109 protein-coding genes, 2 tRNA genes and 1 pseudogene (2 of these 112 running past the window's edge) are annotated in these 110,482 nt (G+C 71.1%); 65 read left to right on the plus strand and 47 right to left on the minus strand.

The genetic code is table 11. From position 1 onward, the window contains the following. On the minus strand, positions 1-477 hold the 5' end (the start) of the coding sequence (gene nhaA, locus ABEA43_RS38085; protein ID WP_345569710.1) for a Na+/H+ antiporter NhaA. It extends 1,320 nt beyond the left edge of the window; the window shows 477 of its 1,797 coding nt (coding positions 1-477); its start codon is at positions 475-477; its stop codon lies beyond the left edge, outside the window. A gap of 168 nt (positions 478-645) precedes the next feature. Further along, positions 646-1,476: an SDR family NAD(P)-dependent oxidoreductase gene (locus ABEA43_RS38090; protein ID WP_345569712.1), complete on the minus strand. Its 831-nt coding sequence runs from the start codon at positions 1,474-1,476 to the stop codon at positions 646-648. Between the two features lie 55 nt (positions 1,477-1,531). Here ABEA43_RS38090 and ABEA43_RS38095 point away from each other — a divergent pair, with 55 nt between their 5' ends. Further along, a complete protein-coding gene (locus ABEA43_RS38095) occupies positions 1,532-2,131 on the plus strand; it encodes a TetR/AcrR family transcriptional regulator (protein WP_345569714.1) in 600 nt (199 codons plus the stop codon). A 68-nt stretch (positions 2,132-2,199) separates the two neighbouring features. On the opposite strand, the gene ABEA43_RS38100 is transcribed toward ABEA43_RS38095, so the two are convergent. The 4 genes from ABEA43_RS38100 to ABEA43_RS38115 form a co-directional block, all read right to left on the minus strand. After that, entirely contained in the window at positions 2,200-3,570 is a 1,371-nt protein-coding gene (locus tag ABEA43_RS38100) for a Dyp-type peroxidase (RefSeq protein ID WP_345569715.1), read from the minus strand. Between the two features lie 158 nt (positions 3,571-3,728). Continuing rightward, the gene (locus tag ABEA43_RS38105; protein ID WP_345569717.1) at positions 3,729-4,730 is read right to left on the minus strand and encodes a lytic polysaccharide monooxygenase auxiliary activity family 9 protein; all 1,002 of its coding nucleotides are present in this window, start codon (positions 4,728-4,730) and stop codon (positions 3,729-3,731) included. Positions 4,731-4,771: 41 nt separating this feature from the next. Continuing rightward, positions 4,772-6,076, minus strand: a complete 1,305-nt coding sequence (locus ABEA43_RS38110) for a sensor histidine kinase (RefSeq protein WP_345569719.1) — start codon at positions 6,074-6,076, stop codon at positions 4,772-4,774. Between the two features lie 37 nt (positions 6,077-6,113). Next, positions 6,114-6,791 carry a response regulator transcription factor gene (locus ABEA43_RS38115; protein ID WP_345569720.1) on the minus strand — a complete coding sequence of 226 codons (678 nt, stop codon included), beginning with the start codon at positions 6,789-6,791 and terminating at the stop codon, positions 6,114-6,116. Between the two features lie 27 nt (positions 6,792-6,818). On the opposite strand from ABEA43_RS38115, the gene ABEA43_RS38120 reads away from it, so the two are divergent. Genes ABEA43_RS38120 through ABEA43_RS38130 form a run of 3 tightly spaced genes read left to right on the plus strand, consistent with a single transcriptional unit; the run spans position 6,819 to position 8,346 of the window. Then, entirely contained in the window at positions 6,819-7,328 is a 510-nt protein-coding gene (locus ABEA43_RS38120) for a hypothetical protein (RefSeq protein ID WP_345569721.1), read from the plus strand. After that, positions 7,328-7,924, plus strand: a complete 597-nt coding sequence (locus tag ABEA43_RS38125; RefSeq protein WP_345569723.1) for a TetR/AcrR family transcriptional regulator — start codon at positions 7,328-7,330, stop codon at positions 7,922-7,924. Before ABEA43_RS38120 ends, ABEA43_RS38125 begins: the two co-directional genes overlap by 1 nt. 41 nt (positions 7,925-7,965) lie before the next feature. Beyond that, positions 7,966-8,346: a hypothetical protein gene (locus ABEA43_RS38130; RefSeq protein WP_345569724.1), complete on the plus strand. Its 381-nt coding sequence runs from the start codon at positions 7,966-7,968 to the stop codon at positions 8,344-8,346. On the opposite strand, the gene ABEA43_RS38135 is transcribed toward ABEA43_RS38130, so the two are convergent. Both ABEA43_RS38135 and ABEA43_RS38140 read right to left on the minus strand, forming a co-directional pair. Continuing rightward, positions 8,322-8,816, minus strand: coding sequence for a 2-thiouracil desulfurase family protein (locus ABEA43_RS38135; RefSeq protein WP_345569726.1), 495 nt, complete (start codon positions 8,814-8,816; stop codon positions 8,322-8,324). The genes ABEA43_RS38130 and ABEA43_RS38135 overlap by 25 nt on opposite strands. Beyond that, positions 8,786-10,141 (minus strand): DHA2 family efflux MFS transporter permease subunit, encoded by a 1,356-nt coding sequence (locus tag ABEA43_RS38140; protein ID WP_345569727.1) that lies wholly within the window; start codon positions 10,139-10,141, stop codon positions 8,786-8,788. Before ABEA43_RS38140 ends, ABEA43_RS38135 begins: the two co-directional genes overlap by 31 nt. A gap of 44 nt (positions 10,142-10,185) precedes the next feature. On the opposite strand from ABEA43_RS38140, the gene ABEA43_RS38145 reads away from it, so the two are divergent. The 6 genes from ABEA43_RS38145 (at position 10,186) to ABEA43_RS38170 (ending at position 14,480) form a co-directional block, all read left to right on the plus strand. After that, the gene (locus tag ABEA43_RS38145; RefSeq protein WP_345569728.1) at positions 10,186-10,875 is read left to right on the plus strand and encodes a TetR/AcrR family transcriptional regulator; all 690 of its coding nucleotides are present in this window, start codon (positions 10,186-10,188) and stop codon (positions 10,873-10,875) included. Between the two features lie 11 nt (positions 10,876-10,886). Further along, on the plus strand, positions 10,887-11,249 hold the full coding sequence (locus tag ABEA43_RS38150; protein WP_345569730.1) for a hypothetical protein: 363 nt from the start codon (positions 10,887-10,889) through the stop codon (positions 11,247-11,249). Then, a complete protein-coding gene (locus tag ABEA43_RS38155; RefSeq protein WP_345569732.1) occupies positions 11,246-11,623 on the plus strand; it encodes a hypothetical protein in 378 nt (125 codons plus the stop codon). Before ABEA43_RS38150 ends, ABEA43_RS38155 begins: the two co-directional genes overlap by 4 nt. A gap of 31 nt (positions 11,624-11,654) precedes the next feature. Next, the gene (locus ABEA43_RS38160) at positions 11,655-12,284 is read left to right on the plus strand and encodes an SRPBCC family protein (protein WP_345569734.1); all 630 of its coding nucleotides are present in this window, start codon (positions 11,655-11,657) and stop codon (positions 12,282-12,284) included. A 118-nt stretch (positions 12,285-12,402) separates the two neighbouring features. Then, entirely contained in the window at positions 12,403-13,662 is a 1,260-nt protein-coding gene (locus tag ABEA43_RS38165; RefSeq protein ID WP_345569736.1) for a CynX/NimT family MFS transporter, read from the plus strand. Next, positions 13,659-14,480: an alanyl-tRNA editing protein gene (locus tag ABEA43_RS38170; protein ID WP_345569737.1), complete on the plus strand. Its 822-nt coding sequence runs from the start codon at positions 13,659-13,661 to the stop codon at positions 14,478-14,480. The genes ABEA43_RS38165 and ABEA43_RS38170 overlap by 4 nt, the downstream gene beginning before the upstream one ends. Before the next feature lie 7 nt (positions 14,481-14,487). Here the strand turns inward: ABEA43_RS38170 and sigJ are convergent, their stop codons facing one another. Beyond that, positions 14,488-15,378 (minus strand): RNA polymerase sigma factor SigJ, encoded by an 891-nt coding sequence (gene sigJ, locus ABEA43_RS38175; protein WP_345569739.1) that lies wholly within the window; start codon positions 15,376-15,378, stop codon positions 14,488-14,490. Between the two features lie 75 nt (positions 15,379-15,453). Between sigJ and ABEA43_RS38180 the strand changes: the two genes are divergently transcribed. From ABEA43_RS38180 to ABEA43_RS38190, 3 genes are all read left to right on the plus strand, one after another. Next, positions 15,454-15,526 (plus strand) — tRNA-Ala (locus ABEA43_RS38180). Positions 15,527-15,610: 84 nt separating this feature from the next. Then, positions 15,611-17,275 (plus strand): hypothetical protein, encoded by a 1,665-nt coding sequence (locus ABEA43_RS38185; RefSeq protein WP_345569740.1) that lies wholly within the window; start codon positions 15,611-15,613, stop codon positions 17,273-17,275. Positions 17,276-17,340: 65 nt separating this feature from the next. Next, positions 17,341-17,772 (plus strand): GNAT family N-acetyltransferase, encoded by a 432-nt coding sequence (locus ABEA43_RS38190; RefSeq protein ID WP_345569742.1) that lies wholly within the window; start codon positions 17,341-17,343, stop codon positions 17,770-17,772. A gap of 5 nt (positions 17,773-17,777) precedes the next feature. On the opposite strand, the gene ABEA43_RS38195 is transcribed toward ABEA43_RS38190, so the two are convergent. From ABEA43_RS38195 to pdxR, 4 genes are all read right to left on the minus strand, one after another. Then, the gene (locus ABEA43_RS38195; protein ID WP_345569744.1) at positions 17,778-19,241 is read right to left on the minus strand and encodes a pyridoxal-dependent decarboxylase; all 1,464 of its coding nucleotides are present in this window, start codon (positions 19,239-19,241) and stop codon (positions 17,778-17,780) included. 99 nt (positions 19,242-19,340) lie between these two features. Continuing rightward, the gene (locus ABEA43_RS38200; RefSeq protein ID WP_345569745.1) at positions 19,341-19,526 is read right to left on the minus strand and encodes a DUF4236 domain-containing protein; all 186 of its coding nucleotides are present in this window, start codon (positions 19,524-19,526) and stop codon (positions 19,341-19,343) included. Between the two features lie 65 nt (positions 19,527-19,591). Beyond that, complete coding sequence (locus ABEA43_RS38205; protein ID WP_345569747.1) at positions 19,592-19,795, minus strand: DUF4236 domain-containing protein; 204 nt, start codon at positions 19,793-19,795, stop codon at positions 19,592-19,594. A gap of 24 nt (positions 19,796-19,819) precedes the next feature. Further along, complete coding sequence (pdxR, locus tag ABEA43_RS38210) at positions 19,820-21,307, minus strand: MocR-like pyridoxine biosynthesis transcription factor PdxR (protein ID WP_345569749.1); 1,488 nt, start codon at positions 21,305-21,307, stop codon at positions 19,820-19,822. 75 nt (positions 21,308-21,382) lie between these two features. On the opposite strand from pdxR, the gene ABEA43_RS38215 reads away from it, so the two are divergent. After that, on the plus strand, positions 21,383-22,135 hold the full coding sequence (locus ABEA43_RS38215; RefSeq protein ID WP_345569752.1) for a metallophosphoesterase: 753 nt from the start codon (positions 21,383-21,385) through the stop codon (positions 22,133-22,135). 46 nt (positions 22,136-22,181) lie between these two features. On the opposite strand, the gene ABEA43_RS38220 is transcribed toward ABEA43_RS38215, so the two are convergent. Then, entirely contained in the window at positions 22,182-25,580 is a 3,399-nt protein-coding gene (locus ABEA43_RS38220; RefSeq protein ID WP_345569753.1) for an alpha-L-arabinofuranosidase C-terminal domain-containing protein, read from the minus strand. A gap of 231 nt (positions 25,581-25,811) precedes the next feature. On the opposite strand from ABEA43_RS38220, the gene ABEA43_RS38225 reads away from it, so the two are divergent. The 12 genes from ABEA43_RS38225 (at position 25,812) to araA (ending at position 40,881) form a co-directional block, all read left to right on the plus strand. Continuing rightward, positions 25,812-26,795, plus strand: coding sequence for a LacI family DNA-binding transcriptional regulator (locus ABEA43_RS38225; protein ID WP_345569991.1), 984 nt, complete (start codon positions 25,812-25,814; stop codon positions 26,793-26,795). 95 nt (positions 26,796-26,890) lie between these two features. After that, a complete protein-coding gene (locus ABEA43_RS38230; protein ID WP_345569754.1) occupies positions 26,891-27,874 on the plus strand; it encodes an ABC transporter substrate-binding protein in 984 nt (327 codons plus the stop codon). A 273-nt stretch (positions 27,875-28,147) separates the two neighbouring features. Continuing rightward, complete coding sequence (locus tag ABEA43_RS38235) at positions 28,148-29,659, plus strand: sugar ABC transporter ATP-binding protein (RefSeq protein ID WP_345569757.1); 1,512 nt, start codon at positions 28,148-28,150, stop codon at positions 29,657-29,659. 8 nt (positions 29,660-29,667) lie between these two features. Next, positions 29,668-30,693, plus strand: coding sequence for an ABC transporter permease (locus ABEA43_RS38240; protein WP_345569759.1), 1,026 nt, complete (start codon positions 29,668-29,670; stop codon positions 30,691-30,693). Between the two features lie 208 nt (positions 30,694-30,901). Further along, on the plus strand, positions 30,902-31,888 hold the full coding sequence (yjfF, locus tag ABEA43_RS38245) for a galactofuranose ABC transporter, permease protein YjfF (RefSeq protein ID WP_345569761.1): 987 nt from the start codon (positions 30,902-30,904) through the stop codon (positions 31,886-31,888). A gap of 192 nt (positions 31,889-32,080) precedes the next feature. Then, a complete protein-coding gene (gene chvE / locus ABEA43_RS38250; protein WP_345569764.1) occupies positions 32,081-33,202 on the plus strand; it encodes a multiple monosaccharide ABC transporter substrate-binding protein in 1,122 nt (373 codons plus the stop codon). A gap of 73 nt (positions 33,203-33,275) precedes the next feature. Beyond that, a complete protein-coding gene (mmsA, locus tag ABEA43_RS38255) occupies positions 33,276-34,784 on the plus strand; it encodes a multiple monosaccharide ABC transporter ATP-binding protein (RefSeq protein ID WP_425570426.1) in 1,509 nt (502 codons plus the stop codon). 5 nt (positions 34,785-34,789) lie between these two features. Continuing rightward, positions 34,790-36,049: a multiple monosaccharide ABC transporter permease gene (gene mmsB / locus ABEA43_RS38260; RefSeq protein WP_345569767.1), complete on the plus strand. Its 1,260-nt coding sequence runs from the start codon at positions 34,790-34,792 to the stop codon at positions 36,047-36,049. Between the two features lie 47 nt (positions 36,050-36,096). After that, entirely contained in the window at positions 36,097-37,110 is a 1,014-nt protein-coding gene (locus ABEA43_RS38265; RefSeq protein WP_345569769.1) for a LacI family DNA-binding transcriptional regulator, read from the plus strand. 56 nt (positions 37,111-37,166) lie between these two features. Beyond that, positions 37,167-38,786, plus strand: coding sequence for a ribulokinase (gene araB / locus ABEA43_RS38270; protein WP_345569993.1), 1,620 nt, complete (start codon positions 37,167-37,169; stop codon positions 38,784-38,786). Further along, positions 38,783-39,430, plus strand: coding sequence for an L-ribulose-5-phosphate 4-epimerase (locus ABEA43_RS38275; protein WP_345569770.1), 648 nt, complete (start codon positions 38,783-38,785; stop codon positions 39,428-39,430). Before araB ends, ABEA43_RS38275 begins: the two co-directional genes overlap by 4 nt. Then, the gene (gene araA / locus ABEA43_RS38280) at positions 39,427-40,881 is read left to right on the plus strand and encodes an L-arabinose isomerase (RefSeq protein ID WP_345569772.1); all 1,455 of its coding nucleotides are present in this window, start codon (positions 39,427-39,429) and stop codon (positions 40,879-40,881) included. Before ABEA43_RS38275 ends, araA begins: the two co-directional genes overlap by 4 nt. On the opposite strand, the gene ABEA43_RS38285 is transcribed toward araA, so the two are convergent. Then, positions 40,878-41,234: a PLD nuclease N-terminal domain-containing protein gene (locus tag ABEA43_RS38285; RefSeq protein ID WP_345569774.1), complete on the minus strand. Its 357-nt coding sequence runs from the start codon at positions 41,232-41,234 to the stop codon at positions 40,878-40,880. The two genes, araA and ABEA43_RS38285, sit on opposite strands and share 4 nt — an antisense overlap. A gap of 79 nt (positions 41,235-41,313) precedes the next feature. Between ABEA43_RS38285 and ABEA43_RS38290 the strand changes: the two genes are divergently transcribed. The 3 genes from ABEA43_RS38290 to ABEA43_RS38300 all read left to right on the plus strand — a co-directional run bounded on the left by ABEA43_RS38290 (position 41,314) and on the right by ABEA43_RS38300 (position 43,897). Further along, entirely contained in the window at positions 41,314-42,522 is a 1,209-nt protein-coding gene (locus ABEA43_RS38290; RefSeq protein WP_345569776.1) for an FAD-binding protein, read from the plus strand. 154 nt (positions 42,523-42,676) lie between these two features. Next, complete coding sequence (locus ABEA43_RS38295; protein ID WP_345569778.1) at positions 42,677-43,468, plus strand: LLM class flavin-dependent oxidoreductase; 792 nt, start codon at positions 42,677-42,679, stop codon at positions 43,466-43,468. Positions 43,469-43,504: 36 nt separating this feature from the next. Continuing rightward, on the plus strand, positions 43,505-43,897 hold the full coding sequence (locus ABEA43_RS38300; RefSeq protein WP_345569780.1) for a DUF3224 domain-containing protein: 393 nt from the start codon (positions 43,505-43,507) through the stop codon (positions 43,895-43,897). 67 nt (positions 43,898-43,964) lie between these two features. On the opposite strand, the gene ABEA43_RS38305 is transcribed toward ABEA43_RS38300, so the two are convergent. Next, on the minus strand, positions 43,965-44,939 hold the full coding sequence (locus tag ABEA43_RS38305) for a hypothetical protein (protein WP_345569782.1): 975 nt from the start codon (positions 44,937-44,939) through the stop codon (positions 43,965-43,967). Positions 44,940-45,120: 181 nt separating this feature from the next. Between ABEA43_RS38305 and ABEA43_RS38310 the strand changes: the two genes are divergently transcribed. After that, a complete protein-coding gene (locus tag ABEA43_RS38310; RefSeq protein ID WP_345569784.1) occupies positions 45,121-46,632 on the plus strand; it encodes an FAD-binding oxidoreductase in 1,512 nt (503 codons plus the stop codon). Positions 46,633-46,748: 116 nt separating this feature from the next. Beyond that, positions 46,749-48,272 carry an acyl-CoA carboxylase subunit beta gene (locus tag ABEA43_RS38315; protein WP_345569786.1) on the plus strand — a complete coding sequence of 508 codons (1,524 nt, stop codon included), beginning with the start codon at positions 46,749-46,751 and terminating at the stop codon, positions 48,270-48,272. Between the two features lie 487 nt (positions 48,273-48,759). Here the strand turns inward: ABEA43_RS38315 and ABEA43_RS38320 are convergent, their stop codons facing one another. Then, complete coding sequence (locus tag ABEA43_RS38320) at positions 48,760-49,431, minus strand: SDR family NAD(P)-dependent oxidoreductase (protein ID WP_345569788.1); 672 nt, start codon at positions 49,429-49,431, stop codon at positions 48,760-48,762. 79 nt (positions 49,432-49,510) lie between these two features. Between ABEA43_RS38320 and ABEA43_RS38325 the strand changes: the two genes are divergently transcribed. Further along, a complete protein-coding gene (locus ABEA43_RS38325) occupies positions 49,511-50,065 on the plus strand; it encodes a TetR/AcrR family transcriptional regulator (RefSeq protein ID WP_345569790.1) in 555 nt (184 codons plus the stop codon). 169 nt (positions 50,066-50,234) lie between these two features. On the opposite strand, the gene ABEA43_RS38330 is transcribed toward ABEA43_RS38325, so the two are convergent. Next, entirely contained in the window at positions 50,235-50,693 is a 459-nt protein-coding gene (locus ABEA43_RS38330) for a hemerythrin domain-containing protein (protein WP_345569792.1), read from the minus strand. After that, positions 50,690-52,024, minus strand: a complete 1,335-nt coding sequence (locus ABEA43_RS38335; protein ID WP_345569794.1) for an MFS transporter — start codon at positions 52,022-52,024, stop codon at positions 50,690-50,692. Before ABEA43_RS38335 ends, ABEA43_RS38330 begins: the two co-directional genes overlap by 4 nt. Before the next feature lie 22 nt (positions 52,025-52,046). Between ABEA43_RS38335 and ABEA43_RS38340 the strand changes: the two genes are divergently transcribed. Next, the gene (locus tag ABEA43_RS38340) at positions 52,047-52,685 is read left to right on the plus strand and encodes a TetR/AcrR family transcriptional regulator (protein WP_345569796.1); all 639 of its coding nucleotides are present in this window, start codon (positions 52,047-52,049) and stop codon (positions 52,683-52,685) included. Positions 52,686-52,729: 44 nt separating this feature from the next. After that, positions 52,730-53,815, plus strand: a complete 1,086-nt coding sequence (locus ABEA43_RS38345) for a 50S ribosomal protein L11 methyltransferase (protein ID WP_345569798.1) — start codon at positions 52,730-52,732, stop codon at positions 53,813-53,815. A 22-nt stretch (positions 53,816-53,837) separates the two neighbouring features. On the opposite strand, the gene ABEA43_RS38350 is transcribed toward ABEA43_RS38345, so the two are convergent. Next, a complete protein-coding gene (locus ABEA43_RS38350; RefSeq protein ID WP_345569800.1) occupies positions 53,838-54,821 on the minus strand; it encodes a helix-turn-helix domain-containing protein in 984 nt (327 codons plus the stop codon). Between the two features lie 42 nt (positions 54,822-54,863). Between ABEA43_RS38350 and ABEA43_RS38355 the strand changes: the two genes are divergently transcribed. Further along, positions 54,864-55,883: a type III polyketide synthase gene (locus ABEA43_RS38355; protein ID WP_345569802.1), complete on the plus strand. Its 1,020-nt coding sequence runs from the start codon at positions 54,864-54,866 to the stop codon at positions 55,881-55,883. Beyond that, positions 55,880-56,383, plus strand: coding sequence for an isoprenylcysteine carboxyl methyltransferase family protein (locus ABEA43_RS38360; RefSeq protein WP_345569804.1), 504 nt, complete (start codon positions 55,880-55,882; stop codon positions 56,381-56,383). Before ABEA43_RS38355 ends, ABEA43_RS38360 begins: the two co-directional genes overlap by 4 nt. Before the next feature lie 12 nt (positions 56,384-56,395). Here ABEA43_RS38360 and ABEA43_RS38365 read toward each other — a convergent pair whose 3' ends face one another. Beyond that, on the minus strand, positions 56,396-58,171 hold the full coding sequence (locus ABEA43_RS38365) for an asparagine synthase-related protein (RefSeq protein WP_345569806.1): 1,776 nt from the start codon (positions 58,169-58,171) through the stop codon (positions 56,396-56,398). 140 nt (positions 58,172-58,311) lie between these two features. Between ABEA43_RS38365 and ABEA43_RS38370 the strand changes: the two genes are divergently transcribed. Together ABEA43_RS38370 and ABEA43_RS38375 are read left to right on the plus strand one after the other, a co-directional pair. Continuing rightward, positions 58,312-59,799: a vWA domain-containing protein gene (locus ABEA43_RS38370; RefSeq protein ID WP_345569808.1), complete on the plus strand. Its 1,488-nt coding sequence runs from the start codon at positions 58,312-58,314 to the stop codon at positions 59,797-59,799. Between the two features lie 135 nt (positions 59,800-59,934). Beyond that, positions 59,935-60,007, plus strand: a tRNA-Ala gene (locus ABEA43_RS38375). 57 nt (positions 60,008-60,064) lie between these two features. On the opposite strand, the gene ABEA43_RS38380 is transcribed toward ABEA43_RS38375, so the two are convergent. Then, positions 60,065-60,526 carry a GNAT family N-acetyltransferase gene (locus ABEA43_RS38380; protein ID WP_345569810.1) on the minus strand — a complete coding sequence of 154 codons (462 nt, stop codon included), beginning with the start codon at positions 60,524-60,526 and terminating at the stop codon, positions 60,065-60,067. 50 nt (positions 60,527-60,576) lie between these two features. After that, positions 60,577-61,296 carry a hypothetical protein gene (locus ABEA43_RS38385; RefSeq protein WP_345569812.1) on the minus strand — a complete coding sequence of 240 codons (720 nt, stop codon included), beginning with the start codon at positions 61,294-61,296 and terminating at the stop codon, positions 60,577-60,579. 41 nt (positions 61,297-61,337) lie between these two features. Here ABEA43_RS38385 and ABEA43_RS38390 point away from each other — a divergent pair, with 41 nt between their 5' ends. Both ABEA43_RS38390 and ABEA43_RS38395 read left to right on the plus strand, forming a co-directional pair. Beyond that, entirely contained in the window at positions 61,338-62,078 is a 741-nt protein-coding gene (locus ABEA43_RS38390) for a MerR family transcriptional regulator (RefSeq protein ID WP_345569814.1), read from the plus strand. Beyond that, the gene (locus ABEA43_RS38395) at positions 62,075-62,821 is read left to right on the plus strand and encodes a DUF2071 domain-containing protein (RefSeq protein WP_345569816.1); all 747 of its coding nucleotides are present in this window, start codon (positions 62,075-62,077) and stop codon (positions 62,819-62,821) included. Before ABEA43_RS38390 ends, ABEA43_RS38395 begins: the two co-directional genes overlap by 4 nt. Before the next feature lie 2 nt (positions 62,822-62,823). Here ABEA43_RS38395 and ABEA43_RS38400 read toward each other — a convergent pair whose 3' ends face one another. Then, positions 62,824-64,056, minus strand: coding sequence for an erythromycin esterase family protein (locus ABEA43_RS38400; protein WP_345569818.1), 1,233 nt, complete (start codon positions 64,054-64,056; stop codon positions 62,824-62,826). A 128-nt stretch (positions 64,057-64,184) separates the two neighbouring features. On the opposite strand from ABEA43_RS38400, the gene ABEA43_RS38405 reads away from it, so the two are divergent. The 3 genes from ABEA43_RS38405 to ABEA43_RS38415 all read left to right on the plus strand — a co-directional run bounded on the left by ABEA43_RS38405 (position 64,185) and on the right by ABEA43_RS38415 (position 66,216). Next, positions 64,185-64,937, plus strand: coding sequence for a TioE family transcriptional regulator (locus tag ABEA43_RS38405; RefSeq protein ID WP_345569820.1), 753 nt, complete (start codon positions 64,185-64,187; stop codon positions 64,935-64,937). A 66-nt stretch (positions 64,938-65,003) separates the two neighbouring features. After that, positions 65,004-65,279, plus strand: a complete 276-nt coding sequence (locus ABEA43_RS38410) for a hypothetical protein (RefSeq protein ID WP_345569822.1) — start codon at positions 65,004-65,006, stop codon at positions 65,277-65,279. A 43-nt stretch (positions 65,280-65,322) separates the two neighbouring features. Next, positions 65,323-66,216 carry a GNAT family N-acetyltransferase gene (locus ABEA43_RS38415; RefSeq protein WP_345569823.1) on the plus strand — a complete coding sequence of 298 codons (894 nt, stop codon included), beginning with the start codon at positions 65,323-65,325 and terminating at the stop codon, positions 66,214-66,216. A 1-nt stretch (position 66,217) separates the two neighbouring features. Here ABEA43_RS38415 and ABEA43_RS38420 read toward each other — a convergent pair whose 3' ends face one another. The 5 genes from ABEA43_RS38420 to ABEA43_RS38440 all read right to left on the minus strand — a co-directional run bounded on the left by ABEA43_RS38420 (position 66,218) and on the right by ABEA43_RS38440 (position 70,046). Then, positions 66,218-67,522 carry a hypothetical protein gene (locus tag ABEA43_RS38420; protein ID WP_345569825.1) on the minus strand — a complete coding sequence of 435 codons (1,305 nt, stop codon included), beginning with the start codon at positions 67,520-67,522 and terminating at the stop codon, positions 66,218-66,220. Continuing rightward, complete coding sequence (locus ABEA43_RS38425) at positions 67,515-68,009, minus strand: SigE family RNA polymerase sigma factor (protein ID WP_345569826.1); 495 nt, start codon at positions 68,007-68,009, stop codon at positions 67,515-67,517. Before ABEA43_RS38425 ends, ABEA43_RS38420 begins: the two co-directional genes overlap by 8 nt. 72 nt (positions 68,010-68,081) lie before the next feature. Beyond that, positions 68,082-68,939 (minus strand): pyridoxamine 5'-phosphate oxidase family protein, encoded by an 858-nt coding sequence (locus tag ABEA43_RS38430; RefSeq protein ID WP_345569827.1) that lies wholly within the window; start codon positions 68,937-68,939, stop codon positions 68,082-68,084. After that, positions 68,939-69,382 (minus strand): VOC family protein, encoded by a 444-nt coding sequence (locus ABEA43_RS38435; RefSeq protein ID WP_345569828.1) that lies wholly within the window; start codon positions 69,380-69,382, stop codon positions 68,939-68,941. Before ABEA43_RS38435 ends, ABEA43_RS38430 begins: the two co-directional genes overlap by 1 nt. 85 nt (positions 69,383-69,467) lie before the next feature. Next, the gene (locus ABEA43_RS38440) at positions 69,468-70,046 is read right to left on the minus strand and encodes a CGNR zinc finger domain-containing protein (RefSeq protein WP_345569830.1); all 579 of its coding nucleotides are present in this window, start codon (positions 70,044-70,046) and stop codon (positions 69,468-69,470) included. A gap of 97 nt (positions 70,047-70,143) precedes the next feature. Between ABEA43_RS38440 and ABEA43_RS38445 the strand changes: the two genes are divergently transcribed. Both ABEA43_RS38445 and ABEA43_RS38450 read left to right on the plus strand, forming a co-directional pair. Beyond that, on the plus strand, positions 70,144-70,755 hold the full coding sequence (locus tag ABEA43_RS38445; RefSeq protein WP_345569832.1) for a TetR/AcrR family transcriptional regulator: 612 nt from the start codon (positions 70,144-70,146) through the stop codon (positions 70,753-70,755). An 11-nt stretch (positions 70,756-70,766) separates the two neighbouring features. Next, complete coding sequence (locus ABEA43_RS38450; RefSeq protein WP_345569834.1) at positions 70,767-72,236, plus strand: FAD-dependent monooxygenase; 1,470 nt, start codon at positions 70,767-70,769, stop codon at positions 72,234-72,236. Here the strand turns inward: ABEA43_RS38450 and ABEA43_RS38455 are convergent. Next, positions 72,195-72,809, minus strand: coding sequence for a TetR/AcrR family transcriptional regulator (locus ABEA43_RS38455; protein ID WP_345569836.1), 615 nt, complete (start codon positions 72,807-72,809; stop codon positions 72,195-72,197). The genes ABEA43_RS38450 and ABEA43_RS38455 overlap by 42 nt on opposite strands. A 38-nt stretch (positions 72,810-72,847) precedes the next feature. Between ABEA43_RS38455 and ABEA43_RS38460 the strand changes: the two genes are divergently transcribed. Both ABEA43_RS38460 and ABEA43_RS38465 read left to right on the plus strand, forming a co-directional pair. Continuing rightward, the gene (locus ABEA43_RS38460; RefSeq protein ID WP_345569838.1) at positions 72,848-73,315 is read left to right on the plus strand and encodes a hypothetical protein; all 468 of its coding nucleotides are present in this window, start codon (positions 72,848-72,850) and stop codon (positions 73,313-73,315) included. 35 nt (positions 73,316-73,350) lie between these two features. Then, positions 73,351-74,115 carry a class II aldolase/adducin family protein gene (locus ABEA43_RS38465; protein WP_345569840.1) on the plus strand — a complete coding sequence of 255 codons (765 nt, stop codon included), beginning with the start codon at positions 73,351-73,353 and terminating at the stop codon, positions 74,113-74,115. A gap of 39 nt (positions 74,116-74,154) precedes the next feature. On the opposite strand, the gene ABEA43_RS38470 is transcribed toward ABEA43_RS38465, so the two are convergent. Together ABEA43_RS38470 and ABEA43_RS38475 are read right to left on the minus strand one after the other, a co-directional pair. Next, complete coding sequence (locus ABEA43_RS38470; RefSeq protein ID WP_345569842.1) at positions 74,155-74,976, minus strand: SAM-dependent methyltransferase; 822 nt, start codon at positions 74,974-74,976, stop codon at positions 74,155-74,157. A gap of 108 nt (positions 74,977-75,084) precedes the next feature. Further along, on the minus strand, positions 75,085-76,035 hold the full coding sequence (locus tag ABEA43_RS38475) for a GlxA family transcriptional regulator (protein ID WP_345569843.1): 951 nt from the start codon (positions 76,033-76,035) through the stop codon (positions 75,085-75,087). Positions 76,036-76,106: 71 nt separating this feature from the next. Here ABEA43_RS38475 and ABEA43_RS38480 point away from each other — a divergent pair, with 71 nt between their 5' ends. After that, entirely contained in the window at positions 76,107-77,372 is a 1,266-nt protein-coding gene (locus ABEA43_RS38480; protein ID WP_345569845.1) for an MFS transporter, read from the plus strand. Further along, on the plus strand, positions 77,369-78,028 hold the full coding sequence (locus ABEA43_RS38485) for a peptidyl-tRNA hydrolase (protein WP_345569847.1): 660 nt from the start codon (positions 77,369-77,371) through the stop codon (positions 78,026-78,028). Before ABEA43_RS38480 ends, ABEA43_RS38485 begins: the two co-directional genes overlap by 4 nt. A 14-nt stretch (positions 78,029-78,042) precedes the next feature. Here ABEA43_RS38485 and ABEA43_RS38490 read toward each other — a convergent pair whose 3' ends face one another. After that, the gene (locus ABEA43_RS38490) at positions 78,043-79,011 is read right to left on the minus strand and encodes a DUF3616 domain-containing protein (protein WP_345569848.1); all 969 of its coding nucleotides are present in this window, start codon (positions 79,009-79,011) and stop codon (positions 78,043-78,045) included. 170 nt (positions 79,012-79,181) lie between these two features. On the opposite strand from ABEA43_RS38490, the gene ABEA43_RS38495 reads away from it, so the two are divergent. The 6 genes from ABEA43_RS38495 to ABEA43_RS38520 all read left to right on the plus strand — a co-directional run bounded on the left by ABEA43_RS38495 (position 79,182) and on the right by ABEA43_RS38520 (position 86,222). After that, on the plus strand, positions 79,182-79,979 hold the full coding sequence (locus ABEA43_RS38495; protein WP_345569849.1) for a hypothetical protein: 798 nt from the start codon (positions 79,182-79,184) through the stop codon (positions 79,977-79,979). Positions 79,980-80,016: 37 nt separating this feature from the next. Further along, positions 80,017-82,014, plus strand: a complete 1,998-nt coding sequence (gene ftsH / locus ABEA43_RS38500; RefSeq protein WP_345569850.1) for an ATP-dependent zinc metalloprotease FtsH — start codon at positions 80,017-80,019, stop codon at positions 82,012-82,014. 69 nt (positions 82,015-82,083) lie between these two features. Continuing rightward, positions 82,084-82,734: a DUF937 domain-containing protein gene (locus tag ABEA43_RS38505; RefSeq protein WP_345569852.1), complete on the plus strand. Its 651-nt coding sequence runs from the start codon at positions 82,084-82,086 to the stop codon at positions 82,732-82,734. A gap of 16 nt (positions 82,735-82,750) precedes the next feature. After that, a complete protein-coding gene (locus tag ABEA43_RS38510) occupies positions 82,751-83,332 on the plus strand; it encodes a Maf family protein (protein WP_345569853.1) in 582 nt (193 codons plus the stop codon). A 10-nt stretch (positions 83,333-83,342) separates the two neighbouring features. Beyond that, positions 83,343-84,077 (plus strand): EI24 domain-containing protein, encoded by a 735-nt coding sequence (locus tag ABEA43_RS38515; RefSeq protein ID WP_345569855.1) that lies wholly within the window; start codon positions 83,343-83,345, stop codon positions 84,075-84,077. Between the two features lie 651 nt (positions 84,078-84,728). Continuing rightward, on the plus strand, positions 84,729-86,222 hold the full coding sequence (locus tag ABEA43_RS38520) for a DUF4192 domain-containing protein (RefSeq protein ID WP_345569857.1): 1,494 nt from the start codon (positions 84,729-84,731) through the stop codon (positions 86,220-86,222). Between the two features lie 426 nt (positions 86,223-86,648). Here the strand turns inward: ABEA43_RS38520 and ABEA43_RS38525 are convergent, their stop codons facing one another. Continuing rightward, positions 86,649-86,993 carry a hypothetical protein gene (locus ABEA43_RS38525; RefSeq protein ID WP_138698403.1) on the minus strand — a complete coding sequence of 115 codons (345 nt, stop codon included), beginning with the start codon at positions 86,991-86,993 and terminating at the stop codon, positions 86,649-86,651. A gap of 178 nt (positions 86,994-87,171) precedes the next feature. Between ABEA43_RS38525 and ABEA43_RS38530 the strand changes: the two genes are divergently transcribed. Next, positions 87,172-87,723, plus strand: coding sequence for a DUF1707 and DUF4870 domain-containing protein (locus ABEA43_RS38530; RefSeq protein WP_345569858.1), 552 nt, complete (start codon positions 87,172-87,174; stop codon positions 87,721-87,723). 1,258 nt (positions 87,724-88,981) lie between these two features. Here the strand turns inward: ABEA43_RS38530 and ABEA43_RS38535 are convergent. Beyond that, on the minus strand, positions 88,982-89,812 hold the full coding sequence (locus tag ABEA43_RS38535) for a class I SAM-dependent methyltransferase (RefSeq protein WP_345569860.1): 831 nt from the start codon (positions 89,810-89,812) through the stop codon (positions 88,982-88,984). A 69-nt stretch (positions 89,813-89,881) separates the two neighbouring features. On the opposite strand from ABEA43_RS38535, the pseudogene ABEA43_RS38540 reads away from it, so the two are divergent. Further along, positions 89,882-90,176 (plus strand): annotated as a pseudogene (locus tag ABEA43_RS38540) (TetR family transcriptional regulator); the annotation flags it as partial. 435 nt (positions 90,177-90,611) lie between these two features. On the opposite strand, the gene ABEA43_RS38545 reads toward ABEA43_RS38540, so the two are convergent. The 4 genes from ABEA43_RS38545 to ABEA43_RS38560 form a co-directional block, all read right to left on the minus strand. Beyond that, complete coding sequence (locus tag ABEA43_RS38545) at positions 90,612-91,283, minus strand: septal ring lytic transglycosylase RlpA family protein (RefSeq protein WP_345569862.1); 672 nt, start codon at positions 91,281-91,283, stop codon at positions 90,612-90,614. Between the two features lie 615 nt (positions 91,284-91,898). Further along, on the minus strand, positions 91,899-92,327 hold the full coding sequence (locus tag ABEA43_RS38550) for a nuclear transport factor 2 family protein (RefSeq protein ID WP_345569864.1): 429 nt from the start codon (positions 92,325-92,327) through the stop codon (positions 91,899-91,901). Positions 92,328-92,369: 42 nt separating this feature from the next. After that, positions 92,370-93,893 (minus strand): ATP-dependent DNA ligase, encoded by a 1,524-nt coding sequence (locus ABEA43_RS38555; protein ID WP_345569865.1) that lies wholly within the window; start codon positions 93,891-93,893, stop codon positions 92,370-92,372. A 462-nt stretch (positions 93,894-94,355) separates the two neighbouring features. Further along, a complete protein-coding gene (locus ABEA43_RS38560; RefSeq protein WP_345569866.1) occupies positions 94,356-94,730 on the minus strand; it encodes an FKBP-type peptidyl-prolyl cis-trans isomerase in 375 nt (124 codons plus the stop codon). Between the two features lie 68 nt (positions 94,731-94,798). Here ABEA43_RS38560 and ABEA43_RS38565 point away from each other — a divergent pair, with 68 nt between their 5' ends. Continuing rightward, positions 94,799-95,578 carry an SDR family NAD(P)-dependent oxidoreductase gene (locus ABEA43_RS38565; RefSeq protein ID WP_345569867.1) on the plus strand — a complete coding sequence of 260 codons (780 nt, stop codon included), beginning with the start codon at positions 94,799-94,801 and terminating at the stop codon, positions 95,576-95,578. A 98-nt stretch (positions 95,579-95,676) separates the two neighbouring features. Here ABEA43_RS38565 and ABEA43_RS38570 read toward each other — a convergent pair whose 3' ends face one another. Then, positions 95,677-97,116: a GuaB1 family IMP dehydrogenase-related protein gene (locus ABEA43_RS38570; RefSeq protein WP_345569868.1), complete on the minus strand. Its 1,440-nt coding sequence runs from the start codon at positions 97,114-97,116 to the stop codon at positions 95,677-95,679. 98 nt (positions 97,117-97,214) lie between these two features. Here ABEA43_RS38570 and ABEA43_RS38575 point away from each other — a divergent pair, with 98 nt between their 5' ends. Continuing rightward, a complete protein-coding gene (locus tag ABEA43_RS38575) occupies positions 97,215-97,667 on the plus strand; it encodes a GyrI-like domain-containing protein (RefSeq protein WP_345569870.1) in 453 nt (150 codons plus the stop codon). 1 nt (position 97,668) lies between these two features. Here the strand turns inward: ABEA43_RS38575 and ABEA43_RS38580 are convergent, their stop codons facing one another. After that, positions 97,669-98,187: a TetR/AcrR family transcriptional regulator gene (locus tag ABEA43_RS38580; RefSeq protein ID WP_345569872.1), complete on the minus strand. Its 519-nt coding sequence runs from the start codon at positions 98,185-98,187 to the stop codon at positions 97,669-97,671. A 79-nt stretch (positions 98,188-98,266) separates the two neighbouring features. Here ABEA43_RS38580 and ABEA43_RS38585 point away from each other — a divergent pair, with 79 nt between their 5' ends. Continuing rightward, on the plus strand, positions 98,267-99,508 hold the full coding sequence (locus ABEA43_RS38585) for an FAD-dependent monooxygenase (RefSeq protein WP_345569874.1): 1,242 nt from the start codon (positions 98,267-98,269) through the stop codon (positions 99,506-99,508). Here the strand turns inward: ABEA43_RS38585 and ABEA43_RS38590 are convergent. Together ABEA43_RS38590 and ABEA43_RS38595 are read right to left on the minus strand one after the other, a co-directional pair. Then, a complete protein-coding gene (locus tag ABEA43_RS38590; protein WP_345569877.1) occupies positions 99,465-100,634 on the minus strand; it encodes a cytochrome P450 in 1,170 nt (389 codons plus the stop codon). The two genes, ABEA43_RS38585 and ABEA43_RS38590, sit on opposite strands and share 44 nt — an antisense overlap. Then, positions 100,631-101,752: a CaiB/BaiF CoA transferase family protein gene (locus ABEA43_RS38595; RefSeq protein ID WP_345569879.1), complete on the minus strand. Its 1,122-nt coding sequence runs from the start codon at positions 101,750-101,752 to the stop codon at positions 100,631-100,633. The genes ABEA43_RS38590 and ABEA43_RS38595 overlap by 4 nt, the downstream gene beginning before the upstream one ends. A 187-nt stretch (positions 101,753-101,939) precedes the next feature. On the opposite strand from ABEA43_RS38595, the gene ABEA43_RS38600 reads away from it, so the two are divergent. From ABEA43_RS38600 to ABEA43_RS38615, 4 genes are all read left to right on the plus strand, one after another. Beyond that, positions 101,940-103,472 carry a serine/threonine-protein kinase gene (locus ABEA43_RS38600; RefSeq protein ID WP_345569881.1) on the plus strand — a complete coding sequence of 511 codons (1,533 nt, stop codon included), beginning with the start codon at positions 101,940-101,942 and terminating at the stop codon, positions 103,470-103,472. Then, positions 103,469-104,452, plus strand: a complete 984-nt coding sequence (locus ABEA43_RS38605; RefSeq protein WP_345569883.1) for an NAD(P)-dependent oxidoreductase — start codon at positions 103,469-103,471, stop codon at positions 104,450-104,452. Before ABEA43_RS38600 ends, ABEA43_RS38605 begins: the two co-directional genes overlap by 4 nt. 130 nt (positions 104,453-104,582) lie before the next feature. Continuing rightward, positions 104,583-105,932: an FAD-binding protein gene (locus ABEA43_RS38610; protein WP_345569995.1), complete on the plus strand. Its 1,350-nt coding sequence runs from the start codon at positions 104,583-104,585 to the stop codon at positions 105,930-105,932. A gap of 4 nt (positions 105,933-105,936) precedes the next feature. Further along, positions 105,937-107,196: a class I SAM-dependent methyltransferase gene (locus ABEA43_RS38615; protein WP_345569885.1), complete on the plus strand. Its 1,260-nt coding sequence runs from the start codon at positions 105,937-105,939 to the stop codon at positions 107,194-107,196. Positions 107,197-107,463: 267 nt separating this feature from the next. On the opposite strand, the gene ABEA43_RS38620 is transcribed toward ABEA43_RS38615, so the two are convergent. The 3 genes from ABEA43_RS38620 to ABEA43_RS38630 are packed head-to-tail and all read right to left on the minus strand — an operon-like array spanning position 107,464 to position 109,504. Beyond that, positions 107,464-108,399 carry a phosphotransferase gene (locus tag ABEA43_RS38620; RefSeq protein WP_345569887.1) on the minus strand — a complete coding sequence of 312 codons (936 nt, stop codon included), beginning with the start codon at positions 108,397-108,399 and terminating at the stop codon, positions 107,464-107,466. Further along, a complete protein-coding gene (locus ABEA43_RS38625; RefSeq protein WP_345569889.1) occupies positions 108,396-109,061 on the minus strand; it encodes an HAD family hydrolase in 666 nt (221 codons plus the stop codon). Before ABEA43_RS38625 ends, ABEA43_RS38620 begins: the two co-directional genes overlap by 4 nt. Then, complete coding sequence (locus ABEA43_RS38630) at positions 109,058-109,504, minus strand: MarR family winged helix-turn-helix transcriptional regulator (protein WP_345569890.1); 447 nt, start codon at positions 109,502-109,504, stop codon at positions 109,058-109,060. The genes ABEA43_RS38625 and ABEA43_RS38630 overlap by 4 nt, the downstream gene beginning before the upstream one ends. Before the next feature lie 93 nt (positions 109,505-109,597). Between ABEA43_RS38630 and ABEA43_RS38635 the strand changes: the two genes are divergently transcribed. After that, positions 109,598-110,038, plus strand: a complete 441-nt coding sequence (locus tag ABEA43_RS38635) for an SgcJ/EcaC family oxidoreductase (RefSeq protein ID WP_345569892.1) — start codon at positions 109,598-109,600, stop codon at positions 110,036-110,038. A 46-nt stretch (positions 110,039-110,084) separates the two neighbouring features. On the opposite strand, the gene ABEA43_RS38640 is transcribed toward ABEA43_RS38635, so the two are convergent. Beyond that, positions 110,085-110,482, minus strand: the 3' portion of a protein-coding gene (locus tag ABEA43_RS38640) for a long-chain-fatty-acid--CoA ligase (RefSeq protein WP_345569894.1). It continues 1,138 nt past the right edge of the window; the window shows 398 of its 1,536 coding nt (coding positions 1,139-1,536); the start codon falls outside the window, past its right edge — the gene reads right to left on this strand; the stop codon is at positions 110,085-110,087.

Raw genomic sequence — 110,482 nt, forward strand, 5'->3', positions numbered from 1 at the left:
GTCCACGATCGCCAGCGTCAGCAGGAACGCCCGCAGCGGATCGGGGCACCGGGCCCCCACCACGGCGAGCACACCCAGCACGAACGCGGTGTCGGTGGCGATCGGCACGCCCCACCCGCCCGCGCCGGGCCCGCCGAAGTTGAGCAGCAGGTAGACGCCGGCCGGGACCAGCATCCCGCCGAACGCCGCCACGGCCGGCACCGCGATCAGCCGCCGATCGCGCAGCTGCCCGAGCCGCACCTCGTAGGAGACCTCGAGGCCGATGACGAAGAAGAAGACCGTCATGAGGCCGTCGTTCACCCAGTGGCGCAGGTCCAGGGAGAAGCGGGCGTCGCCGAACGAGATCCCCATGGGGGTGTGCCAGAAGGCCTCGTAGGTGTCACCCCACGGCGAGTTCGCCCACAGCAGGGCCAGGACGGTGGCGATGAGCAGCACGCTGGTGCTGCCGGCCTCGGTCCGGAAAAAGGCGCGCAACATCTCAGATCTCCCCCCGAAGATCTGATCCTAGAACCGCCCCGATCGCCTGCCGCTCGCCGCGTGCCCGCCACGCCGCTCAGCTGCTGAACAGCTGCGCCGCGGCGTCCCAGGCCGGCAGGAACCCGACGATCGCCAGCGTCCAGCTCAGCGCCGGCGCCGAATGCCGGCTCAGCCAGTCGCGCAGCCGCCGCAGCTTCGGAGCTCGCGTTCGGCCAGGCGGCGGACGGCCTGGCCCATCATGCGGCCGTTCATCCGGCGCCACCACGAAGCCGGCACCAGCCGGTTGGCCAGCCGGATCGTACGTCCGGGGACGTGCAGGGCCCGCCGCCTGGCCAGCGCGGCCAGGCCCTCCCGGGCCGCCGCGGCGGCGGGCATCAGCCGGACGGGGAAGGCCGCCCGGTCGAGGCCCAGATGGTCGATGACCGGTGTGTCCACGTTGCCCGGCGCCAGGACGGTCACGTCCACGCCGGTCGCGGCCAGCTCATGGTGCAGCGCCGCGCCGAGACTCTGGACGTACGCCTTGGCGCCGCCGTCGTGCGCCATGTACGGCACTCCCGCGCCGGCCCCGAGCGCCGAGACCAGCACGATCCCGCCCCGTCCGCGCGCGGCGAACCTGCGGCCGAAGGCGTGCACCAGCTCCAGATGCGTCACCGCGTTGAGGGTGAAGCGGCGGTGGAGGTCGGCTAAGGGCTGGTCGAGCAGCTTGCCGGGCTGCCCGGTGCCGGCGTTGGAGATCAGCAGCCCGACGTCCACGTCGGCCGCGGCCTTGATCAGTGCCGCGGCCGACCCGGGCGTGCCGAGGTCGACGGAGACCACGCGGTAGGCGGTCCCGTGCGCGCGCGACAGCTCGGCGCCCAGGGCTTCGAGCCGGTCGGTGGAGCGGGCCGCCAGGACGAGGTCCAGGCCGGCCGCGGCGAGGTGTTCGGCGAAGGCGCGGCCGATGCCGGAGGAGGCGCCGGTGACGACCGCCCATGGTCCATAGGATGAGATTTGAATCATAGTTTAGACTGTAATCTGGATTGTGATCCAACACCAGGCGATAGGCTGCCTCGATGTGAAGACGCCCCCTCCCGATCTCGCCGGACGCCTGTTCGACGTCGGTGAGCAGGTGCTGCGCACCGACCCGCCGCCGCGGCTGGAGGATGTCGCGCTGATGGTGGGCGCGTCGCGAGCGACGCTCTACTACTACTTCTCCGGCCGGGACGATCTGCTGGCGTTCCTGCTGACCACGCACGTCATGCGGGGTGCGGAGGCCATCCGCGGGGCGGCGGAGTCGGAGGGCGGCCCGGAGGCGCGGCTGCGGGCCGCCGTGGACGCGATGATCGGCTACCTCGGGCGCCATCCGGGCATCTGCGCGGGGCTGCTGAGCGCGCTCGGCGCGAGCGGGCGGATGGAGGAGGTCCTGCGGGCCAACGACACCTGGATCGCCGGCCCGGTGCGCGAACTGCTCGCCGAAGGCCGCGCCGCGGGCGTCTTCACGGGCGGCGCCTCGGGAGAGGCAGCGGGGGAGGTCGCGGACGCGGCGAACGCGATCCTGGGCGCGGTCCTGCTCGGCGTCCTGGGCCGATCGGCGTCAGGAGCGGCCGACGACACTTTCCGCCGCCGCCTCACCGACCAGGTGGTCCGCGGCGTTCTGGCCCCTGACACCGTCTGACCGGCCGCCGAGCGTCCCGGGATGCCCGCTGGGGGCGGCACTCGGCGGGCCGCCCCCAGCGGCGAATCTCACAGGTTGCGCAGGTACGCCAGCGACGGCGCGAAGAAGTACTCCCCGCCCTTCATCGTGACCGTTTGGGGCACCTGACCCTGCGGGAGCGATACCTCAGGCTTGCCCCACACCTTGGGGAAGGAGACCTTGATGTCCCGGTCGCCCTGCCCGATCACCGGGTCATGGCCGGTGGCCGGGTTCTCGAAGTCCGCGTTGTTCACCCACTGCTGCTGGGTGAACTCGAACTGCCGCACCAGGCTGCCGTTGAACGCCATGAACAGCAGCCCCACCTCGCCGCTCGGCCGGCTCGCCGGCGGTGAGTCGTCCCAGGGCTCGTCGGTACGCTCCCCGTACGTCTGGCCGCGCCTGGCCATGAGCACGTCACGCCCGAACGAGCGCGGGTTCGTCTTCCTGATGTGCCCGCTGAACGGGCACTTGCTCCCCGTGTCCGCGTCGAAGGTGAAGTCGTTGCTCACCGGCCCGCCACCGGCCGTGCGCTTGCTGGTCAGCGGCGTGCCGTCCTTGAAGCGGCCGACGAGCATGGCGCCCGCCCGGTCGCGGTCGGAGCCCGTCAGGCCGAGGCCGTCCGCCAGCTCCTGCTCGATCTCCTTGAACGCGCGGACGTTCTGCTCCAGCTTCCTGAACACCAGATAGCTGCCGTGGTGCCGGTCCGGGTCCGGCGAGAAGGGGTCGGGTACCAGCACGTTGCTCAGCGGGAACGCCGGGTTCCAGTGCTGCTTCGGCTCCTTGTCCACCTCGTCCCGCACGAACAGCGGCTGGCTGCGGCCGTCCACGTACCCGAAGTGCTCGATCCCGTCGCCTGCGGGGTTGCGCATGCCCTGCCCGGTCTCCTCACCGAGCAGCCGGGCGCTCTCCGGCAGGTCGCCGACGATCTCGTCCCGCAGCGCCGTCACCGTCTCCTGCTCCGCGTCGCCGATCAGGATGACGGCGTGGATCTCCCGCTGGTAGACGCGCTCCCACTGGTCGACCGGCGGGTCGGCGACCTCGGCGATGCGCCGCTTCATCCCGTCGCGGAACACCTTGTCGCCGAACTTGCGCACGTCCTCGACCGAGTGGCCGAGATCGCGATATCCGGCCTTGCTGATGCCGACGCCCACGTACGGCGTGCCCCGGCGGCGGCCGGTGGCGAAGTCGCGCACCTCTTGCAGGTGCTTGCGGGCGGACTTCATCTTCGTGGTCGCGAGCCGGCGCAGGTACGCCCTGCCCTCGGCCATGTCGTTGAACCGGACGAACAGCACGGACAAGTGCTCGCGTACATGAGAGCGCACGATGTTCGGCTGAAGATTGTCGAGCATCGCCTTGGTGTCCGCGTCGAGCGTGGCCGAATCCCAGGCCAGGGGTAGTGCGTTGTTCAGGTCGACAGGCATGTGCCGAATTCCTTCCCCGTTTCGGATGAAACCGGGCCCCCTAACGCGCCGCAGGAGAAACGCTCTCCACGAATCCCCGTATTACCGACGCGCCCCACCTGTACGACTCCCGAGCGAATGTGAAAGTTTCCCAGAATCGGGCCGGTTCGGTTTCCCGATCAGGCGACGGTGAGCGAGGTACGCGCCACGCTGCCGTTGGCGCAGGACACCGTCACGGCGAACGTCCCGGCCCTGGCCGCCTTCAGGCTCGGCGTCCAGATGGCCGCCGGCGTGCCGGGGCGGTTCCTGGCGGGGGTGAAGGCGTTCGAGGCCACCTGCCGCACCTGCGAGCCGCCGCACAGGGCGGTCACCTTCACCTGCTGCCCCACCTTGGCCGTGGCGGGAGAGAGCCCGACGCCCGCGTTGATCCCGGCCGTCCCCGACCCGCCCCCAGGCTGCTGAGTGGCGGTCGGCGTGGCCGTCGGGGTGGGCTTCGGGGTGGCGGTCGGCGTGCCCGTCGGCGACGGCGCGGGGGAGGGGTTGCTCTGGCCGAAGACGACGTCCGAGCAGGAGTAGAACGCCTCGGGGCTGTCCGAGCGCTGCCAGACGGCGTAGATCAGGTGGCGGCCCTGCCTGGCGGGCAGCTTGGCGGCCATCGTGTAGAAGCCGTCGGCCACCACCGGGTTCTGCACCGTGTGGAACGGCTTCGCCTCCAGGTCGGACCACTTCAGCGGCTTGGCCGGGTCGTAGCCGTCCTTAGTGATGTAGAGCTCGAAGGCGCCCTTGTGCGGAGCGGTCGCCCGGTACTTGAACGTATGGGACGCACCGCTCGCCATGGTCGTCGCCGGCCAGTCCGCCCGAGCCTGGTCGAAGCCGCGATACTTGTCCCGGCCCGCGCTGCACAGCTTCCCGTCCGGGATGATCTCGCGGTGCCGACCGGCCGCGTCGGCGATGTTGACCTCGTTCCAGTCGTAGAGGGGCTGGGTGCCGCCGATCGCCACGGCCTGCTTGCACGCGGCCGACTTGGGGCTCTCCGGGCCCTCGCTGTAGCAGACCATGGCCCGGCTGGGCGGGTTGCTCATGGTGCCGTGCGCGGAGGCCGTGCCGGGAGCGACGGCGAGCACGAGCAGCGTGGGGGCGGCCAGAGTGGTGGCGACGAACGCCTTGCGGTTGATCTGCATGCAGATCACCTTGGACCACGTGAAAGGCCGAAATATCGCGGTTAAGGCTCCCTTAAGGCTGGCTTAGGCGCCTTTTCAGGGGTACGCCGAATCCACACCTGCACCTGTGCCCCGCCCAGCGCCGAGCGATCCAGCCGCAGCGAGCCACCGGACGACTCGGCCAGCCGCCGCGCGATGTCCAGCCCCAGCCCCGTCGACCCGCTACCGCTGCTGCCCCGCTCCAGCGCCGACTCCGGGTCACGGATGCCCGGCCCGGCGTCGGCGATCAGCACGCCGATCGCGTCCCTGCCCTCGTGCAGCGTGACGGTGAACGCGGTCCCCTCCGCCGTGTGCCGGAACACGTTCCCGAGCAGCGCGTCCACCACCGCCGTCAGCTCACCGGCCGGCACCGGCACCCGTACCGGAAGGGTGGCCCCGACCAGCTCCCACGGCCGCCGCTGATCCTCCGCCAGCGCCGACCAGAACGTCAGCCGCTCGCGCAGCACCTCCGCCGCGTCGCACGACCGCGCCGCCCTGGACGGCCGCCTGGCCGCCGAGATGATCGTGTCCACCTCGCCCTCCAGCCTGGTCAGCGCCTGGCTCGCGGCGCCGGCCGCCGGTCCGATCCGGTCCAGGCTGAGCCGCAGCGCGGTGAGCGGCGTGCGCAGCCGGTGGGAGAGGTCGGCGGCCAGCTCCCGTTCGGCGGCGAGAAGATGCGTGACCCGGTTCGCCATGGAGTTGAACGCGGTCGCCGCCGCCTGGAGCTCGGGCGGCCCCTCGGGATAGACGCGCTCGCTCAGGTCGCCGTCCCCCAGCGCGGTGGCCGCCGTGCCCAGCCGGCGCGCCGCCCGTACGACCCGGGCCCCGAGCCGGTCGCCGACCAGCACGGAGCCGAGCACCAGCACCACGGCCACGCCGGTGAGCACCGCCCACGAGCCGAGCACGCCCTCGTTGAGATCGTCGGCGGGGACGAACACCTCGATCACCGCGCCCCGGCCGCCGTCCAGCGCGACCGGCCGCAGCAGCACGTACCCGCCGGGCAGCTCCACCGTGCTCGCCCTCGTCTGGGCGGCGGCCCCGGCCACCTCGGCGGCCGGGGCGCGGGTGGCGCCCGCCGTCGCACCGCCCTTGACGTGGACGGCCAGCAGGCCGCGTCGCCCTGCCTCCGTACGGGCCATCGCGTGTTCGAGATCGGCGCCCTCGGTGGTCAGCGCCAGCACCGGGACCAGCGCCGACGCCTGGCGCTCCGCGTTGGCCAGCGCCCTGGTCTGCGCGGTCTCCCTGACGATCAGCGCGAGCGGGACGAGGAAGGCCAGCGCGACCATCGAGGTGACCGCGACCATCAGGACGGCCAGCGTCCGCCTCACCGCAGGCCCCCGTTCAGGCCCCCACGCACGTCGCCGGTCATGCCGGGGCGGCCAGCATGACCCCGACACCCCGGACGGTGTGCAGGTAGCGGGGCTGCGCGGCGCTCTCGCCGAGCTTGCGGCGCAGCCACGACAGGTGGACGTCGATCGTCTGGTCGTCCCCGTACGCCAGCCGCCACACCTCGGTCAGCAGCTCCTGGCGGCCGACCACCCGGCCGGCCCTGGCGGCCAGGTAGGCGAGCAGGTCGAACTCGCGCCTGGTCAGCGAGAGCGGCCCGCCGTCGAGCTGGGCCGCGCGCCGGCCGACGTCCACCACCAGGCCGCCCACCTGGAGCGTCTCCGGCGCGGACGCGGATCTGGCCCGGCGCAGCACGGCGTCGAGGCGGGCGCTGAGATGGTCGCCCGAGAACGGCTTGACGAGGTAGTCGTCGGCGCCCGCCCGCAGCAGCCGGACGATCTCGCTCTCGTCGTCGCGCGCGGTGGCCACGATGACCGGCACGTCGGAGATGCCGCGCACCATCCGCAGGGCCTCGGAGCCGTCCAGGTCGGGCAGGCCCAGGTCGAGGACGACGGCGTCCGGCGGGCGCTGCGAGATCTCCCTGAGCGCGTCCAGCGCGCAGCCGGCGCTGCGCACGGCGTGCCCGCGCGCGCTCAGCTCGTGGATGATCGCCGACCTGACGAATTCGTCGTCTTCGACTACGAGAACCATCGCCATGCGCACCAACCGTACATAATGCGTCTCATGCGTCGAGCCTTTCGATATGTCGCGATCTGGTGCGGAGCCACCGTGGTCGCCGTGTCGGTCTCGTGGTTCGGCGTGCGGGGGGTGCTGCGCAGTGAGTTCGTGGACGATGTGGACGTCGAGCCGTTTCTCGCCCAGACGATCGCGGCCGACCCGGGTCCGCTGATTATCGCCACTCCGACCCCCTCGCCCCGCCGTACTACGAAAAAACCGGAAAAACCGAAAAGTACGGAACGCCAGGAAAGTCCGACCCCGGCCCCGACGCCGACCGTGACCCCCACCCCGTCCGCGCGGACACCCGTGAAGGTGATCACGGTGAAGGGCGGCGAGGTGGCGTTCACGCTCGGCCCCGAAGGCTGCCGCCTCGTGTCGGCCACCCCGGTCAGCGGCTACACCGCCAAGGTCGCCCGCGCCGACGGCTGGATCCGGGTGGACCTGGCCAAGGGCGGGCACGGCACCGGCGTGTTCTGCATCAGCCACGAACGGCGCACCGACACCTGGGAGTACTGATGAAGAGCCGCCGCTGGAGCAGATCGAGCGGCACCCGCGACACGCTGCTGCGCGCCGCCCGCGAGGTGTTCCTGGCCAGGGGGTACGCCGAGGCCACGGTCGCCGACATCGTCGAGGCGTCGGGCATCAGCGTCGGCAGCCTCTACCACCACTTCGGCGGCAAGCCGGGCCTGTTCATGGCGTTGTGGGAGCAGTTCATGCGCGGCCAGGAGGAGCGCACCTCCAGGGCGGCCAAGGCCACCGAGGGGACCCAGGAGCGCTTCCTGGCCGGCGCCCGCGCCTACCTGGCGGGCTCGTGGGAGCAGCGCGAGGTGGCCAGGCTGTTCCTGGAGAGCGACGGGCCGATCGAGTTCGCCACGCTGCGCAGGCAGCGCGGCTGGGACTGGATCGGCGGCAACAAGCGCCTGCTCGGCCTGGCCGACACGCGGCAGAGCCATGTGCTGGTGGTCCTGCTCACCACCATGATGGGCGAGGCGGGGCGCGAGGTGGCGGCCTGCGAGTCCGACGAGGACGCCACGGTGACGATCGACGAGACGATCCGCCTGGTGAGACGCATGCTCTCTACTGCGGACGGCGTATCCGAGCCCCCTCCCTAGGGCCGATTACGCACCCCGCCCTTGGTGCGACCGTAGAGGGCATGGACGCACTCCGCCGGGCCCTGGGCTGGCTCTCGCTGCTCTACGCGCTGATCTTCGCCGCGTTCGCCTTACCGCACGCCGGGATCGTGTCCTGGCCGGTGCACGAGAGCGTGATCGTCCCGGCCGCGATCGTGGAGACGCTGTGCGTCGCCGCCCTGCTCACCGGCGGGTACGGCGCGCTGGCCGGGCGGCCGTGGGCGTGGGACGGGCTGATCTACACCCACGCGGCCGCGCTGGCGGGAGTGGTGCTGGGCATCCTGTCGCTGGCGTTCGGGGCGGCCGACGCGTCGGCGCTGCTCACCTGGTATCACACCGCGATGGCGATCGTGCTCGCCGCCGGGCTGACGGGAGCCTTCTACGTCTCCAGGGTCCGCAGGTAGCCGGCCGCCTCGGCGATGTGGTCCTCGTCGAACACGCGGATCCCCTCCGACTCCAGCAGCGCCGTCGTGACGCCCTGGCCGGGGACGCGGCCGCCGCTGAACGTGCCGTCGTAGACCGCCAGGACGCCGCACGAGGGGCTGCCCTCCTTCAGCACCGCCAGCCGCACGCCGGCCGACCGCGCGGCGGCCAGCGCCGCCCGCGCCCCCGCGACGAACTCGGCGGTCACGTCCGACCCATCGGTGGCCAGCACGCGGGCCGCACCGGAGAGCACGGCGGCCCCGCCCGCGCCGCCCTCGATCTCGGCGGCCGGGCGGGGGATCGCCAGCCCGCCCGCCACCTCGGGACAGAACGGCACGAGCCGCCCCTCCTCGCGCCACGCGGCGAGCCAGGCGTCCGCGCTGGTCTTGGCGCGGCCGTCGTAACGCACCTTGCGGCCCATCAGGCAGGCGCTGACGAGGATCCGTTCCACGCCTTCGATCCTATGAGCGCGATCGGCAGCAGCGACACGGCCGTCAGCGCGATCACGCACCAGAACGCGTAGGTGTACGGCTGCTCCGCACCTGCCCTGGTGAACACCTGCAGCAGCACGGTGAGCACGGCGACGCCGAACGGCGCGGCGAGCCGTACCGCGATCGTGCTCAGCGTGGTCGCGGCCGGGATGGCGACCGGCTCCAGCGTCTTGAACGCGGCGGCCATCACCGACGCCGACACCAGCCCGTGCCCGAGCCCGAGCACGAAGATCGGCACCGGTCCGCCGAACCCCACGAACGCCGCCACCCCCGTCACGGCCACGACGACGCCGGCCGCCCCCACGCCGCGCGGCCCTCTGCTGTCGGTGAGCTTGCCCGCGACCGGCATGGTGATCGCCGCGCCGACGCCCATGGGCGCCAGCAGCAGGCCGGCGTCCAGCGCGCTCCCGCCCTGCGCGAGCTGGCTGTAGAGCGGCACGAGCACGGTGAAGCCGAACATCGCGGCCGAGTAGCACACCAGCGCGGTCACCGCCGAGGTGAACGTCCGGTTGCCGAACAGCCGCAGATCCAGCAGCGCCGCAGAGCTCCGCAGCGTCCGCACGGCGAATACGGCGACCAGCCCCGCGCCGATCCACAGCGCGGGATGCAGGAGCGAGGCGCCGTTGCCCACCTCCGACAGCCCGTAGACGATCCCGGCCAGGCCGGGGGACAGCAGCGCCAGGCCGATCACGTCGAGGCGCTGCGGGCTCGCGCCGGCCGCGCGCGGCAGCAGCAGGAACGCCGCCACCAGCGCCACCGCGCAGAACGGCACGTTGATCAGGAACAGCCACCGCCAGCCCAGGCCCGCCACGATCAGCCCGCCGAGCGGCGGCCCGAGCACCGGCACCAGCATGGCCGGCACCGAGATCATGGCCATCGCGCGGCCCATCCGCTCCTTGCCCGCCGCCTGGGCCAGCATCATCTGGCCGACCGGCAGGAGCAGGCCCCCGCCCAGCCCCTGCACCGCGCGGAAGGCGATCAGGCTGCCGATCGACCAGGCGGCGGCGCTGAGCGCCGAGCCCGCGATGAACAGCACCAGCGCGACGAGCCAGACATTCCGGGTCCCGAACCTGCCCGCCGCCCAGCCGGTGACCGGCACCGTCATCGACAGGGCCAGCAGGTAGCCGGTGACCGCCCACTGCATGGTGGCCGGCGTCGCGCGGAAGTCGCGGGCCAGGGTGCCGAGCGCGACGTTGACGATCGTGGTGTCGAGCATCGTTATGACGACGCCCAGCAGAACGACCAGGGCCGTCGTCCAGAGGGGAGTTCGTACACTGTAGCGCATGTCGTACAGCGTAACACTTTCGTACAGTGTCTAAAATCGGCAGGGTGAGCTCTGTCTGGTCGCGTCCTACGCCGCCGCGCCGCCCCGCACTGACCAGGGAGGCGATCGTGGCCGCCGCCATCGCGATCGCCGACGCCGAAGGACTGGCCGCGGTCTCCATCAGGCGGGTGGCCGCCGAGCTGGACGCGCGGGCGATGACGCTCTACTCCTACATCGAGCGCAAGGAGGACCTGCTGGCGCTGATGCTCGACGAGATCTCCACCGAGGTGCTCGTCGGCGGGCCGCTCCCGGCGGACTGGCGGGCGGCGCTGCTGCTGCTCGCCGGGCGCGAGCGCGAGCTGGTGCGCCGCCACCCCTGGCGGGTGGAGCTGATCTCGCAGCGGGTGGCCGTGGGACCCAACGGGCTGCGGCACGTGGAGCAGAAGCTGGCCGCGTTCGACGGGCTCGGGATCGACCCGCTGACGGCCTGGCGCTATCTCGCCGTGTTCAACGACTACATGACCGGGTTCGTGGTCAGGGAGGCGCTGGAGCGCGGCGCGCCCAGGGAGTCGGGGATCAACGACGCCGAGCGGGCGGCCGTCGCGGAGCCGTACATCAAGGAGCTGGTCGAGAGCGGTGAGTTCCCCAGGCTCGCGCCGATGATCGAGCAGGGCGTGCGGGGCGCGGACGACAACTTCGAGCGCGGGCTCGCCTGGGTGCTGGACGGAATCGAGGGCGACCTGCCCGGGCGATAGCCTTTGTCGCGATGAACACCACCGTCTCCGCGATCGTCATCGCGGGCTCCCTGCTGCTCATGGTGGCGAGCCTGGTCACCGCCTTCCGTGACCGGCCGATGGGTATGGTCCTGCTGGTCGGCTTCGCCGTGCTGGAAGTGGCCGTGCTGGTGCAGGCCGGCTTCGTGATCGCGGCGGTGGCGGGCGGCGCGGGTCCCGCCGACAAGGTCACGCTGTTCGGCTACATCGGCGGCCAGGTGGTGATCCCGCCCGCCGGGGTCTTCCTCGCGCTGGCCGAGCGCAGCAGATGGGGGCCGGCGATCCTGGCGGTCGCCGGGTTCGCGATCGCGGTGATGACGGCGCGGCTGGGGCAGATCTGGTCGGGTGCCGCGTGACCACCTCGATCGGCACCGGGCCCGGGCGCGCCCTGGTCGCCGTCTACGGGCTCTTCTCGCTGGCGGCAGGAGCGCGGGCGGCGGTGCAGATCGCCGGCCGGTTCGGCGAGGCCCCGCTGGCCTATTCGCTGTCGGCCTTCGCGGCGATCGTCTACATCGTGCTCACCGTGGCGCTCCTGCGCGGAGCGCGCCACCTCGCGCTGACCGCGCTCGGCATCGAGCTGGCCGGCGTGCTGCTCATCGGCACCGCGAGCCTCGTCGACCCGGCCGCGTTCCCCGACGAGACGGTCTGGTCGGCGTACGGCAAGGGTTACCTGTTCATCCCGCTGGTGCTGCCCCTGGTGGGCCTCTACTGGCTGTGGCGCAGGCGTTAACGTCCGGCCCGAGCGGGCAGTGTCAGTCCTCATGAGCACGATCGAGCACTCAGAAAACGTCAGGGTCCCCGTCACGGTGGCCTACAACCAATGGACGCAGTTCGAGAGCTTCCCCGAGTTCATGGAGGGCGTGGAGTCGGTCAAGCAGCTCGGCGACACCCGTACGGCCTGGGTGGCGGAGATCGCCGGAATCAGGCGTGAGTTCGAGGCCGAGATCACCGAGCAGCACCCCGACGAGCGCATCGCGTGGCGGACGCTCGACAAGCCGCACCAGGCCGGCGTGGTGACCTTCCACCGCATCGACGAGAACACCACCAGGGTCACGCTCCAGATGGAGTACGACCCCGAGGGGTTCGTCGAGACCGCCGGCGACTGGCTGCAGCTCGTACGCCTGCGGGTCGTCAACGACGTGAAGCGGTTCAAGGCGTTCATCGAGGCGCGCGGCGGCGAGACCGGCGGGTGGCGCGGTGACGTGCCCGGCGGGCACCAGCGCGGCTCCACCTACGACGACAGCGACCGGCCCATGCCGCCCGGCACGGTCGGCAGCCCCGGCGTGCTGCCCGGCGAGGTGCCCGGCGGAACTCCCGGCGGAACGCTCCCGCCGCCCGGACCCGTGCCCCCGCGCGACGAGCCCCCGCAGGGCCCGCGCCCCGTTCTGTGACCAGCCGGTGAGACCGGTCCAAGCCCCCGAATCCCCGAATTCGGGGGCTTTGTCATGGATTGGAATAAATGCGGGTTTCGGTCCTGTTAAGGTGGTGATTCGTCCCATGATTTGATGAGTGGAGGACTTCCCCCGCATGAGCGTGCTCGTCCAAGAGTCCCGAGCCAGGACCGGCCCTCTTGCCTGGTTGCTCGTGCTGGGCATCGTTCTCGCCGCACTGAACCTGCGCACCGCCGTCACCAGCGTCGGCCCGCTGCTCGACCAGCTCTCCGGCGCGCTCGGCATGACGAGCGTGGGCACAGGACTGCTCACCACGCTACCGGTGCTGGCCTTCGCCACCGTCGGCGCGGTCACGCCGACGCTGGCCCGGCGGATCGGCGAGCACCGGCTGCTGCTGCTCGCACTGGTGACGCTGGGCGCGGGCATGCTCATCAGGTCGCTGGTCGGCTCCGCCCCGGTGTTCCTGCTGAGCAGCGCGGTCGCGCTGTCCGGCGGCGCCGTCGGCAACGTGCTCATCCCGACGCTGATCAAGCGTCACTTCCCGGCTCGCACCGGGATCATGACCACCGTCTACACCACGGCCCTGGCGGCGGGCACCATGCTGGCCGCCGCCGCGACCGTGCCGATCGAGCGCGCGTCAGGCGACTGGCACATCGCGCTCGGCGTGTGGGCGGCCCTGGCCGCCGTCGCCGCCATTCCGTGGCTTGCGCTCCTGCGCAGTGAGCCGGAGCGGGACACGGGCGGCCGGGACCTGGGCATCCGCGGCCTGGCGAAGAGCCGGCTGGCCTGGATGATCGCGATCTACTTCGGCACCCAGTCGATGATCGCGTACATCATGTTCGGCTGGCTCGCCACGATCCTCACCGACACGGGGTACAGCACCTCGCAGGCCGGGGTGATCCTGGGGATCTTCACCGCACTGAACATCCCCGTCTCCGTCCTCGTGCCCATGATCGCCTCCCGTTTCCGTGATCAGCGTCCCGTCGTGGCGGGGCTCGTCGTGTTCTACGTGATCGGGTTCGCCGGGCTCTGGGCGGCGCCCGGGTCGCTGGCGCTGGTGTCGGTGGTGTTCGTGTCCGTGGGGATGGGGTCGTTCCCGCTGGCGCTGGTGATGCTGGCGCTGCGCACCCGTACGCCGGAGACGACGGCCGCGCTGTCGGCGTTCGGCCAGAGCGTCGGTTACCTCATCTCCGGTGCGGGCCCGCTGCTGGTCGGCGTGCTGCACCAGACGACGGGCGGGTGGGCGCTGCCGTACACGCTGATCTTCGTGGTGCTCGCCGTGCAGCTGGTCACCGGCCTGTACGCGGGCCGCAACCGCTACCTGGAGGACGAGCGGCCGAAGGCGGCGGCCGAGCCCGCTGAGAGAATCACCGTGTGAGATCCACTGTCGTCACCTTTCCTCAGGGCCTGGTCACAGGCCGTTCCACGATCGTCGGGGCCGTGCCGGTGGGGGACCGGCACGGGCTCGTCGCCGCCGAGACGCCCTTCCACCCCCTCGACCACACCTGGCCCGACCAGCCCGCCGACCGGGGCGCCATCGGGGGCCTGCCGGTCGTCGACTGCGTGACAGGGGCCCAGTCGAACACCGGCGAGGTCTTCATCGGCGAGGCCATCCCCGTGCGGCGCGGCACCGAGGGCTGGGAGTGGCTGGTCGTCCACGTGACGGAGACGCCGCTGCCCGTGGGCGCCGAGGTGGAGCTGGAGGTGGAGCCGGGCTTCCGCGCGGCGCTCTCCGCCGGTCACACGGCCTGCCACCTGGCCGCGCTCGCGCTCAACGCGGCGCTGGCCGTCAGGTGGCGCAAGGAGGCGCCGCTCGACCGGCTCGGCCACCCGGACTTCGATCAGGCGGCGATCGCCTCCTCGCGGATCGAGCCGGGTGGCAGCGTGGACGTCTACCGGCTGGGCAAGTCGCTGCGCAAGAAGGGGTTCTCCGCCGAGGACCTGGATCTCGCGCTGGTCGCCCGGCAGGTGAACGACCGGCTCACGGCGTGGGTGGCCGCCGACGCGCCGGTTCGGGTGGACGTGCCCGGGCCGGGACTGACGGCCCGCCGCACGTGGCACTGTGCGCTTCCGGAGGGGGAGGCGTCCATCCCGTGCGGCGGGACCCACGTGACCGGCACGGCGGAGCTGGGCCGGGCCGAGGTCACGCTCTCGCTGGCCGATTCCGCCCTGACCATGCGCACCACCTGCGGCTGACCGGTGCTCAGGCGGGCGTCAGGTGGGCGATCTTCTCCGGGTTCGCGATGAGGTAGACGGTGTCGATGCGGCCGTCCACGATCAGCAGCGAGACGACCGTGATCACCCGGCCGCCGGCCGAGATGATCATCGCGGGGGCGTTGTTCAGCACCGCCACGCCGAAGGACAGGTCGGAGATGCCGGCCATGCCGATCGAGACCATGAACCGGGCGATGTTGGCGGGGCTGTTGATCGACTGGAGGTAGCGGCTGACGTTCTCGGCGCCGGTGATGATCCGCAGTGCCGCGCGCGCCTTGCCGCCGCCGTCGCTGACCATCGTGACCTCGCCCGCGAACAGCTCGATCAGCTCGTCGAGGTCGCCGCCCGCGGCGGCGTCGATGAAGCGCTCGGTGATCCGCCTGCGCTCGGCGCGGTCCACGTCGAACCGCGGCCGCTTCTCCCGCACGTGCTCGCGGGCCCGCCGGGCGAGCTGCCTGGTCGCCGGCTCGGCCCGCCCGATGATCTCCCCGATCTCGGAGAACGGCATGTCGAACGCCTCCCGCAGCACGAACACGGCCCGCTCCAGCGGCGACAGCGTCTCCAGGACCACGAGCAGCGCCAGCTCCACCGAGTCGGCCAGCTCGGCGTGCTCGGCGACGTCGGGCGCGGTGCTGACCGGCTCGGGCAGCCACGGTCCCACGTACGACTCCCGCCGCGACTTCGCCCACCTCAGCCGGTCGATGGCCAGCCGCGAGGTCACCCTGACCAGGTACGCCTTGGCGTCCTCGACGCTGGTCTCGTCCACGTTCGCCCAGCGCAGCCACGCCTCCTGCACGACGTCCTCGGCGTCGGCGATGCTGCCGAGTATCCGGTAGGCGACTCCGGTCAGCAGGCTGCGGTGCTCCTCAAAGGTCGGCATAAACCTATAGACGTACCACGTGCCGCTCGACGTGACACGCGGGCTCCCGAACTCCGATACACTTGGTGATCGCAAGGGGCTATGGCGCAGTTGGTAGCGCGCCTCCATGGCATGGAGGAGGTCTGGGGTTCGAATCCCCATAGCTCCACTCTCCTTCGCAGCGGCGGTGTCCACAGGACGCCGCCGTTTTCGCTGTCTGGTCGGCTGCCGCCGCCGGTGATTTCATACGGCCATGGGGGCTGACTGGGCGTCGGAGCGGTGCGCGCGGGTGCTGGCCGGGGTGGCGGAGCGGGGTGAGCTCGGCGACACCGATCTGCGTACGGCCATGGCGGAGCTGCGCTCCGGCCACCCGGCGCCGGGTGCGGCGCTGGCGCTGGCCAGGGAGGCGGCCTGCCGGGCCGGGCTCGGGCCCGTCCTGCCCGAGCACCTCGCCGCGGCCGCCGCGCTCTGCTGCGGCTGCGTCGTCGACATGAAGGACGGCCGCGGCCGGTCCATCGCGGCGGCGCTGGCGGCCTGCTGCTACGCCGTGCGGCACGCGGACGTGCACGTGATCACGCGGCTGCCGCCCGAGGCCGCGGAGTTCGGCCGTTTCGCCCCCATGTACGAGCAGCTCGGCCTGCGGGCGGCGCTCCTCACCGACGGGGAGTGGGAGGTGCGCAAGGCGGCCTACACCGCGGACGTCGTCTACAGCGGGACCTACGAGCCGTGCTACGACTACGTGCGGGACAACCTGGCCTGGGACCCGCAGGAATGCGTCCAGCGGGGCCGCCGGGTCGCGATCCTCGACCGGATCGACGACATCCTCCTCCGGCAGGGCCGGGCCCCGGCGGTCATCGGCGACACCGTGGACGAGTCGGCCCGGTGCCGCGAGTTCCAGGAGCAGATCAGGCCGCTGCGGCGGGAGGTGGATTTCGAGGTCTCCGGCAGGCTGGCCCGGCTGACGCCGCGCGGCCTGCGCCGGTTGGGCCTGGACGACGTGCCGGCCCCCTCTTCCCTCGTCCGGCGCCGCATGGCCGAGGCGGCGCTGGCCGCCGCCCACTGCTTCCACCGGGGCGAGCATTACACCGTCCGCGACGGCGTGCTGGCCGGCCAGGTGCCCGAGGGCGTCAGGCAGGCCCTGGAGGCGAAGGAAGGCGTGGCCGTCACCGGCGTGCGGCACACGCTCGGCGAGATCCTGCCCTGGGACTACTACCGGGACTACGACACGCTCGTCGGCCTGTCGCCGACGGCGGCCGTCGCCGCGCCCGCGCTGGACGAGCTGGCCGGAACGGCGGTCGTCGAGGTCAGGAACGGCGCACCGCCCGTCCTGGTGGGATCCAACCAGGCCACGGACGGCACGATGAGCCGCTTCCTCCGCCAGTGGGTCGCGGAGATGCTGGAGTTCACCGACGTACGCCGCCGGCACCGGGAGGCGATGCACGACTACCGCCGGACGTTCCTGACCGGCCGCGACGACGACTTCGCCGGGCGGACGCTCGACTCGGTCGTCAGCGGGTACGTGGCCGCCCGGCACCCCGACGCGCACGGCCTGCACCAGGACCTGAGCGAGCTCTATGCGACGCCGCTGACGGAGGACGACCTGACCGGCGAGAAGGAGCAGGTGCTCGCCCGTGTCCACGCCGACGCGCGGGCGGCGCTGGAGCGCCGGTGGCGCGATCTCGGGGCCGAGTTCGCCGCCGATCTCGCGCGCCGGGTGACGGTCATCGTCATCGACCGGGTCTGGGGGGAGCACCTGATCGCGCTGGACTATCTGTCCTGCCGGCTCACCGAGGACGATCCGCGGGACGTGCGCGCCCGCTACCACCGGCGGGCCGCCGCCCTGTACGACGCCACCGTCCACCAGATCCACGAGCACGCCATGGGCTACCTGTTCAACCTGCACGTGCAGGACCAGTGACCGGCTGGGAGGAACCCGCATAATCGGGATGTCCGTCGCGAAAAGCTCAGGGAGTTCCATCATTGGTGATCATCGGTCAGGAGACCTCTTTCGACGAGTCCGAAGTCTTCGAGCTGTACGACTCGGTCGGCTGGGGACCGTGGACGCGTGACATCGCCCGGGTCTGCCGGGCCCTCGTGAACTCGCACCTCGTCCTCGCCGCCAGGGACGAATCGGGGCGGCTGCTCGGCCTCGCCAGGACCGTGTCGGACGGCGAGATGGTGTGCTACGTCCAGGAACTGCTGGTCGACAAGGGGGTGCAGGGACAGGGCATCGGGCGGCGGCTGCTGGAGGACCTCATGGAGCGGTACGCGCACTGCCGCTACTTCCTGCTGACCACCGATCACGAGTCCACGCGGGAAGGGGCGGCGAACCACGCCTTCTACCGCCGCCTCGGCCTGATCGAGCACCACGAGCAGGAGCTGTCGGCGTTCGGCCGCCGGGTCGAGGGCTCCTGAGCGGCTCACGGGAGGGTGGCGGCCAGGGCCGCGTGTTCCCAGCGGATCTGCTCCCACGCCTGCTCCACGTGCCGCCGCTCGGTCGCCGGGCCCCCGACGGCCATCCGGAGCAGCACCCGCCCGGCGACCTTGGTGTGCGTCATGTACATCGATCCACTGGCGTTGAGCAGCTCCATCAGCCGCATCGTGGCCCGGTCCGCCTCGTCCGCCGGCAGGCCCGGCCAGACGGGGCGGAAGCAGACGAGCCCGAGCGGACGCGGCTCGCGCACCTCGAACCCGGGGTCCGCCGAGATCCACGACGCGAGGTCCTGGGCCAGCCGCACGCCCTCGCGGATGTGCGCGCGCAGCCCCTCCGCCCCGTACCAGCGGATCACCGACCACAGCTTCAGCGCCCTGAACCGCCTGCCGAGCGGCACCTGCCAGTTCCGGTAGTCGACGACGGAGCCGGTCGAGGTGGCGGCGTTCCTGAGGTAGTCGGGCAGGATCGACAGCGCGCCGAGCAGCGGGGCCCGGTCGCCGGTCCAGAGCACGGCGCAGTCGAAGTTCGTCAGCAGCCACTTGTGCGGGTTCGTGGAGTAGGAGTCGGCGTACTCGGCCACCCCGTCGTTCAGCCAGCGCAGCTCGGGGCAGACCGCCGCGACCCCGGCGTAGGCGGCGTCCACGTGCAGCCAGATCCCGCGCTCGCGGCACACCGCGCCGAGCGCGGCCACCGGGTCGACGGCCGTGGTGGAGGTGGTGCCCACGGTGGCGCACACCATGGCGGGCACCGTGCCCGCCGCCGCGTCCTCGTCGAGCAGGGCACGCAGGTGGCCGGGGTCCATGGCCAGCGTGTGCGGGTCGACGTCCACCACGCGTACGCCCGCCGCCCCCAGGCCCGCGATCCGCGCCGCCTTCTCCAGCGACGAATGCGTCTGGGACGAGACGTACATCGTGTACCGCCGGGTGATCCCCTCGGCGGTGACCCGGCCGCTGCCCGCCCGGTGCAGCCCGGCCAGCAGGGCGACCAGGCACGCGCTCGACGCCGAGTCCTGGATGACGCCGCCGCCCGCCGCGTCCGTACGGAAGCGGGCCGGCAGGTCCAGCAGCCCGGCCAGCCAGTCGACGACCACGGTCTCCAGCTCCGTGCACGCCGGGCTGGTGACCCACAGCATCCCCTGCACGCCGAGCCCGCTGGAGAGCAGATCGCCCAGGATGGCCGGGCCGCTGGCGTTCGAGGGGAAGTAGCCGAAGAAGCCCGGGTGCTGCCAGTGCGTGATGCCGGGCAGCAGGATCCGCCCCAGATCGGACAGCACGCTCTCGAACGGCTCGCCCTCCTCGGGCGGCTCCGGCGGCAGGGCGCGCCGGATCTCTCCGGGCTTGACCTGCGACATCACGGGTTGCGACTCGATGCCGGCGAGGTAGTCCGCGATCCAGTCGATGACCTGCCTGCCGTGGCGGCGGAACTCCTCCGGGCTCATGTGAGCACTCATTCGCCCACTCTTTAACCACGCGGAGGCGTTGAAAAGGGGCGGCGGCACAAAGTGGACGGGCCGGAGGCTTTCGCCCCCGGCCCGTTCTATCTCAAGCGGTCATCGACCGCCGAGGGTCTTGCGCCAGTGCAAGCCGCCGGGCAGGTTGACCGACAACGTGCGGCGGCCGTCCGCCGTCTTCGTCACCCGGAACAGCCTGTTGCCCCAGCTATGTCCCACGCCGCCGCGGGACAGGTTCAGCCGGAAGGGGCCGAACTTGATCGACTTTCGGTAGCCCCAGCCCATCGCTTTCCTCCTGTTGAGATCGGCGAGGGCTTTCCGCTACCCATGCGAGGCGCGATATATCGGGTTTAGTAATGTTTGTGGTATCTGCGGGAGCCGAACGTCTTACCTACGTGGAATCCGCCGGGCAGGCGGACGGACAGGTGACGGCGGCCGTCGGGGCTGGTCGTGATGTGAAAGCGCCGGTTGCCGTAGCTGTGGCCGACGCCGTGCCGGGATAGGTTGATCCGGAACGGTCCCACCTTGATGGACTTCCTGTAGTGCCAGCCCACTGCCCCTCCTTCGCCGTCACGTACTCACCCTGACAACGGGCGGGTCGTCCGCGGAGTTCCGCCCGCCGCGCTTCCGAGCGTTTGCGCCAGGGCCTCCAGCGCGTGCGGGTAGGCGCGGGCGGACGGGGCGGCGTACCCGATGAGCAGGCCCTCGGGGCCGCGGCCCGACCAGAGCGGGGAGGCGCCGCGCAGGGCGATGCCGCGACGCTCGCACTCCCGCAGGACGTCGGCCTCCGCGGGGCCGCCGTCCGGGAGCAGGAGGAGGGTGCGCAGCCCGGCGGGCACCCCGGGCAGGGCCACGCCGGGCAGCGGCTGGTCCGGTCCGGGGCCGAGTCGGGCGAGCAGCAGGTCGCGGCGGCGGCGGTAGCGCAGGCGGGCGGCGCGCACGTGGCGGTCGTAGTCGTGGGTCTCGATCAGCCTGGCCAGCACGAGCTGGCCCAGCGCCTCGGTGTGGGCGTCGGCGTACAGCTTGGCCTCGGTGACCGGGCCGAGCAGCGCCTGCGGCAGCGCCATCCAGGCCAGGCGCATGGCGGGGGCGAGCGTGTCGGAGGTGGTGCCGCAGTACACGACGTGCTCGGGCGCGGCGCCCTGGAACGCGCCGACCGGCTGCCGGTCGTAGCGGAACTCCCCGTCGTAGTCGTCCTCGATCACCACGCCGCCCCGGGCCGCCCACTCGCGCAGGGCGCGGCGGCGGGCCGGGTGCAGGGGGACGCCCATGGGGTATTGATGTGCGGGCGTGACGACCGCGGCCGCGACGTCGCCGGTGAGGGTGTCCACCTGCGCGCCGAGCTCGTCCACCGGCAGCGGGACGACCCGGCGTCCGGTGCGGCGGACCACCTCGCGGTAGAAGTCGTGGCCCGGCTCCTCGACGGCCACGGGCCCGCCGATCACGCTCACGAGCAGGTTGAGCGCCTGGGTGAAGCCCGTGGTGACCATGATCTGGTCCGGGGTCGTGAGCACGCCGCGGGTCCTGGCGAGGTAGCCGGTCAGCGCCTCCCGCAGCTCGATCCGGCCGCGCGGGTCGCACCGGCTGAACACCTCGGCGGGCGCGGTCGACAGGACGTGCCGGGTGGCGCGCAGCCAGGCCCGCGCGGGGAAGGCCGACACGTCGGGCTGCCCGGGCCGCAGATCATGCACCAGCCGCCCGGCCGCCCCGCCCCCGGGCCGTGACGCGGGCGGGGGTGGCGAGGGGCGATTGGACGCAGGGGCCGATGGCCTGGCCGGGCGGGTGTCGCGGGCCGGGGCCGGGACGGCGGCCACCTCCGTCGCGGCCCCCGGCCGGGTGGTCAGGTAGCCCTCCTCGGCGAGCTGGTCGTACGCGGCGCTCACCGTGCCACGCGACAGCCGCAGCTCGGCCGCCAGCGAACGGGTCGAGGGCAGCCGGGTTCCGGGCGGGAGCCGGCCGTCCCTGATCGCCCGGCGCAGCGCGTCCTCCAGCGCCCGCCGCCGGCCTCCCGAGGCGGCCAGCTCCAGATGCAGGTCCACGCCCGAACTGGCCCAATGTTTCGTCACAGAACTGGATCTTACGGTTGGTCCGGTTCCTGGCCGTACGGTAGGTGAGCAGCCAGAACCGGAAGGACCACCTCCATGATCGTGATCGCCCACCTGAGCGACGTCCACATCGGCGCGACGCCCGAGAGCGCCGGTCGTGCCGGATCCGTCATGCGCTATCTCGACGCGCTGCCCTACGACCTCGACGCGGTGCTCGTCACCGGCGACATCGCCGACCACGGGCGCGCCGAGGAGTACGCGGAGGCGGGCAAGCTGCTCACCTCACGCCATCCCGTCCTGATCGGCCCCGGCAACCACGACGTGCGGGAGGAGTTCCGCAGGAGCCTGCTCGGCGAGCAGCGACCGTCGGCGAAACCGATCAACCAGGTCTACCGCAGCGACCGGGCGGTCTACGCCATGTGCGACTCGTCCATCCCCGGGCAGGACGACGGGCACCTGGACGAGGAGACCCTCGCCTGGCTGGACGGCGTGCTGGCGGGGACGGACCTGCCGGTGTTCGTGGCCTTCCACCACCCGCCGGTGCTGCTGCACAGCCCGCCGGTGGACTCGATCAGGCTGCACCGGCACGAGCCGCTCGAAGCTCTGCTGGCCGCCCGCCCCAATGTGGCCGCGGTGCTGGTCGGCCATGCCCACATGGGGGTCGCCACCACCTTCGCGGGCCACCCGCTGCTGGTCGCGCCGGGCGTCGTGTCCACGGCGCTGCTGCCGTGGGAGGGCGGGATCTCGTTCGAGACGTGCCTCGACTACGACCTTCCGCCGTCGATCGCGTTCCACGTCCTCGACGACGCGGGCCGGGTGACCACCTACCACCGGGTGATCATGCCCTAGCAACGAGGCCCCGGCCGCACTCGGTGGTGCGGCCGGGGACTGGGGCTCACCGCTCCGTGAGGCGGACGAAGGTCACCGAGTGGGCGGGGAAGTCGTAGGTGAAGGCCGAGGAGAAGCCGGTCACCCGCCGCTCCACCGGCGCCACCCGGTCCGGCTCGGCGATCGAGTTCGTGTCCGACGGCGCGCCGGTCAGCGTGGTCACCGTCGCCTCCGGCCGGACGCGGGCGCCGCCCAGGTCCACCCGGCCGCGTACGGAGGTGTCCTGCGCGTTGACGACCTTGAGCGTCACCGACTTCCCTTCCCTGGACACCACCTGGTAGAGCGGCTCCACCGCGGCGCTGTCCACGAACGCGTTGATCTGCTGCCCGTCCAGCCAGGTCGTGATCTTGCGTCCGTCGACCTGGATCTTGAGCCGGTAGTCGCGGCCCGTCTCGACCGTGGTGGCGGACGTGGCGATCGACGACTTGCCGCCGTTCACGGCCTTCTCGACGGCCGACTGGGTGTTGCCCCAGCCGCCGACGTTCCACCAGTAGAAGTTGCCCGTGTCACGGACCCCGAACATCACCAGGAAGCCCTCCGCGCCCGCCGTCTTGCGGGCGGTCACCTCCATCGTGTAGTTCGACCACCCGGCCGAGCCCGCGGTGGACCTGGCGTCCTCGACCTGCGCCGTCTGCGCGTAGGCCCCGTCCTGCACGGCCCACGTGCCCGCGCCGGGCGTCCACGCGCCGGCGCCCGCCGCGAAGTCGTCCGACAGCAGCACGGTCCCGTCGGCCCCGGTGACCTTGACGTCGTCGTACCTGACCTGGGTGTTCCACGCGCCCAGGCCGATCGCGCCCGAGATGTCCGCCACCGGGGCGGCCGCGCCCTCGAACGTGCTCGGCAGCACCCGGTCGCCCACGTTGGTGGAGAACAGCCGCTGCACGTAGTAGCTCGGCGAGCCGTACGCCTGGTCGTTGTCGAACCAGATGAGGTCGGGCGTCCAGTCCACGTAGTCCACGTTGGCCAGCAGCGGCGCGTACGAGGACAGCTCCACGACGTCGGCGTTGCGCTCGATGCCCGTCAGGTAGGAGGCCTCCGCCAGCGCGTTGGAGAACGCGTTGCCCCTGGAGGCGTACTCGCCCACGAACACCTTCGGCCCGGTCCTGTCATAGGAGTCGTAGCGGTGGTTGTTGGCCAGGAACCAGTCGGGGTTGTTGTAGTAGTGCTCGTCGACCAGGTCGGCCTTCTGGTCGCGGGCGAACTGCCACATCCGGTCGAACCAGGCGCCCTGCGACGTCTGCCCTGAGTTGCTGATGATCTTGATCTTGGGATACTTCGCCCGGATCGCGTCGGCGAACTTGGGGTAGTTCGCGAAGAACTCCGGATAGATCTCCTCGTTCCCGAGCCCGATGTAGTCCAGCCCGAACGGCTTCGGATGCCCCATCGCCGCCCGCTTCGCGCCCCAGGCCGACGTCACGGGCCCGTTGGCGAACTCGATCAGGTCGAGGGTGTCCTGCACCCATCTGGCCAGCTTGGCCTCGTCGGTCAGCGGCCGGTTCTCGCCGCAGCCGTTCACGCCCACCGACAGCACGGGCAGCGCCTCGGCCCCGACGTCCTCGGCGAACTGGAAGTACTCGTAGTAGCCGATGCCGTAGCTCTGGTTGTAGCCCCAGAAATTGAAGTTCGCCGGCCGCTCCTCGACCGGGCCGATCGTCTCCTTCCACTGGTAGATGCGCCGCCGGTCCTGGTTGTCGGTGTAGGGGTCGTACGTGCCGACGTTCGTCACGCAGCCGCCGGGGAAGCGCAGGAACTGCGGCTCCAGGTCGGCGATCAGCTTCGCCAGGTCGGCGCGCATGCCGTTCCTGCGGCCCTTGAAGGTGTCGCGCGGGAACAGCGAGACCATGTCCAGGTCCGTCCGCCCGGCCGGGGCCCGCACCACCAGGCGACCCGCGTCGGTGGTGCCGGAGGCCGTGAACGACGCCGTGTACTTCGCCCAGCCGCCCTTGACCTGTAGCGTCGCCTTGCCCAGCACGGTCGTGCCGTCCTCGGCCGTGACCGTCAGCGCGCCCGCCTCCGTGCGCCTGGCCCACAGCGACAGGTCGTAGCGCCGGCCGGTCTTCAGCGGCAGGCCGCGGTTGAACCCGGCGTTGACGGCCCCTGCCGTGCCGTCGCCGGTGACGTCCAGGCGCAGGTAGTTGCGGTTCTGGAGGTTCAGCGGCGCCTCGCCGGCGACCGCCAGCGTCGCGGTGGCGCCCCGCTCGGCCTTGCTCCACGCGGTCAGCCCCGTGTAGGAGCCCTCGTCGGTGGCGTTGAACTCGAACGAGCGGTTCTGGACCAGCTCGGCGTACAGGCCGCCGTCGGCGGCGTGGTTGATGTCCTCGTAGAAGATGCCGTACAGGTTGGGGCCGACCTCGGTGCCCTTGGCCTTGGTGTCCACGGTGAGCTTGCCCGAGGTGTAGCCCTCGATCCCGAACTTCGCCGCCTCCGTCCCCATGACCAGCCTGCCGTCGCTGATCGAGGCGTTCCGGCCGCCCGAGGACACCGTGACCTTGCCGCCGCCCGCGTCCTTGAGCAGGAAGACCGACCCGGTCCTGCTCAGCCGCACCTTGGGGGTGGCCTCCAGGTACTTGCCGGTGGCCGTGTCCTTGAGCGTGACGCCGTCGCCGCTGGGCCCGGCCGTGACGGCCAGGCTGGTCATCGGCGCCTTCGCCGTCGCCCGCACCGCCCCCGACGGATCCGCGACCAGGTACGGCAGCGTCGCCGCGCGCAGCGTGAACGGCCCGGACGGGACCACGGCGCGCCCCTCGCTCGCCTTGATCGCCAGGTAGTCGAAGTCCACGCGCATGGACGTGCCGTTCTGGGCCGAGAGCCCGAACAGGCCGACCTGCCTGACGTCCAGCTTCGCGGTCATCCTGGCGGCCTGCGCCCAGGCGGCGCCGTCCCAGTAGGAGGAGACGAACTCGTCACCGGTCCGCGCCAGCTTGACGATCTCGGCGGCCGAGCCAGGCCTGGCCGCGAAGCCCGAGGTGAAGGCCGCGCCCACCTCGGTGGCCGTCTCGATCACCGGCCCGCCGGCGAACCCCACGTGGGCCAGCCCGGCCCGTACGTAGTTGTCCCAGTCCTGCCAGGCGAGCAGGCCCGCGCTCTGGTAGTCCAGCGTCACCGGCGCGCTCAGCTTGGTGACCAGCTCGAAGTCGCCGGCCGGGATGTCCACCAGGAAGAGGTTCCTGGCGTTGTTGGTGCCCTGGTGGGTGTCGCCGGTCAGCGTGTCCAGGTGCAGCGCGCTGCCTGACAACGACCATCGCGAACTGTCAGGCGACAGGACCGTCCAGTCCTGGCCGAGCGTGGTGCCGTCGAACTGGTCGACGACGGCGCCCTCGGGGATCGGCTCCGCCAGCGCCACGGCTTGCCCGGGCGCCACCAGCAGACCCGCCAGGAGCAGGGCCGATAAGGCGATTCGCGTCATGAGTGGGGGGCTCCTCAACGGTTGTTAGCGTTAACAATTCGAGTGAGCGTTAACAACAGCGATTCGCGACAAGTTAAGGACCCCCGCCTGGCCTCGTCAAGAGGGGTGCTCGCGTAACCCGACCGTAATCCGGCGGCCCTTGACGAGACCCGTTGTTAACGTTCACAGTCGTGGCCAAGCCAGGAAAGGAGCACGGCAGTGGGATCCAGCCTGGGACGCCGCCTGCCGGTCATGGCCGATGTGGCCAAGGAGGCCGGTGTGTCACATCAGACGGTCTCACGTGTGCTCAACGATCACCCGAACGTGCGCAGCGAAACCCGCACCCGGGTGCAGGAAGCGATCGACAAGCTCGGCTACCGCCGCAACCTCGTCGCCCGCGCCCTGGTCACCAAGCACTCCAGGACACTCGGAGTGGTCAGCTTCGACACCACGCTGTACGGTCCGGCCAGCACGGTCTACGGCATCGAGCAGGCGGCCAGGTCGGCCGGCTACTTCGTCAGCATCGTCAGCCTCAAGTCCATCGACAAGGCCGGCGTCCGCGATGCCCTCGACTACCTGGCCGACCAGGGCGTGGACGGCATCGTCGTGGTCGCGCCGCAGCGCTCGGCCGCGCAGGCCCTGGCCGACCTGCCGCTCGGCATCCCCACCGTGGCCGTCGAGGGCGGCGAGGCGGGGACGGTGTCGGTGGTCTGCGTGGACCAGCTCGCGGGCGGCAGACTCGCCACCGAGCATCTGCTGTCGCTGGGACACGAGACGGTCTGGCACGTCAGCGGTCCCTCCGACTGGCTCGAGGCGGAAGGACGCGTGGCCGGGTGGCGGGCCGCGCTGGAGCAGGCGGGCCGCGAGGCCCCGCGACCGCTCGCAGGGGACTGGAGCCCGCGCTCGGGGTACGAGGCGGGGCGCAGTCTGGCGAGCATGACGAACGTCACGGCGGTCTTCGTCGCCAACGATCAGATGGCGCTGGGAGTGCTGCGGGCGTTCACCGAGCAGGGGGTGAGAGTGCCCGAGCGGGTGAGCGTGGTCGGCTTCGACGACATCCCCGAGTCGGAGTTCTTCTCGCCGCCGCTCACGACCATCAGACAGGACTTCGACGCGGTGGGAAGACACAGCATCGAGGTGCTCGTACGGCAGCTCGAAGGCGGTCATCAGGACCGGGAGCGGCTCGTGGTGCCGCCGACGTTCGTCGCCAGGGTCAGCACGGCCCCTCGGGGCTGAGCGGCGCCGGAGGCGGCCGGGTCGTACAGGGAAGGCAGGAAGCGCTGGCGCCCGCCCCGGGATGTTAGCGTTCACATCAGAAGGGAACCCCCCACGTGTTAAAGAGGATCTCGGCGTTGATGCTCGCCGGGCTCACCGCGATGTCGGTGGCAGCATGCGGCGGCGGCAGTGGTGGCACCGGCGGCTCGGGCGGCGGCGGTGACGCGATCACCATGGGCTTCTCCCAGGTCGGTGCGGAGAGCGGCTGGCGGACCGCGAACACCAAGTCCGTGCAGGACTCGGCGAAGAACGCGGGCGTGACGCTCAAGTTCTCCGACGCCCAGCAGAAGCAGGAGAACCAGATCAAGGCCATCCGCTCCTACATCCAGCAGAAGGTGGACATCATCGCCTTCTCGCCGGTGGTGGAGTCGGGCTGGGAGACGGTGCTCAAGGAGGCCAAGGACGCGAAGATCCCGGTCATCCTGACCGACCGCGCGGTGGACTCCAAGGACACGACCCTCTACAAGACCTTCCTCGGCTCGGACTTCATCGAGGAGGGCAAGAAGGCCGGTCAGTGGCTGGTTGAGGAGTACAAGTCCAGCACCGACCCGGTCAACATCGTCGAGTTGCAGGGCACGACGGGCTCGGCGCCGGCCAACGACCGCAAGGCGGGCTTCGCCGAGGTCATCGGGGCCGAGTCGAAGTTCAAGATCGTCGCCTCGCAGACCGGCGACTTCACTCGCGCCAAGGGCAAGGAGGTCATGGAGGCCTTCCTGAAGTCCAACCCGGACATCGACGTGCTTTACGCGCACAATGACGACATGGGGCTGGGCGCGATCGAGGCGATCGAGGGCGCGGGCAAGGTGCCCGGCAAGGACATCAAGATCATCACTGTGGACGCCGTCAAGGACGGCATGCAGGCGCTCTCCGACGGCAAGATCAACTTCATCGTCGAGTGCTCCCCGCTGCTCGGCCCGCAGCTCATGGACCTGGCCAAGAAGGTCATCAAGGGCGAGCAGGTGCCCGCCCGCGTGGTGACCGAGGAGACCACGTTCAACCAGGAGCAGGCCAAGCAGGCTCTGTCCACCCGCCAGTACTGACCGGGCGATCGGGCCGGCCGAACCGGCCGGCCCGATCCCGCGAGGGAGTGCCGTCGTCTGGAGGAGTGGCGGGAGCGAAGCGACCAGAGCGGGGGAAGACGGCGGCGTGAGGCGACCGAGCCCGCCTCACGGAGTGAGGCCAGTAAATGCAGTGGGAGTGCCGTCGTCTGGAGGAGTGGCGGGAGCGAAGCGACCAGAGCGGGGGAAGACGGCGGCGTGAGGCGACCGAGCCCGCCTATGCGAAGCAGAGGCCAAGTAAATGCAGGAGGTTGGATGGCCGTACCCGCGCCGGTCCTGACGATGAGCGGGATCGGCAAACAGTTTCCGGGCGTGAAAGCCCTGGACGGCGTGGACCTGCGACTGCTGCCCGGCGAGGTGCACGCCCTCATGGGCGAGAACGGCGCCGGCAAGTCCACCCTGATCAAGGTGCTCACCGGCGTGTACCCCGCCGACGCGGGCACGATCGAGCTGGGTGGCGCGCCTGTCGTGTTCGGCAGCCCCCAGGAGGCGCAGCAGGGCGGCATCAGCACGGTCTACCAGGAGGTCAACCTCTGCACGAACCTCTCGGTGGCCGAGAACATCTTCATCGGCCGCGAGCCGCGCCGCCTCGGGCGGATCGACTGGAAGCGGATGCGGGCCAGGGCGGGTGAGCTGCTGTCCCGGCTGGAGCTGAGCCTGGACGTGTCGGCGCCGCTGTCGTCGTACTCGCTGGCGATCCAGCAGATGGTGGCCATCGCGCGGGCGATCGACATCGAGGCGAGGGTGCTGATCCTCGACGAGCCCACCTCCAGCCTGGACGCGGACGAGGTCGAGCAGCTGTTCAGGGTGATGCGCAACCTCAAGGAGGAGGGCATCGCCATCCTCTTCGTCTCCCACTTTCTCGACCAGATCTACGAAATTTCGGACCGTATGACGATTCTTCGTAACGGTCGGCTCGTCGGCGAATACCTCACCCGCGAGCTCAGCCAGATCGAGCTGGTCGCCAAGATGATCGGCCAGGAGCTGGCCGCGCTCGAACGGCTGCACGGCGAGGCCAAGGTCTTCGACCGGACGCTCGTCGAGGCACGCGAGCTCGGCAGGCCGGGCGCCATCGAGCCGTTCACGCTCAGCATCCACGAGGGCGAGGTCGTGGGCCTGGCCGGGCTGCTCGGCTCAGGCCGTACGGAGATCGCCAGGTTGTTGTTCGGCGCGGACCACGCGGGCACGGGCGAGATCGCGATCGGCGGGTCGCCCACGTCGTTGCGCACGCCGCGCGCGGCGATGACGCACAAGATCGCGTTCTGCTCGGAGAACCGCAAGGCCGACGGGCTCATCCCGGACCTGACCATGCGCGAGAACATCATCCTGGCGCTCCAGGCGACCAGGGGCTGGACCAGGCCGGTGCCGCGCGAGCAGCAGGACGAGCTGGTCGGCGGGTACATCAAGGCGCTGAAGATCAGCCCGCCCAATCCCGAGCACCTGGTACGCAACCTCAGCGGCGGCAACCAGCAGAAGGTCGTGCTGGCCAGGTGGCTGATCCTGGAGCCCAGGCTGCTCATCCTGGACGAGCCCACCCGGGGCATCGACGTCGGCGCGAAGGCCGAGATCCAGCGGCTGGTGGCCGAGCTGTCCGACGGCGGCATGGCCGTGCTGTTCATCTCCGCCGAGCTGGAGGAGGTGCTGCGGCTCAGCCACAAGGTGGCCGTGCTGCGCGACCGGCGGCTGGTGGCGGAGCTGCCCAACGACGACGGGCTGACGACGGACGTGCTCATGGAGACGATCGCGAGCGGAGGCAGAGTCTCATGAAGGGCCTCATGAAACGCCTGCTCTGGCCGGTGGTGGTCCTGGTGCTGCTGCTGGCGCTGAACGTGATCTTCACGCCCAGCTTCTTCTCGATCCAGGTCAGGGACGGCCACCTGTACGGCAGCCTGATCGACATCCTGCGCTTCGGTGCGCCGCTGATCCTGGTCTCGCTGGGGATGACGCTGGTCATCGCGACCGGCGGCATCGACCTGTCGGTGGGCTCGGTGGTGGCGATCTCGGGCGCGCTGGCGTGCCTGCAGATCAGCCAGGACCAGGGCGTGTTCACGGCGGTCGCGGTGGCGCTCGGGCTGTGCCTGGTGCTCGGGGCCTGGAACGGGTTCCTGGTCGCGGTCATCGGCATCCAGCCGATCATCGCCACGCTGATCCTCATGGTGGCCGGGCGCGGCCTGGCCCAGCTCATCACCGACGGCCAGATCATCACCGTCAACAGCCCGTCGTACAAGGTGATCGGCGGCGGCTACTGGCTGACGGTGCCGTTCGGCATCCTCATCGTGCTGGTGGTGCTGGCGATCACCGCGTTCCTGACCCGGCGGCTGGCGCTGGGCATGCTGATCGAGTCCGTCGGCGGCAACGCCGAGGCCAGCAGGCTGGCGGGCATCAGGTCGCGCGGGATCATCATCATGGTGTACGCGTTCGCCGCCCTGTGCGCGGGCGTGGCCGGCCTGATGATCAGCTCGAACGTCTCCAGCGCCGACGGCAACAACGCCGGCCTGTGGATCGAGCTGGACGCCATCCTGGCCGTCGTGATCGGCGGCACGTCGCTGGCCGGCGGGCGGTTCTCGCTCGGGGGCACGGTGCTCGGCGCGCTGATCATCCAGACGCTGACCACCACGATCTACTCCATCGGCGTGCCGCCGGAGACGACGCTGCTGTTCAAGGCGCTGGTCGTGACGGCCGTCTGCCTCATCCAGTCCCCGTCGTTCCGGGAGAAGGTCTTCCACCGGCGAGGCCGCCCACTACCGCCGACCCCGGCGCCAGGAGAGAACGTACGCGTGCGCGAAGGAGTGCGGCCATGAACGCGAGGGAGTGCCGTCGCCTGGAGGAGCGGCGGGAGCGCAGCGACCAGAGCGGGGGAAGGCGGCGGCGTGAGGCGACCGAGCCCAGCCGAACGGAGAGAGGCCAGTGGACACAGCGCCGTCGCCTGGAGGAGTGGCGAAAGCGCAGCGACCAGAGCGGGGGAAGGCGGCGGCGTGAGGCGACCGAGCCGCCGAACGGAGTGAGGCCATGAACACGACCACGACGCTTGGGCGGACCTCCGTGCCGGCCAAGTACTTGCCGGTCCTGGTGACCGGGTGCCTGTTCCTGGCCATGTTCGTGGTCGGCGGGATCCGTTACGAGGGGTTCGCCAGCGGCCAGGTGGTGCTCAACGTCTTCATCGACAACGCCTTCCTGCTGGTGGTGGCGGTCGGGATGACGTTCGTGATCCTGACCGGCGGCATCGACCTGTCGGTCGGCTCGGTGGTGGCGCTGTCCACGATGATCTCGGCCAGCCTGATGGCGGGGCCCGGGTGGCCTCCGTACCTGGTGGTCCCGCTGGTGCTGGTCATCGGGTCGGGGCTGGGGCTGGTGATGGGCTACATCGTGCACGCCTTCGACATCCAGCCGTTCATCGTGACGCTGGCGGGGATGTTCCTGGCCAGAGGGCTGTGTTACACGATCGGGACGGACTCGATCCCGATCGAGGATCCGACGTTCACGGCGTTCGCGCAGACCAGGATCGACCTGTTCGCCGACATGTGGATCTCACCGAGCGTGATCGTCGCCGTGGTGGTCGTGATCGTGGCGACGTACGTGCTGCACTACACGCGCCTGGGCCGGTCGGTCTACGCCACCGGCGGGAGCCAGCAGTCGGCGATGCTCATGGGGCTGCCCGTCGGGCGGACGAAGATCACGGTCTACACGATCAGCGGGTTCTGCTCGGCGCTCGGCGGGGTGCTGCTGTCGTTCTACATGCTCTCCGGCTACGGCCTGCACGCGGTGGGCATGGAGCTGGACGCGATCGCGGCGGTCGTGATCGGCGGCACGCTGCTGACCGGCGGCAGCGGGTTCGTGCTCGGCACCGTGCTCGGTGTGCTCGTGCTCGGACTGATCCAGACGATCATCAGTTTCGAAGGGACTCTGTCGTCGTGGTGGACCAAGATCTTCATCGGATTGCTGCTCTTCGTCTTCATCCTGCTGCAGCGGCTGTTCTCGGCTCGGGCACGTCGCTGACCTGCGTGAAAGTTACCTGAAAGTTTCCGTGAGGTTATGTCCAGCCGTTGACATAAGCTTTGTTAGCGATAACAATCGGCGGAAGCAAGCGCGAACTTTGTTCTGGTTCGTCACGTTCTGTGATGAAGCCATTTGCTCTACCGGCAGTCGCCCCGTCAAGCGCTGCCGCGACCCCCATCGCAAGGAGATGACATGAGGTTGGGAAGAATCGGGGGCGTGGTGTCCGTCCTCGCGCTCGCCGGGGCCCTGACGGCCTGCGGTTCGAGCACGAAGACGGTCGACGCCCAGCCCACCGGCTCGGCCGCTGCCGCCGGCAACGCGGGCGCCCTGATCGGCGTCACGATGCCGACCAAGTCGTCGGAGCGCTGGATCCACGACGGCGACAACGTCAAGCAGCAGCTTGAGAAGCTGGGTTACAAGGTCGACCTCCAGTACGCGGAGAACGACATCCCGACCCAGGCCAACCAGATCGAGAACCAGATCACCAAGGGCGCCAAGCTCCTGATCATCGCCTCGATCGACGGCACCGCCATCACCTCGCAGCTCCAGCAGGCCGCCGACGCCAAGATCCCGGTCATCGCCTACGACCGGCTGATCCGCAACAGCCCAAACGTCGACTACTACGCCACCTTCGACAACTTCAAGGTCGGCGTGCAGCAGGCGACCTCGCTGCTGAAGGGCCTCGGCGTCGAGGACGGCAAGAAGGGCCCGTTCAACGTCGAGCTGTTCGGCGGCTCGCCCGACGACAACAACGCGACCTTCTTCTGGGAGGGCGCCCAGTCGGTGCTGAAGCCGAAGATCGATGACGGCACCATCGTGGTCAAGAGCGGCCAGACCGACTTCAAGACCGCCGCGATCCTGCGTTGGGACCCCGCCACGGCGCAGAAGCGCATGGAGGACATCCTCACCAAGACCTACACCGGCGGCGCCAAGGTCGACGGCGTGCTCTCGCCGTACGACGGCCTGTCCATCGGCATCCTGTCGGCGCTGAAGAGCTCCGGCTACGGCACCAGCGGCCAGCCGTACCCGACCGTGACCGGCCAGGACGCCGAGCTCGCCTCGGTCAAGTCGATCATCGCCGACGAGCAGTACTCCACCATCTTCAAGGACACCCGCCAGCTCGCGGAGCAGACCGTGAAGATGGCCGACGCCGTGCTCAAGGGCGGCAAGCCCGAGGTGAACAACACCAAGGACTACGACAACGGCAACAAGGTCGTCCCGTCGTTCCTGCTCGACCCGGTGATCGTCGACAAGGACAACTACAAGGAAGTCATCGTCGGCGGCAACTACTACACCGAGGACCAGCTCAAGTAAGGGGTCAGGCCCCGGGACGCCGTTCCCGGGGCCTTCTCTGAGCGAGGGACATATGACCGAGCACATTTTGCGGATGAGTGGGATCACCAAGACGTTCCCCGGCGTGAAAGCGCTGCAGGACGTCACCCTGTCCGTCCGGCGGGGCGAGATCCACGCGATCTGCGGCGAGAACGGCGCCGGCAAGTCGACGCTGATGAAGGTGCTGTCCGGGGTCTACCCGCACGGCGACTACGAGGGCGAGATCACCTTCGAGGGTGCGCGCTGCGAGTTCGGCGGCATCCGCGACAGCGAGCACGCCGGCATCGTCATCATCCACCAGGAGCTGGCGCTCAGCCCGCAGCTCTCCATCGCCGAGAACATCTTCCTCGGCAACGAGCGCGCCAAGCGCGGCTTCATCGACTGGAACCGCACCAACTTCGAGGCCGCCGCGCTGATGAAGCGGGTCGGCCTCCGCGAGAACCCGACGACGCCGATCGCCGACATCGGCGTAGGCAAGCAGCAGCTCGTCGAGATCGCCAAGGCGCTGTCCAAAGAGGTGAAGCTGCTCATCCTCGACGAGCCCACCGCCGCGCTGAACGACGACGACTCGGCCCATCTGCTCGACCTGCTACGCGGCCTGCGCGACGAGGGCATCACCTGCGTGATCATCTCGCACAAGCTGAACGAGGTCATCGCGATCGCCGACTCCGTCACGATCATCCGCGACGGCCGCACGATCGAGACGCTGGACATGAGCGCCGACCACGTGACCGAGGACCGCATCATCTCCGGCATGGTCGGCCGCGCGCTGGACAACCGCTTCCCGCCGCACGAGCCGACGATCGGCGCGGAGGCGCTGCGGATCGAGGACTGGACGGTCTACAGCCCCAGCCAGCCCGGCAGGAAGGTGGTCGACGGGGCCGCCATGACCCTGCGCCGCGGCGAGATCGTCGGCCTGGCGGGGCTGATGGGCGCCGGGCGTACGGAGCTCGCGATGAGCGTGTTCGGGCGCGCGTACGGGGTGCACATCTCCGGCAAGGTCTTCAAGGACGGCAAGCCGATCGAGATCCGCAACGTGCAGGACGCGATCAGGCACGGCATCGCCTACGCCACCGAGGACCGCAAGAGGTACGGACTCAACCTCATCGAGGACATCAAGCGCAACATCAGCGCGGCCGGGCTCAAGGGCCTGGCCAAGCGCGGCTGGGTGAACGAGAACGAGGAATACAAGGTCGCCGAGCAGTTCCACAAGAGCATGAACATCAAGGCGCCCAGCGTCAACAGCGTGGTCGGCAAGCTGAGCGGCGGCAACCAGCAGAAGGTCGTGCTCTCCAAGTGGATCCTGACCGAGCCGGACGTGCTCATCCTGGACGAGCCCACCAGAGGCATCGACGTCGGCGCCAAGTACGAGATCTACACGATCATTAATCGCCTGGCCGACGAGGGCAAGGCGGTCCTGGTGATCTCTTCTGAGTTGCCTGAGCTGCTCGGCCTGTGCGACCGGATCTACACGCTCTCCGAAGGCCGCATCACCGGCGAGGTGCTCCGCGAGGACGCCACGCAGGAAAACCTCATGCATCTCATGACCAAGGGACAGGAGTAGCTCTGATGAGCAGCATCACGCCCGCCGACGTGGAGGTCGGCGCCAAGGGCGACGGGGGAGCGCCACGGCAGCCGGGCCGGGTGTCGCTGGGCGGCCTGTCACTCAACCTGCGTTCGAGCGGGATCTACATCGCCTTCGCGCTGATCGTCGCGCTGTTCACGGTGCTGACCGACGGCGCGATGCTCCAGCCGCAGAACATCTCCAACATCATCGTCCAGAACTCCTACGTCCTGATCCTCGCGATCGGGATGATCCTGATCATCATCGCCGGGCACATCGACCTGTCCGTCGGCTCGGTGGTCGCGGTCACGGGAGCGCTGTCCGCGGTGCTCATGGTGAACATGGGCCTGCCCTGGCCGCTGGCCCTGCTGATCACGCTGGTCGCGGGCGCGCTCATCGGGGCCTGGCAGGGGTACTGGATCGCGTACTTCGGCATCCCGGCGTTCATCGTGACGCTGGCCGGCATGCTGCTGTTCCGTGCGCTGACCATGACCGTGCTGGGCAACCAGGGCATCGGCCCGTTCCCCGACCAGGTCCGTACGCTGGCCAACGGCTTCACCAGCGACTACCTCGGCAACATCGGCCTCGGCCCGCTCGGCGGCGCCGACCTGTTCAGCCTGCTGATCGGCCTCGTCGCGATCGCCGGCATGGTGGCCGCCCAGTGGCGCACCCGCAACGCGCGCCAGGGCTACGGCCAGAGCGTGGAGCCCTTCGCGCTGTTCGTGCTGAAGATGGCGGCCGGCGCCGCGCTGATCCTCTTCCTCGTCGTGCAGCTCGCCCGCTTCAAGAACCTCCCGTGGGTGCTGGTCCTGCTGGCGGTGCTCGTGCTGGCCTACTCGCTGATGGCCAACAGGACGGTGTTCGGCCGGCAGATCTACGCCATCGGCGGCAACCTCCAGGCGGCCGTCATGTCCGGCGTGAAGGTCAAGTCGGTCGTCTTCTGGATCTTCGTGAACATGGGCGTGCTGTCGGCCATCGCCGGCATCATCTTCGCCGGCCGGCTCAACCAGGCGGGTCCCACGGCGGGCAACAGCTTCGAACTGGACGCCATCGCCGCGGCCTTCATCGGCGGCGCGGCCGTCCAGGGCGGTGTCGGTAAGATCGTCGGGGCCATCACCGGTGGCCTGATCATGGCGGTCATCAACAACGGCATGTCCTTGATCGGCTCGCCCAGCGAGCGGGTCATGCTCGTCAAGGGCGCCGTCCTGCTGGCCGCCGTGGCCTTCGACGTCTGGACCAAGCGCAGGGCGGGCGCCGCCCGCTGATCGGCGACACCGATCAGCGCGCCGAGAGCCCAGAGAAAGGAGAGACCGTGACGACCCCGAAGCGCCGCCTGCCGGTCATGGCCGACGTGGCCAAGGAAGCAGGCGTGTCGCACCAGACGGTCTCCCGGGTGCTCAACGACCACCCGAACGTACGGGCCGACACCCGTGCCCGGGTGGAGGCGGCGATCACCCAGCTGGGCTACCGGCGCAACCTGGTCGCCCGCGCCCTGGTCACCAAGCGGTCGAGGACGCTCGGCGTGGTCAGTTTCGACACCACGCTGTACGGCCCCGCCAGCACGATCTACGGCATCGAGCAGGCGGCCAGGGACGCCGGCTACTTCGTCAGCATCGTCAGCCTGAAGTCCATCGACGCGGGCAGCGTGCGCGACGCCATCGACTACCTCGCCGAGCAGGGCGTGGACGGGGTCGTGGTGGTCGCGCCGCAGCGCTCGGCCGGCCGGGCGCTGGAGAGCCTGCCCGTCGGCATGCCGGCGGTCGCGGTCGAGGGCACGCACCGGGCCGACGTGTCGGTGGTGTGCATCGACCAGATCGAGGGCGCCAAGCTCGCCACCCGGCACCTCCTGGAGCAGGGCCACGACACCGTCTGGCACGTCAGCGGGCCGGTCGACTGGCTGGAGACCGAGGGCAGGCTGGAGGGCTGGCGCTCCGCTCTTGAGGAGGCGGGCCGGCCGGTGCCCGAGCCGCTGGCCGGTGACTGGAGCCCGCGCGCGGGCTACGAAGCGGGCATGAGCCTGGCCTCGATGGACGGCGTCACGGCCGTCTTCGCGGCCAACGACCAGATGGCGCTCGGCGTGCTGCGCGCCCTGTCGGAGAAGGGCGTGCGGGTTCCCGACCAGATCAGCGTGGTGGGCTTCGACGACATCCCGGAGTCGGAGTTCTTCTCGCCGCCGCTCACCACGGTCAGGCAGGACTTCGACGTGGTGGGCCGGCACTGCATCGAGGTGCTGCTGCGGCAGATCGACGTGGGGCCCACCGCGTACGAGCGTCTGGTCGTCAGGCCCAGCTTCGTCGTCAGGTCGAGTACGGCGGCGACCAGGTAGATGATTGGCATGCCCCCGAAAACCCCCTGGAGTTCAATGTGAACGCTAACAACTACGTGGTCGGAGTGGACTTCGGCACGCTCTCCGGGCGTGCCGTCGTCGTGCGCGCGAGCGACGGCGCCGAGCTGGGCAGCGCCGTCCACGAGTACGCCCACCGCGTCATCGAGCAGAGCCTGCCCGGCTCGGACCGCAAGCTGGGCCCCGACTGGGCGCTGCAGTCGCCGCAGGACTGGCTCGACGTGCTGAGGATCGCCGTGCCCGCGGCGATCGCCGCCGCCGGCGTCCCGCCCGAGCAGGTGATCGGCATCGGCACCGACTTCACCGCCTGCACCGTGCTGCCCACCACCGCCGACGGCACGCCGCTGAGCGACGAGACGCCCGGCGAGCCGCACGCCTGGCCGAAGCTGTGGAAGCACCACGCCGCGCAGCCGCACGCCGACCGGATCAACGAGCTGGCCGCGCGCCGCGGCGAGAGCTGGCTGCCGCGCTACGGCGGCAAGATCTCCTCCGAGTGGGAGTTCGCCAAGGCGCTGCAGGTCCTCGAAGAGGCGCCGGACGTGTACGCCAGGGCCGAGCGCTGGATCGAGGCCGCGGACTGGATCATCTGGCAGCTCACCGGCGTCGAGAGCCGCAACATCTGCACCGTCGGTTACAAGGGGATCTTCCAGGACGGCGGCTACCCGTCGGAGGAGTTCCTCGCCGAGCTGAACCCGGGCTTCGCCGGATTCGCCGGCAAGCTCGCCACCGGCGAGGTCGGCGACAAGGTCAACGGCACGACGCTGGCCCCGCTCGGCGGCCTGGCCGGCCGGCTGACCGCGCGGGCCGCCGGGTGGACCGGCCTGCCCGAGGGCGTGGCCGTGGCCGTCGGGAACGTGGACGCGCACGTCACCGCCGCCGCCGCGGACGCCGTCAGGCCCGGCCAGATGGTGGCCATCATGGGCACCTCCACCTGCCACATCATGCCCAGCGACCAGCTCGCCGAGGTGCCCGGCATGTGCGGCGTCGTGCGCGACGGGATCGTTCCCGGCCTGTGGGGCTACGAGGCGGGCCAGTCGGCGGTGGGCGACATCTTCGCCTGGTTCGTGGACAACTTCGGCGCCGACGGCCACGAGCGGCTCACCGAGCTGGCCGAGCGGCAGGCCGTCGGCGAGCACGGCCTGGTGGCGCTCGACTGGTTCGGCGGCAACCGCTCGGTGCTGGTCGACCACAACCTGTCCGGCGTCATCATCGGCCAGACCCTGGCCACCAAGCCCGAGGACGTCTACCGGGCGCTCATCGAGTCCACCGCGTTCGGCGCGCGGATGATCGTGGAGACGTTCGAGAAGTCGGGCGTGCCGGTCGAGGAGTTCGTGGTCGCCGGCGGTCTGCTGAAGAACCGCTTCCTCATGCAGGTCTACGCCGACGTGCTGCGCCGCCCGCTGTCGGTCATCGGCTCCGACCAGGGGCCCGCGCTCGGCTCGGCGATCCACGCGGCCGTCGCCGCCGGCGCCTACCCGGGCATCGAGGAGGCCGCCGCGGCGATGGGCAAGCGCACCGAGGCCGCGTACGTGCCCGACCAGGCCAGCGCCGACGCCTACGACCGGCTCTACGCCGAGTACCGCCGGCTGCACGACTTCTTCGGCGACGGACAGATGCTGCACACGCTGCGCGCGATCAGGAACGAGGCCCGCTCATGAGACAAATCGTCGCCGACCTGCACGCTGAGCTGGTCCGGTACAACCTGGTGGTCTGGACGGCGGGGAACGTCTCGGGGCGGATCCCGGGCGAGGACCTGTTCGTCATCAAGCCGTCCGGCGTCTCCTACGACGAGCTGACGCCGGAGAACATGGTCGTCTGCGACCTGGACGGCAACCTCGTCGAGGGCGAGCACGCCCCGTCCAGCGACACGGCCGCGCACGCGTACGTCTACCGCAACATGCCCGAGGTGGGCGGCGTCGTGCACACCCACTCCACCTACGCCTCCGCCTGGGCCGCCCGCGGCGAGGCCATCCCGTGCGTGCTGACCGCGATGGCGGACGAGTTCGGCGGCGAGATCCCGATCGGCCCGTTCGCGCTGATCGGCGACGACTCGATCGGCCAGGGCATCGTGGAGACGCTCAAGGGCCACCGCTCGAAGGCCGTGCTCATGCAGAACCACGGCGTGTTCAGCATCGGCAAGGACGCCAAGTCCGCCGTGAAGGCCGCCGTGATGTGCGAGGACGTCGCGCGTACCGTGCACGTGGCCAGGCAGCTCGGCGAGCCGCTGCCGATTCCGCAGGACGACATCGACCGCCTGTACGACCGCTATCAGAACGTCTACGGACAGAGGAGCCCGCGTTGAACATCTGGTTTCTGACCGGTAGCCAGGGACTCTACGGCGAGGACACGCTGCGCCAGGTCGCCGAGCAGTCTCAGCGCATCGCCGAGCAGCTTCCCATGCCGGTGGAGTGGAAGCCCGTGCTCACCGACGCCGCGGCGATCCGGCGGGTGATGCTGGAGGCCAACGCCGACGACTCCTGCGCGGGCGTGATCGCGTGGATGCACACGTTCTCCCCGGCCAAGATGTGGATCGCCGGGCTCGACGCGTTGCGCAAGCCGCTGCTGCACCTGCACACGCAGGCCAACGTGGAGCTGCCGTGGAGCTCCATCGACATGGACTTCATGAACCTCAACCAGGCCGCGCACGGCGACCGCGAGTTCGGGCACATCCAGACCCGGCTCGGCGTGCCGCGCAAGACCGTGGCCGGGCACGTCTCCGACCCGTCCGTGGGCGAGCGCATCCTGACCTGGGTACGCGCCGCCAAGGGCCTGGCCGAGGTGCGCACGCTCAAGCTGGCCCGCTTCGGCGACAACATGCGCGACGTGGCGGTCACCGAGGGCGACAAGGTCGAGGCGCAGCTCCGCTTCGGCGTCTCCGTCAACACCTACGGCGTCAACGACCTGGTCGAGGTGGTGGACGCCGCCTCCGACGCCGACGTGACGGCGCTGGTCAAGGAGTACGCGGAGCAGTACACCGTCGCCCCCGAGCTGCTCGGCGAGCGCAACGAGTCGCTGCGCTACGCGGCCAGGATCGAGCTCGGCATGCGGAGCTTCCTGGAGGCGGGCGGCTTCAAGGCCTTCACCACGAACTTCGAGGACCTCGGCGGCCTGCGCCAGCTCCCCGGCCTGGCCGTGCAGCGGCTCATGGCCGACGGCTACGGCTTCGGCGGCGAGGGCGACTGGAAGACCTCGGTGCTGCTGCGCACGCTCAAGGCCATGGCGCCGGGCGGCACCTCGTTCATGGAGGACTACACCTACGACATGACGCCCGGCGGGGAGCTCATCCTCGGCGCGCACATGCTGGAGGTCTGCCCCTCGATCGCGGCGGGCACGCCGTCGTGCGAGATCCACCCGCTGGGCATCGGCGGCAGGGAGGACCCGGTCCGGCTCGTGTTCGACGCCGAGCCCGGCCCCGGCATCGTGGTGGGCCTGGCCGACATGGGCGACAGGTTCCGGCTGGTGGCCAACGAGATCGACGTCGTGCCGCCGCCTCAGCCGCTGCCCAACCTGCCCGTGGCCCGCGCGGTCTGGCGCCCCCGCCCCAACCTCCGCACCTCCACGGAGTCGTGGCTCACCGCGGGCGCCCCGCACCACACCGTGCTCTCCCAGGCCGTCGGCCGCGACGAGCTGACCGACCTGGCCGACATGCTCGGCGTGGAGCTGGCGGTCATCGACGCCGACACCACGACCGAGCGGTTCGCCAAGGAGCTGCGCTGGAACCAGGCGTACTACCGCCTGGCCCAGGGCTTCTAACCCGGCAGGTCCCCGGGGGGCTTCTTGGGGGCGTTCTTGCGCTGCTGCTCGGCACGTTCGCGGCAGCGGCGCAGGAACTCCTCGTCGTCATCGGGACTGGTGGCGGCGAAGCGCCCGGGGCGGTCGTACTCGGGGAACGCGCTCGGCCGCGTGGCCGCCGACGCGGCGGACTGCGGCCGGCCCGCGACGAGCCAGATGATCGACCCGACGAGCGGGAACAGCAGCACGATGATGACCCAGCCGATCTTCGGCAGGTTCCTGCAGAGCACGTCGGACGTGGTGATCACGTCGAAGAGGCAGTAAAGCCAGAGCACAAGCGTGACCAGGCCGAGGGCCTCGGACAGGTAGAGCACGGCACACCTCCGTCAGCGGCACCTGAAACTAGCGGTACCCGGGCGGGCTGACAAGACGGACCTGTGGCAGGGTAGGGGCGTGACGCTGACCAATTGGGCGGGAAACACCGCATTTCGGGCGCGAGACGTCCATCACCCGACGTCCCTCGACGAGCTCCAGCGGCTGGTCTCGGCCCGCGCCCAGGTGCGGGCGCTGGGCAGCGGGCACTCCTTCAACGACGTCGCCGACGCCACCGGCGACCTGGTGGTCCTCGACCGGATGCCGGACGCGGTGGAGATCGACAGCGCCACGGCCACGGCGCGGGTGCCCGCGCGCATGACGTACGCGCGGCTCGCGCCGGTGCTGAACGAGGCCGGATTCGCGCTGGCGAACCTGGCCTCGCTGCCGCACATCTCCGTGGCGGGCTCGGTCGCGACGGGCACGCACGGCTCGGGCGACGCCGTCGCGAGCCTGTCGGCCGCCGTGTCGGCGCTCGACCTCGTCACCGCCGACGGCTCGGTGCTGACGCTCTCACGCGGTGACGCCGACTTCCCGGGCGCGGTGGTGGCGCTCGGCGCGCTCGGCGTCGTCACCTCGCTGACGCTCGACCTGGTGCCGAGCTTCCAGATCCACCAGTACGTCCGCGAGGGCCTGACCGTCGACGCGCTCGCCCACTTCGAGGACATCATGTCCGCCGGCTACAGCGTCAGCCTCTTCACCGACTGGCGCGACACCCGCGTCTGGCTGAAGCGCACGGAAGAGCTGACCACCCCCGACTGGTACGGCACCCGCCCCGCCGACGGCGCCCGCCACCCGCTGCCCGCCATGTCGGCGGAGAGCTGCACGATCCAGCTCGGCGTGCCGGGACCGTGGCACGAGCGGCTGCCGCACTTCCGCCCCGACGCCGAGCCGAGCAGCGCGGGCAACGAGCTGCAGTCGGAGCTGCTGGTGCCGAGGGAGCACGCGGTCAAGGCCCTGCGCGAGCTGTACGCGATCGGCGACCGCATCCGGCCGGTCCTGCAGATCTCCGAGGTGCGCTCGGTGGCGGCCGACGACCTGTGGCTCAGCCCGTTCCTGGGGCGTGACAGCGTGGGCATCCACTTCACCTGGGTCAAGGACACCGCCGCCGTGCTGCCGGTGCTGGAGCTGGTGGAGGAGACGCTGGCGCCGTTCGAGCCGCGGCCGCACTGGGGCAAGCTGTTCACCCGCCGGCCGTCCTGCCCGGAGCGGTTCAGGTCGCTGGTGGAGCGGCTCGACCCGGCCGGCAAGTTCGCCAACGACTTCACCCGCACCCTGCTGGCGCGATAGCGCCCTCGGCGCGACACCGCGTGCGGGAGGCCGGCGCCCGGCCTGATACTGCTGCGGGAGTAGTGGGCGGGGCCCGGCTTGCGCCCCCGGATGTAGCGGGTCACCGGTCCGGGGGACGATGTGCGGGACGGGCCCGTACGCGATCGTTGGGGACATGACCGATCACCCGTTCAGGTTCGGCGCGGTCGCCGGACAGGCCCCCGACGGCGCGGCGTGGGCCGCGCTGGCCCGCCGGGCGGAGAGCCTCGGCTACTCGACGCTGCTGGTGCCCGACACGCTGGGCACCTTCTCGCCCTTCACCGCCGCGGCGGCGGCCGCCGCGGTGACCACCACTCTGCGCGTGGGCACGTTCGTCGTGAGCGTCCCCTACCGGACGCCGGAGGCCGTCGCCTGGGAGACCGCCACCCTGCACACGCTCACCGGCGGCCGGTTCGAGCTTGGCCTGGGCGCCGGGCGGCCGGCCGCCGAGCAGGACGCGGCCGCGCTCGGCGTCAGGTTCGGCACGCCGCGCGAGCGCATCGAGCGGCTCTCCAAGACCATCGACGCGGTCAAGGACGTGCGCATCCTGATCGCCGCGGCCGGGACCAAGCTGCTCGGCCTGGCCGCGCGCAAGGCCGACACGGTCACGCTCGGCGTCCCGCCGACCTACACCGAGGAGCAGGTGGGGGCCAAGCTGGACGAGCTGTACGAGCTGGCCGGTGACCGGTTCGCCGGCCTGGAGATCGGCCTGAACCTGGTCGCCGCGGCCGCCGAGCCGCCCGCGTGGCTGCGCAGCCGGTTCGGCCCCCTCGACGCCACCAGCACCGGGCTCCTGACGGGAACGCCCGGCCAGATGGCCGACACGCTCCGGCACCGCAGGGACAAGCTCGGCATCTCGTACGTGTCGGTGAACGCCCAGTTCCTGGACGACTTCGCGCCGGTGGTGGAACGACTCGCCGGTACCTGACCGAATCTGACAGGTACGTCCGGCACGATGGAGCCCATGACCGCAAAGGGAACTTTCGACACCGCGGGCTGGGATCCCCAGCCGCCCTTCGACGAGCGCGACGGCGTCACGCTCGGGCTGGTGACCATGTCCAAGACCTTCCAGGGGGATCTGGCCGGGACGAGCGTCGTGACCATGATGGTGGCCTCGACGCCGGTGGAGAGCTCGCGGTCGTACGTGGCGCTGGAGCGCATCGAGGGCACGCTGGCGGGGCGGCGGGGGAGCTTCGTCGTGCAGCACGACGCGGTGAGCGACGAAGGCGAGCAGTCGCTGCGCATCTCGGTCGTCCCGGACTCCGCTACGGGGGAGCTGCGCGGCCTGCGGGGCGAGATGGACATCATCATCGCCTCGGACGGCAGCCACTCCTACACCTTCGACTACCGCCTCTGACCGCCGGCCCGGGGCCGGACGCTCGGGCTGAGCGCTCCGGGTCAACGGCCCGGCTGGGTGCTCCTGCTCAGCGGTCCTGATTCGCCGGCTGGGGGAGCCGGGCCGCCCGGCGCGCCGCGGCCACGAGCAGCGCGACAGCTCCCGCGCCGAGGATGACGTGGCTGGCCAGCATGACGCCGGGCGAGGCGGGCACCAGCGGGTAGGCGAAGAAGGCGTGCCAGGCGTAGGTCAGCAGGGCCCCGCCCGCCAGCGCCATCCGGTGCCTGCCGTTCCACCCGCGCCCCGCCGACCAGGTGAGCGCCAGGACCGCCATGCCCGCCTCCGACACCAGGAGCGCGACGACGGTCACCCAGACGGGCAGGCCCTGTACCACGGTGTGCAACTCGAACACCGCCCCCGCGCCCAGCGTCACCCCGAACACCAGCCACGGCGACGGCGCCCGCCCGGCCCCGCGCCCGGCCCCGCGGGGGAGCCGGAAGGCCGCCACCACGAGCAGGGCCACGATGACCACGATCGACGCGAGCTGCGGCACCGACGCGACGAAGAACCCGTTGAGGTAGGAGAACACCGTGGTGGCCGCCGCCCCGAGCACGGCCAGGGCCGCCGCCACCGCCAGCCCCGCCCGCCCCAGCCACGGCGTGGTACGCCGCTCGCCGGCCAGCTCCTCCGTCAGCGCGATCGGCACGCTGATGCTCCACACCGTGTGCAGGGCCAGCACGAACAGCGTCCACGGCACCCCGATCCCCAGCGCGGGCAGGTAGCCGGGATCCAGCAGCCGCAGCCCCGCGTAGTCCGGGTTGAACAGCGACATCGTCATGACGCCTTCCTCGAACACGCCGTAGGCCAGCGCCATCAGCACGATGCTCGGCCAGCTGAGCCGGTTCCTGCGCGCCACCTCGCGGATCACCACCGCGGCGCCGCCGTACGTGGGGGCGAGCAGGAGCAGGAAGTGCAGGCTCGTCAGCGGGAAGTCGCCGAGCAGGAACTCGGCGACCAGCGGGGAGAGCAGCGCGAGCCCGAAGGCGGGGAGTATTCGTCGCATGACTCGATCCTCATGCGGTCCCGCGCGCCCGAATGGTGTCATCGATCCTGTTCTCGGCATGACAATTGTCCTTTGACTGCTCTCCGGGCGACCGCGAGCCTGGCTTTGGCGTGGTGTCGTGGTGCGCTCCGCGCTTCCTCCCCGCCCCGGAGCAACGGGGCCCCATGATCGAGGAGATTCGATGACGAGGAGTCACTGGGCCTGGGGTCCCGAGCCGGACGCGTCCGGATTACGGGAGATCGCCCGGCTGTTCACCGAGGCCACGGGGCTGGGCGAGCCGACGGCCTGGGAGCCGCCCGCGCTCTTCTCCCCCGCGCTGCTGCCCGCGCCCCTCATCCCCGTCCCGCCGCTGCCGTGCTGCACGGACGACCCGTACGAGCGGGCCGTACGCACCTACGGCCAGGCCTATCGCGACCTCATCCGCGCCTACCGCGGCGACTTCGCCAACGCCCCCGACCTGGTGGCGCTCCCGCGCGACGAGGACGAGGTCACCCAGGTGCTGGAGTGGGCCGCCGCCCAGGGGGTGCCGGTCGTGCCGCGCGGCGGCGGGACGAGCGTCGTCGGCGGCGTGGAGGCGCGGTTCGACGGGCCTTCGCTCTGCCTGGACCTCAGCCGGATGAACCGCGTCCTGGAGGTGGACGTCGTTTCCAGGGCGGCCCTGGTCGAGGCGGGCGCCTCCGGCCCCGCGGTCAACGACGGCCTGCCCGATGGGCTTCAGCTCAGGTTCTTCCCGCAGTCGTACGAGTTCTCGACCGTCGGCGGCTGGATCGCGACCAGGGCGGGCGGGCACTTCGCCACCTTCCACACCCACATCGACGACCTCGTCGAGTCCGTGCGCGCGATCTCGCCCGCCGGGGTGTGGGAGTCGCGCAGGCTGCCCGGCTCCGGCGCGGGCCCGTCGCCGGACCGCTGGCTGCTCGGCTCCGAAGGGGCGCTGGGCGTGATCACCCGGGCCTGGCTGCGCGTGCACGAGCGGCCGACGCACAAGGTGTCGGTGCCCGTCAGGTTCGCCGAATGGCCGGCTGCGGTGGCCGCCGTGCACGATCTTGCCCAGTCCGGCCTGTACCCGTCGAACTGCCGCCTGCTGGACGCCCGGGAGGCCGCGCTCACCTCCGGCGGCGACGGGCGGCACGCCGTTCTCATCGTCGGCTTCGAGTCCGCCGACCACCCGGTGGACGCGTGGGTGTCACGGGCGCTGGAGATCGTCGGGGCGCACGGCGGCGTGGCCGGGGAGTCCAGGCAGGACCAGGCGTGGAAGGGCTCCTTCACCCGCATGCCCTACGTGCGCAACGCCTACCCGGGCATGGGCGTGCTCGCCGAGACCGTCGAGACGGCCGTGACCTGGGACCGCTTCCCCGCCCTGCACGAGGCCGTCATGGCGGCCATGGCCGAGGAGGCCGGGACGGCGACGTGCCGCCTGGCCTACGCCTACCCCGACGGCCCCGCGCCGTACTACACGATCCTCGCGCCCGCCGTGAAGGGCGCGGAGGTCGAGCAGTGGGACGGGCTCAAGCAGCGCGTCTCCGACGTCGTCCTCCGGATGGGCGGCACGATCACCCACCACCACGCGGTGGGCCGCGACCACCGGCCGTACTACGACCGGCAGCGGCCGGACCCGTTCGCGCTCGCGCTCAGAGCCGCCAAGGCGGCCCTGGACCCGGGCGGCATCCTCAACCCCGGGGTGCTGATCTGATCGGGACTTTAAAGTAACGTACCGACCAGCCGGTATGCCACGAGCCAGCCAGCCAGCCACCGGCCACCGGCCACCGGCCACCGCCACCGGCCACCGCCACCGCAGAGGAGCGCATCGTGTGGGACCCCGAACTCGCCGAGCTGAAGCGCCGCAAGGAGCAGGCCGAGCGCATGGGAGGGGACGAACGCGTGGCGCGCCAGCACGCCACCGGCCGCCTGACCATCCGCGAACGCCTCGCGGCCCTCACCGACACCTGGCGGGAAGTGGGGGCGCTGACCGGCCGCGCCACCGCCGACACGTTCACCCCCGCGAACGTGATCATCGGCCGGGCGCGGATCGACGGGCGGCGGGTGGTGGTGGCGGGCGACGACTTCACCGTACGCGGCGGGGCGGCCGACGCCGCGATCCACGAGAAGCAGATCCTGGCCGAGCGCATGGCCGGTGAGCTGCGGGTGCCGCTCGTCCGGCTGATCGACGGCACCGGAGGCGGCGGCAGCGTCAAGCAACTGGAGGACTTCGGGCGGACGTACGTGCCCTACAACCCGGGCTGGGACCAGGTCGTGGCGAACCTGGGCCGGGTCCCCGTGATCGCGCTCGCCCTCGGCCCGGTCGCCGGGCTCGGCGCGGCCCGCCTGGTCACCTCCCACGTCTCGATCATGGTGAGGGAGCTCTCGCAGGTGTTCATCGCGGGGCCGGCCGTGGTCGAGGCGGGCATGGGGGAGAGCGTTGGTAAGGAGGAGCTGGGCGGCTGGCGTACGGTCTCGGCGGCCGGCACCGTGGATCTGGTCGCGGACTCGGAGCAGGAGGCGTTCGGGCTGACCAGGCGGGTGCTGGCGTACCTGCCGCAGAGCGCCTGGCGGACGCCCCCGGTCGCCGACTCGGCCGACGACCCCGACCGGACCTCGGACGAGCTGCGCGCCATCGTCCCCAGGGACCGCCGCCGGCCCTACGACATGCGCAGGATCCTGGAGCTGACCTTCGACGTCGGCAGCGTCCTGGAGCTCGGCCGCAGGTTCGCCCCCTCCACGATCACCGCCCTGGCCCGGCTAGACGGACACCCCGTCGCCGTGCTCGCCTCGGACCCGCTCGTCTACGGCGGCGGCTTGACGGCCCACGGGTCGGACAAGATGGCCCGGTTCGTCGACCTGGCGGAGACCTTCCACCTGCCGATCGTCCACCTGGTCGACCAGCCGGGCTTCGTCATCGGCACGGCGGCGGAGAAGGCGGGCACGATCAGGAGGGGCGCCCGCGCCCTGGCCGCCGTCTACCAGTCCACGGTCCCGTGGGCCTCGGTGCTGGTGCGCCGCGTCTTCGGCGTCGCGGGCGCCGCGCACCGGCCCCACGACAGGTACGGCCTGCGCGTGGCCTGGCCCTCGGGCGATTGGGGCTCGCTGCCGATCGAGGGCGGGCTGGAGGTGGCCTTCAAACGCCTGCTCGCGGAGGCGGGCGAGGAGGCGGCCACGCTGAAGGCGGAGATCGCCGAGCGCCTGGAGGCCGTCAGGTCGCCGTTCCGTACGGCGGAGGCGTTCCTGGTGGAGGACATCATCGACCCTGCGGAGACCCGCCCGGCCCTGACGGACTGGATCCACGACGCCTACGCCGCCCTCGACCCCGCCCCCCACCCGACAACCCGCCCCTGAGAGACCTGGCCCCGCAACCCGGATGCCGCCCCAAACCCAGACTCCCGCCCGGGGATCCGACTGCGGGGGGCCTGGGCCCGCAACCCGGATGCCGCCCCAAACCCGGGCTCCCGCCCGGGGACCCTCCCCTGGGGAGCCTTGGGCTCGCAACCCCGTGCGCCGTCTTGGGCCGGGCCTCCGTCCGGGGGTCCGCCGGTGGGGGCCTGGGCCCGCAACGCGGTTGCCGTCCTGGACCCGGACTCCCGCCTGAGGATCCTCCCCGGGAGCCTTGGGCCCGCAGCCCCGTGCGCCGTCTTGGGTCCGGCTGGCCGTCCGGGGGGTCCGCCGGTGGGGGCCTGGGCCCGGAACCCGGTTGCCGTCCTGGATCTGCGTCTCCGCCCGGCGGCCGCTCCTGAGGGGCCTGGGTCCGTAGCCCATGTGCTGCCCTATGCCCGATCACCTGCCTCTGGGGAACTCGGTTTGCGGCTCACGTGTGGTCCTGGAGGCGTCAGAGGTGGCTGATTGCCGCCTCGACCGTGGCCAGGTCGCCGAGGATCACCTCGTGGCGGTCGCGGTCCGTGTGGAGGCGCCAGTGGGTGTCGGCCACCGCCTCCGGGGAGGCAGGGGAGCCGGGGGCGACGGCGGCGGCGATGGGGACGTGGCCCACGTGGACGCCGCGGCCGGCGAGGGCCTGGGCCAGGGACAGGGCGTAGTTGCGCAGACCCGACACCGCGATGCCGATGTTGCCCAGGAAGGCCAGCGGGTGGACGGCCGAGATGCCGGAGGTGAAGAGCAGGGTGCCGGAGCCGCGCTCCAGCATGGCGGGGAGCACCGCGCGGACCGCGGTCACCGCCCCGAGCACCGCCCCGTCGAAGGCGTCCTGCGCGCTGTGCCTGGTCACCTCCAGCACGGGCGTGTGAGCCCCGGCGGTGCCGCCGCCGTTGTAGACGAGGACGTCCACCGGGCCGATCTGGTCGAGGGCGTGCGTCAGCGAGGCCTCGTCCGTCAGGTCGCCTGGATGGGCAGAGCTGCGGATGCCCGCCTCCGCCAGGTCGCCGGACAGGGCCGACAGGCGGGCGTGGTCACGGGCCACCAGGGCGACCTCGAAACCCTCCGCGCCGAAGCGGCGGGCCACCGCCAGGCCGATGCCGGGCCCAGCGCCGATGATCGCGACCTTCATGTGTCTCTCCTTAAGTCGAGGGTGTGCCTCAGGTTAACACGAAGATGAGGCAGGCCCTCGACTTCATTAGACTGGCTTCATGGAACGTCCGCTCCGCCGTGACGCGCGGCGCAACCGGGACGCGCTCGTGGAGGCCGCCAGGCAGGTGCTGGCCGAGCGCGGGGTCGACGCGCCGCTGGAGGCCGTGGCGAAGCGGGCGGGGGTCGCGATCGGCACCCTCTACCGGCATTTCCCCGAGCGTGGCGACCTCGTCGACGCGATACTCGACGAGAAGGTGGCCGGCTGGGCCGAGCTGGCCGGGCAGGCGCTGGCGTGCGACGACCCCTGGGAGGGTCTCGTGCTCTTTCTGGAGCGAACCTGCGAGCTGCAGGCGCGGGACCGGGCCTTCACCGAGCTGGCGTGCCTGTCGCACCAGGACGACCGGTCGGAGGTCAACCGGCTCGTCTACCAGCTGGTCGAGCGCGCCCAGCAGGCCGGGGCACTGCGGCTGGACGTGGGGCCGGTCGATCTGGCGTTCTTCATGATGGCCAACTCGAAGGTGGCCGAGCAGGCCCCCGGGCAGTGGCGGCGCCATTTCACGCTCATGCTCGACGCCCTGCGCGAGGATGGGCGGAAAGGCGCTGGTCCAGCCTGAGCCGCCCTGCGCGCGGATGGGCGAAAGGGGTGCCGGTCCAGCCTGAGCCGCCCCGAAGCGATCCCTCCGCGTCCGCCCGGTCCGCCGTCGCCCGGTCTCCGTTGTCCTCCGGTCCGCTGTCGTCTCCGTTGTCGTCCGGTCCGTTGTCGTCCGGTCCGCTGTCGTCCGGTCAGATGTTGTCCGGGAGGGTGGTCATCCGGTTCAGTACGGGCACGAGCTGCTCCTCCTCGTAGTCCAGATGCGCCTCCAGCTCGGCGGCGAGCCGGTCCAGCTCGGCCCCGACCCCCTCCGGGCCCGTGTCCAGCAGGGCCCGGATGCGTTCCATGAGCCTGGACACCACCACGTGCTCCGCCCGCAGCCGGTCCAGCACCTCCGCCAGCTCGGGGTGCTCGCCGCCGAGGTGCGGGAACAGCGCGCCGTCCTCGCCCTCGTGGTGCGCGTGGAGCGCGTCGCAGAACGCCAGGCAGTGCGTACGCAGGTCCGCCCCGCCGAGGCCGCCCAGTGGGCCGCCCAGAAGGCCGCCCAGTGGGTCGCCCGGTGACCGGAGGTTCGCGAGGTCCCGCCGGAAGCCGTCGTGCAGCTTCACCAGCTCGTCTCCCCAGGCGACAAGTCGCTGTTCGTCCGTCATGCCATTTCCTTTCGTGAAAAATCGCCGTAAATGGTGGCGAAGAGTGCGGCGAGCAGAGCCGCCACCGCCGCGCTGCCGAAGCTCCACCCAGCGCCCCCGCTCGACAGCAGCGCCGCCCCGACCGCCCCGGCCAGGCTGCTGCCCACCACCCGGACCAGCGCGTTCACCCCGCCGGCCGCCGCGGTCTTGGCGGGTTCGACGTGCTCGACGGCCATCGTCCCGAGCGCCGCGTACCCGAGCCCGACCCCCAGCCCCAGCACCGCCGCGGCGCCGTACAGGGTGGATCCGGCCGCCCCCGAGAGCGCCAGCCAGAGCGTCGCGGCCGTCACCAGCACAGAGCCGCAGGCGACCAGCGCGGAGGCGGTGAAACGGCGCATCAGCGGCCCGGCCAGCACCGACACCGCGAGCATCAGCACCGTCGTCGGCAGCAGGTACAGCCCCACCTGCAGCACCGACGCCCCCAGCGTCCCCTGCGCGACCGCCGACAGCGTCGTGATGGCCGCGAACAGCGCGAACCCCAGCAGGAACGACGCCACCGTCGCCCCCGCCGTCCCCCTGTGCAGCAGCATCGGGATCTCGATCAGCGGCGACGCGGTACGCCGGGCCGTCAGCACCCACGCCGCCGCGACCACCACGGCGGCGCCGAACAGGCCGAGCGTCAGCGGCGACGTCCAGCCCCACGCGCCGCCCTTGCTGACGGCGAGCAACAGGCAGACCAGCCACGCCGACACCAGCGCCGCCCCCGCCAGGTCGGGACGCCCGGCGGCGCGCGACGGTCTCGGCTCGCGTACGACCGCGGCCACCAGCGCGAAGCTCAGCGCGCCCAGCCCGGTCAGCATCCAGAACACGGCCCGGTAGTCCCCGTCCACCAGCCCCGCGAGGATCATGCCGCCGCCGCTGCCCACGCCGATGGTCGCGCTGAGCACCCCGATCGCGGTGGGCAGGCGATCGCCCGGCAGCCCCTGCCTGACCAGGCCGATGGCCAGCGGGAGCAGCGGTGCCGCGGCGCCCTGCAAGACGCGGCCGACGATGATCGGAGCGAGCGCGGACGACATGGCGCTGAGCGCTGAGCCGGCGACGAGCAGGGCGATCGCGGCCAGTGACACCAGACGCCGGCCGTACATGTCGCCGAGCCTCGACAGCAGCGGGATCGCGACCGCGCCGGACAGCAGGCCGGCGGTGAGGGCCCAGGAGACGGAGGTGAGCGGCGCGCCGAGCTGCCGTTGCAGCAGCGGCAGCAGCGGGACGACCACGGTCATCTGCAGGCTTCCGACGGCCACGGCGAACGCCAGCACCCCCACGGTCATCCAGCCCGATGAGTTTTTGTACATGTATAGAAAGTAACATGGCAATATGCCGACGCGTACAGGAAGGCCGCCCAGGATCTCCAGGGCGGAGATCGTGACCGCCGCCCACCGGGTCATCGAGGAGGACGGCGTGAGCGGCCTGACCATGCGCAGGCTGGCCAGGGAGGTCGGCAGCACGCCCATGGCGCTCTACCACCACGTGCGCGACAAGGAGGAGCTCCTGCTGCTGCTCCTCGACGACTACGCGGCCGGGATCCCCCGGCCCGAGCTGCCGGAGGAGCCGGGCGAACGCCTGGTCGCCGCCGCGCTGGCCATGCGCGACGCGCTGTCCGGATGCCCGTGGACCGTGGACGTGCTAAGGGCCGACGACCTGCTCTCGGTGGGCGCGCTGTGGTATCCGGAGCGGATCATCGACGCCGCCGTACGCGCGGGGCTGACGATCGAGGCGGCCGTGGACGCGTACCGGATCATCTGGCACTACACGGCCGGCGAGATCGGCGGCCGGGCGGCGGCGGGGCGGCGGCGGGCGGAGGGCGGCACCACCTATCGGGAGCGGGTGTTCGCCGAGCTGGACGCGGGCGAGTTCCCGCGGCTCGCCGAGGTGGGCGCGCGGTGGGTGGAGCTGACCGCGCGGGACACCTACGAGCAGGGATTGCGCGCCCTGGCGAAGGGCCTGCTGCGGTAAACCGGTAGCCAAGAGGGTGCGGTCCGTGAAACGGTCGGGGCCTGATGATCCGGTGGACCGAGGCGGGGCAGGAGTGTTCGGCGGTCTGGCGTTCGGCGCTGGACGTGCCGCCGCCGGAGCGCGTGATGGTCGTGGACGACCGGCTGCCGGCCGCCACCGCCTACCGGCTGGCCTGCGAGGGCACCGCGCTGCTGTGGCGCGGCGACTACCAGAACGCCCGCCAGCTCCTGCGGGCCATGGGCCGGCGCTGCAAGCCCGCCGCGAGCGGGACCGGGTTCCACGGCCACCGCCAGGCGCAGTCGCACCGGGCGCGCACGCTGGGCATGCTGCTCATCCCGTACGCGGACGATCACGTGGTGGCGTTGCCCAGGGCGCCGGACGTGCGGGAGGCGTGCGCCGAGGTCTACGGGCAGGCGGCGCCCGCGGCGGTGGGCCAGCTCCGTGAGCTGCTGGGCCTCATCGGCGCCCACGAATGGCGCAGGAAAGGCGTGCACGTGCCCGCGCTCGGGGCCCGCATCCATCCGCATCACGGCGTCTTCTCCCCGATCAGGGGCGAATACGTCGATCTGGTCGCGCAGGCGCCGCTGCCCGGCGAGCGGCTGGCGTTCGACATCGGCACGGGCACGGGAGTGCTGGCCGCGGTCCTGGCCAGGCGCGGCGTGCGGCACGTCGTGGCGACCGACCTGGACCAGCGGGCCGTGGACTGCGCCGGGGCCAACGTCACCCGGCTCGGGCTGGACGATCAGGTGGAGGTCGTGCGGACCGACCTGTTCCCCTCCGGCCGCGCGCCGCTCGTCGTCTGCAACCCGCCGTGGCTGCCCGCCAAGCCGCAGTCGTCGCTCGACCACGCCGTCTACGATCCGGGCGGGCGGATGCTGCACGGGTTCCTGGGCGGGCTCACCGAGCACCTGGAGCCCGACGGCGAGGGCTGGCTCATCCTGTCCGACCTGGCCGAGCATCTCGGGCTGCGCAGCAGGGACGAGCTGCTGGCGGGGTTCGAGCACGCGGGGCTGCGGGTGGCCGGCCGCATGGACATCGCGCCGCGGCACAACCGGCCGGGAGACGAGAGCGACCCGCTGCACGCGGCCAGGGCCGCCGAGGTGACCTCGCTGTGGCGGCTGACCTGCTGAAGGCCGCCCGGAATACGGGCCTTCAGGCGCTGAACGCGCGCCGGTAGGCCGACGGGGACGTGCGCATGGCCCGGGTGAAATGGTGCCGGAACGTCACCGGGCTCTCGAACCCGACCGCCGCCCCGATCTCCTCCACCGGCGCGCCCGTCGACTCCAGCATCGGCAGGCTGGCGGCCACCCGCTGCGAGATCACCCACCGCAGCGGACTGGTGCCGGTCTGCCGGTTGAAATGCCTGATGAACGAGCGCTCCGACATGTGCGCCACGCCGGCCAGCTCCGCCACGCTGATCGGCCTGGCCAGGTTGTCCAGTGCCCACGACATGGCCCTGGCCACCGCGTCGTCGTCCTCCACCGGTGTCACCGCGGCCTGGATGAACTGCGCCTGACCGCCTTCCCTGTGCGGCGGGATGACCAGGCGGCGGGCGACGGCGTTGGCGACGTTCGGGCCGTGGTCGTTGCGTACGAGGTGGACCAGCAGGTCGAGGCCGGCGGCGCTGCCCGCGCTGGTCAGCACGTCGCCTTCGTCCACGTACAGGACCGAGGGGTTGACCGCGACGGCGGGATAGCGCTCCTGGAGCAGCTCGGCGTACTTCCAGTGCGTGGTCGCCGCGCGGCCGTCGAGCAGGCCCGCGGCCGCCAGCGCGAACGCCCCCGAGCAGATCGAGACCATCCGCGCGCCGCGCGCGTGCGCCTGCCGCAGCGCCGACACCAGCGCGGCGGAGACGGGACCCCGGACGTCGGCCACGCCGGGAACGATCACCGTGTCGGCCTCGGCCAGCACGTCGAGCCCGTGGGCCGCCTGCATGCTGAACCCGCCCACGACCCTGAGCGGCTCCAGCGTCTCCGCGCACACCGTGAGGTCGTACCAGGGCACGTCCAGCTCGGGCCTGGGCAGCCCGAAGAGCTCGACGACGCAGCCGAGCTCGAACGGGGCCATGCCGTCGAACGCCAGCACGCCGACCCTGTGGTTGTGGCCCCCGTGGTGGGCAGGGAGCGGCAGGAGCATGCCTGCATGTTAGCCGGGCCCTCTCAGCGGCAGGAGAGATATATGCACATTTCGGGAGTACAGACCGTTTTGCCCGATCACCGCTACGAGCAAGCGGAGATCACCGAGGCGTTCTCCCGGCTGACCGACTGTGACGAGGAGCTCCTGCGGCACTTCCACGAGGCCACCGGGGTGACGGGCCGCAACCTCGCCCTCCCGTTGGCCGACTACGCCAAGCTCGACTCCTTCGCGCGGGCGAACGACACCTACATCGAGCTCGCGCTTGACCTGGGCGAACAGGCGATGCGCGGGGCGCTCAAGAAGGCCGACGTGCGCCCGGAGAAGGTGGACTATCTGCTGTTCTGCTCGACCACGGGCCTGGCCACGCCCTCGCTCGACGCGAAGCTGGCCCAGCGGATGGGGCTGCGGGCGGACGTCAAACGGGTGCCGGTGTTCGGGCTCGGCTGCGCGGCCGGGGCGGCGGGACTGTCGCGCCTGTACGACTATCTGCGCGGCTGGCCCGATCACGTCGCGATGCTGGTGTGCGTGGAGCTGTGCTCGCTGACGATCCAGCGGGACGACACCTCGATCGCGAACCTGGTGGCCAGCGGCCTGTTCGGGGACGGGGCCGCGGCGGTCGTGGCGACCGGGCGGGGGCGGGGGCCCGAGGTCATCGCCACCCGTAGCAGGCTTTATCCGGACACCGAGCACCTCATGGGGTGGGAGGTGGGCGATCGGGGGTTCCGCATCGTGCTGGACGCCGATCTGACGCATTTCGTGGAGGAGGTGCTGGCCGACGACATCAAGACGTTCCTCGCCGACTACGGCCTCACCCCCGACCAGGTCGCCACCTGGGTCTGCCATCCCGGCGGCCCGAAGGTCATCGACAAGATCGTGGAGACGCTCGGCCTGTCGCCCAAGGCGCTCGACGTGACCTGGCGGTCAATGCGCGAATACGGCAACCTGTCGTCGGTCTCGGTGCTGAACGTGCTCCAGGAGACACGCGGCAGTCCCGGCACACCCGCCGTGCTCCTCGCGCTGGGGCCCGGCTTCTCCGCCGAGTTGCTCCTGCTGCACTGGTGAGCGCGTACGCGCTGCTGATCGGCCTGGTCGTGCTCGAACGGCTGGCCGAGCTCGTGGTGGCCCGCCGCAACCTGGCCTGGGCCAGGTCCAGGGGCGGCATCGAGTACGGCAGGCGGCACTATCCCTGGATCGTCCTGGCCCACGTGGCGCTCCTGGTGGCGGCGCCCTCGGAGGTGTGGCTGCTCGGCCGCCCCTTCCTCCCGGCGCTCGGCTGGCCCATGCTCGCCGTCGTCGTCCTGGCCCAGGGGCTGCGCTGGTGGTGCATCGCCACGCTCGGCCACCGGTGGAACACCCGGGTCGTCGTCGTGCCGGGAATGCCGCTGGTGGACGGCGGGCCGTACCGGTGGCTGCGGCACCCCAACTACGTGGCGGTCGTCGCCGAGGGCGTCGCGCTGCCGCTCGTGCACACCGCCTGGCTGACCGCGCTGGCCTTCACGCTGGTCAACGCGGCGCTGCTCACGGTGCGGATACGCGTGGAGAACGCCGCCCTGGCGAGCTGACGCGGGGCAGGCTCAGCGGGCGGGATCCGGCCGGGGAACCGTGATGTCCTCCAGCCCTTCCGGTCGTTTGCCCGGATAGAGGCCGGTCAGCAGCGTGCTGACGGTGTAGAGATGCCAGGCGAGGGCGGGCTTGGCGGCCACCGGGCCGTCGAACAGGGCGCGCACCTCGTCGGGCCGGACGATCGGGGCGAGGGCGTCGAGGCTGCCGAGCACCTGCTCGCGGAGCACGTCGGTGAGCGTGGGCCCGGGGCTGGTGCGCCAGCTCCACCCGCCGCCCGTCCGCGGCGCCGTCAGATGACCTGCCGGGGGCCGGGCCCGCCAAGGGAGCCGGCGCCTCGGCGGCAGGCTTTCCGCGAACCGCCACGGCTTCCCTTCGATAGGGACATCCCGTAATTCGGGGGCTAATCGTAAAATAAGGGTATAAATCACCTCTTCGGATAATCGCCAGGCCTGATCGAGGCCGAGCGCCACCCGTACCACCCGGTTGTCCAGGAACGGCCGCACGGGATCGCCGCGCCGCAGCGACCCCGCGCGGGCGCTGGCCTGCCAGCGGCCGACCTTGTACCAGACGTACATGTGGTCGAGCGCCGCCAGCCGGTCCGTGCGGGCCAGCCACGGCCTGGCCAGCTCGCGGGCGTGCTCGTCGGCGTCGGCGGTGAACAGCTTCGCGTCCTTGCGGAACGTGGTCTCGATCCGCCGCCGCAGGGCCTGGTCGCCGAGGTCGGTCTGGAGGAGGTTCAGGCTGCCCGCGCGCAGCGTCTCGCCGCTCTGCCCGGACATGGTGGGTTTGCCGGAGTAGGGGAGGTAGCTCACGATCGACTCGTACGCCGAGGTCATCCCCTCGCACGTGCGCAGCGTCTCCCAGGCCCGGTTCAGCGGATGCGGCACCAGCTCCGCGTCCCGCCGAGCCGTCTGAGCGGGCGCGATGACCGTGTGCGGGACGTTCAGCCTGGCCGCGATCCGCCGGGCGATCACCACGTCGGGATGCGGGTCGAGCCCGTTCGTCGTCGCCCTGAACGGCACCCGCGCCGCGTGCAGCAGCGCCGCCAGCACGCGGGTGTCGCGCCCGCCGGTCAGCGCCAGGTTCACCGGCTCGGCCAGCTCACGCAGCGGCGCGACGGTGGCCACCAGCGCCTCGGCCAGCTCGCCGATCGCCGCCCGCCTGCGCCGCGCCGACCCGGGCGCGGGCGCCGCCTGCGGCAGCGGGGTCTCGGTGATCGTCCGCACGCCGTCCCGCACCGTGAGCCGGGAGCTGGGCGGCAGGGCGGAGACTCCTTGGTACGGGGTCTCGTCCGACAGGAAGTACCCCTGCCTGACCATCGTCTGGAGCGCCCGCACGTCGTGGTCGATCCGGTCCACCGGCTGGGCGATCAGATGCACGAGCAGGGCACGGCTCCCCACGATGTACAGGTCGGGCGTCTCGGCGTAGAAGACGGGGCAGACCCGGTTGATCGCGGTGCTCGCGGTCAGCTCGCCGTCGCGGGCGATCCACGCGGAGAAGCAGCCGCCCGCGGAGTCGTCGGGGAGCCTGGCCACGTCGGCGGGCTCGGCCAGATGGCCGTTCACCCCGATGATCCGGCCGCCGTGCTCGGAGATCAGCGGCGGCTGACGGGAGTCGTCCGGCTCGTTCGTCCAGCCGAACAGGGAGACGCCTTGGCGATGCCGTTCCCGTCCGCGAATCACGTCAGGGGGCACGGGAAAGGCGATGTCGATAACGGTTCGGACCTTGTCGAGGACACGGGCGGGAATGTCCTGCCGCTTGGTGGCTACGCCCAGATGGACCCGCACGGCTCAAGGACTACATCAATGGCCCCATCCGTCACAACTGATCACGTGTCGATCGCGTTTTGCGCTCGCTTACGTCACCGACCCGGCCATCCGCAGGGCGAGGTCCGTCGTACGGCTTGGAGCATACGGAGGTGGTTGCGATGAAATTTCGCCCCTTGGCGGTAGGCGTCGGGCTCGCTGCGGTACTGGCCCTCGCCGGTTGTGGTGGTGGTTCCGGCAACTCGGCGAGCGAACAGCGGGCGCCCGAGCACGCCGCTGGAAACGAGAAACCGGCCGCGCCGAGCGGCTCGCCGGCGACACAGGAAGACGCCGAGGCCGATGAGCAGGACACGACCACGGCGCAGATCTCCACATTCGCCCTGGACGTGGACACCGCCTCGTACGGGTACGCCCGCCGGACCCTCCAGGAGGGCCGCTGGCCGGCGCCGGGGGAGATCCGCCCGGAGGAGTGGGTCAACGCGTTCAGGCAGGACTACGCGCAGCCGCCGGACGACGGGTTCACCGTGCACGTGGACGGCGCGCGGCTGCCGTCGCGCGACGAGGCCGTCCTGCGGGTCGGCCTGCAGACACGCGCGTCCGACGCGGCCGAGCGGCGGCCCGCGAACCTCACCTTCGTGATCGACGTGTCCGGCTCGATGGCCGAGCCTGGGCGGCTCGACCTGGTCAAGTCGGCCCTGCTGAAGCTGCTCGACCAGCTCGCGCCCGGCGACCAGGTCTCGATCGTGTCGTTCAGCGACGAGGCGACGGTGCTGGCCTCGATGACGCCGCTGACCGCCAGGAGCGAGCTGCAGAACGCGGTGGAGCAGCTGAGCATCGCCGGAGGCACGAACCTGGGGGCCGGGCTGGTCACCGGTTACCAGGAGGCGTCCAAGGCGTTCAGGGCCGCCGCCACGAACCGGGTCATCCTGCTCTCCGACGGCCTGGCCAACCAGGGCAGCACCGAGTGGCAGGCCATCCTCGACCAGGCCAAGGAGTACGCGGGCAGGCAGGTCACGCTGCTCACCGTCGGCGTCGGCCGCGACTACGGGGACACGCTGATGGAGCAGCTCGCCGACAACGGCGACGGCCTGGCCGTGTACGTCAGCTCCGAGGAGGAGGCCGCCAAGATCTTCGCCACCCAGCTCCCCGCCACCATCGAGCTCCGGGCGCGCGACGCCAAGGCACAGGTGGTCTTCAACCCGTCGGTCGTGGAGAGCTACCAGCTCATCGGGTACGAGAACCGCGCACTGAGCACCGAGGAGTTCCGCGACGACAGCCGCGACGGCGGCGAGATCGGGCCAGGACACTCCGTCACCGCTCTGTACTCCCTGCGGCTCAAGCCAGGCGCCAAGGGACAGCTCGCCCAGGCCACCGTGCGCTGGCAGGACCCCGACACCAGGGCCGCCTCCGAGTCGAGCGAGTCGCTGCAGGCGGGCGACCTGGTCGCGTCCGTCTGGGACAACGCGCCGGTCAGGTTCCAGGTGGACGTGGTCGTGGCCGCGTTCGCCGTCTACCTGCGCGACCGCAAGGCGTTCGGCCTGGATCTGCCGGAGCTCGGTGAGCAGGCCACCCGCCTGGCGGCGGTCTCCGAGGACCCGATGGTCTCGGAGCTGGCCACGATCATCGAGAAGGCCAGATCCGTGGGGTGAGGACGGAGGACCATCTCCACCACGCGCGACGAGCCCGGCCGGTCCCCCCGACCGGCCGGGCCCGGGTCATGATCCCAGGCCCCGGCCGGCGTTCTTCGGGGGTCGCGAAGTCGGCTAGACTCGTACACGCAACAAGGGGCTATGGCGCAGTTGGTAGCGCGCCTCCATGGCATGGAGGAGGTCTGGGGTTCGAATCCCCATAGCTCCACCCTTGATCATGATGCGGCGGTGTCCACGACGGATGCCGCCGTTTCGCTTCAGCGGGTCACAGCACGCGGGTGTACCGGATGCTTTCCTCGCCATAGCCCAGCGCCGTGTAGAACCGCTGGGCGGTCGTGTTGGCCGCCGCCGTCTCCAGCGTGAGGTGACGTAAGCCCTGCCGCCGGGCCCAGTCCTCGGCGGCCGTCATCAGGCGGCGCCCCACACCGGCGCGGACGGCGGCCGGGGCCACCGCCAGGTCACCCACATAAGCTTCCATCGCCCCTGTGAAGTGCCGCTGCTCGTTGACCGAGACGACGCCGACGACTTGCTGCTCGTCCGCCACCGCCACGAAGACCTCGCCGCGCCGTTCGCGCGCCGGATCCAGGGACGTGTCGAGCCATTGCCGGGCCGCGTCCACGGCGGCCTCGGGGTCACGCCAGGACGCCACCCCTTCGGCCAGGCGTGCGGCCAGCGCCAAGACGGCCGGGCGGTCCTCGTCGCGCGCGGGCCTGATCAAGATCTCCATGACGGCAGGATCGCAGAAGCGGCCCCGGGACGGCCTGCCACGGTTTCCGGTCAATCGGCCTGCTCGGCCATGGCGCGCCTGCGCAGGCAGCGTACGCCCAGGACGCCGTACCAGATCATGATCGGCAGGTGGAGGGCGTACCCGAGCTGCTCCAATGCGGCCGGTGGGCCGCCGGTCCCGGTCGTCCACGGCAGCGCGACGGCGGCCAGCCCGCAAAGGGCCGCGGCCATGCCCGCTCTGCGCAGGCCCGCGGGCAGGAGGAGGCCGGCGGCGGTGGCCGCCGTGGCGGCGACCCAGAGCAGACCCGCCAGGTTGACCGCCCACTTGGCGGTGAGCAGCACCGCCGTGGCGGACGCCAGGGCGGCCGGGGTGGCGGACAGCTGGGTCAGCGCCAGGTTCCCGGCGTCGTGGAGGAGGCCCGCCAGCCCGGCGGCGGCCAGCAGCCCGCCCCCGAGCACCACCAGGTACGGCCTCGGCGCCTCGGCCGCGCCGGCGGCCGGCACCACCAGGTATGGCCTGGGCGCCTCGGACGCGCCGGCGGCCAGCACCAGCCCGGCCGCGGTCAGCGCGAGCCAGCCCAGCACGTCCAGGGCCAGTTCGGTCAGGTGCAGCCCGGTCTGCCCGGCCACCGCCGCCAGCGCGGCGGCGGGATCGGCGGGATTCAGCGTCAGCCCCGAGGGCACCACGACGGCCGCGCCGGCGATCAGGGCCGACACCGACGTCAGCAGCAGTACACCGGCGAGCCGGGACCGCGAGTTTGGGTCAATCATGGACCGTGACGGTAGAACTCTGACGCAGGGACAAAGTCAACATGCGGGAGCCGGAGATGTGGCGGATCGGGCAACTGGCGCGCATGGCCGGCGTGTCCGAGCGCACCCTGCGCCACTACGACAGGATCGGCCTGCTGGCGCCCGCCGCGGTGGATCGCGTCACCGGCTACCGCTGGTACGGCGTGGCCGAGCTGTCCCGGCTTGAGCGCATCCGCGGCCTGCAGCGCCTCGGCCTGCCGCTGCGCCGGATCGCCGATCTGCTGGACGCGCCCGAGGCGCAGCTGCGGCAGGCCCTGGCCGAGAACGTGACGAGCATCCACCGCGACATCACCGCGTTGGCCGCGACCGCGGCTCAGGCCGAGGACTACCTCGCCACGCCCATGTCGATCCTGCCCCAGCAGGCCACGGTGGGCCCGCGCCGGCTGCGCGTGCGCCGCCTGCAGCTCGATCACCCGTCCGAGCTGGCCGGCCTCTGCGCGGCGCCGCCCACGACGTTGCTGACCTGGCTCAGCGGGGCCCCGACCGGCCGGTTCGCTGCGGCGGTGACCACCGGACGCGGCGGCGAGCAGCTCACCCTGCCGGCCCGCGCCGTCGTGCGCGCCGTCGTCCCGCCGACGACCGGGGTGGTCCAGGCGGGACAGGACCTGTTCGGCTGGCTGCACCGCCATCGGCTGGCCGTCGCCGGCCCTTCCGTGGAAGATCACTTCATCGACGCGGCCGGGGTCCACGCCACCGTTCTGGAGGTGCCGGTACACCCCGTCTCGTTAGGCTCCCGGGCATGACCTTCGAGGGCACTCCCCAGCCGCGCACGCGCTGGTATCACGCGCAGACCGAGCTGGACGACTTCGCGATCATCAGCTACCGCGTGGACCCCGCGGCGCTCGCCCGGCATCTGCCCAAGGGGTTCGCGCCGATGGAGCTGGACTTCGCCGACGGCTCCGGGGCGCTGGTCTCCGCGGTCGCCTTCAAGGACCGTGACTTCCACTTCCGGTTCCTGCCCCAGGTGGCGATCGCCTGCGGGCAGATCAACTACCGGGCCTACGTCACCGCGTACGGGCGGAGCGGCGTCTGGTTCTTCGGCACCAGCCTCGACCACCCCGTCGTCGCGATCCCGCAGCACCTGTGGGGCATGCCCTGGAGGCGTGACCGGATCGGGATCGAGGCGGACTGGGAGAAGGACCGGGCCCAGTGGCGGCTGGAGGCCGGCCGGGCCCACTGCGCCGCGGCCGAGCTGCCCGAGCCGCTCACCGCGCTGGACGGCTTCGCCGGCGAGCTCGACTGGCTGGAGCGGCTCACGCATCCCACCCAGGGCTGGTACCGGCGGCGCGACGGCCGGGTGGGCGTCTACAGCATCTGGCACCCGCCGATGCGGCCCCGCTATCTCGCCGCCTCCTCCGCCCGCTTCCCCGTTTTCGAACGCCTCGGCCTGATCGAGTGGGACACGCCGCCGCACTCCGTCCTGGGCCAGCCCGAGCTGCACTTCGACATCCACACTCCGCCCACGCTCTTCCGGCGCGGCCGCTGATGTCAGCTCGCCCGGACCTCCTTGACGAACAGGAGGCCGTCGGTCGTGTCCAGCCGGCCGGGGTCGAGCGCGAAATAGCCGTGGTTGGCCGCCGTCTCGGTGCGCGGGACCAGGCCGGCGAGCGTGTCCGCGTGAGCGGCGGTCAGCGCTCGCGAGTCGATGACGTAGGCGTCGCCGGGGAGCGTGGCCAGGACGCCTTCGATGGTGTCCGCGTCCGGAGCGCCGAGCCCCTGGTGCGGCACGGCGCCCAGGGCCGAGGCGACGAACGCGTACCGGTCGCCCAGCCGGACGTCCATGATCGCCCCGGCGCTCCACCACTCCAGGGCCAGGTCGAGCAGCTGCCACTTGGTCTTGTGGCGCTGCAGGTGCCCGTTCCCGGCGTACACGAGCGCCGGCGCCGCGATGGCGCTGAGGTTGTCGGCCATCATCGTGTCGCGTACGCCCAGGAGTCTGGACACGCGGGTGGGCGACGGCTCGGCCATGCCCGCGTGGTAGCGCAGCAGGCCGGTGGCGGTGCGCGCGTACAGGTTCGTCCGCCACCACGCCTCCCGCGAGGTGGCGCGGACCAGGCTCGGTGACTCGGCCGCGAGCAGGGACTGGAGCTCGTCGGCGATGAGGCGCAGCCGGACGGCCTCGGGGGAGGCGCCGACGGACTTGGCGGGGTTCATGGCCGCGTCGGTGTCGGTCCAGGGCTCGTCGGGGCCGAGCAGCTCGCCGAGGGTGTCCGCGGTGCAGGGGAGCAGGCTCGCGGCCACGTGGGGGGCGAGGTAGCCGTGGAGCGCGGTGAGCGCCTGGCGCGGGCTGGCGGCGCTCATCATCTCCAGCGGCGCGTCGAAGCCGAAGAACCGCAGCCGCTCGGCTGCGGGGCGGGCGCTGTTGTGCTCGCGCATCCAGCGTACGAGGTCGCGGTTGGCCGGCGACTCGCCGAAGCCGTGGCTGAAGCCGCCCCGCATGACGTCGTCGAGGGTGCCCTTGCCCTCGGTCACGTACTCGTCGACGATCAGGCCGGAGAGACAGTCGCTCTCCAGCGCGAACGACCGGTAGCCCTCGTGCTCCACCAGGTGGCGGAAGATCTGGTTGCGCAGCTCCTCCAGCGAACCTTCGCCGTGCATGGCCTCGCCCAGGCCGAGCAGGCGGGGGCGGGCGGGGAGCGCACGGAGCAGCCGCGAGATCGCCGCGCCCGGATCGCCGGACAGGGGGAGGGCGGCGTCCTCGAACGGTGGGGTGGCGGGCATGGGGGCTCCTGCTCTCTTCGGCGCCAGGACCTGTGCCTTCAACCGTATCGTTGAACCTTCTGTGTAGACTTCGGCGGCGTCGGAGCGTCGCTTCTGGCCGTAACCCTCAACCTGGAGGCAGCAGTCCTATGCCCGGTGACCGACTGCGGCCGGTGGATCTGGCTCGCGAGCACGGGTTGTCCACGCAGGCCGTACGCAACTACGAGCAGGCCGGAATCCTGCCGATGGCCGAGCGCAGCCCGCACGGTTATCGGGCCTACACGAGACTGCACGCGCAAGCTTTGCGCGCGTTCGCCGCCCTGATCCCGGCGCACGGGCATCCGACGGCGACGTCGATCATGCAGGCGGTGCACCGGGACGCGGTCGAGGAGGCGCTGAAGCTGATCGACGAGAGCCACGCGCAGCTCCTGGAGGACCGCAGGACGCTTGCGACCGTGCGGCAGGCCCTGCGCGACCTGGCGCCGCCGCCGGAGCCGGACAGGGACGCGCCCGGTTCCGCCGGGCCGGGTGGGGCGGTACCCGGTTCCGGCGAGCCGGGTGGCACTTTCGTCGGCCCGCTGGCCAGGACGCTGGGGATCCGGCCGGCGACCCTGCGAAAATGGGAGCGGGCCGGGTTGCTGCATCCGCGGCGGGACCCCAAGACCGGTTACCGGGTCTACTCGGCCGCCGACGTGCGGGACGCGCGGCTGGCTCACCAGCTCAGGCGGGCCGGCCACCTGCTGGAGCAGATCGCCGTGCTGCTCGGCCAGGTGCGGGCGGCGGGCGGGCTGGAGCCGCTGGAGGGCGCCATGGACGAATGGCGCGGCCGGCTGTCCGCGCGCGGGCTGGCCATGCTGGCCGGCGCCACCGAACTCGACGCCTATCTGAAGGCCCGGCGCTGAAGGCCTGTTGCGGCGGGTCTGGCGCGTCTCCTGGCGTACTCGAACTCGCGTTCGTATAATAGAAACATGGAACTCAACCCTGAGGAACTGCCCGAGCTCTGGCGGCCGCCCATCGTGGAGCACGCCGCGGCGATCCGCGCCGGCGAGGCGCGCTACCTGCTGGCCTGGGGTGACGACGCGGCGGGCGCGCGGTGGGGGTTTCTGCTGTGGCCACCGCGGACGCGGCACGCGGGGGAGCGCGCGGAGCACCAGGGCGGCGCGCACTGGGTGCACTGGCAGGACATCAGACCGGTGGCCGGCGAGGACTACAGCATGGTCCCGGTCGCGGATCCGTTGCTGTGAAGGGGACTGGCCTTGGCGTCCATTGTCTGACTAAGGTCAGCTAATGGACGCCAAGGAGATCGAGCGGGTCCGACGCTTCCAGCGGACCGTGACGCAGCGGATCGGCGTGCTCAACGACCGGTTCCTGGCCAGGGACCGGCCGCTCGGGCAGGCACGGGTGCTCTGGGAGATCGGCGCGGCAGGCAGCGAGGTCCGCGCGCTGCGGGCCCGGCTGGAGCTCGACTCGGGATATCTGAGCAGGCTGCTGCGGTCGCTGGAGTCCGACGGACTGATCGTCGTGGACGGCGGCGGCCCCGACGGCAGGGTGCGCACGGCCCGGCTCACCCCGGCGGGCAGCGCCGAGTGCGAGGAGCTGGACCGCAGGTCCGACGAGGTGGCCGCGTCGATGCTCCAGCCGCTGTCCGGCCGCCAGCGCGAGCGGCTGATGACCGCCATGTCCGAGGTCGAACGCCTGCTGCTCGCCTCCATGGTCACGATCGACGCCCTCGACCCGCGCCACCCCAGCGCCAGGCACTGCATCAGGGCCTACGCCGCCGAGCTGGCCGGCCGGTTCGAGGGCGGCTTCGATCCGGCCCACAGCCCCGCCGCGGACCAGGAGCTCCGCCCGCCCGCCGGGCTGCTGCTGGTCGCCGTGCTCCAGGCCGAGCCCGTGGGGTGCGTGGCGCTGAAACTGCACCGCGGCGACGCGGTCGCGAAGATCAAGCGGATGTGGGTGGACCCGGCCGTCCGCGGCCTCGGGCTGGGGCGGCGGTTGCTCGCCGAGGCAGAGGCGCGGGCGGCCGGGTCGGGCGTGCGTACGCTGCGGCTGGAGACGAACAGGGCGCTCACCGAGGCCATCGCCCTCTACCGGGCGGCCGGCTACCAGGAGGTGGCGGCGTTCAGCGACGAGCCGTACGCGCACCACTGGTTCGAGAAGCGCCTGCTCCGCGAGGGCTAGCTCATTGCACCTTGGCCAGGCGGTAGCCGTCGTCGTGCTTCCAGAGCAGCCAGTCGCCCGCCGCGAGCATGACGCCCGGGTTCTTGCGCTGCTGTCCGGTCACCGGATCGGAGAGGATCGACAGCTGCCCGGTGTTGTAGGTGATGAGCCGGTTGCCCATCGTCAGCCACGGTGTGACGCCCTTGTCCGGAGACGGGACGCCTCCCAAGGTCGACACCGGCTGCCAGGCCTCCTTGGGCACCCATCGCAGCACGCCGCCGGCCACCCAGGCGAACCTCTGCCCGGACGCCGCCGCGTACCACTTCTGGTCCGGCTGATCCATCGTGTGCGTCACAACCCCTTCAGGAAGCGGATGTTCGGCCGCCACCGATCCTCGCTCGACGTCGATCACGCGCAGCACCTTGGCGTTCGACGGCTCCACGGCGAACAGATAGGGGTAGGAGAACGCCACCGCATCCCCGATCAGCAGGCTTCCCGTTCTGATGACCGTGCCGACGCCCGTGCAGGCCTTGGCCATCCAGGCCTGCCGCATGACGTCGCTGCCGACGATCACGCCGCCGTCCACCCACACGGGAGCCTTGGGGTCGGCGCCCTGCGGGCTGACCGTGTGCGTGGTCCCGTCCGCCGTGCGGCAGCGCTGGTCGGCCTCCTTGCCTTTCCGCTCGATCCACGTACGGAACGCCGGGTCCGACCCCAGCCCCGACCGCGCCGAGATGCCGAGCTCCTCGGGGGCGCCGCCGGTCGGGCCGGCCTCGGCCACCTTGCCGCTGGGCGTACGGCCCAGGACCGTGCCGTCGCTGCTCAGCGCGGCCGGGACGAACGGCTCGCCGGAGGCGGTGCGCGGTTCGATCTCCACGATGTCCGTCACGGTCATGAGGGCGCGCAGGGACTGCTCGAACCGCGTGCCGACGGACGTCCCGTACTGGTCGGGCGTCAGGGTGATGGTCGCGGTCGGCTGGGCGGTGCTGGGCCCGGTGGTCGGCCCAGTGGTCGGCGCGGTGGTAGGCGCGGTGGTCGGCGTCGGCAGTTCCGCCAATTCGGTGGCCGGATCTGTCGCGATGCCGCTGGGCGAGGTCGTGGGGGTCAGGCCGGCCGTCGTGGCGGCGTCGCCGTTCCCCGCCCGTACGGCCAGCGGCACCGCCACCACGACCGCCGTCGCGCAGGCCGCGGCGGCCAGTCCGATCGCGCGGCGGTTCCTGCGGCGGGTGGCCACGGCCCGGTGGATCCGCCCGGCGAGGTCCGGTGGCGGATCGCCCTCGGACGGCTCGCTCAGCAGCGCACCGAGACGGCGCTCCAGGTCATCCATGCTCGACCTCCTCGTGACGAACGGCTTCACGCAGCCGGGCGAGCCCCCGCGACGCCTGGCTCTTGACGGTCCCGCGGCTGCAGCCGAGCAGCCGGGCGATCTCCTCGTCGCTGCGTTCCTCGACGTAACGCAGCACCAGCACGGCCCGCATGCGCGGCGGCAGCGTGGCGATCCTGGACCGGACGTCGGCGTCGTGCAGCAGACGTTCCAGGCCCAGGTCCGCCGCCGCGGGCTCCGGGGGACTGGCCACGAACACCTCGCGTTTCGGCCGCCGCCAGCGGTTGGCCATGATCCGGACCATGGCCGTGCGGACGTACCCCTCCGGGTCGTCCTTGCGCCTGATCGCGTGCCAGCGCAGACCGGTACGGGTGAGCGCCTCCTGCACCAGATCCTCGGCGTCGTGCCGGTTGTGGGTCAGGACCATGGCGTAGCGGTAGAGCGCCGGTAGCCGCTGCTCCGCGAAACTCTCGAACGTCGGGTCGTTCACTCGCACCTCCGCCCCCAAGGACACAGGAACTCGCGGGATGGTTGAGCGACGGCTGGAAAACGATGCGGCGCTCTACACGGCGGGGTTGAAGCGGTGGTAGCCGGGCGGGGTCCAGCCGGCGGACACGGTCCCGGCGAGGTGCGCGTACTCGTCCACCTCGAACCGCACCACCCGCTGCTCCCCCCACTCCACGTGGGCCCGCCCGGTGAGCTGCAGCGTCTCCCCGCGCTCCCAGTCGGCGAAGAGCAGCCCGGCCGCCGGGTCGAGCTCCAGGTTCCCCAGGGTCATGTACATCGAGTTGCCGGTGTAGTCGGGGAACACCAGCGAGCCGGGCCCCGTGACCTGGACGAACCCGGGGTTGCCGCCCCGGTGCGACACGTCGGCGCCCAGCCCCTCGGCGCGCGTGGCGATGAAGAACGTGTCCGCCTCCTCGATCCACGCGATGTGCCGGTCCGTCAGCGCGGTGCCCCGTCCCAGCCCGGCGGGCGTGCCGGGGGCCGAGGTGGGCTCGCGGGTCTGGATGTACTTCGGGCAGTTGGCGTAGACCTGCTCCGTCCACACCACCAAGCTCTCACCAGCCTGTACGGCGGTGCCGTTCACGCGCATCCTGCGCCGCGTGTGCGGCTCGATGGCCAGCAGGCCGATGTCGCGTTCCGCCACGAACAGCCCGTGCAGCGGATCGTGCTCCGCGGGCAGCGCGGAGATCACGATCGTGCGGTCGTCCTGCGGCGCGGCGAACCCCACCGGCCCGGTGAGCAGCCCCGCCCAGACCCGCCCCAGATCGTCGGCGGCCCCCGCCGCCAGCAGGTGCTGCCGGCGCAGGAACTCGGCCGCCACCTCGGGGATCTCCGGCCGGGTGCGCGAGCTGCCGAGGTCCGCCGCCCGCACGCCCGCCCGCCGCTGCACGGCGACCTCGCCCGGATGTCTCATTAGAAGAATCCGCAGGTCGGCGCACCCGAGGTGGGCGCGGAACGGTCGCCGGCGCCGTCCGGGGCGAAGATCTCCAGCCGGATGCCGTCGGGGTCCTCGAAGAACACGCCGCCCGAGGTGGCGCCCTCGCCGTGCGGCACGACGCCGTCGTGGTGCAGGGTCGCGCCGATCTCCCTGACGACGGCCTCCGCCCGCCGTACCGCTTCCAGGTCGGCCACCTGGAACGACAGATGGTGCAGTCCGGGCAGGGCGGTGGCGAAGCGGCCCTCGCTCTGCTGCCAGAGCGTCAGCACCAGCGCGCCATCCTGCGTCAGGAACGCGTACCTCCGGCCCTCCTCCTGCGACTCGCCCGTGACGGTGAACCCGAAGACGCGCCGGTAGAACTCCGTGGACTTGCCGAGATCGGTGACGTTGAGTCCGATGTGCCCGGTCTGGAAGGTCATCCCACACTCCTCTAACGCATGCACGGCAGATCAGCCGTTAGAAGCAATATAACGGCAAACTGGAGTCTTTGGCGTTAGAAAGAGGTCACTTCTTGTGCTCCCGGTAGTGTCTGGCCGCCCGGGCGCGGTTCCCGCAGGCCGTTGAGCACCACTCCTGACGTGGGTGTTCCTTGATGAAATAGAGCACGCAGCGCGGCGCCTGGCAGGTGCGCAAGAGAGTCCGGTCGGGGCCGGCGAGGAGCTCCATGGCCGCGGCGGCGAGCCGGGCGCGCAGCCGTACGGACGCGTCGGTCGGCACGGCGACCACGGTGTGCAGTCCGGGCTCGCCGTCCCCGTCCCAGGACAGGCGGGGTGCGGTGGGCGCCGCCAAGGCGTCGGCGTTGACCTGCGCCAGCGCCTCCTCGAAGCCCGGCAGGGCGCCGGCGTCCGCCCGGCTCGGCGGCCCGGGGGCCACGGCCCTGGCGAACAGCGCGCGCACGGCCTGGCGCAGGCGCACCGTCTCCCGCCGTGACTCCTCGGTGGCCCTGAATCCGGGGTCCAGGCCGAGCTCGGCCGCGTGCTTCCCGGCCCAGTCCGTCAGGCCGCCGGCGTCGGACAGAGTGTCGATCAGCCCGGACCGATCGGCCCTGACCGTGCTGACGTACTCCAGGATCAGGAAGGACATCTCCTCAATCTAACGCCTGCGTGCCCCCGTAACCGTTGAGAAAAAATTGCGGACCACGAAAACTTGCGGAGTCCGCAATTTCTTGTACGCTGAACCCATGAGCGGGCTGAGGGAGCGGAAGAAGCAGGCCACGCGCGAGGCGCTGATGACGGCCGCGCTCCGGCTGGCCCTGCGGCACGGGCTGGAAAACGTCCGGGTCGAGGACATCGCCGCCGAGGTCGGGGTCTCGCCCAGGACGTTCAACAACTATTTCGCCAGCAAGTACGAGGCGATCGCCGCCCGCCACACCGACCGCATCATGGGCACCGCCGCGGCGCTGCGGGCCCGGCCTCCGGGCGAGCCCTTCTGGGAGGCCCTGACGGAGGCCATGGTGGCGCCGTGGGAGCAGCACGCCCGCACGGGCGACCGGGCTCCCGACCCGGAGCTGCTGGCCGGCATCCGGATGCTGGGCGAGGAGCCCGCCCTGCGGGCCGAGTCGCTGCGGGTGGCGTTCGTGGCGGAGGGCGAGCTGGTCGCGGCCGTCGCCGAGCGCTCCGGCACCGACGCCGCCCGGGACCTCTACCCCTCTCTGGTCACCGTCACCGCCACGGCCGCTGTGCAGGCTGCGGTCGGCCACTGGATGCGCTCCGATCCACCGGTCCCGCTCGTGCCGCTCCTGCGCGAGTCCCTGCGCGCGCTGGCCGCGGGACTGCCCGCCCCTTCCATCTGAGGAGAAGCCTCATGGACCACCCCCTCGTCGATGTCGTCATCGCCGGCGGCGGCCCCAACGGCCTGCTGCTGGCCCGCGAGCTGAGCCTGGCCGGAGTCCGGCCGATCGTGGTCGAACGCCTGCCGCGGCGCAGCGACCAGCCCAAGGCCAACGGGATCGTCGGCCAGGTCGTCCGGCTGCTGCACCAGCGCGGGCTGTCGGACCAGGACGTGCCGGTGCCCGTGTTCATGTTCGGCGCGATGACACTGGACCTGGTCGAGCTGGACGCCAACCCGCTCTACGCGATGGGGATCAAGCAGCCGGCTCTGGAGGAGCTGTTCGAGACGCGGGCGCTGGAGCTGGGCGTGGAGATCAGGCGCGGGCACGAGCTCACGGGCTTCACGCAGGACGCCGACGGCGTCTCGCTGGAGCTGACCGGTCCCGAAGGGCCCTACCGGCTGCGCACCCGCTACCTGGTCGGCTGCGACGGCGCGCACAGCCTGGTCAGGAAGCGCGCGGGCATCGGCTTCCCCGGCGTCAGCTCGGCCGACATCGTGAGCCGCACCGCCCACGTCACCGTGCCGGGCGCGGTGATCTCGACCGAGCGGGCCGAGATGGAGGTGCCGGGCGTGGGGACGTTCGGGCTCTACGCCTGGCACAGGACCGAGCGGGGCGCGTACGCGATGCTGCCGGTCGCGCCGGGGGTGCTGACGGTCGGAGCGACCGAGTGGGACGCGCCGGCGCCGGGCGAGGACGTGCCGATGACCATCGAGGAGCTGAGCGAGAGCCTCGCCCGCGTCTACGGCAAGAAGGTGCCGCTCGGCCCGCCGGTCGGTCCAGGCCCGCACATGCTGAGACGGCTGGACGGCCGTGAGACCAGGGTCGCCGCGAACTATCGCGCGGGCAGGGTGTTCGTCGCGGGAGACGCCGCGCACGTCCACTCCGCCATGGGCGCCCCCGGGCTCAACCTGGGGCTGCAGGACGCGGTCAACCTGGCCTGGAAGCTGGCCGCCGAGCTGCGCGGATGGGCGCCGCCCTGGCTGCTCGACACCTATGACGCCGAGCGCCGGCCGGCCGCGTTGCGGGTCGCCATGCACACCCAGGCCCAGCTCGCGCTGAGCGCTCCCGGGCCCGCGGTCACCGCCCTGCGCGAGCTTTTCGGGGAGTTGCTGGGCGACGAGGCCACCCGGCGCCGGATCGCCGCGCTCATGGCCGGATCCGACCTGCCGTACCCGATGTCCGCGCCGCCGCACCCCCTGCTCGGCCGCTTCCTGGCCGAGCTTCCCGCCGGACCCGCCGCCAGGGCCAGGCCGATGCTGCTCGACGCGACGGGCGGGCTGCGCGTCCGGCACGGCCGCGTGGACGTGGTGCGCTCCGAAGGGCCCGACTGCGTGCTCGTACGCCCCGACGGCTACGTGGCCTGGGCGGGCAGCACGCCGGACAAGTCGCTGGAGCAGGCGCTAGAGACGTGGTTCTGCGAGAGTCTCGAGATGCCGGCGTAGCGCCGCGGTCATCAGCTCCGGCGTCATCCTGTCGGGGTGGAGCACGCCTTCGACGGTGAGCCCGTCGATCAGCGCGCACAGCCGCTCGGTCTCCACCCCGGGCTCGGCGCTGAGCCGCCGGTGCCTGGTCACGCCGTCCACGATCCGCCTGACCAGGGCGCGCATCCCGTCGTACGCCTCGCGCGCCAGCGGCTGGAGCTCGGGACGCGTGCGCGCGGCGGTGGTGAACGCCAGCCAGACCGTCGCCTCGTCCCGCCGCCGCTCGTCCAGGGGCAGCAGCTCGGCCAGCATCGACTCGACGCCTTCGGCCCGGACGGCGGGGTCCTCGGCGGCCAGCAACGGGCCGACCCGCTCCTGGAGCCGGGCGCCGACCCGGTCGAGCGAGGCGCGCATCGCGAACACCATCAGATCGGTGTGCCCGGCGAAATAGTGCCGGACCGAGCCGATCGCCAGCCCCGCCTCGTCCGCCACGTTGCGCAGGGACGCCTGCTCGAAGCCCGCCCGCCGGACGACGCGGAACACCGCGTCCACGACCTCGTCCCTGCGGGTCTCCGGATCGACCACCTTTGGCATGTTGTCCTTTATAGCATGACCCTGCTAATTTATTTAGCATGGACGTGCTACAAATACTGCTCATCGTCGGCGCGGTCGTCTACGTCGTGGCCAGGCGCCTGGCGGGCCAGCCGCTCATCGCCAAGGACGTCTACGTGCCGCCGCTCATCCTGGCCGGGATCGGCATCCACGACCTGGCCCAGATCGGCCTGTCCGCACTGGACCTCGGCTGGATCGTCGTCACCGCCGTGCTCGGCGTGGTCTTCGGTGCCGTCAGGGCCGGCACGACCGTCGTGTACCAGCGGGACGGGGTCCTGTGGCAGCGCTACACCTGGAAGACGCTCGTGGTCTGGGCGGTCACCTTCGTGATCAGCTTCGGCGTAGGGGCGCTGGCGGTCGCGACCGGCATGCACGCCGAGGCCAGGTCCATGCCGCTGTCGATCGGCGTCGGCCTGCTCGGCGAGGCGCTGGTGATCGTGCTCAGATCGCGCGCGGCAGGCGCGCCGTTCGCGCCCGGCAGGCGTTAGCCTGCACAGCAGAATCCTGTTCTGGAGGGAGTGCCATGCCGGAGAATCTCATCTTCCGTCTGCCGCCGACGTTCGAGACGGTGGAGGAGGAGCGGCGGCACCGCAAGGAGCGGCTGGCCGCGGCGCTGCGCGTCTTCGGCAAGCTGGGCTTCGAGGAGGGGGTGGCCGGGCACATCACCGCCCGCGACCCCGAGCTGAGCGACCACTTCTGGGTCAACCCGTTCGGCATGTCGTTCAAGCACGTCCGGGTCAGCGACCTGATCCTGGTCGACCACGCGGGCCAGGTCGTCGAGGGCCGCTATCCGGTCAACGAGGCGGCGTTCGCCATCCACTCCCAGGTGCACCAGGCCAGGCCGGGCGTGGTCGCCGCCGCGCACAGCCACTCCGTCTACGGTCGCGCGCTGTCGGCGCTGGGCCAGGTCATCGAGCCCATCACCCAGGACGCTTGCGCGTTCTACCAGGACAACGGGCTGTTCGACGACTACACCGGGGTGGTGACCGACCTGGAGGAGGGCAAGCGGATCGCCGCGGCGCTGGGCGGCAACAAGGCCGTCGTGCTGCGCAACCACGGCCTGCTGACGGTCGGCGACACCGTGGACGCGGCCGCCTGGTGGTTCATCACGATGGAGCGCTCGGCACAGGTCCAGCTCGTGGCCAAGGCGGCGGGGCAGGTCGTGCCCATCGAGCCGGGCAACGCCGCGCTCACGCACCAGCAGATCGGCAACGACCTGGTCGGGTGGATCAACTACCAGCCGCTGCACGACCAGATCGTGCGGGAGCAGCCTGACCTCTTCGAATAGCGCGCTCGGACTCAGACTCGGATTCGGCCGGGCTGTTGCTCAGACCCGGCCGACTCCGGCGAGGATGCCTGACTTGACGTAGTCGTAGGACCCCTTGGGGTCGGCGTCGGGCGTCCAGCTCGCGACCGGGACGACGCCGGGGCCGAGCAGGTGCAGGCCGTCGAAGTAGGAGACGATCTCGTCGTATCCGCGGCCGGCCACGCCGCCCGTCGTGGTGCCTGAGTAGACCTGTTTGCCCTTGATGGTGGCGTCCTCAGTCGCGTTGCCCGCGTACAGGTGCGACAGCACCAGATAGCCGCCGGGCCGCAGCCGCGCCCGGACGCGGGCCGCTATGGCGGCGGCCTCCTCGCCGTCCGGGACGAAGTGCAGCACCGCCACGAGCAGGATCGCGTACGGCTCGCTGAAGTCCAGATGCTCCGCGACGCGCGGGTCGTCCAGGATCGCGTCGGGGTCCTTGAGATCGCCTTCCATGGCGAGCACGTCGGTGTCCCTGGCCAGCAGCGCGCGGGCGTGCGTGAGGACGATCGGGTCGTTGTCCACGTAGACGACGCGGGAGCCGGAGCCGTGCCTGCGGGCGACCTGGTGGACGTTGTCCTGGGTGGGCAGGCCCGCGCCGATGTCGATGAACTGGCGCACCCCGGCCTCGGCGAGCAGGCGCACCGCCCGGCCGAGGAAGCCGCGGTTGGCACGGGCGATCTGGCGGGCGTCGTTGCCGAGCCGCCGGCCGATCTCGATCATCTTCTCGGCCGCTTCCCGGTCGGACGCGAAGTTGTCCCGGCCGCCGAGGTAGTAGTCGTACATGCGGGCGACGCTGGGCACGTTCGGGTTGATCCCCGCGGGGACGCGGTCCGTCTCGGCCATGTGACGACCCTTTCCCTATGATCGTTTCGCCAGATTCTAGGGGGAAACCCGACGAAGACCACAAGTCCGCATGCGCCCAGTGGACCCGAGTATGCGGCGGAGGGCCTTTCAGGCGCGGCGGAACGTGTGGCGGTAGGCCAGCGGCGCCACCCCGACCGCCGCGTGCAGGTGCTGGCGGAGCGAGACCGCGGTGCCGAACCCGGCCCGCCTGGCCACCTCCTCCACCCCGAAGTCGGTGGTCTCCAGCAGGTGCCTGGCGTGCTGGACCCGCTGCCCCGTGAGCCACCTGGCCGGGCTCACGCCGGTCTCCTCCCTGAACCGCCTGGTGAACGTGCGCACGCTCATCCTGGCGTGCTCGGCCAGCGCGTTCAGGTCGAGCGGGGTGTCGAGGTGGGAGAGCATCCAGTCGCGGGTGGCCGCGGTGCCGCCGCCGGAGACGTACGGGAGGTGCCGGTCGATGTACTGGGCCTGGCCGCCGTCCCGCCAGGGCGGCATGACGCAGCGGCGGGCGGCGCGGTTGGCCACCTCGCTGCCGTGGTCGCGCCTGATCACGTGCAGGCACAGGTCCATCCCCGCCGCCACTCCCGCGGAGGTCAGCACGTCGCCGTCGTCCACGAACAGCACGTCGGGATCCAGCTTCACCTGCGGGAACAGCGCGGCGAACCGAGCCGCCTCCCGCCAGTGCGTGGTGGCCGGGCGGCCGTCGAGCAGCCCGGCGGCCGCCAGCACGAACGAGCCCGTGCAGATCGACATCGTGCGCGGCCGGCCCTGGAGGGCGTCGCGCAGCGTGGCCGGGATCGTCCCGTCCTTCATCGCCCGGCCCGCATGGATGCCCGGGACCAGAACCGTGTCGGCCGTGTCGAGCACGTCGAGGTCGTGGTCGGGCAGCACGCTGTAGCCCGCCGTGCAGCGGACCGGCACGCGGCCCTCGGAACAGGTCACCACCTCGTACAGCTTCTCGCCCTCCGGCGTCTCCGCCGCCCAGAACACCTGGCCGGGCACGCCGAGGTCGAGCGGGGCGAAGTGGTTGAGCACCACGACCGCGATCCGATGCACCATGGCCCGATTCTTTCACATATTGGCTATCCGGCCACTCGTGACCTTGTAAGGGGATAAATCAGGATTGGCGCATGACAGTGAGCACCCCCGCCCCGACGCGCCGCGGGCTGCACCGCGCCTGGTTCGTGGCCGCCGTCGCCTTCGTGGCGATCCTGGGCGCCGCCGGGTTCCGCGCCACCCCCGGCGTGCTGATCACGCCGCTCCACGACGAGTTCGGCTGGTCGACCGGCACGATCTCGCTGGCCGTGTCGATCAACCTGGTGCTCTACGGCCTGACCGCGCCCTTCGCCGCCGCCCTGATGGACCGCTTCGGGATGCGCCGCGTGGTCGCGATCGCGTTGCTGCTGATCGCCGCCGGGAGCGGGCTCACCGTGCTGATGACGGCGAGCTGGCAGCTCCTGCTGTTCTGGGGCGTGCTGGTGGGGCTCGGGACGGGGTCGATGGCGCTGGTGTTCGCCGCGACGGTGGTGGACCGCTGGTTCGTACGGCACCGCGGCCTGGTCACCGGCGTGCTCACCGCGGGCGGCGCCACCGGGCAGCTCATCTTCCTGCCCGTGCTCGCCCAGCTCGCGGAGGGGCCGGGATGGCGGTTCGCCTCGCTGACCGTGGCCGCCGCGGCGCTGGCCACGGTGCCGTTCGTGTGGTGGCTGCTGCGCGACCGGCCCGAGGACATCGGCACGACGGCGCTCGGCGCGGACCCTGGCGCGGTCCGTACCGAGCCGAGCAAGGTCAACGCGGCGGTCAGGGCGGTCACCGTGCTCGGCCGTGCGGCGCGGACGCGGCCATTCTGGCTGCTCGCGGGCGGCTTCGCGATCTGCGGGGCCAGCACGAACGGGCTCGTCGGCACCCACTTCATCCCCGCCGCGCACGACCACGGCATGGCCGCGCCGGTCGCGGCCGGGCTGCTGGCGGTCATCGGGATCTTCGACATCGCCGGCACGATCGCCTCCGGCTGGCTCAGCGACAAGATGGACCCCAAGGTGCTGCTCGGCGTCTACTACGGGCTGCGCGGGCTCTCGCTGATGGTGCTGCCCAGCCTGTTCGCGGCGACGACCGAGCCCAGCATGCTCATCTTCATCGTCTTCTACGGCCTGGACTGGGTCGCCACCGTCCCGCCCACCGTGGCGCTGTGCCGCCGGATCTACGGGGCGGACGGGGCCGTGGTGTTCGGCTGGGTGTTCGGCTCGCACCAGGTCGGGGCCGCGATCGCCGCCATCGGCGCCGGGCTCACCCGCGACCACCTGGGCGCCTACGACCTCGCCTGGTACGGCGCGGGCGCGCTCTGCCTCCTCGCCGCCGGCATGTCTCTGGCCATCGGGCATGCTAGAGGGCGATGAACGCCGAGCTTTATGTCCTGCCCCTGGTCGTCAGGATCGAGAGAGCCGCACCTCCCGAGCGCACCGACGCCCTGGAGGCCGCCGCCATGGCCGTGCTGAGCCTGCTGGACGACCCGGGGGAGTGGGCCGCCGAGCTGCACGCCTGGCAGTCCACCGGCAAGATCCGCAAGGTCGTCCGCCGGGCGAGGGGCGCCGAGTGGCGCAGAGCCCTCGCGCTGCCCGGCCGCACAATCGGCCACCGTACGGCCGAGGTGCGCGTACACCCGCCCGTGCCCCTGGACGACTGGCCCAGGGACCTGGCGCGGCTGCAGGTGTCGGGGACCGAGCTGACCGACACCGAGCCGCCGGCCGAGCCCGTGCAGCCGGTCCTGTGGGGCAACCCGAAGCTGGAGATGTCGGCGGGCAAGGCCATGGCGCAGGCCGGGCACGCCGCCCAGCTCGCGTGGTGGGCCAGCGGCGAGAGCGAGCGGGCGGCCTGGCGGGCGAGCGGCCTGGCGGTGTCGGTGCGCACGGCCGCGACCCAGGACGGCTTCGACGCCATGGTGGCCGCCGGGCTGCCCGTGGTGCGCGACGCCGGGTTCACCGAGATCGAGCCGGGCTCGTGCACGTTCGTCGCGGACGCGCCGTGGCTCCAGGGCCGCGTGTCCAGGCCCTGAGCCGGGCCGCGTCGTCAGATGGTGAACACGTCGGCCAGGACGCCGCCCGCCGGCGTGATCCTGGCGGGCGACGGGCTGTCGTAGACGACGATGAGCCGGCCGTCGCCGAGCAGCGCCACCCCTTCAGGATGGTCGCAGCGCACGCCGTAGGGCAGCTCCAGCACCTTGTCCAGCTCGCCCTCCGCGACGACCGAGTGCCGCCCGCGTCCCGGCCGCCAGCGCACCAGGCGTACCGGCCCGTCGAGGTCCATCGTCGGCCCCGCCAGCACCAGCAGCCCGTCGCCGTCCGGGCACAGGTCCCGCACGCCCAGCCCGCCCAGATCCAGAAAATGCTTCCGGTACGGCTCCCGCAGCCGCAGCCGCCCCTTGCCCGCCTCCTCCAGCCGCAGCTCCAGCACCACGGCCCAGCCGCGCAGCACCGGACCGCGCAGGCCGAGGTAGACGCGGTCGGGCGTGACGGCGATGCCCTCGATGTCCAGGCCGTTGTCCTTGCCGGGCAGCGCCAGGAACGGCGCGAGATGCGGGTCGCCGCCCAGGTGCGCGGCGATGTTCTCCGGGCCGGACAGGACCGTTCCAGGGCCCGGCAGCTCGGTGACGGGGTCCAGCGGCAGGCGGGCCAGGATGAAGCGGTTCTCCTCCCTGATCACCGTGGCCAGGCGCTCCGCGGCCTTCGCCGGGTCCTTCGACTTGGCCTTCTTGCGCTTGAGACTGTGCGAGCCGACCAGCCAGAGATGGCCGTCGGCCCTGGCCAGCCCTTCGATGTCGGCCTCGTCCACGGGGCCCGCGGGAAGATCGATGTAGCCGGCCAGCTGGAATGTGCGCTGGGCACCGAAGTGGTCGCCCGTCCATGTCAGATGCTCGAAGGTCGCCGTCTCATCGCCCGCCACCCACAACCCGGCGGCGCTCTGCCGGATCGCCGAGAGGTTCGTGTGGGTCTGTGACGCGCGTGATGCCTGGTCGAAACGCAGCTCAACCTGTTCCACGGAGCCATGATTGCACTTCGGTAGCTTCATAGGCGCAATGGCGGGATATGTCGTACGCTCCCGTCGTGCTCGATGGGGAAGATGTGATCAAGGGTTCCCAAGTGAGAACCGCACCTAAGCCGGGAACCCCTGCTTCTCCCCCCAGACGCTCCCGCATCGGGGATATCCGGATGCGGGTGGTGTATCGGGGGCTCACCGCGGTCGCCGGTGTCGCGGCCGTGGCCGTGGCGCTGGCCGTGGTGCTCCCGACAGGGCCGGACGAGGTCGCGGCGGGGCCGGTAACCGCGCCGCCGGCCGCACCGCCCTCGTCCGGTCCCGCACCGACGCCGGCCGCCTCCCTCACCGAGACGCCGCCCTCCACCGCACCTTCCGCCGCGGTGTCGGGCGCCGCCGAGCGGCCCGTCCCGTCGCCTGGCGCGACGCTCGCCCCCGGCTACACGGCCATGGAGGCCCTGTACGCCGACCCGCGTGTGCCCAAACTCACTCGCGGCGTCAAGCGGATGGCCCTGCGCTCCCCCGGCAAGCGGGTGGTGAAGGACGAGCGCTCGGGGCTGGCCGTGCCGAAGCTCGGACGGCCGTGGAAGGTGTCCGGGGCGGCGCCGTTCACCACCAAGCAGGTGCTCCCCAAGCGGCGCGGCACCAGCCTGCGGGGCGTTTTCGTCACCTGCCCGCTCCCCATCATGGAGCAGGAGTCGCCGCGCGACACGGCCCTGCTGGCCGCCCGCTGGACCCTCAACCACCACCCCAAAGGCGCCAAGATCAGCTGGCTGGCCTCCCAGCCCATCAAAGACGGCTGGATGCTCGTATTTCGCGCTAAATACGGAAAACATACGTCTCGTGCTGCTGTGGCGGTGGTGGACGGGGGAATGAGCAAGCCTGGTCTGGCGTTCGTCACAGTGCCTGACTCGCAGAGGAAGCAGTGGCGCGACATTGGCCGCGTGGTCTCAGGGGTGCGTGTTCTAGGCTAGAAAGATCATGTATGCGGCGATGTGGGGGAGTGACGCCGTGGAACGCTCTGGACCGCCACAGGCCTCGAACAAGGGCAAGGGCAAGCCGCCCTGGCGCTCAGAGGGCCTGCCCGGGACACCCGGAGGACGGCCCAAGATCAACTGGTGGCGCTTCGTCGTCACCTTGCTCGTCGTGTACGCGGCCTTCTTCGTGGTCTCGTCGTTCGTCGACAGCGAATCCGTCGAGACGATCTCGTACACCGAGTTCACCAAGCAGGTGAGCGCGAAGAACGTCAAGGAGATCTACGCCCAGGGCCTGTCCGTCGAGGGCGACCTGCGCGCGGCCGGGAAAAACCCGGAGAGCAACGAGTCCTACACCAGGTTCCAGACCGAGATCCCGGCCTTCGCCAACACCGACCAGCTCGACCAGCAGCTCGCCACCGGCCAGGTGGAGATCACCTCGCAGCCGATCACCCGCGGGTTCTTCTCGAACCTGCTGCTGTCGCTGCTGCCCGTGCTGCTGCTCGCCGGCCTGTGGATCTGGATCATGCGGCGTGGCGCCAGCATGATGGGCGGCGGGCTCGGCGGTCTCGGCAAGTCCAAGGCGGCCAAGCCGGTCGAGGCGGCCAAGGTGCGCGTCACGTTCGACGACGTGGCGGGCATCGACGAGGTCGAGAACGAGCTCGTCGAGATCGTCGACTACCTCAAGGACCCCGACAAATACCGCAGGCTCGGCGCGAAGCTGCCCAAGGGCGTCCTGCTCGCGGGTCCTCCCGGCACCGGCAAGACGCTGCTGGCCAGGGCGGTCGCGGGCGAGGCCAAGGTGCCGTACTTCTCCGCCAGCGCCTCCGAGTTCATCGAGATGATCGTCGGTGTGGGCGCCTCGCGCGTGCGCGACCTGTTCGAGGAGGCGCGGAAGGTGGCGCCGTCGATCGTGTTCATCGACGAGATCGACGCCATCGGCCGGGCCCGCGGCGGTGCGGGCGGCATCGGCGGCCATGACGAGCGCGAGCAGACGCTCAACCAGATCCTCACCGAGATGGACGGCTTCTCCGGCGCCGAGGGCGTGATCGTCATCGGGGCCACGAACCGTCCCGAGATCCTCGACCCGGCGCTGCTGCGCCCCGGGCGCTTCGACCGTACGGTCCAGGTGGGCCTGCCCGACGCGGCCGGCCGCGCCGAGATCCTGCGGGTGCACACGCGCAGCGTGCCGCTGGACGGCCAGGTCAGCCTCGACCAGCTCGCCAAGACCACCCCCGGCATGACCGGCGCCGACCTGGCGAACCTCGTCAACGAGGCCGCGCTCCTCGCCGCCAAGCGCGGCAAGGACAAGGTCACGATGGCCGACTTCGCCGACGCGCTGGAGAAGCTGCAGCTCGGCGCGGCCCGCAGCATCGTGATGCCGGAGGAGGAGCGCACCAGGACCGCCTTCCACGAGGCCGGGCACGCGCTGCTCGGGATGCTCCAGCCGGGCGCCGACCCGGTCAGGAAGATCTCGATCATCCCGCGCGGCCGGGCGCTCGGCGTCACGCTGTCCACCCCCGACACCGACCGCTACGCCTACGACGAGGAATATCTGCGCGGGCGCATCACCGGCGCGCTCGGCGGGATGGCGGCCGAGCAGGTCGTGTTCGGCGTCATCACCACCGGCGCCGAGAACGACCTCGAACAGGTCACCATGATCGCCCGTGGCATGGTGGGGCGCTGGGGCATGTCGGAGAAGGTCGGCCCGCTGACCATCCTGCCCAACGACGGCCAGCAGCCGCAGGCCTCCCCTGCCACGCTCGCCACCGTGGACGAGGAGGCGCGGCGGATCGTGGACGAGTGCTACGAGCGCGCGGTCCGGGTGCTCACCGACAACCGGGGCAAGCTGGACGGGATCGTGGCGGCGCTGCTGGAGCACGAGACGCTCGACGAGGCGGGGGCGTACGCGGCGGCCGGCGTGCCGAGCCGCTCCTCGACCCCCTTGACCCCCGCGCCGGTCGCCTCGGGCAACGGCGCGGCCGCGTCCGGGACGCCGGTGGACGAGCCTGCTCCTGGTTTTTCCGAAAACTAGGACAATACGGGCATTGCCTCGATCTCGGTCAGGGAACGTCTCTCGGGACCGAACGATCGGGGGACTGTCGTGACACTGAATGACGAGCTTCTCGCCCAGCTCGGAGACTCAGGACTGGAACAGATCGCCGGGATGCTCGGCACGGACACGGCTACGGCCCGCAACGTGGTCGAGGCCGTGTCGGGCACCATCGTCGGCGGCATGGCCCGCAACGTGGAGCACCCGGACGGCGCCGACGCCCTGCGCGGGGCGCTGGACGACCACGTGGACGCCGACCCGTTCAACGGCGACGTGGCCTCGCTGACCCGCGACGGGCACAGCATCCTCGGCCACGTGCTGGGCGGTCAGGGGACCGAGCAGGCGGCGGCCGGGCTGTCGCAGTTCGCCGGGATCAACTCGGGGACCATCATGAAGCTGCTGCCGCTGATCGCGCCCATGATCATGTCGCTGCTCGCCAACCGGGCCTCGAACGGGAAAATGGACGCGGGCGCCGTGGCCGACGACCTCAACAACGAGCGGTCGGCCGTACCAGGTGGGCTGGAAGACCTGCTCGGCGGGCTGCTCGGGAGCATCTTCGGCGGCGCCGTGCCACGGCAGGCCGGCCCGTACGATCCGGCCGGCGGGACCGCCACGGACCCCGGCGCCCGCCGGACCCCGGACGGCCGGGAGGCGGCGGACCAGCGCGAGGTGGCACCGGGGACATCGAACCCCGACTGGTGACCGGTAGGCTGGGGCAGTGATCGTTCTGGCCTCAGCCTCCCCCGCCCGCCTCGCCACGCTGCGCACCGCCGGTCTCGACCCCAAAGTGATCGTCAGCGGGGTCGACGAGGAGGCGTTCTCCGCGCACAGTCCGGCGGCGCTCAGCCTGGTGCTGGCCAAGGCCAAGGCCGAGGCGGTGGCGAGCGGGCTCGACGAGGGCCTGGTCATCGGCTGCGACTCGATCCTCGAGCTCGACGGACGGGCCTACGGCAAGCCGGCCACGACCGAGGAGGCCGCGGAGCGCTGGCGCATCCTGCGGGGGCGCACCGGGCGTCTGGTCACCGGTCACTGTGTGATCGACGTGCCGGCGGGCCGGCAGGTCGCGGAGGTGGCGACCACGGTGGTGCACTTCGGCCAGCCGTCCGAGGCGGAGATCGCCGCCTACGTCGCCACGGGCGAGCCGCTCGGCCTGGCGGGGGCGTTCAGCATCGAGGGGCGCGGCGGATGGTTCGTGGAGGGCATCGAGGGCGACCACGGCAACGTGCTCGGCATCTCGCTGCCGCTGCTGCGCGAGCTGTTCGCGGAGCTGGGCTACGCGGTCACGTCGTTCTGGCGCTAGCCTGCCGGGCATGCGATCAGTGCGCGACTTCACGTCCGGCGTCGGCTTCTTCTTCCAGGGGTTGGGATGGGTCGCCAAGAACGGGCGCTGGTGGATGTTCGGGCTGATCCCCGCGTTGGTCGCGTTCGCGGTCTATGTGGGGGTGCTCATCTTCCTGGGCACGAACGCGACTGATGTGGCCGAGTTCCTGACGCCGTTCGCGGACTCGTGGAGCTGGCGTGAGCTGTTCCGCACGCTGGTGGGGATCGCGTTGTTCCTCGGAGGGCTGGCGCTGGCGGTGCTCACGTTCACCGCGCTCACGCTGGCGATCGGGGAGCCGTTCTACGAGAAGCTGTCGGCGGCGGTGGACCCGCTGGCGTCGGAGCACGAGCAGCCGTGGTGGCGTACGCTGCCGCGGTCGATCAGAGACAGCCTGGTCACCCTCTTCTACGTGCTGCTCTTCACGATCCCCCTGTTCATCCTGGGCTTCGTGCCGGTGGTCGGGCAGACGGCGGTGCCGGTGCTGGGGGCCATCGTGTCCGGATTCTTCCTCACGGTGGAGCTCACCACCATCGCCATGGAACGCCGTGGCCTGGCGCGCAAGGCCCGCTTCGCGGTGCTGCGCGCGAACAAGGCCAGCGCGCTGGGGTTCGGGGTGGTGGTGTTCCTGCTGTTCCTGGTGCCGTTCGTGGCGGTTCTCGCCATGCCGGCCGCCGTAGCGGGCGCCGCCCTCCTCGTCCGTACGCGCCTGACCCCCACCCCATAACCCCTCCTAGCCCGGCGCTATCCGGCCCGCCGGTGTCTCCACCCCGCCCTCATCTGGCCCGCCGGTGTCTCCACCCCGCCCTCATCTGGCCCGCCCATGCCCCGCGCCTCCACCTGCTCCGCCTCCACCTGCTCCGCCTCCACCGGGCCCGCTTCCACCGGGCCCGCCTGTGCCCCGCGCCTCTGTCCCGCGTCTTATCCGGACCTCGCTTCGTCCGTGCCCCGCGCTTCTGCCCCGCCCCCGTCTGGCCGGCCCGTGCCCGCGCCCGTTCGGCCCGCCTCGCCTGATCCGTGGCTACCCCGGCTTACCCCCGAGGCTCCGCGCCCACCACGCTCATCGAGCCTGCGCCCTCCACCCCCACCCTGCTCTGTGACCACCACCGCTCACCGGGACCACCACCCCCAGGTTGCTACAGCCCCACCAGCGCCACCGAGGCCACCCGTACGCTGAGACCGCCACCATTTGCACCCTTAAGATTCCGGCCACGGCATTCAGCCCTACCGGACTCCTCCGCAGAAGCCGAGGCCATCACCCGTCGCCCCCTTCAGCCGACGGCGGTTTTCCACAGCCCTGGCAGAGCGAGCTCCCTTAATCCCCAGAACCTCGCTCGGCCAGAAGCAGCCCACCATCGCTCCGGCACCCTTAGGGCCCATGACGACCAACGGCTCCACTTCTGCCGCCACCCCCACCCCATGCTCAGCCACCATCACACCACGCTCGGCCACCCCCATCCCCACCCCAAGCTCTGCCACCTCCGCTTCCAGCTCGCCCTCCTTCGTTCCCACCCTCACCGCAGCACCCGCCCCCGCCGCCGCCCCCGCCTCCGCCACCAGTCCCGCCGCGCCGGTCGCCCCCGCCATCTCAGCCACCACTCCCGCCGCCCAAGCCGCCGCGCCCGGAGCCCTTTCCGGAGCGACCTCAGCAAGCAATGCGGCCGACACCTCCACCACCGAGGCCGATCTCCCTGATCTCCCCGACTTCCCCGATCTCCTCGATGCCACCGTCACCCCCGATGCCGCCGACACCACCCTCGAAGCCTCCGAGCAGGAGCGGGAGCCGAAAGACCTGGGGCAGGAGCCGGAGCCAGGGCCGTGCCTCACCCTCAGCAGTCCCGCCGACATCCTGGCCGCCGTGCCCTACCTCGTCGGCTTCCACCCCCACAACAGCCTCATAGTGATCGGCCTCGCCCACGGCCAAGCCAAGGTGGTGGCCAGGTGGAGCCTGCCCCTGCCCCCAGGCACCCTTGGCCCCTTGGCCCCGCTCTTCGACCGGGAGGGCGTGACCGAGATCGTCATAGTCGGCTACGGCCCAGGCGAGGTCGTCACGCCGGCGGTCGACGAGGCCAGGCTCCTCGCGACCGGCGCCGAGGTCCACGTCGGCGAGGCGCTCCGAGCCCACGAGGGCCGCTACTGGTCATACGTCTGCAACCTCGCGATGTGCTGCCCCGCGCAAGGCACCCCGTACGACCCTTCCACCAGCCAGGTCGCAGCCGAGGCGACCGTACACGGCCTCGTCGCCCTCCCCGATCGCGAGACCCTCGAACGCACGATCGCCCCCGTAACCGGCCCCGTACGCATGGCGATGAGCCATGCCACCACCGACGCCATCACCGAGTTCCGCGCGAAGATCATGGCGGCACCCGACCTGGACGCGTTCGCCAAGCAGTTCGTCGCCGAGGGACTCGTCAGAGTCCGATCAGCCCTGACCACCCACATGGAGGGCGGCCGTCTGGACGACGCGGAAGTGGCGAGACTGGGCCTGGACCTGGCGATCACCAGGGTTCGTGACGAGGGGTGGACCATGATGCACGAATCCCACGCCCTCCTATGGAAGGACCTGACCCGCAGGCTGGAGCCCCGCTTCGCCCCACCGGCCGCTTCCCTGCTGGCCATGGCCGCCTGGCGGGCGGGCAACAGCGTCCAGGCCACCATCGCCGTCGAACGCGCCCTCGCCATCGACCCCAACTACTCGATGGCCAATCTGCTCATGCACGCCCTGCAGAACCTGCTGTCGCCCACCATCATGCGAGGCCGCCTGCCCACCCCCGCCGAACTCGACGCGACAATGGGCCCCGCCCACGCGGCCTGGCTACTTCCCCTGATCAACCTTCTCGACGATGAAGACCTGCAATCCCCACCGGAATGACAGGCCCCATCGAAGTCGGCTCCTCAGCTGGGGCGCGGCCGCCCACTGGCTCAGACGGGACGCCCAGTGAGGTGGGGCGGGCCCGCCCACTGGCGCAGGCCGAGGTCGCCCAATGGCTCGGACGGGATCGCCCAGTGAGGTGGGACGGGGCTGTCCAACAGCCCAGGCGGGGGTCGCCCACCGGCTGGGGCGTGGTCAGCCTAGGGTTCGGGCGGGGCTGCCCAATGAAGTCGGACGGCATCCCCCAGTGGGATCAGACGAGGCTGCCCAACGGTTCAGGCGAGGGCAGCCCACTGGCTCGGGGTGGTCGGCCTATGGCTCAGGCGGGGCCGCCCAATGAGGTCGGACGGCACCACCCAATGGGGTCGAAACGTGCCGCGGTGGCGGACAGGAGGGTCAATGCATAGGCGAACTGGCCGTCAGTTCCTACTCCAAACCTTCCTCGCGGCGACGGCGCTCGTTATAAGCGCGCATACGCTGCGGATATCCGGTCAGCTGAACGTCGTATACCGGCAGAGCAAGATCGCGTGCGACCTTGCGAATCACTGCGGGCGCACCGACCCTGCGCCGGGTCCACTCGCCGTCGTCGGCCACGGCCACCGCGGTCGTATCAGTGGCAAAAGTCTCTGGCTCGACATAGAACTCGACGCCGCGCCGCGAACGCGCAAAAGCGATAAGCGCTTCGATGTCGGCGTCGGTCGCCTCGCGGTCGAACTTCGCGACCTTAGGGCCGCGCAGCCGACGAATGCCGTAGCGGTCTCGCCATCTCATGAGTCCTTTTTATACCGTCTGAAGGCCTTGCGTCGGGGATGATCTAGGGGACATCTCCGGGATTCTCCTGATGGCATCGCCCACCTTCGCGACGCAGTATGAGTGGTAACTGCTTGATTCTCGAAGGAGAGGCATGGCGACTATGGCTGGGGTACCTTCAACCCCTGGACCGGAACGGGTGCCGCCAGCTCAACTGCGCGTCACCAACCAGGACCGCGAGCATGTGGTGGAGCACGTCCAGACTGCCTACGCGGAAGGCCGTTTCGACAAGCTCGAGTTCGACGACCGGCTGGAGCGCGCGATGACGGCGCGCACGCACGGCGACCTGATGCCGATCATGACCGAGCTGTACGGCGCACGAGCCGTACCCCAGCTCAGCACCCCGCTGCCGCGACCGGTCCGCTCGGAGCGCGCCCCGGAGAGCAACGAACGCCTCGGCGGCGCCGCCGCACACATGCTGATGGTCATCGGCATCCCGATCATCGGCCCGCTGATCCTGCTGCTCACCGGCGGCAAGACGTCGCCCTACATCCGCAGGCAGGCGCTGGAGGCACTCAACTTCCAGATCACGGTGGTCGGGGCAACGGTCCTGCTGCCCTTCACCGTCATCGGGGTCATCCTCCTGCCGTTCATCTGGGTGGCAGCCGTCGTCCTCTCCATCGTCGGCGGCGTCTCCGCCCTGACGGAAGGCGTCTTCCGCTACCCGATGACCATCCGCCTGGTGAAGTGACGCCACCGCCGCCCCACACACCCACCCACCTCCGCCGTCCAGAGTCTCTATCCGGGCCTCCTGCGGGCCTGCCTCTACCTGGGCTCCATTCGGGCCTCCATGCAGGCCTCCGCCCGGGCCTTCATGCGGGCGCCCGCCTGGGTCTGCGCCCGGGCCTCCGTGCGGGGTCTCCATGCGGGCGCCCGGGTCTCCATCCGGACCCCTACATGGGCGCCCGTCCGAGCACCCCACAGAGCTCTCATCCGGGCGTCCACATGGGCACTCCGGAGAAGCCCAATCTTGGGCCTCGACCGGGCATTCCACAGAGCCTCATCTGGGTCTCCGCCCGGGCGCCCATTCTGGCCTCCTACGGGGCGCTCGTCCGTGCCTCCATTCGGGTACCCCACAGAGCCTCCACCACCTGGGGCGTTCACAGGGTGTCCGCTTGGGCATCCCACAGAGTCCCATCTGGGCCTTCACCCGGGCGCCCAGTCGAGCCTCCTATGGAGCGCTCGTCCGTGCCTCCATCCAGGCACTCCACAGAGCCTCACCTGGCGTCCGCTCGGGCATCTCAACCCGAGGCTCCGTGAGGCGGGGCCCGACGTCTGCTCGCGCTCCTGCCTCGACCCGTCCAGGACCGTACCCGACGCTGTGGGCGGCTGAGGCCTCTAAAGGTGCTCTTCGTTCAGGCGCTCAGGGCTGAGGCCTCAATGGCACCTTCGCTCGTCCAGTGGGCGTCCGAAGGCTGGTCTGATCTCGCGCGCTCTCTCGCTCCACCGCGCCCCGCCCACGCCTCGCCGTCGCCCCGCCCTCGCTCCACAGCGCCCGCCCACGCCCACGCCTCGCCTCGCTCCACCTCGCTCACGCCTCGCCACGCCGTCGCCCCGCCCAGGCCTCGCCCAGGCCTCGCTCTGACTTTCGGCTGTTCTCCGTCTCACTCCGCGCCACCCCAGGTGTCCGTATCCCGTCCCGGGTGTCCGGCCGGGCCCTCGGTCGGTGGGCGTCTAGTGCGCCCTGCCCGTCTGGTGTTGGGCGCCCATGGTCGGCGGCCTTGGGGTGATGTGCGGTTGGGTTCTCAGGGGTTGGCATGTCGGGTCTCAGGGTTGGCGGCCGTGGTGTGTCCGGCGTGAAACTCGGCTGATCCAGCGGCTCCGGCGGTGGCCTGTCCGTTGTGGAGGGGACAGTGGCAACGGACAGGCCGTGGCAATGGACAGGCCGTGGCAACGGGGAGGCTGTGAAGGCGGGCAGGCCGCGGCAACGGACAGGCCGTGAAGGCGGGTCAGGCGGTAGTGGTGCGTACCGCGGTGACCACGACCGTCGCGTACCGCATCGTGAAGCTGCCGCCTATGGCGTCGACGGCGGCCCCGACGCCCTCCAGCACCTCGGCCAGCGTGTCCGGCGGGAGCCGGGTGAAGGCGCCCTGGGTCGGCAGCAGGTCCAGCAACTCGTCCCGGGTGCAGGGGTGCTCCCAGTCGAATCGCCACTGCTCCGTCTCGCCGAACCCGCCACCCGCCCGGATCCCGTCGGCGACCTTGTCGAACATCAACTGGTACATGTCCACTGCATTCTTCATCATCCCTTTGAAGTCGAACGGTCCGTCGGGCATCACCCGCTGGCAGACCGTGGCAATGGCCTCATCCAGGCCAGGGGGAAGCTGGGACACGTTCCAGAATGCTGCCCACCGGCCGCCGGGGCGCAGCACCTGTGCGGCCTTGACCGCTCCTGCGACAGGGTCCACCCAGTGCCAGGCCATTCCGGCGATGACCGCGTCGAAGTCCCGGCCGACCGGGTCCCAGGCTTCGAACGTCGCCACTTCCGCCTCGACCCCGCTGTGCCGCGCGAAGTCGGCCATCCGGGGGTCGGGCTCCACGCCCAGCACCTTGCAGCCGGCCGCCTGGAACTGGCGGGCTTCGATGCCGGTGCCGCATCCGACGTCGAGGACGTCAGGTCCAGGGCAGGCGGCGACGATCCGGTCCACCATGGCCTGGGGATATCGGGGACGGGCCCGGTCATAGCGCTCGGCATCATTACCGAACGACTCCGCCACCTGCCTGTGTCGATGGGGTTCTGGATCAGGGGTAGGCGTTCCCGCCGGCGATATAGTGGGCATGCGCCCACCATAGTGGGCATGTGCCCACTCGGCAAGCGAGTGTGCCCTGCGAGCGAAGGAGCATGCGCGATGCCGACAGGAGTGGCCCTCCGACGACGTGCGCGAGCAGCTGTTCGACGCCGCAGAACGCGTTCTGCTCCGGGACGGTCCCAATGCGCTGACCAGCCGGGCGGTCACCACGGAGGCGGGGTGCGCCAAAGGTGTACTGCGCCGGCGCTTCGCCGGCTTCGACGCTTTCCTCGCCGAGCTCGTGCTCGACCGCATCGGCCGGATCGAGGCTCGGTCGGCCGCGCTGCACGACTCCACCGGGGGCGTCGCCGACAACCTCACGGGTGCGCTGACGGCTCTGTTCGAGTCGGTCGCTCATGGTCCGCAGTGATGGCCTTGGCGGCTGGTCTGCGGTCATGGTCCGCGGCGCTGGCTCCGATAGGTGGCGGTCCGCGGCGGTGGTCCGCGGTGATGGCCCTTGGTAACTGGCCTGCGGTGGCGGTGTGCGCCTTGGTGGGAATGGAGGCCCTGGGCCGTTCGCGTGGATGGGGACCGTAAAAGGGAGCGCGTCGTCTCCGACGAGGTCTTGGGCGCGGGACACGGCTCCGGCGATGAGGCTCATTCAGCACGCCATGCCCGCCCTCTCGCGGCAACGGTGCCTGGTGATCAAGCCGGTGCCGGCCCTCTCGGGATTCGAGCGCGTCTGTGTTCAACCGGTGGCTGTCCGGACGGCTGCTGGTGCCGGGGTCGTATCAAGCTACTGGGCTGGTGGCGTGTGGACGTGCTTCGGCCGACAGGGGGTGGGAGGGTGTCAGCGGGCCAGGACCTCGTATTTGACCCTCATGACGCCCGCACCCGTGTTCCCGATGGCGGCGAAGGCGGCTCTGGAGAGGTCTAGGCAGCGGCCGCCGATGTACGGGCCGCGGTCGTTGATGCGGACCGTGACCGATTCGCCGTTGTTGGGGTTGGTGACGCGGACCTTGCTGCCCAGCGGGAGGGTTTTGTGGGCGGCGGTCATGGCGGAGGGGTTGAAGCGTTCGCCGCTGGCCGTCATCTGGGGCTCGCCGTAGAACGAGGCGCCGCAGGAGCCGGTCGAGAGGACGCGGAGCTTGGGCTTCGAGGTTTCCTTCTTGGCTCTGGGCTCCTGGGACTTGGTGGCCTTCGCGCTGGTCGGCTCCGGAGTCTTGGTGCTCTTCGGGTGAGCGGCCTCCGGGGGCTTGGGGGCCGGGGAGGTCGTCGTGGGGGTGGGGCGGCGGGTGGCTTCGTTCGGGGTTGCGGCATGGCCTGCGGCCGGCTTGGCCGAGGGGGTGGATGCGGCGAGGGCGGTGGTGCGCTCAGGGGAGTCGTCGTTGCCGATGGCCGCCCAGGCGGTGGTGGAGGCGGCGGCCACGACGGCGGCGCCGGCCGCGATGAGGGGCCAACGGCGCTTGGCGGGGGCGGCTTTGCGCTCCTGAGGGGACGGCTTGTACGAATGCTGGCCCAAGGTAAACCACGGTCCTAGCTAGGGGATAGGAAAGGGAAAGGCCAGGTCGAGGGGGGTGGGCGGCGTTCCTTGGCCGATCCGTCGGCGGGGTGGGGATCCCGCGCGGTGAGGACGAACATATGGGACAAACGGGAGGTAAAGACAACTTAATGGGACATATAGTGATATATGTCACTTATGCCGCAAGTTTGCCAAGGACGCCGAGCGTACGCCGAGGATCTTCTGATTTCTGGAGAACGCGGAAAGCTCGGAAATATGGCTTGATCGGGTCAAAGATGATCGGCTCGCGGGTGCAGGATGTCCGACTGCCGGATAGCGAGCTCAGGGTTGCGGCGGGCGTTCTCGCGGCCACGCGCGCGTCACGGCCGCCGCCCGCGCCGCCTTGTGCCAGCTCACCGCTAGGGGGCACCGGGGGTGGGGGAGGAGTCTCGGGTGGGCTGGTGGTTCCGTGTCCGGGCTGGTGACGGTGGTGCGGCCTTGCGGTTGGCGGGGTGGGTTCGCGTGAGTCTGGTGGGTGGGGGTGGTTGCGTGCTGGTCCGGTGGTGGGGGGTCGCGTCGGTTGGTGGTGGAGGTCTCACGAGTGGTGAAGGGGCGGTGGGGGGAACCGCCCTGGTGTCAGCTGGTCGTCGGCACCACGTCAGGCACGTACGCCTCCAGCACCGCGAGGCTGTCCTCGTACATGTGATGCCGCACGATCAGCCCGTCCACCACCGTGAGATGCAGCGCGAACGTCATCGTGAAGCGCCTTCCCGTTGCTCGTACCCGCTGTGAGCTGCGCCCGACCACGACCGCGTCCGCCCCATCGACCAGCACGCGGTCCACCGACACCACGGCCTCGTCGGGCGGGCAGTGCTCCGGGAACGTCCGGTAATGGTCCGCTACGTCGGCCCGCGTCGCTCGGGGCCTGATCCACGGCACCACCGGATGGTCCGCCACCGGCCAGCTGACCTTCCAGTCCACCTGGGGTGCGTAGAGCTCGGCGATCCGCTCCGGGTCGCCCTCCCCGGTGCGGCGCAGGAACTCCTCGACAATCTCTCTCGTCATTTCAGCACGTTAAGGGCATATCACTGACACCGGCTGTCAGCGTCACAGCATGAGCGAGCGAACCGTCTCCACCGTGTCGGCGTCCTCCACCCGCTTGTCCGGGCGGTAGCGCAGGACCCGGGCGAAGCGCAGCGCCATGCCGCCGGGATAGCGCGGCGAGCGCTGGACCCCGTCGAAGGCGATCTCCACGACCAGCTCCGGCCGCAGCAGGACCGTCCACGCGTCGGTCGGGCCCTCGGCGAGCTCGAGGAAGCGCTCGGTCTGCCAGGCCAGCAGCTCGTCCGTCAGGCCCTTGAACGTCTTGCCGAGCATGACGAACCCGCCCTCGGGATCGCGCGCGCCCAGATGGAGGTTGGAGAGCTTGCCCTCGCGGCGGCCGTGGCCCCACTCGGCCGCAAGGACCACCAGGTCGAGCGTGTGCCGGGGCTTGACTTTGATCCAGCCCGCGCCCCGGCGGCCCGCCGCGTAGGGGGAGGCCAGGGACTTGACCACCAGGCCTTCGTGGCCGGCCTTCACCACGTCGGTGAAGAACTTCTCCGCCTCCGCCACGTCCCCCGTGATCAGGTGGGGAGTCAGCAGGCCATGGGGGACCGTGCGCGTCAGGGCCTCCTGACGGCGCGTATAGGGCAGATCGAGCAGGTCGTCGCCGTCGACGCGCAGGGCGTCGAAGAAGAACACGCTCAGCGGCGTCTGCTCGCGGAGCTGGGCGACGTTGGTCTTGCTGCTCACCCGGCTCGCCGTGACCTGGAACGGATGGGGGCGCCCGTCGGGACGCAGGGCGATCACCTCGCCGTCGAGCACCAGATCCTCCGACGGCATCTCCAGCAGCGCCTCGACCAGCTCGGGCACCTGCGGCGTGATGTCGTCGAGCGTACGGGTGAAGACGCGCACCTCCGAGCCCGAACGATGGGCCTGCACGCGTACGCCGTCGAGCTTCCACTCCAGCGCCGCGGGCGTGCCCGCCTTCTCCAGCGCGGCGGCGACCTTGGGCGCGCTGCCCGCCAGCATGGGGGAGACCGCCCGGCCCACCTCCAGCCGGAACGCGTGCAGCGACTCGACCCCGCCGGCCAGCGCGGCGGCTCCGACGGCGGGCAGCCAGCCGCGCAGCGTGAGCGCGCGCCGGACGTCGGCCGACGGCGCGCCGGAGGCCTTGGCCACCGCCTCGATCATGACGCCGTCGAGCGCGCCCTGGCGCAGCTCGCCGTGCAGCAACCGGCGCATGAACTGCTGCTCCTGGCTCGTCAGCCCGGCGAACAGGTCGGCCACCAGGGCCTTGCGCGCCGACTGCGAGCCCTGCCCGGAGACCGCCTTGATCCGCGACAGCAGCGCGTCGACGGCGGTCAGGGTGGCGGTGGCGGCCAGCTTGGGCTGTGGAAGATCCTCCAGCGTGCGCCAGCCCACGCCGACCTGTCGCTGGGGCAGCTCGCCGGAAAGGTAGGAGATCGCGATCTCCGCCTCCTCCGGGCCGACCCTGCCAAGCAGCTCCGCCAGATGGCCGATCTTGCCGAGCCTGGCGGACGTGCGCGTCACCGCCTCGGACACCCGGACCACGTCGATCAGAAGCACACGCCTATGGTGCCTCACCCGGCCGACATTTCCCCACCCGGTATTGGACGAGTGTGTCGCAACCGTCGTGAGCCGACCATGAGCATGGCGCGGCGGGACCCGGCCATGATGGCGGTTGGCGGGATCCGGCCATGGTGCGGGGGGCTCGGCCGTGGCGCGGCGGGGCGTGGCCGTGGCGGGGTGGAAGCCGGCCGTGGTGTGGCGGGAGCCGGGCGGGGGTGCCGCGGGCCGCCGTGTGAGCGGCCCGCGGCACCGCGCGGTGTGTCGGCCGAAGCCGCGCAGGTCGCCGACCAAGCCGGCAGATGCCGTACGAGGTTGGTGACCAAGCCCGCTGACGCCGTGTGAGGTCGGTGACCGGACTGCCTGACGTCATACGAGGTCGGTGACCGGACTGCCTGACGTCGTGCGGGGTCGGTGACCAAGCCGGCTGGCGTCGTGCCAGGTCGGCGACGGTGCGGTGGGTCAGCTGACGCCGAGCAGGTCGACGACGAAGATGAGCGTCTCGTTCGGCTTGATGCGGGCGCCGGCCCCACTGCTGCCGTAACCGAGGTGCGGCGGGATGGTCAGCTGGCGCCGGCCGCCGACCTTCATGCCCGCGACACCCTGGTCCCAGCCGGCGATGACGCGACCGGCGCCGAGGGGGAACTCGAACGCACTGCCGCGGTTCCACGACGCGTCGAACTCCTCTCCGGTCGAGAACGCCACGCCCACGTAGTGAACGCTTACCTTCTGGCCGGGCTTGGCCTCCGGGCCGTCGCCCACGGTCAGGTCGACGATCTCCAGGTCAGCGGGCGGGTTGCCCCCCGGGAAGTCGATCTCGGGCTTTTCGAGTGCCACGAAGTGCTCCTGTTGACGATGAGGAATGGACCCGACGACTCTATGCGGTCGGGATATCGTCATCGTTCATGGCCGCCCTTTCTCCCGACGCGATCCTGCTCACCGGGCGCGTCGCCGTCGTCACCGGAGCGGCCCGGGGCATCGGGCTGGCGATCGCCGAGGCGTTCGCCGCGTTCGGTGCCCACGTCGCCGTCTGCGACCGCGACAAGCCTGCCGACATCTCCGACGAAAGGTCCCACGCCGAGCTGGCGATGACCCTCGACGTACGGGATCACGTGGCCGTGGAGCTGTTCGCCCAGGCCGTACGCGAGCGGTGGGGCCGCGTGGACGTGCTGGTCAACAACGCGGGCGGCACCTTCCACGCCGCGTTCGCGGAGACCTCGCCGCGCGGCGAGCAGATCCTCATCGAGGAGAACTTCACGCAGGTCACCGGCATGACCAGGCGCATGCTGCCGATGATGGGCGCCGGCGCCTCGATCATCAACGTGACCTCCAGCGAGGCGCACCAGGCCGCACCGGGCTTCGCCCTGTACGCGGCCATGAAAGCCGCGCTGGAGAGCCTGACCAAGTCCCTGTCGCTGGAGCTGGCGCCCCGCGGCATCAGGGTCAACGCGATCGCGCCCGACGCGTTGCAGACGGCCGGCGAGTCGGGCGTGCGCGAGCGCATGCTGGCCCGTCCGCTGCCCTACGACCCGGTACGGGTGCCGCCGCTCGGCCACCTCGGCCGGCCCTGCGACGCTGCGGGGGCGGCCCTGTTCCTGGCCGGAGACCTGGCCAGGTTCGTCACGGGGACGACGGTGCACGTGGACGGAGGGATCCACGCCGCAGGCGGCTGGCGTCGCGTCTGAGGGCGAGGGCGGGGGCTGCGTCAGGCGCCCAAAACCCAGGCGCCCAAGAGCCAGGCGCCCAAGAGCCAGGTGCCTAGAGGCGAGGGCGCCCGGGGGCGTCACCAGCTCTGATGCAGCGGCATGCCCTCCGCGTACCCCGACGAGCTCTGGACCCCCACCACCGCCTGCGCGTGGAACTCCTCCAGATTCCCCGCCCCCGCATACGTGCACGACGACCGCAGCCCCGCCACGATCGCGTCGATCTGGTCCTCCACGCTGGGCCGCTTCGGATCGAGATACATCCTGGACGTGGAGATGCCCTCCTCGAACAGCGCCTTCCTGGCCCGGTCGAACGCCGAGTCCTCGGCCGTCCTGAGCCGCACGGCCCGCGCGGAGGCCATGCCGAAGTTCTCCTTGTACTTGCGCCCGTTCGCATCGGTATGGGTGTCACCGGGCGACTCGTACGTCCCCGCGAACCACGAGCCGATCATCACGTTCGAGGCCCCCGCGGCCAGCGCCAGCGCCACGTCGCGCGGGTGGCGCACGCCGCCGTCCGCCCACACGCGCCGCCCCAGCCGCCGGGCCTCGGCCGAGCACTCCAGCACGGCCGAGAACTGCGGCCGTCCGACCCCGGTCATCATGCGGGTGGTGCACATGGCGCCCGGCCCCACCCCGACCTTGATGATGTCGGCCCCCGCGGCCACCAGATCGCGCACGCCGGACGCCGTCACCACGTTGCCAGCCGCGACCGGCACCCCCGGATCGAGGGCCCTGACGGCCTGCAGAGCGGAGATCATCTTCTCCTGGTGGCCGTGCGCGGTGTCCACGACCAGGCAGTCGACCCCGGCCTCCAGCAGCTCCTTGGCCTTGGCGGCCACGTCGCCGTTGACGCCGACCGCGGCCGCGATGCGCAGCCGTCCCATGTCGTCGAGCGCGGGCTGGTAGAGGGTGGCGCGCAGGGCGCCCGTACGGGTCAGGATGCCCACCAGCCGCCCGCCCTCGTCCACGATGGGCGCCAGCCGGTGCCGCCCCTCGTGCAGCCGCTCGAACGCCGCGCGCGGGTCCAGCCCGGCCGGCAGCGTGAGCGGGTCGCCGGACATGACGTACGAGAGCTGCGTGAACATGTCCACGCCCTGGCAGTCGGCCTCGGTGACCACGCCGACCGGCCGGTTGTCCCAGTCGACCACGATGACCGCGCCGTGCGCCCGCTTGGGCAGCAGTTGCAGCGCCTCCCCGACGGTGTCGTGGGGGGTGAGGGTGAGGGGCGTGTCGTGGACGAGGTCGCGCTTCTTGACCCAGTCGACGACGTTCGCCACGACGTCCAGCGGGATGTCCTGCGGGATGACGGTGATGCCGCCCCTTCGTGCCACGGTCTCGGCCATGCGGCGGCCGGCGACCGCGGTCATGTTCGCCACGACGATGGGGATGGTGGTGCCGGTGCCGTCGTTCGACGATAGGTCGACTCCGAGCCGGGAACCGACCGAGGAGCGCGACGGGACCATGAACACGTCGCTATAGGTCAAATCGTAGGGAGGATCGAGGTCATTGAGAAACTTCACGTTCATCCATCTTATGTGGTGACAGTGTCATCAAGGGGTTTCCCCCTTTCTCGGGGGCTTATGATCGGCCGGGACACTTTTGGGGGAGGGGAGGGTCTGTGGACGTCATTGATCGGGCCGAGCTGGTCGTGGTCGGCTTCGCCGTACGCACCACGAATGCCGACGAGATGGATCCCGCACGGGCCAAACTGCCGACTCTGTGGCAGCGGGTGGGCGCGCCGGGGGCCTTCGCGCACGTGCCGGGACGACTCGACGAGAACCTCTACGCCGTGCTGACCGACTACGAGAGCGGCCACAACGGGGCCTACACGCAGATCGTCGGGACCGGGGTGCGCACGGTGCCGCGGATCCCCGAGGGCATGGTGGCCGTACGCGTGCCGGCCGCCCACGCGCTGCGGCTGGCGGCCCGCGGCCAGATGCCGCAGGCCCTCGTCGAGGCGTGGCAGCGGGTGTGGAAGCACACCGAGTCGGGCGGCACACCGTCGCGCGCCTTCACGACGGACCTCGAGGTCCACCACCCCGAGGGGGCCGACCTCTACATAGCGGTATAAGTCAGAGTCCGAGCGCGGCGGCCGCCGCTTCGACGGCCGTCGGCTTGACCTCTTCCAGCGGCAGGTGCGCGTACTCGACCGAGCAGTCGGACATCCCGCCGAGCGCCACCGTCGCCCGGATGTGCTGCGCCTGCGTGAGCTCGGGCCCCAGCAGCAGCGTGATCACCTGGCGCCGCCAGTCGAACATGCGCGCCCCCAGATCCAGCACGCCCAGCGTCGACAGCTCGCGCACCACCATGACGATCACCTCACGGTGCCGCCAGATCAGGTCGAAATAGTCGTCGAGCAGCTCCCTGGCGTCGCCCGGCTGCCGCGTGCTCACGAACCGCTCGATGTCCTCGATCATCGGCTGGATGATGCTGCGCACCAGGTCGTCGCGTGAGGCGAAGTGATAGTAGAGGGCGGGCTTGGTGATGCCCAGCCGGTCGGAGATCTGGCGCAGGCTCGTGTTCTGGACGCCCTGCTGGGCGAACAGCTCGCGTGCCACGGCCTGGATGCGTGCTTTGGTGTCGCTGGGCATGCGCCCAAGAATACCCCTTACCTATCGTTAAGTAAGATGCTAGCGTCGCACTTACCATCCGTTAAGTAAGGAGGAGGCCATGCGAGTCCTCATCTCGGGCGCGAGCATCGCCGGGCCGGCTCTCGCGTACTGGCTCACCAGGTACGGCTTCTCCGTCACGGTCGTCGAACGGGCCCCCGGGCTGCGTAAGACGGGCGGTCACGCGGTCGACCTGTTCAGGCCGGCGATGGACATCGTCGAGCAGATGGGCGTGCTGGAGCCGGTGCGGGCGAAGAAGACCGGCACGGAGCACCTGACGATCTTCAGAGAGGGCGTGCGCAAGCCCATCGAGCTGGAGCTGCGCCGCGTCATGAACGCCGTCTCCGACCGGCACGTCGAGATCATGCGCGACGACCTCAGCGAGATCTTCTACGACGTCACCCGCGACGACGTGGAGTACGTCTTCGGCGACTCCATCGCCTCGATCTCCGAAGCGGGCGAGGTGGTCTTCGACGGCGGCCGGACGGAGACGTACGACCTGGTGATCGGCGCCGACGGCCTGCACTCCAACGTCCGTGGCCTGGTCTTCGGCCCAGAGTCGCGCTTCACCACCTGGATCGGCGCCTACCTGGCCGTCCTCACGGTGCCGAACCACCTGGGGCTCGACGGCCGCATGGAGGGCATCGCCGGGGTCGGCAGGATGGCGGCCATGTACGGCGCCGCGGATCTGGAGGACGCGCGGGCGGGGTTCTTCTTCAGGACGCCGGAGCCGCTCGACTACCACCACAGGGACGTCGCCAGGCAGAAGGAGCTGCTGCGGGCCCGCTTCGAGGGCATGGGCTGGGCGGTGCCCACGCTCCTCGCCGAGCTGGACCGCACGCCCGCGTTCTACTTCGACTCGATCACCCAGCTCCGCCTGGACACCTGGTCGCGCGGCCGGGTGACGCTGGTGGGCGACGCCGGCTACTGCCCGGGGCCGGCGGTCGGAGGCAGCACGAGCCTGGCGGTGGTGGGCGCCTACATCCTGGCGGGCGAGCTGGCCGCGCACGGCGGGGACCACACGCGGGCCTATCCGGCCTACGAGGCCGAGATCGGCGACTACGTGCGCCGCAGCCGCTCGTTCGCCGTCGGCGCGGCCAAGCGCATCGTGCCGCGCACCCGGTTCGACCTGTGGGCGCTCGCGCAGGGCATGCGGCTGATCAACCACCTGCCGGCCGCGCTCACCAAGGCGGCCACCAAGATCAGCAGCAAGGGGGTGCGCCTGCACGACTCGATCGAGCTGAAGGACTACTCGGCCTTCAACGCCGCCGGAGCACGATCGGGAAGGACGTCACGCCCCTGACGAAGGCGTTGGGCAGGATGCGCGGCCCTTCCTGATCCGCCCAGGCCGCCGAGCCCACCCGGTCGAGCCACTCCTCGAAGAAGATCCGCAGCTCCAGCCGGGCCAGCGCCGCACCCAGGCAGAAATGGGCGCCGTGGCCGAACGCGATGTGGCCGCCCGGCTTGCGGGTCACGTCGAACACCTCCGGCTCGTCGAACACCTCGGGATCCCGGTTCGCCGCGCCGTACATGAGCAGGACCTGCTGCCCCTCGGTGATCCGCTGTCCGTGCAGCGAGGTGTCGCGGGTGGCCGCGCGGCACATGTTGAGAATCGGTGTGGTCCACCTGATGAACTCCTCCACCGCCCCCTCCATCAGCCCCTTGTCCGCGCGCAGCAGCCGCCACTGGTCCGGGTGGCGGATGAGCGCGTCGATGGTGGTGGCGATGACCGTCCTGGTGGTCTCCGCGCCGCCGTCGAGCAGCAGCAGCGCGTCGTTCGCCAGGCTCGTGTCGTCGTAGCCCGGGGTGGCGCACCACAGGGACATCAGGTCGTCGCGCGGGCTCGCGCGGCGCTCCGCGGCCAGGGCCAGCACGGCCTCGCCGTACTCGCCGGCGGCCACGGCGGCCTCGTGGGTGACGTAACGCAGGCCGCCGCCGGCCACGATCGTGGTCTCCGACCAGTGCTTGAGCTTCGGCCAGTCCTCGTCGGGGAACCCGAGCAGCCAGCCGATCATGCGGGCGGGCAGCGGCGCGGCCAGCTCCGGCACCGCGTCCACCGTGCCCTGCTCCAGTGCCCGTTCGAGCTGCTCGACGACGACCTCGCGGACGCGGGCGGCGTAGCGCTCGTGTACGTGGCGCGGCGTGAAACGGCGGTAGACGAGGCGGCGGCGCTCGGCGTGCCCGGGATCGTCCAGGCCGATCATCGACGGCTCTGAGGGCAACTGGGGGCGGTAGCCGCCGGTGCTGGTCCACAGCTTGGGGTCGCGCTCGATGGCCGCGATGTCGGCGTGGCGGGAGATGCCCCACAGGCCGTTGGCCGCGTCGTAGTAGGCGGGGGCGTGTTCGCGCAGCCACGCGTACACGGGGCCGGGGTCGCCCGCGTACAGGGCGCCGTCGAGCAAGTCGGGTAAGTCGGGTGGGCCGTTCATGCGAGCACCCCTTGGCTGCGTAGCTTGTCCGCCTCCTCCTGCGACAGGCCCCAGGAGGACAGGTCGGTCAGGCGGGTCGCGGGGGAGAGGTCCTGCGCGGGGACGCCGAGCAGGCGGGGCGCGGGCAGCGGCTGGGCGAGGCCCCCGACCTCGGTGAAGCTGCCGCGGGCGACGTTGTGCGGGTGGGTGGCGGCCTCCGCCATGGACAGCACGGGGGAGACGCAGGCGTCGGAGCCCTCGAAGAGCGCCTCCCACTCGGCCCGCGTCCTGGTCTTGAACTCCTGGGCCAGCCGGGCCTTCAACGCGGGCCACTGGCTCCTGTCGTTCCTGTCGGGCAGGTCCGTCAGGCCCATGAGGGTCACCATGGCCTCCCAGAACTGCGGCTCCAGCGACCCGACGGCCAGATGGCCGCCGTCGGCCGTCTCGTACGTGTCGTACTGCGGGGCGCCGGTGTCCAGGAGGTTCGTGCCGCGCGGCCCCCAGTGACCGCTCGCCGCGGCCTGGTAGAACATCGCGAACAGGATCGACGCCCCGTCCACCATGGCCGCGTCGATCACCCGGCCCGCACCCGTCCGCTCCCGCTCGAACAGGGCGAGCAGCACCCCGTACGCGAGCATGAGCCCGCCGCCGGCGAAGTCGCCCAGGATGTTGATCGGCGGCGTCGGCTTGTCCCCTTCGCGGCCCAGCATCGACAGGATCCCGGAGACGGCGATGTAGTCGATGTCGTGCCCGGCGGTGGGCGCGAGCGGGCCGTCCTGCCCCCATCCGGTCATGCGGCCGTAGATGAGCCGCTCGTTGACCGCGTGCAGATCCGCCGGCCCGATGCCGAGCCGTTCTGCCACGCCCGGCCGGAACACCTCGATCACCGCGTCGGCGTTCCTGGCCAGCTTCTTGAAGGCCGCGACGCCTTCCGTGGACTTCAGGTCGAGCCCGATCGTGTGCTTGCCGCGGTCCATGACGTCCGTGCGCGGCCGGTCGGAGACGGCGCCGACCCGATCGATTCGCAGCACGTCAGCGCCGTGATCGGCTAGCATCATTCCCGCGAACGGCCCTGGGGCGAGCCCTGCGAGCTCCAGCACGCGCACACCCGCAAGCGGACCCCGGCGAACTTCAGGCATGGACCTCTCCTCGGTGTGGACTCTGCCTCAGTAGAACAACATTCGGTGACCTGTGGCAAGCCGCCTTCGCGACCTTCCGGCGAAGTTGTGGGAGGTATGGGAAACTTGCCCACTGTTCGGGTGGTCTACAGATAGCCGCGTGCGCGGATATCTGCAGCAGGCGCATGCGCCGCTACAGGGGTAGGACATGGTTTCGGATGGCAACCGGCTCATCGCAGGGCGCTACCAGTTACTGCGCGAATTGGGTCGCGGGGGAATGGGCGTGGTCTGGGAAGGTGGCGACACCCTGCTCAACAGGCAGGTCGCCATCAAGGAAGTGCTGCTGCCCGACGGGCTGTCGCCGGGGGACCAGGAGCGCCAGCTCATGCGTACCGCCCGCGAGGCGCGTATGGCGGCCAAGCTCAACCACCCGTCGGTCGTCGCCGTCTACGACGTCGTCGAGGAAGGCGGCCGGCCCTGGATCGTGATGGAGCTGCTGCGCCATCCCTCCCTGGAGGAGGTCGTGCTCACCACGGGCGCGCTGCCCGTGCGGCAGGCGGCCGACGTGGGCAGGCAGGTGCTGTCCGCGCTGAAGGCGGCACACGAGACCGGCATCCTGCACAGGGACGTCAAACCCAGCAACATCCTGCTGGCCGACGACGGCCGGGCCGTGCTGACCGACTTCGGCATCGCCACGGCCGAGGGTGACGCGTCGCTCACCCAGACCGGCATGGTGACCGGCTCACCGAGCTTCCTGGCCCCAGAGCGGGTGCGCGCCGCCGAGGCGGGGCCGCCCTCGGACCTGTGGTCGCTGGGCGCCACGCTGTACGCCTGCATGGTCGGGCGCTCGCCGTTCGAGCGGGGCGACCCCATGTCGACGCTGAACGCGCTGCTCACCGAGGAGCCCGACTACCGCAGGATCCCGCCGGCCATGCACCCGGTCCTGCGCGGCCTGCTGCGCAAGGAGCCCGAGGACCGGCTGGACGCGGAGGAGACCGACCGCCTGCTCGCGGCCATCGTCGCGAGCAAGCCCGCGCACACGGACCTGGACGTGCCGGCGAAGAAGCGGGGCGGGCGCGGCCGGGCCCTGCTGGCCGCGGGAGCCGCGGCGGTGCTGATGGTCGCGGGCGGCACGGTCGCCTACTTCAGGCTCTCCTCCCCGGCGGAGGGAACCCCGCGCAGCACCGCGCAGCCGGCCGCGGCGATCAGCCCGCTGCCGAGCATGACGGCCACGCCCACCATGACCCCGACGCCGACCCCGACGCCCACCGTGAGCAAGATCGTCCCTGCCGTACGCGTGTGGAAGTCGCGTGACGGCTGGTCGATCATGCGGCCGACGGGCTGGCGGGGCGCGCTCAACGAGGCCTACACCGAGTGGACGCGCCGGGACCGGGGCGCCCACCTCGGCGTCGAGGCCCGCTACGCCAACACCGACCCGAGCCAGGTCATGCGCGACGCGGAGGAGACGGTCCGGCAGAACGCCGCGAACGTCGTCAACCGCGGCCGCAGGACGGTCGTGCACCAGGGCGCCAAGGCCGTGGAGTGGGAGTTCTCCTGGACCGCGGGCGCCACCGGAGACACGCCCTGGACCACGCCGGGCACCCGTTACCGCGAGGTGCGCAGGGCGGTGGCGATCGGCGACACCGCCTATCTCCTGTCGTGGACGGCCACCGAGGCCCAGTGGCTCAGGAACAAGGGGCTTATGCGGCAGGTGATCAGCAGCTTTACTGTGGGGGCATGAGCCCCTGGAACCTGCTCGCCCTGCCCCCGCTCCCCGAGGAGCTGATGCGCCGCCTGCTCGCCCCGCTCGGCGACCAGGTGACGGTGCGCGTGCCCGCGGCGCGCGACCGGGAGGCGCTGCTCGCCGCGCTGCCTGAGGCGGAGATCGTGCTCGGCGACTGGACCGGCACGCTGGCGCTGGACGCCGAGGCGGTCAAGTCGGCGCCGCTGCTGGCCTTCGTGCAGCAGCCCTCCGTGGGCGTGGACGGCCACGACCTCGACGCCCTGGCCGCCGCCGGGGTGCCGCTGGCCAACACGCCGGGGGTCAGCGCCGTGGCGGTCTCGGAGTGGTGCCTGGCCGCGACGCTGTCGCTGTCGCGCAAGCTGGGCGCCGCCGACGCCGCCGTACGCGCGGGCGAGTGGCCTCAGCAGGGCCTGCAGCCCCGCGAGCTGCGCGGGCGCCGCGTCGGCGTGGTCGGCTACGGCCCGATCGGCGCCGGCTGCGTCGAGATGTTCCGCGCGCTGGGCTGCCAGGCGTCCTACTGGACCCGTACGCCACGCGCGGACGCCGGCTTCGAGGAGCTGGACGCGCTCGTGTCGGGCAGTGACGTCGTGGTGGTCGTGATCGCGCTGTCCGACGAGACCCGCGGCCTCATCGACCCCGGCCGGATGAAGCCGGGCTCCCTGCTGGTGAACGCGGCCAGAGGCGGGGTCGTGGACCAGGAGGCGCTCGTCGAGGCCCTGCGCGCGGGCCATCTCGGCGGGGCGGCGCTCGACGTGTTCGACGAGGAGCCGCTGCCCGCCGCCGACCCGCTGCGCGACCTGCCGAACGTCCTGCTGTCGCCGCACGTCGCCGGCGTCACGCCGGAGGCCACGAGCCGCCTGCTCACCGCCACCATGGACAACCTGACCGCCGCCATCGAGGGCCGCGAGGTGGACGGGGTCCTGAACGGCGTATCACCGACGATCAACAGGAAGTTTACGGATTCGCCTACCACGTAGGCATTTCACCTGCCACGCTGAACAGTTTTCGTGTCTTTAACGACCCCGGTCTGGTCCGGCTCGCTCGTGAGAGATACCGTCTTACGGACGATCTCTACCAGCTCCAGGGGGTGCTTCCGTGACGACGACGATGTCGACACACCAGCGGGCAGTAGAGCAGATCCGGCAGTCGTACGCCGAGATCCCCGGAGGTGCCGCGCCCCGGCTGGCCAAGTCCACGTCCAACCTGTTCAGGTTCCGTGACCAGGGCCGGACGGCCAAGCTGTCGGCCAGGGACCTCGACGAGGTCATCAGCGTCGATCCGGAGACCATGACGGCCCAGGTTCAGGGCATGACGACGTACGAGCACCTGGTCGACGCCACGCTGCCGCACGGTCTCATGCCCTACGTGGTGCCGCAGCTCAAGACGATCACGCTGGGCGGTGCCGTGACGGGGCTCGGCATCGAATCCACCAGCTTCAGGGACGGCCTGCCGCACGAGTCGGTCGAGGAGCTCGAGATCCTCACCGGCGACGGGCGCATCGTGGTGGCCCGCGCGGACAACGAGCATCGCGAGCTCTTCCGGTCGTTCCCCAACTCCTACGGCACGCTCGGCTACGCGCTGCGCATCAAGATCAAGCTGCGCAAGGTCCAGCCGTACGTCCATCTCACCCACGTCAAGTTCACCGACGCCGCCAAGTGCATGCTGGCCATGCAGGAGATCAGCGACAGCATGGTGTACGACGGGGAGAACGTCGACTTCGTGGACGGCGTCTTCTTCCAGCCGGGTGAGATGTACATCACCCTCGGCCGCTTCGCCGAGCGCGCGCCCTACGCCTCCGACTACACCGGGATGCGCATCTACTACCAGTCGATCAGGCAGCGCAACCGCGACTGGCTGACCATCCGCGACTACCTGTGGCGCTGGGACACCGACTGGTTCTGGTGCTCGCGCGCCTTCGGCGTGCAGCAGCCGATGGTCCGCTCGCTGATGCCGCGCCGCTGGATGCGCTCCGACGTCTACCGGCGTCTCGTGGCGCTCGACCGGAAATACGGCGTGACCGCCCGCGTCGACAGGTGGCGCGACCAGCCGGTGCAGGAGTCGGTGATCCAGGACGTGGAGGTCCCGGTCGAGCGGGGCGCGGAGTTCCTGGAGTTCTTCCACGACAAGGTGGGCATGACGCCGGTGTGGATGTGCCCGCTGCGGGCGTCGTCCCGCTGGCCCCTCTACCCCCTGGAGCCGAACAAGCTCTACGTCAACTTCGGTTTCTGGGGAATGGTGCCGCTGCCACGGGGGCAGTTCGACGGCTACTACAACCGGCTGATCGAGAACTCGGTGCACGAGCTCGACGGTCACAAGTCGCTCTACTCGACTTCCTTCTACGCCCGTGAGCAGTTCTGGCAGCTGTACAACGGTGACGCCTATTGGCCGGTCAAGCGGGAATACGACTCGAACAGTCGCCTGCTGGACCTGTACGAAAAGTGTGTACGGGGAAGGTGAGCTGATGGCTCTCGCAACCATCTTTGAAAAGATCGTAGGTCCGGAAGCGAACATCGCGTTCATGGCTTACGACGGCAGCAAGGCGGGGCCGGACGGGGCCGACCTCGCCCTGGAAGTCAAAACCCCGATCGCGGTGGCCTACCTGGCGCAGGCCCCGGGAGAGCTCGGCCTCGCCAGGGCGTACATCTCGGGGCACATCGATGTGCACGGCGACATGTACGCGCTGCTCGACCGCATGTGGAACATCACGACCAACGACCTGACCACGGCCGAGAAGCTCGCCGCGGTCCGTTCGCTGGGCATGAAGCCCCTCCTCATGCGCGTGCCGCCGCCTCCGCAGGAGATCCGGCAGAGTGCGCTGGCCAAGCTGGGCTCCCGGCACGCCAAACAGCGTGACGCGGAGGCCATCCACCACCACTACGACGTCTCCAACCGCTTCTACGAATGGGTGCTCGGCCCCTCCATGGCCTACACCTGCGCCGTCTTCCCCGAGGAGGAGTCGACGCTGGAGGAGGCCCAGTACGCCAAGTTCGACCTCGTGGCCCGCAAGCTGGACCTCAAGCCCGGCATGCGGCTGCTCGACGTGGGCTGCGGCTGGGGCGGCATGGTCATGCACGCGGCCAAACACTATGGCGTCAAGGTGCTCGGCGTGACCTTGAGCAAGCAGCAGGCGGAGTGGGCGCAGAAGGCCATTGCGGAGGCGGGCCTGCAGGACCTGGCGGAGGTCCGTTTCATGGACTACCGCGACGTCAAGGAGGGCGGCTTCGACGCCGTGAGCTCCATCGGCCTGACGGAGCACATCGGCAAGTCGAACGTGCCGTCGTACTTCGAGTTCCTCTACAGCAAGCTGCGGCCGGGCGGGCGCATCCTCAACCACTGCATCACCCGGCCGACCGGCAAGGAGAAGACGTTCAACAAGGGCGGTTTCATCAACCGCTACGTCTTCCCCGACGGTGAGCTGGAGTCGGTGGGCTGGCTGATCAGGCAGATGGAGGACATCGGCTTCGAGGTCCGCCACGAGGAGAACCTGCGCGAGCACTACGCGAAGACCCTGCGCCACTGGTGCGACAACCTCGACACCAACTGGACGGACGCGGTGCAGGAGGTCGGCATGGGGACGGCCCGGGTGTGGGCCCTCTACATGGCGGGCTGCATCGTGGGCTTCGAGCGCAACAAGGTCCAGCTCCACCAGGTGCTGGGCGTCAAGCTCGACCGGGAGGGCCGCTCAGGCGTCCAGCTCCGGCCCTCGACCGACTGGCCGTAGACGGGACCTCGGGAGGCGCTGCGGGTCAGCGCCTCCCAGCGGTCGGCTACTTCTCGTTGGTCGGGCCGGCCGCATGCTTGCCGCGGCTCGCCTGGCTCTCGTCCAGGTTGGCGCCTTCTTGGGAGTCGTCCGGCGTGTCCTGGGGACTGCGGGGTTTGGCGTGCCTGCCCACGCGACCTCCTTTGCCTCTCCTGACTGCTCAACGTGAGCGTAAGGTTACTATCGGCATGGGTCGAGCGCGAATCGCCTCCCGATCAGCGGTGTTCGTCATCCGGCGGCCAGTCCTTGGAGGGTGCCGGTGAGCCCGGCCCAGCTCTCCTCGGCGTCCGGGGTGCGCCCGTGCGGGGAGCGGAACCACGCCACGAACTCGGCCACGTCATCAAGGGCCCATCGCAGCCGGTAGAGCTCCATGGCGGTCTGGTCGGGGGTCCGGCCGGTGGCGTCGGCGTAGCGGGCGAGATCCTCAGGTCCCCTGGCGACCAGCCACAGGTCGCGTTCCGGCACGGCGAGCCCGACCGTGTCCCAGTCGACCAGCAGCCGCCGCTCGCCGGCCCGCAGCAGGTTGCCCGGGTGCGGCTCGCCGTGCGTCACCACCGGCTCGCCGGGCTTCTCCGCCAGCCGGTCGAACTCCCGCAGCCGGCGCCGCAGCATCTCGGCGTGGCCGGCGACCAGCTCTCTCGCGGGCTCGGCGTACGGGCCGCCCAGCCAGGGCCGGTGCGCGTCCAGGAGCGACTGCTCCAGCCCGGCCCGCCCCGGCAGCTCCAGCGGCCGGTCGGGGGTGGAGAGGGGCGCGGGGGTGCGGTGCAGCTCCGCCAGCAGATCGATGATCAGCCCCCGCTCCGCCGGCGAGATCTCCTGCCCGAAGTCGCCGGCCTGGCCGTCGACGAGCGGGAAGACGCTCAGGGCGTACCGGTGACTGTCGAGGCGGACGAGCGTCGCGCCCCCGGACGTGCGCAGCGGGGCCACGACGAACCCCAGCCGCGCCTCCTCGCGCAGCGCAGCCGCCGTCTCCATGGCCAGCCGGAGCCCGTCGAACGACCTGCGCCGCACGTCGGCCACGGTGAGGAACCACCGCCCGTCCGCGACCCAGTGATAGTCCCCGAACCCGACCGGCGCGTAGTCGAGCGTGGCCGCCTCGATGCCCCACTCGCCCAGCGCGGGCCGCAGCAGCCGCTCGTCGAATCCCTCTGGCCGATCTTTCATCCGCTCACGCTAGCGGTCCCCGCCGCCCGGATTAACACCTCGACAGCCTCCTGTACGTCGTCCACCACGTGATCGGCATCGCCCGCGCTCCCGGTCTCCAGCCCCCGATCGATCCAGATGGTCCGCAGCCCGGCCGCCCGTCCGCCCGCGACGTCCTTGGCCAGGTCGTCGCCCACCATCCAGCCCCCGCTCAGCGACGCGCCACAGCGCCGGGCGCCGATCTCGAACAGCCGGACGTCGGGCTTGGCGACGCCCTCCGCACCCGAGATCGCCCACCCGTCCACCCGCTCGGCCAGCCCCGTACGCTCGATCTTGCCGGTCTGGTTGTCGGCCATCCCGTTCGTCACGATCCCGACCGCCGATCCGGCCGCCCGCAGGCGGTCGAGCCCCGCCAGCACCTCGGCGGGGCACGAGACCAGGTGCGGCAGCCTGGCCCGGTAGGCCCCCCACAGCTCTTCGACCGGGTCGGGCAGCCCGTAGCGGTTGCGTACCCGGGTGAAGAACGCGTCCATGGGGAGGGAGCCGTCCGCGTCCACCGCCACCATCCAGGACGCCTCCGTCTCACCCAGCCCGCGCTCGGCCGCGAACTCGGCGGCCCAGGCGCGGAAGGCGCTCAGCCGGTCGATGAGCGTGTTGTCGAGGTCGAAGAGGGCGAGCATCATGCGTTCCGCGCCTTGACGAGCTCGTCGGTGGCCTCGCGGTAGGCGGCGGCGGCCTGCTCGAAGTAGCTCCACAGGGTCGCCTGCTCCGCCTCCGAGTACTGCTGGATCACCGCGGCGAGCCGGGTCCTGGTGCCCAGCAGGACCTTGTCGAGCTCTTCCGGCGCGGCGGCCGTCTCGACCATGACCTTGCGCCGGTCCGCGGGGTCGGGCGCGCGGCGGACGTATCCGGTCCGCTCCAGGCGGTCGATGAGCCGGGTGGTGGCGCCGGTGGTCAGCCCGATCTGGGCGGCCAGCTCGCCCGAGGTGAGCGGGCCGGTGAGGTCGAGCAGGTTGAGCGCGTAGTAGTCGGTGGCGTTGAGCCCGGCGGCCTCGGAGGCGGCCAGGCTGTTGAGGACCATCGCGCTGAGGTAGCGCCGGAAGACCGCGCTCGGATCCGTTGACACGCCTATTCCTCTTCCCTAATCTAATATCTGCAACAGAGCAGATAATTACTCAATGCAGACTCTGTGTTGAGCAAGCTATCAGAAGGAGTCGAGATGATCAGCACGAACGCGGCCGAGCAGGCGGTGCACGCGTTGTTCGGCGAGCTGGCGCGGGCCTGGGATCTGGGCGACGCCGACGCGTACGGCGCCTGCTTCACGGCCGGCGCCACCTACACGACCTTCGTCGGCACCGTCTACCGGGGCCGCGACGACCTGGCGGCCGGCCACCGGGCGCTGTTCGGCTCGGTGCTCAAGGGCACCAGGATGTTCAACGAGATCGTGGACATCCGCTTCTACGGCGACGACACCGCCGTGGTCGCCGGCAGGGGCGACGTGGCCAGGCGGCGGCCGGCCAAGCTGACCAAGGTGCAGACGTACACGCTGGTTCGCGAGGCGGGCGAGTGGCGCATCGCCTCGTTCCACAACACCAGGCGCAAGCCGCTGATGGAGGCGCTGTCGTTCAGGTTCGTCCCGGCCAGCGCGCCGCGCCGATGACGAAGGCGCGGGGCGAACCCCGCGCCTTCGTGAGAGCGAGGGCCGGCTACCGCAGCTCGCGCTTGAGGATCTTGCCGGTGGCCGTCATCGGCAGGGCGTCGCGGAACTCGATGATCCTGGGGTACTTGTAGGCCGCCATGTTCTCCTTGGCCCAGGCGATCAGCTCCGCCTCGGTGACCGCCGAGCCGGGCGTCCTGATGATGTACGCCTTGATCTCCTCGCCGTGCGACTCGTGCGCGACCCCCACCACGGCGGCCAGCGAGACGCCCTCATGGGTCATGAGGACCTCTTCGAGCTCACGCGGATAGACGTTGAACCCGCCCCGGATGATCATGTCCTTGGCCCGGTCGATGATGGAGTAGTAGCCGTCCCCGTCGCGGGTCGCGATGTCGCCCGTACGGAACCAGCCGTCCCTCATGACCTCCGCCGTCGCCTCGGCCCGGC

The sequence above is a fragment of the Nonomuraea rosea genome (assembly GCF_039539705.1).
GTDB lineage: Bacteria > Actinomycetota > Actinomycetes > Streptosporangiales > Streptosporangiaceae > Nonomuraea > Nonomuraea rosea.

What these genes read in the sequence shown, in the direction of transcription:
- ABEA43_RS38090 (WP_345569712.1), bottom strand. Translation starts at nt 1,476, where the DNA reads ATGATTCAAATCTCATCCTATGGACCATGGGCGGTCGTCACCGGCGCC.
- ABEA43_RS38355 (WP_345569802.1), top strand. Translation starts at nt 54,864, where the DNA reads ATGCACATTTCGGGAGTACAGACCGTTTTGCCCGATCACCGCTACGAG.
- ABEA43_RS38335 (WP_345569794.1), bottom strand. Translation starts at nt 52,024, where the DNA reads ATGTACAAAAACTCATCGGGCTGGATGACCGTGGGGGTGCTGGCGTTC.
- ABEA43_RS38605 (WP_345569883.1), top strand. Translation starts at nt 103,469, where the DNA reads ATGAGCCCCTGGAACCTGCTCGCCCTGCCCCCGCTCCCCGAGGAGCTG.
- ABEA43_RS38580 (WP_345569872.1), bottom strand. Translation starts at nt 98,187, where the DNA reads ATGCCCAGCGACACCAAAGCACGCATCCAGGCCGTGGCACGCGAGCTG.
- ABEA43_RS38550 (WP_345569864.1), bottom strand. Translation starts at nt 92,327, where the DNA reads ATGACGAGAGAGATTGTCGAGGAGTTCCTGCGCCGCACCGGGGAGGGC.
- ABEA43_RS38460 (WP_345569838.1), top strand. Translation starts at nt 72,848, where the DNA reads ATGGACGTGCTACAAATACTGCTCATCGTCGGCGCGGTCGTCTACGTC.
- ABEA43_RS38585 (WP_345569874.1), top strand. Translation starts at nt 98,267, where the DNA reads ATGCGAGTCCTCATCTCGGGCGCGAGCATCGCCGGGCCGGCTCTCGCG.
- ABEA43_RS38225 (WP_345569991.1), top strand. Translation starts at nt 25,812, where the DNA reads ATGGCCGATGTGGCCAAGGAGGCCGGTGTGTCACATCAGACGGTCTCA.
- ABEA43_RS38200 (WP_345569745.1), bottom strand. Translation starts at nt 19,526, where the DNA reads ATGGGCTGGGGCTACCGAAAGTCGATCAAGTTCGGCCCCTTCCGGCTG.
- ABEA43_RS38395 (WP_345569816.1), top strand. Translation starts at nt 62,075, where the DNA reads ATGACCTTCGAGGGCACTCCCCAGCCGCGCACGCGCTGGTATCACGCG.
- ABEA43_RS38330 (WP_345569792.1), bottom strand. Translation starts at nt 50,693, where the DNA reads ATGACGGACGAACAGCGACTTGTCGCCTGGGGAGACGAGCTGGTGAAG.
- ABEA43_RS38240 (WP_345569759.1), top strand. Translation starts at nt 29,668, where the DNA reads ATGAAACGCCTGCTCTGGCCGGTGGTGGTCCTGGTGCTGCTGCTGGCG.
- ABEA43_RS38275 (WP_345569770.1), top strand. Translation starts at nt 38,783, where the DNA reads ATGAGACAAATCGTCGCCGACCTGCACGCTGAGCTGGTCCGGTACAAC.
- chvE (WP_345569764.1), top strand. Translation starts at nt 32,081, where the DNA reads ATGAGGTTGGGAAGAATCGGGGGCGTGGTGTCCGTCCTCGCGCTCGCC.
- ABEA43_RS38595 (WP_345569879.1), bottom strand. Translation starts at nt 101,752, where the DNA reads ATGCCTGAAGTTCGCCGGGGTCCGCTTGCGGGTGTGCGCGTGCTGGAG.
- ABEA43_RS38415 (WP_345569823.1), top strand. Translation starts at nt 65,323, where the DNA reads ATGGACGCCAAGGAGATCGAGCGGGTCCGACGCTTCCAGCGGACCGTG.
- ABEA43_RS38625 (WP_345569889.1), bottom strand. Translation starts at nt 109,061, where the DNA reads ATGATGCTCGCCCTCTTCGACCTCGACAACACGCTCATCGACCGGCTG.
- ABEA43_RS38370 (WP_345569808.1), top strand. Translation starts at nt 58,312, where the DNA reads ATGAAATTTCGCCCCTTGGCGGTAGGCGTCGGGCTCGCTGCGGTACTG.
- ABEA43_RS38475 (WP_345569843.1), bottom strand. Translation starts at nt 76,035, where the DNA reads ATGGTGCATCGGATCGCGGTCGTGGTGCTCAACCACTTCGCCCCGCTC.
- ABEA43_RS38515 (WP_345569855.1), top strand. Translation starts at nt 83,343, where the DNA reads ATGCGATCAGTGCGCGACTTCACGTCCGGCGTCGGCTTCTTCTTCCAG.
- ABEA43_RS38600 (WP_345569881.1), top strand. Translation starts at nt 101,940, where the DNA reads ATGGTTTCGGATGGCAACCGGCTCATCGCAGGGCGCTACCAGTTACTG.
- yjfF (WP_345569761.1), top strand. Translation starts at nt 30,902, where the DNA reads ATGAACACGACCACGACGCTTGGGCGGACCTCCGTGCCGGCCAAGTAC.
- ABEA43_RS38105 (WP_345569717.1), bottom strand. Translation starts at nt 4,730, where the DNA reads ATGCAGATCAACCGCAAGGCGTTCGTCGCCACCACTCTGGCCGCCCCC.
- ABEA43_RS38610 (WP_345569995.1), top strand. Translation starts at nt 104,583, where the DNA reads ATGTCGACACACCAGCGGGCAGTAGAGCAGATCCGGCAGTCGTACGCC.
- ABEA43_RS38300 (WP_345569780.1), top strand. Translation starts at nt 43,505, where the DNA reads ATGACCGCAAAGGGAACTTTCGACACCGCGGGCTGGGATCCCCAGCCG.
- ABEA43_RS38350 (WP_345569800.1), bottom strand. Translation starts at nt 54,821, where the DNA reads ATGCTCCTGCCGCTCCCTGCCCACCACGGGGGCCACAACCACAGGGTC.
- ABEA43_RS38220 (WP_345569753.1), bottom strand. Translation starts at nt 25,580, where the DNA reads ATGACGCGAATCGCCTTATCGGCCCTGCTCCTGGCGGGTCTGCTGGTG.
- ABEA43_RS38565 (WP_345569867.1), top strand. Translation starts at nt 94,799, where the DNA reads ATGGCCGCCCTTTCTCCCGACGCGATCCTGCTCACCGGGCGCGTCGCC.
- ABEA43_RS38120 (WP_345569721.1), top strand. Translation starts at nt 6,819, where the DNA reads ATGCGTCGAGCCTTTCGATATGTCGCGATCTGGTGCGGAGCCACCGTG.
- ABEA43_RS38635 (WP_345569892.1), top strand. Translation starts at nt 109,598, where the DNA reads ATGATCAGCACGAACGCGGCCGAGCAGGCGGTGCACGCGTTGTTCGGC.
- ABEA43_RS38430 (WP_345569827.1), bottom strand. Translation starts at nt 68,939, where the DNA reads ATGAGACATCCGGGCGAGGTCGCCGTGCAGCGGCGGGCGGGCGTGCGG.
- ABEA43_RS38465 (WP_345569840.1), top strand. Translation starts at nt 73,351, where the DNA reads ATGCCGGAGAATCTCATCTTCCGTCTGCCGCCGACGTTCGAGACGGTG.
- ABEA43_RS38235 (WP_345569757.1), top strand. Translation starts at nt 28,148, where the DNA reads ATGGCCGTACCCGCGCCGGTCCTGACGATGAGCGGGATCGGCAAACAG.
- ABEA43_RS38535 (WP_345569860.1), bottom strand. Translation starts at nt 89,812, where the DNA reads ATGCCCACTATATCGCCGGCGGGAACGCCTACCCCTGATCCAGAACCC.
- ABEA43_RS38495 (WP_345569849.1), top strand. Translation starts at nt 79,182, where the DNA reads ATGCGGGTGGTGTATCGGGGGCTCACCGCGGTCGCCGGTGTCGCGGCC.
- ABEA43_RS38325 (WP_345569790.1), top strand. Translation starts at nt 49,511, where the DNA reads ATGGAACGTCCGCTCCGCCGTGACGCGCGGCGCAACCGGGACGCGCTC.
- ABEA43_RS38310 (WP_345569784.1), top strand. Translation starts at nt 45,121, where the DNA reads ATGACGAGGAGTCACTGGGCCTGGGGTCCCGAGCCGGACGCGTCCGGA.
- ABEA43_RS38390 (WP_345569814.1), top strand. Translation starts at nt 61,338, where the DNA reads ATGCGGGAGCCGGAGATGTGGCGGATCGGGCAACTGGCGCGCATGGCC.
- ABEA43_RS38195 (WP_345569744.1), bottom strand. Translation starts at nt 19,241, where the DNA reads ATGAGTGCTCACATGAGCCCGGAGGAGTTCCGCCGCCACGGCAGGCAG.
- ABEA43_RS38345 (WP_345569798.1), top strand. Translation starts at nt 52,730, where the DNA reads ATGATCCGGTGGACCGAGGCGGGGCAGGAGTGTTCGGCGGTCTGGCGT.
- ABEA43_RS38100 (WP_345569715.1), bottom strand. Translation starts at nt 3,570, where the DNA reads ATGCCTGTCGACCTGAACAACGCACTACCCCTGGCCTGGGATTCGGCC.
- ABEA43_RS38440 (WP_345569830.1), bottom strand. Translation starts at nt 70,046, where the DNA reads ATGTCCTTCCTGATCCTGGAGTACGTCAGCACGGTCAGGGCCGATCGG.
- ABEA43_RS38185 (WP_345569740.1), top strand. Translation starts at nt 15,611, where the DNA reads ATGGGGGCTGACTGGGCGTCGGAGCGGTGCGCGCGGGTGCTGGCCGGG.
- ABEA43_RS38420 (WP_345569825.1), bottom strand. Translation starts at nt 67,522, where the DNA reads ATGGATGACCTGGAGCGCCGTCTCGGTGCGCTGCTGAGCGAGCCGTCC.
- ABEA43_RS38400 (WP_345569818.1), bottom strand. Translation starts at nt 64,056, where the DNA reads ATGCCCGCCACCCCACCGTTCGAGGACGCCGCCCTCCCCCTGTCCGGC.
- ABEA43_RS38520 (WP_345569857.1), top strand. Translation starts at nt 84,729, where the DNA reads ATGACGACCAACGGCTCCACTTCTGCCGCCACCCCCACCCCATGCTCA.
- mmsA (WP_425570426.1), top strand. Translation starts at nt 33,276, where the DNA reads ATGAGTGGGATCACCAAGACGTTCCCCGGCGTGAAAGCGCTGCAGGAC.
- ABEA43_RS38590 (WP_345569877.1), bottom strand. Translation starts at nt 100,634, where the DNA reads ATGAACGGCCCACCCGACTTACCCGACTTGCTCGACGGCGCCCTGTAC.
- ABEA43_RS38455 (WP_345569836.1), bottom strand. Translation starts at nt 72,809, where the DNA reads ATGCCAAAGGTGGTCGATCCGGAGACCCGCAGGGACGAGGTCGTGGAC.
- ABEA43_RS38615 (WP_345569885.1), top strand. Translation starts at nt 105,937, where the DNA reads ATGGCTCTCGCAACCATCTTTGAAAAGATCGTAGGTCCGGAAGCGAAC.
- ABEA43_RS38450 (WP_345569834.1), top strand. Translation starts at nt 70,767, where the DNA reads ATGGACCACCCCCTCGTCGATGTCGTCATCGCCGGCGGCGGCCCCAAC.
- ABEA43_RS38125 (WP_345569723.1), top strand. Translation starts at nt 7,328, where the DNA reads ATGAAGAGCCGCCGCTGGAGCAGATCGAGCGGCACCCGCGACACGCTG.
- ABEA43_RS38485 (WP_345569847.1), top strand. Translation starts at nt 77,369, where the DNA reads ATGAACGCCGAGCTTTATGTCCTGCCCCTGGTCGTCAGGATCGAGAGA.
- ABEA43_RS38470 (WP_345569842.1), bottom strand. Translation starts at nt 74,976, where the DNA reads ATGGCCGAGACGGACCGCGTCCCCGCGGGGATCAACCCGAACGTGCCC.
- ABEA43_RS38380 (WP_345569810.1), bottom strand. Translation starts at nt 60,526, where the DNA reads ATGGAGATCTTGATCAGGCCCGCGCGCGACGAGGACCGCCCGGCCGTC.
- ABEA43_RS38385 (WP_345569812.1), bottom strand. Translation starts at nt 61,296, where the DNA reads ATGATTGACCCAAACTCGCGGTCCCGGCTCGCCGGTGTACTGCTGCTG.
- ABEA43_RS38150 (WP_345569730.1), top strand. Translation starts at nt 10,887, where the DNA reads ATGAACACCACCGTCTCCGCGATCGTCATCGCGGGCTCCCTGCTGCTC.
- ABEA43_RS38410 (WP_345569822.1), top strand. Translation starts at nt 65,004, where the DNA reads ATGGAACTCAACCCTGAGGAACTGCCCGAGCTCTGGCGGCCGCCCATC.
- sigJ (WP_345569739.1), bottom strand. Translation starts at nt 15,378, where the DNA reads ATGCCGACCTTTGAGGAGCACCGCAGCCTGCTGACCGGAGTCGCCTAC.
- ABEA43_RS38130 (WP_345569724.1), top strand. Translation starts at nt 7,966, where the DNA reads ATGGACGCACTCCGCCGGGCCCTGGGCTGGCTCTCGCTGCTCTACGCG.
- ABEA43_RS38620 (WP_345569887.1), bottom strand. Translation starts at nt 108,399, where the DNA reads ATGAAAGATCGGCCAGAGGGATTCGACGAGCGGCTGCTGCGGCCCGCG.
- ABEA43_RS38295 (WP_345569778.1), top strand. Translation starts at nt 42,677, where the DNA reads ATGACCGATCACCCGTTCAGGTTCGGCGCGGTCGCCGGACAGGCCCCC.
- ABEA43_RS38480 (WP_345569845.1), top strand. Translation starts at nt 76,107, where the DNA reads ATGACAGTGAGCACCCCCGCCCCGACGCGCCGCGGGCTGCACCGCGCC.
- ABEA43_RS38215 (WP_345569752.1), top strand. Translation starts at nt 21,383, where the DNA reads ATGATCGTGATCGCCCACCTGAGCGACGTCCACATCGGCGCGACGCCC.
- ABEA43_RS38140 (WP_345569727.1), bottom strand. Translation starts at nt 10,141, where the DNA reads ATGCGCTACAGTGTACGAACTCCCCTCTGGACGACGGCCCTGGTCGTT.
- ABEA43_RS38435 (WP_345569828.1), bottom strand. Translation starts at nt 69,382, where the DNA reads ATGACCTTCCAGACCGGGCACATCGGACTCAACGTCACCGATCTCGGC.
- mmsB (WP_345569767.1), top strand. Translation starts at nt 34,790, where the DNA reads ATGAGCAGCATCACGCCCGCCGACGTGGAGGTCGGCGCCAAGGGCGAC.
- ABEA43_RS38305 (WP_345569782.1), bottom strand. Translation starts at nt 44,939, where the DNA reads ATGCGACGAATACTCCCCGCCTTCGGGCTCGCGCTGCTCTCCCCGCTG.
- ABEA43_RS38115 (WP_345569720.1), bottom strand. Translation starts at nt 6,791, where the DNA reads ATGGCGATGGTTCTCGTAGTCGAAGACGACGAATTCGTCAGGTCGGCG.
- ABEA43_RS38160 (WP_345569734.1), top strand. Translation starts at nt 11,655, where the DNA reads ATGAGCACGATCGAGCACTCAGAAAACGTCAGGGTCCCCGTCACGGTG.
- ABEA43_RS38320 (WP_345569788.1), bottom strand. Translation starts at nt 49,431, where the DNA reads ATGAAGGTCGCGATCATCGGCGCTGGGCCCGGCATCGGCCTGGCGGTG.
- ABEA43_RS38405 (WP_345569820.1), top strand. Translation starts at nt 64,185, where the DNA reads ATGCCCGGTGACCGACTGCGGCCGGTGGATCTGGCTCGCGAGCACGGG.
- ABEA43_RS38445 (WP_345569832.1), top strand. Translation starts at nt 70,144, where the DNA reads ATGAGCGGGCTGAGGGAGCGGAAGAAGCAGGCCACGCGCGAGGCGCTG.
- ABEA43_RS38340 (WP_345569796.1), top strand. Translation starts at nt 52,047, where the DNA reads ATGCCGACGCGTACAGGAAGGCCGCCCAGGATCTCCAGGGCGGAGATC.
- ABEA43_RS38525 (WP_138698403.1), bottom strand. Translation starts at nt 86,993, where the DNA reads ATGAGATGGCGAGACCGCTACGGCATTCGTCGGCTGCGCGGCCCTAAG.